The sequence below is a fragment of the Alcaligenes sp. EGD-AK7 genome (assembly GCF_000465875.3).
Taxonomy (GTDB): Bacteria; Pseudomonadota; Gammaproteobacteria; order Burkholderiales; family Burkholderiaceae_B; genus Alcaligenes; species Alcaligenes phenolicus.
The window spans coordinates 228,737-344,079 of record NZ_AVOG02000001.1; the positions used below are offsets into that span (position 1 = coordinate 228,737).

Genomic DNA, 115,343 nt, shown 5'->3' on the forward strand with positions numbered 1-115,343 from the left:
CGAGCCGAATCGGTGCTGTGGCGCGCGATGATTCTGGGTGTGCTGGTCGGTCGTTTGGGTTTTCTGATCCAGCAATGGCAGTTCTATCAAAGCGAACCCTTGAGCTGGCTGGATTTGCGCGACGGCGGTCTGATGATTCCGGCAGCCGTGACGGCAGGCTGGTTCTATGTGCTGTGGCGCGTGCTGCGTGACAAGGCCGTTTTGCCTGCTGTATCGGGAGGGTTGGCCGTTGGTGTTGCGGCATTTTCGCTAATCATGGTCGCGACAGGGCGAGGGGGAGTGGAAACCGCCATGCCATTGCCCGAGATAGACTTGATCCCTATGCAGCTTGATGTCAGTGCGCCGGAAAATCTGGATTTGTATAAAGGCAAGGTCACGGTCGTTAACTTGTGGGCCAGCTGGTGTCCTCCGTGCCGCCGCGAAATGCCTGCCTTCAAGCAAGTGCAATCCACCCGGTCCGACGTGAATATCGTGTTTGCGAACCAGGGCGAGGAACTGGCCGAGATCCAGAAGTACCTGATAGACGAGAATCTGGAGCTGGATAATATGTGGCGCGACCCGCAAATGCAGCTGGGCCAGGCCGTGCGCAGCCGTGGCTTGCCTACCACCTTGTTTTTGGACGAGCAGGGACGTTTGGTGGATGTCCGAGCCGGGGAGTTGTCTGCTGCAACCTTGAACGACAAGATCAATAAGCTGAAATAGAAATATTTTGCTGCTATTGATTCCGGTTTTTTCTTTTTATTTTTGACTGTTTTTTATTTTTTTGAATAAACAAGTTTTTATTCAAATAATATAAAGATGCTAATTAGGCTGTCGCCTTGTTTTCAATTAGTTAATTCAATCGATAATCAAGCTTGGTTTCAGGTTTTTAACAGAATTCGACTGCTACTATAGGCCCTTGTTTTTTATCTGTTTACAAGGGTTTAGCCATGAATTTGACAGAGAAAGGAACGAAGACGGCGAAGCTTTCAGCGTCCGATAGAATTATCTATGCAGATAATCACCTGATCCATGGGCCAGATGATATTACGGCTTATATGAAAGGGGTGTGTTATGACGCCGCTGCTTATATGCGTTATTTATATAATGCGAAAATCAGTTTTGATCAGCTGACTTCCATTTCGGCGCAGAACTGGCTGCCGGTATTCAAGTTTGCTGAAGGCAGAATGTGGGATGGTCGGAATTCCTTGCCTGGCGGCAAGGCCATTGGCTTTTGTCGAGTCAAGGGCATGGAGTTCTTCCATGCTGCCGTCGCGGTTGGAGGGACCGAAATTCGGGCGATCAATGGCGGTTTGCTGGGAGCAGGTTGGCTACATCCGGTCGATTTGCGCAAGGTGCTCACTCAAAAAAATCCCGATGGCTCGTTCAAGTACGACGGCACCGATATCTTTGTCTACATCTCGAATCTATGAATAAAGAAACCGGCATCAAGCCGGTTTCTTTTTGTGCCGCTGTCTCCAAAGCAAGCCCCACGTGTCGGGGGCTGCTGACGATGGAGTGCTATCAGGCCTTTTGCAAGCTGATCGCTTCCTCAGGAGTCTCAGGCCGTTGCGCATACTTATTCGCAATGAATGCACAAGCCATCAACTGGATCTGGTGGAAGATCATGATGGGCAGCAGGGCTGGGCCAATGGCGGCGCCAGTAAACAGCACTTGGGCCATAGGTACGCCAGTGGCCAGACTTTTCTTGGAGCCACCGAAGACAATCGTGATTTCGTCTTCTTTATTGAAGCCCAGCTTGCGGGCCAGCCAGGTGGTCAGGAACAGGATGATGGCCAGCAAGACCAGGCAGACTACGGCCAGGATAGCCAGGGACTTGGGCGGTACGGTTTGCCACAGGCCACCAATCACCGAGGCGCTGAAAGCGGTGTAGACCACCAGCAAGATGGAGGACTGGTCCACGCTGCGCAGCCATTTACGGTTGCGATCCATCCATTTGCCAATCAGGGGGCGCATCAAGTGGCCGACCACAAAAGGCAACAACAATTGCAGGCTGATCTTCTTGATGGCGTCCAGGGTCGAAGTGGCCGAACCACCGTCTGCATCAAGCAGCAGTTTCAACAAGACGGGGGTGAGCACAATACCGATCAGGCTGGAGGCCGAGGCGCTGCAAATCGCGGCAGGCACGTTACCGCGAGCAATCGAGGTAAAGGCAATGGCCGATTGCACGGTGCCGGGCAGGGCGCACATGTACAGAATGCCCACAAATAAGGGCATGCCCAGCAATGGCAGCAAGATGGGCTTGGACAGCAGGCCCAGCAGGGGGAACATGACAAAGGTGCAGCCAAAGACCAGCAGGTGCAAACGCCAGTGGGTGGCCCCAGCAATGATGGCTTCGCGGGATAGCTTGGCCCCGTGCATGAAAAACAGCAGGGCAATCGCCAGGCCAGTGATCACGTCAAAGAACACCGCACCTTGGCCGTAGGCGGGAAAGAAACTTGCCAGTGCCACTACGCCGATCAGGATCAGGGTGAAGTTGTCAAAAAGCAGTCGCAGTTGAGAGAACATGGGTTTGTTAGAGGCTTGAAAGGCTTGCGTTATGAAAGGCCTCACTTTACCGTAGACCTTTTTGGGGGTTTATCGCTAAACGGATATGGATTATCGACAAACGGACATTCTGATGCCTGCGGAGCGAATTCCGGAGAGTTTGCAGCAGTTGCGCTATCTACCCAGGCCTTTATATGGTCAGGAGCGTACCTTGCCCAATCAGGCCATTGCCCGCCCACACCGGCATCCCTGGGTGCAGTTTTCCTATGCGCTGACGGGGGTGATCGAAGTGCGTACTGCCAGCGGGCATTTCATGGCGCCGCCTCAGCAGGCGGTGTGGGTGCCTGCGGGTGTGGAACATGGGGTGCGTAGCTCGCCTGATGCGCAGATTCGTAGTCTTTATATTGATGTCAGCGCCTTGCCAGAGGCCCCTACGGTGTGTCGAGTGGTTGTGGTAGACCGCTTGCTGCGTGAACTGATACGCGAGTTCAGCCTTTTGCCTGTGCTGTACGAGCGTGAGGGGGCGCAGGGGCGTCTGGTGCAGGTCCTGCTGGATCGTTTGCTGGCGGCGCCTGAAAGTGGCCTGATTCTGCCTTGGCCTTCGGACCCGCGTCTTTTGCAGGTCTGCGAACAATTGCAGGCCCAGCCTTCGGGCGATTGGAGTTTGCAGGATTTGGCAGAGCAACAGGGTTTGTCAGAAAAAACCCTGAGCCGTCTGTTTCGTCAGCAGACCGGGCTGACGTTCCGGGTCTGGCGTCAGCGACTGCGCGTCATGAGTGCCTTGCCTTTGCTGGAGCGGCAAGAGCGTGTCACTGATGTTGCGTTAGCTTGTGGCTATGAAAGCATGTCGGCCTTTGTGGCGGCTTTTCGGGATTTGATGGGTCAAACGCCCGGCGAGTTTTTCCGTCGGCCATTAGGGCCGCTGGACGAGTAAGCCTGTACAAAATTGCACAGCAGACGATGGGCGTCGGGCGTGTCCTGAATAGGGTCTGCCAGTGTTTGGGGATCTATGCCTTGGGCTCGCCAGGATTCGGCCTTGCGTAGCACGCAGTAACGTAGCAGGCCGGCAAAAAATTCAGGGTGAAACTGAATCGACCACTGCGCGGGGCCATAACGCAATATTTGATGCGGATCATGCGCAGAGCTGCCCAGTATTTCCACATGCTCGGGCAAGCTCAATACGCTTTGTTGGTGCGTCAGCAGGGCAGGAAATTGCATGGGCAGATTGGCAAGCAGTTCATGCTCGTGGGCCTGCTCGGACAAGTGAATGGGCAGGTAGCCGACCTCGGCCCCCTTGGGGTGGTAATCCACGCGCCCGCCCAAGGCGTGGGCCATTAACTGATGGCCGTAGCAAATACCCAGCAAAGGCATTTGTGTCTGATAGCGTTCCCGAATCCAGGCGGCCAGGTTTTCACTCCAGTCCAGTTTGTCGGTGACCATGTTCCAGGAACCACTGATTACCACCGGGTCGGGGCAGTCCGGCGCTGGCAGGGCATCATCCTGATGGACTCGCCAGGTGTGGACATTGACATCCAGGGGCTGCAAAGCGCGTTTGAACCAGGCATTCTGGTTGCCAAAACGCTGCTCGACATCAGGAGGAGGGGAGCCGGCCTGAAGAAAATGGACGTCTATCATGCTTGCCCCCGAAACAGGCTCCACGTGGCCATGCCCAGACCCAGCATGAGCAGGGAACCGGCAACGTGGATGGCAATGCCGCCCATGGCCCACAGATAACGCTGCTGCATCATCAAGGTCATGATCTCGGCGGAAAAGGTGGAAAAAGTGGTCAGGCCACCCAGAAAGCCCGTCATGACGAACATGCGCCAGCCTTCGTGACCCAGGCCCAAGCCGCTGAAATAGGCCATTGCGATACCCATTAAATAGCCGCCAATCAAGTTAGCCAGCAAAGTACCGGGGGGCAGGGTGGGGAACAGGGCATTCAAAGCCTGACTCAGGAACCAACGCGCCAATGCGCCCAGGGCACCACCGGCGGCAATATACAGCATGGCTACGGGCATGAAGAGCCTTCAGGTAGGGGGCAAACTGTCAGCGAGCAGTCAGCCGGTCGCGATATATACCTAGGATAGCGTGTCATTATGCGCCTCTATAGCTAAAAAGGCGATCTTGCCCAAAGGCGCGTAGCCAGCTAATGTAAGAGCGCAATTATCAGACGGACCGCCGTGAATTTCGGTTAGCCCGCCCTTTTTTGGAGACTTTGTGGTGAGTATTTACGATCAGGATTTGCCCCAGACAGACGCCAATTATCGTGTTTTGTCGCCGCTGGATTTCATCGAGCGCAGTGCTTTTGTCTACCCTGACTACCCGGCTCTGGTTTACGGGCCCGCCCAAAACGGCATCAAGATGAGCTGGTCGCAGCTGTATGCCCGTACTCGTCAGCTGGGCAGTGCGCTGTCCAAGGCTGGGGTTGGCAAAGGCGATACCGTGGCCGTGATGTTGCCCAATACTCCGCCCATGGTTCAGGCACACTTTGGTGTGCCCATGTGCGGTGCCGTACTGAATACCTTGAATACCCGTCTGGATGCCAGCACCATCGCTTATATGCTGGATCACGGCGAAGCGCGTGCGGTGCTGGTGGACAGCGAATTTGCCGCCGTCATGAAAGAAGCCTTGAGCCTGCGCGAAAGCAAAGAGCCCATTCTGGTCATCGACGTCGTGGACAATTATTTTGACACCGGCGCAGAACGTATCGGCTCGCAAACCTACGAAGAGTTCGTGGACGGTGGTGACCCGGATTACGACTGGCAATTGCCCGCCAACGAGTGGGATGCGATTGCCCTGAACTACACCAGCGGTACCACCGGCAAGCCCAAAGGCGTGGTCTACCACCACCGTGGCGCGTATCTGGGGGCCTTGTCCAATGTCTTGGAATGGGACATGCCCAAGCACGCGGTCTATCTGTGGACCCTGCCCATGTTTCATTGCAATGGTTGGACTTTCCCCTGGGTGATTGCGGCCCGTGCTGGTGTGAACGTCTGTTTGCGCAAGGTGGAAGCCCAGGCCATGGTCGACAATATGGTCGATTACGGCGTCACCCACTATTGTGGTGCGCCGATTGTGCACTCTCTGCTGGTCAACTCCGACGAAGCGCTGAAGTCCCGCCTGCCCAAGGGCGTGTCGGCCATGGTGGCAGGCGCTGCACCTCCGGCCACCATGATTGAAGGGATGGAGCGCATGGGCTTTGCGCTGACCCACGTTTACGGCCTGACCGAAACTTATGGCCCCGCCTCGGTCTGTGCGCAGCATGCACCCTGGAGTGAACTGGATATCCAGGAACGTGCGCAGCGCAATGCCCGTCAAGGTGTGCGTTATCACCTGCAAGGGGGCGTACAGGTTTTGAATCCGCAAACCATGGAGCCCGTTCCTGCCGATGGCGAGACTATGGGCGAGATCATGTTCCGCGGCAATATCACCATGAAGGGGTATTTGAAGAACGCGCAGGCCACCCAGGAATCCCTGGGCGGTGGCTGGTTCCATACCGGCGACCTGGCCGTGTGCGAGCCGGACGGCTACGTACGCATCAAGGACCGCAGCAAGGACATCATCATTTCCGGGGGCGAGAATATTTCTTCCATCGAGATTGAAGACGTCATGTATCGCCATCCAGCCGTGCAGGCGGCGGCCGTTGTAGCCCAGCCGGACGAGCGTTGGGGTGAAGCGCCTCACGTTTATGTGGAGCTGCGCCCCGGTGCGGAAGTGACGGTGGAAGAACTGCGCGCGCATTGCCGTCAGTACTTGGCTGGCTTTAAAATACCGCGACATTTCAGTTTTATGGAGTTGCCCAAAACGGCAACAGGTAAAATACAGAAATTCGCGCTGCGTCAGCAGGCCAAGCAAGCCGCTTCGGACTAAGAGCAGCGTTTTCTAAAAAGCACACAGGTCGCTTCATGCGGCCTGTCTGCACTTAAGGAACAGGACGGTTAGGAATGCCATCTTTTGACGTTGTATCCGAGGTCAACACCCACGAACTGCGTAATGCAGTGGAACAAGCCAGCCGCGAACTGGCTACCCGTTTTGACTTCAAAGGTACGGATGCCAAATTTGAACTCGAAGACGAGAACACCATTTTGCAATCGGCTCCCAGCGTGTTTCAGCTCGAGCAAATGATGCAGATTCTGCGTGGCCGTATTGCTGCCCGCGGTATTGATGTGCGCTGCCTGGAGACCGAGAAGGTTCTGGAAAACGTGGCCGGCGCGCGGCAGAAAGTGAAAGTGCGTCAAGGTCTGGACCAACCTACGTCCAAGAAACTGATCGCCGCCATCAAGAACGCCAAGCTGAAAGTGGAGACGCAGATTCAAGGTGAAAAACTGCGTGTAACCGGCAAGAAACGGGACGACTTGCAGGCTGCCATCGCTTTGTTGAAACAGACCGATGTGGAATTGCCTTTGCAGTACGATAACTTCCGCGACTAAACCGAGTGAAACGGCACGGTGGCGACGTGACGCCGCCGTGTATCAGCTATGAATGTACGAATTGAATTAATGCGTGTGCACGATCTGGGTCAGGTGCTGGAAGTCCAGGCGGATGTGTACGACGCGGATATTCTGGAAGACCGCAGCTTCTATCAGAACCGTCTGGATCTGGCTCCGGATAGCTGCTGGGTGGCACGTGATACTGACAATCAACTGCAGGGTTATTTGGTGTCCTACCCTTGGGCGGGCCTTTTGCCGCCGTCCCTGGGCGATGCGTTGAGTAGCCTGCCTTCGCCCGCAGACCAATGGTTTATTCACGACTGCGCCGTGATGCGTCGCGCGCAAGGCCGTGGGGTGGCCGGAGCTTTGTTGCAAGCCGGTCGCCGCTATGCCTGGCAGCGTGGCTTGCGTCGTTGCAGTCTGGTGTCTTTGGGACCGGCCGTGGGCTATTGGCAGCGTCTGGGCTACAAGCCGATTGAAGGGGTGCCTGCACCCGTGCTGGAAGCAAAGCTGCGTCAGTATGGAGAGCAAGCCAGTTTTATGGATTGCGCTGTGCATCCCGATTGAACTGTTCTGAGGAGACGTTCAGTATCTAGCGGCTGCGTGTCCTGTTCGAGTTCTCAAAAAAAGGCCGGGAAATATTCCCGGCCTTTTTTATTTACGGGCGCAATCGATAGCCCGTTTTGAAAATCCAGCCCGCCACGGCAAGAAACACACTTAAAAACAGCAGTGTCATGCCCAGGCTCAGCCACACATTCACATCGGCCAGATCAAAGAAACTCCAGCGAAAGCCGCTGATCAGGTACAGCACCGGGTTCAGCAAGGTCAGTTTTTGCCAGAACTCGGGCAGCATGTCGATGGAATAGAAGGTGCCGCCCAAAAAGGTCAGTGGCGTCAGAATCAGCATGGGCACGAATTGCAGCTTTTCAAAGTTGTCGGCCCAGATACCGATAATGAAACCCAATAGACTGAAGGTCAGGGCGGTTAAGGCCAGAAAGCACAGCATCCAGATAGGGTGGGCAATTTCGTAAGGCACAAATAGCCGCGCCGTGATCAGGATGATAGCCGCCAGAAACAGTGACTTGGTGGCTGCTGCGCCCACAAAGGCCAAGGTCACCTCGAAGTGTGAAATGGGCGCAGACAGAATCTCGTAGATATTGCGCGTAAAGCGCGGAAAGTAAATTCCGAAGGCGGCGTTGGAGACGCTATGGGTCAACACCGACAACATGGTCAGCCCAGGCACGATAAACGCGCCATAGGGCACGCCGCCGATTTCATTGATGCGATGGCCAATGGCAGCGCCAAACACCACAAAATACAAGGCGGTGGAAATCACGGGGGCTACGATGCTTTGCAGCAGGGTGCGTCGGGTGCGTGACATTTCGTAGCGATAAATGGCCAGGATGGCGTACCAGTTCATGACTGTGCCCCTACAAACTCAACGTAAATATCTTCCAGACTGCGCTCGCGGGTATGGATGTCGGTAATGGTCAGCCCCGCTTGCCCAACTGCCGCCAGCAAATTGCTCAAGTCATGACCTTGTTCGCGGTTGGTCAAGGGGTAGAGCAGGCTCATGCCGTCGGCAGTGCTTTGCAGTCCCAGCGTTTCCAGCGCAGCGGGCAGGGCGCTGATCGGCTCGGCCAGATTCAGGCTCAGGGTTTTACCGCCCAGGCGGCGCATCAGATTGTCTTTGGTTTCCACCAGCTGCAGTGAACCTTTATTGATGAAGCCGATGCGGTCGGCCATCTCCTGGGCTTCTTCGATGTAGTGGGTGGTCAGAATAATGGTGACCCCCTGGCTGCGCAGCCGTTTCACCAAGGCCCACATACCTTGGCGCAAGGCCACGTCCACACCGGCGGTAGGTTCATCCAGAAACAGGATTTCCGGTTCATGGGAAAGCGCCTTGGCGATCAGGACGCGGCGTTTCATGCCGCCCGAGAGCGTAATCAAGGGGCTGTCTTTCTTGTCCCATAGCGACAAGTCCTTCAGAATCTGTTCGATCAGGGCCGGATTGGGGGCTTTGCCAAACAGGCCACGGCTGAAGCTGACGGTATTCCAGACTGTCTCGAAGGAATCGGCGCTTAGCTCTTGCGGCACCAGGCCAATTTTCTGGCGGGCGCGCTTGTAGTCGGCGACATTGTCTGCGCCATCTACCAGAACGGTGCCGCTGCTGCGATTGACCAGCCCGCAGATAATACTGATCAAGGTGGTTTTGCCTGCGCCGTTGGAGCCGAGCAGGGCAAAAATCTCGCCCCGCCAAATATCCAGGTCCAAAGCGTGCAGGGCTTGATGCCCGTTTGCGTATTGTTTGCTCAGGCCTCGAACACGCAAAATAGCGTGAGAATCAGGAGTGTTCTGCATAGACAGTAAAATGACCCTTTTGCTGTGCCGACAGGGTTTGAATAACGCAATGGATTTGACGATGCCAACTAGCTTACCACCGCCAACAGAGAGTGACGTTTTGAGTGATGCTCAGGCTATGGCTTTAGCCTTGGAGCAGGCTCAACTGGCGGCCAGCATCGGCGAGGTGCCCGTAGGTGCCGTACTATTGGATGCGGACGGCAGGCTGCTGTCTGTGGGCTCCAATCGCACGGTTTGTGATCACGATCCCACCCAGCATGCCGAGATCGTGGCCTTGCGCGCCGCGACGCGTAAAGTTGGCAATTACCGTTTGCCCGGAGCCAGTCTGTTTGTGACTCTTGAGCCTTGCATGATGTGCTTGGGGGCCTTGTTGCATGCGCGTCTGTCGCGGGTGGTGTGGGCCGCAGCCGATCCGAAGACCGGAGTGTGTGGCAGTGTGGAGTCCTTGCATTTGCATCCCACTCTGAATCACCACACCCGTGTCTCGGGTGGTTTGATGTCCGAAGAGGCGGCCCAGGCCTTGCGGGATTTTTTCCGCGAACGACGCGAACAGAAGAAGTTGCAAAAGCAGGCTCAAACAGTCCAATCGCCGCTGGATGGCGCCCAGTAGTCTCGCTAAAATGTCAGCACTTTATTTTCAAGGTTAATCATGAGCAGCCCCGAGCACGACCATCATCACCATCACCACGAACATGGCCAGTGCCATTGTGGGCAGCAGGACAGTTCGGGCATTTACCTGTTTTCGCCCTCTGGCCAGATCCTTGAACCCAAGCGCCTGGAGCTGGCAAGCCAGCGCCTGAACCAACTGGGCTTTGCCGTGGACATAGACCCGGACGCCCTGGCGGTGGATGAACGCTTTGCCGGTACGGACGCTCAGCGTCTGGCCGCGGTACAGCGTTCCTTGCAACAGCCTCAGCCCATTGTGATGGCGACACGCGGTGGCTACGGTTTAAGCCGCATTCTGGGCCAGATCGACTGGCGCGCGGTAGCCGACAGTGGCAAGCGTTTTGTCGGCATGTCGGATTTCACGGCCTTCAATCTGGCCTTGCTGGCGCAAACTGGTGCCATCAGCTACACCGGCCCCACCGCCATTGCGGACTTTGGTGGCGATGAAACCGATGAATTGACGACCGAACTGTTTGGCGAATTGATGCGTGGCGAGCTGGAGCTGTTCAGCTTTGAGTCCGAGGGTTCGGATGCCGTCGATGGTCACGGTGTTCTGTGGGGCGGCAATCTGGCCCTGGTTTGCTCCTTGCTGGGCACGCCGTACTTCCCCAATATCAACGGCGGCATCCTGTTCCTGGAAGACGTGGGTGAAGCACCGTACCGAGTCGAGCGCATGTTGACGCAGCTCTGGCATGCCGGCGTGCTCAATCGTCAGATGGCGGTGGTATTGGGCCGTTTTACGGCTTACAAGACAGGCGCTTCGGATAATGGCTTTGATATGGATTCGGTGGTGCGCTGGTTGCGTGAAACCGTCAAAGTCCCGGTCGTAACGGGCCTGCCTTATGGACATGTGGACGTCAAGGTCAGCCTGCCTATTGGCAAGGAAGTGGGCCTGGCTACCGAGGACGGCATGGCTTATCTGGTTCTGGATGAGCACGAACACTAACGGATTTCGCGCCTGCTTGATACACTACTGGGTTGAACTCAACCTTTTTCAAAGTACGTTTACGTGATCTCCACCGCTAATTTAACGATCCAGTTTGGTGCCAAGCCTTTATTTGAAAACGTCAGTGTCAAACTGGGCGGAGGCAACCGCTATGGCCTGATTGGTGCCAACGGGTCGGGCAAGTCTACCTTCATGAAAATCATTGGCGGCGACCTGGAGCCAAGCGGGGGTAATGTATCGCTGGATCCGGGCGTGCGCCTGGGCAAGCTGCGTCAGGACCAGTTTGCCTACGAAGACAAACGTGTGCTGGACGTGGTGCTGATGGGCCACACAGAAATGTGGAACACCATGCAAGAGCGTGATGCCATCTACGACAATCCAGAGGCCACCGAAGAAGACTATATGAAGGCCGCCGAACTGGAGGCCCGTTTTGCCGAGTACGACGGTTATACCGCCGAGAGCCGTGCCGGTGAATTGCTGATGGGTCTGGAAATTCCGGTCGAACAGCATCAGTTGCCCATGAGCGAAGTGGCTCCGGGCTGGAAACTGCGTGTGCTGCTGGCACAGGCCCTGTTCTCCAACCCGGATGTCCTGCTGCTGGACGAGCCGACCAACAACCTGGATATCAACACCATCCGTTGGCTGGAAGATGTGCTCAACAGCTACCAGAGCACCATGATCATCATCAGTCACGATCGTCACTTCCTGAATCAGGTCTGCACTCACATGGCTGACCTGGATTACGGCGAGCTGCGTGTCTACCCCGGCAACTACGACGATTACATGCTGGCGTCGGTGCAGTCGCGCGAACGTGTGCTGGCGGCCAACTCCAAGGCCAAAGAGCGTATTGGCGAGCTGCAGGACTTTGTGCGCCGTTTTGCCGCCAACAAGTCCAAGTCCCGCCAGGCTACCTCGCGACTGAAACAGATTGGTCGCTTGAAGGCAGAGACCATCGAAGTGAAGCCTTCTTCGCGTCAGAACCCGTTTATTCGTTTTGAACAGAAAAAAGTTCTGCACCGCCTGGCCGTGACGGTCGAGGGCTTGAGCAAGTCCTACGATCATCCCATCATCAAGAACTTCTCGGCCATGATTGAAGCGGGCGAGAAAATCGCGATTGTGGGTGCGAACGGTGTGGGTAAGACGACTTTGCTGCGTTTGCTGGCCGGTGATCTGACTCCTGACAGCGGCTCGGTGGTCTGGTCCGAGAACGCTGATATCGGCTATATGGCTCAGGACGTCTCGGACGAGTTCGATACCGAAGACAATGTGTTTGACTGGATCAGCCAGTTCCGTCAGGCCGGCGACGACGATCAGTCTTTGCGCTCGGTGCTGGGCCGCATGTTGTTCTCGGCCGATGACATCATCAAGCCCGTGAAAGTGCTGTCGGGTGGCGAGAAAAACCGCATGACTTTCTCGCGTCTGATGCTGGGTCGTCACAACGTCATGCTCCTGGACGAACCGACCAACCACCTGGATATGGAATCGATCGAGTCCTTGCAGATGGCCATGGAAAAGTTTGAAGGCACTCTGATCTTCGTGTCCCATGACCGCGAGTTCGTCTCCGGCGTGGCAACCCGCATTATCGAAGTGATGCCAGAAGGCCGTCTGGTGGATTACCGCGGTGGCTACGAAGACTATCTGGCCAGCCGCGAGCAGGACTGAGGCTAGGGGTGGCCGTCTTTACCCTGCGTGAGCCCACCAGCTTCGAGCAGGACATCAAAAAAAGCCGCTTTCTGGCACTGGCTGCGCCTGTAGACAGTGCCAGCCAGGCTTTGGCTTTTTTCCAGGCCAAGGGTGTGCCCGATGCCACGCATAATTGCTGGGCCTACAAGATCGGGTCGGAATACCGCTTTAACGATGATGGCGAACCCGGCGGCACGGCCGGGCGTCCCATTTTGCAAGCCATAGAAGGCCAGGATTGCGACCGTGTTGCGGTACTGGTGATACGTTGGTTTGGGGGCGTCAAGCTGGGTACGGGTGGCCTGGTGCGCGCCTATGGCGGCGTGGCCGCTCAATGTTTGCGTCTTGCTGACAAGCAGGAGCTGATTCCCATGGCAGCTTTGCGCTGCCGTTGCTCCTTTGCCGATCTGGCTTTGGTTCAATCCCGTTTCGACAGCTTTGGCGTTCAGGTTCAGGACGAGCAATTCGATGCTGAAGGTGTGCAGTGGCTGTTGAATCTGCCGCTCGAGCATAAAGCTGATTTTCAACAGTCCTTTATCAATATGACGCGTGGCCAGGGGGAATGTGAACCCCTGGACCAAGCCTAAGTCACCCTCGGTTCTGCCCAAGGTCTGCAATGGACCTCTGGTCGCCATCTTCCTTGATGGAGTTTTCTGGACGAAAAGGTATCTTTTCCAGACGATTATCCCTCTGCACCGTCCAGGCAGTGGCCATACTAAATACCTCTGATTCCTTCTAAGTCTGTATCCAGCCTGCGGGTATGATCGGGTTTAGTCAGCATTGTGAGTGTAAGCCATGTCCTACGAGATCCATGCCAGCCAGTGGCTCAATACGACCGCTCCATTAAGCTTGGCGTCCTTGCGTGGCCGCGTGGTGGTGGTCACGGCCTTTCAGATGCTTTGCCCTGGTTGTGTCATCAACAGCCTGCCGCAAGCCAAGAAACTGGATACGCTGTTCTCGCGCGATGATCTGCGCATCATAGGCCTGCATAGCGTGTTCGAGCATCACGACGTGATGGGCCCTGCAGCTTTGCAGGCGTTTGCCCATGAGTACCGCTTGAATTTCCCCATCGCCATTGATCAGCCTTCAGACAGCGGCCCCTTGCCGCGCACCATGAAGGAGTGGGGCCTGGGCGGGACACCATCTACCATTATTTTTGACCGTGATGGCAATCTGGCTCTGAAGGAATTGGGCCATCTGGACGATCTGCGTCTGGGTGCGTTTGTCGGCCAGCTGATTGCTCGCCGCCCGGCGCAAGCAGACAAGAAAGAGGGGGTGGCGGACAAGCAGGATTCTTCCTCTTGCGGGCCGACCTGTACCTACTAGGTTTTTTGCTGAAAAGGGTTTGTCATGAAGATTGCGGTGTTTGATACCTACGTTGTGCGTCCTGACGGGCGTCGTATGCACTTTGATATCTTGGTCAGCGACGATGCCAAGGATATGGACAAGGTCTTGAGTTATGGTCAGCGCTATCTGGCGGCCAAAGGGGTGAATGTGGAAAACTTCACCTCGCGCGAGTGCCGCTTCTGCCATACGGAAATGGCTTCTGCGCCGGTCGAAAATGAAATCAAACGCAGTGGCTTCGCGATTATCGAGTTGGAAAACTGCGACTAAATCGCATTCATGCAAAAAAAACGCCAGACAAATCGTCTGGCGTTTTTTCTGGGGCCGGGCAAATCAGGCCTGGTCAGGCTGCTGGTTTTGCTGGGCAGCAATTTCAGCATGGACTTTTTCCATGTCCACAGCCTGGACCTGTTCGATCAGATCGTCCAGCTGGGCAGCGGAAAGGGCACCGGCTTGCGAGAACAGCAAGACGTTTTCACGGAAAACCATCAGGGTAGGGATGGAGCGAATACGCAGGCCAGCGGCCAGTTCCTGCTCTTCTTCCGTGTTCACCTTGCCAAACGTCACGCCGGGGTGCTTGGCCGCTGCTGCGTCAAAGACAGGGGCGAATTGGCGACATGGACCGCACCAAGGAGCCCAGAAGTCGATGATCAGGGGTTTGCCGTCTTCTACTGCTGCCTGGAATGTTTCTTCGTTCAGTTCGACGATGCTCATGGGGGAGCCTCCGCAATAAAAAAGCGGCTGATGGTGTTCAGCCGCTTCGTTAAACATGCAATCAGTGTACTCGTTTTCCAGGCAGCCCTAAAGCGCCAAACGAGTTTGCTAAAGGGTTTTTCATTCCGTAGCGATTGCGTACTTGATCACAAACAAGATGGCGACAATCAGTGTGGCCAGGTGGATACTGCGCCAGCGGCCGGTTGTCAGCTTCAGGATCACGTAGCTGATAAAACCAAAGGCCAGACCGTTGGCAATCGAGTAGGTGAAGGGCATGGTGAAGGCAGCCAGGGCAGCAGGCACGGCCTCGGTCATGTCGTCCCATTTCACTTCAGTGATCTCGCGCATCATCAAGCACGCCACATACAGCAAGGCGGGGGCGGTGGCGTAACCGGGAACGGTCGCGGCCAGTGGCGAGAAAAACAGGGCCAGCAGGAACAGGACACCAATGGTCAGCGCTGTCAGACCGGTACGGCCACCTGCTTGCACACCCGAGGCGCTTTCCACATAGGCAGTGGTGCTGCTGGTACCCAGCATGGAACCGGCCACAATGGCGGTACTGTCAGCCAGAAGGGCGCGGCCCAGGCGATTGGGCTTGCCTTCTTCAATCAGGCGAGCGCGCTTGGCAACCCCGATCATGGTGCCCGTGGCGTCAAACACCTCAACCAGAACCAGAACCAGAATCACGTGCACAAAGCCGGTGTGCAGGGCACCCATGATGTCCAGCTGCATGAAGGTGGGCATCAGCGAGGGTGGAGTGGAGACGACACCACCAAATTCGCTGTGACCGGTCAGCATGGACAGAATGGTCACGGCCAGAATGCCGATCAGGATTGCACCGCGCACCTTCAGCGCGTCCAGGGCGGCAATAATAAAGAAACCCAGAATTGCGTACAGGGCTGCGGGCTGGGTCAGGTCACCCAGACCAATCTTGGTGGCAGGGTGGGCCACCACAATACCCGAGTTCATCAGGGCGATCAGGCCCAGGAACATGCCGATACCGGCGGCAATGGCGCTTTGCAGGGATTTGGGAATGCCCCGAATCAGCCAGGACCGGATGCCAGTCACCGTCAGAATCAGGAAGATGACGCCGGAAATAAAGACCGCGCCCAGTGCCTGTTGCCAAGTATAGCCCAGGGTGGCGACCACGGTGAAGGCAAAAAAGGCGTTCAGGCCCATGCCCGGTGCCATGCCGATAGGCCAGTTGGCCACAAAGGCCATGATGAACGTGCCCAGAGCAGCAGCCAGGCAGGTGGCTACAAAAATGGCATTGCGATCCATCCCTGTGGACGACAGGATGTCTGGATTCACAAAAATAATGTAGGACATGGTCAGGAAGGTAGTGATACCTGCCAGGACCTCGGTACGGACGTTGGTGCCATGCTCAGTGAGTTTGAAGAGACGTTCAAACATGGGCAGCCTCCTTGTGATTATTAGGCGATTGGAGCGTGAAATTATCGATGCGGGATTTTAACCACGAGTGTGCCACTGCGTCGCCCCCCTTTGTCGCGATGTATCGGCACAACCCAGACACTATCCGCTGATTGTCTTGAGGGGATAAATTCCTATTTTCCCCAATACAGCAGGCTAAAATAGGCGCCATGAATATTCTTGGATTTGAAAGTTCCTGCGATGAAACTGGCGTGGCGCTGGTCAGCACGGAACAGGGCCTGCTGGCCCATGCCTTGCACAGCCAGATCGCCATGCACCGTGAATATGGTGGGGTGGTGCCTGAACTGGCCTCTCGCGATCATATCCGTCGCGTCCTGCCTTTGACACGGCAGGTGTTGGCTTCTTGCCATATGCAGCTCGATCAGGTCGATGCCATTGCCTATACCGCCGGCCCCGGTCTGGCCGGTGCCTTGCTGGTGGGAGCTAGTGTGGCGCAGTCGATTGCCTGGTCGCTGAAAAAACCGACGATTGCTATCCATCACCTGGAAGGTCATTTGCTCTCGCCCTTATTGGCCGAGCCGCGTCCCGACTTTCCCTTTGTGGCCTTGCTGGTCTCGGGTGGCCACACTCAGCTGATGCGTGTAGATGGTGTGGGTCAGTATGAATTGCTGGGTGAAACGCTGGACGATGCAGCAGGCGAAGCCTTTGATAAAAGCGCCAAGCTGATGGGCCTGGGTTATCCCGGCGGCCCGGCCTTGTCGCGTCTGGCTGAACAGGGTGACCCCAGCGTCTACGAGCTGCCGCGTCCCATGATGCACAGCAAGGATCTGGATTTCAGCTTTAGTGGTTTGAAAACTGCCGTGCTGACGCGCTTGCGCAAGCTGGAAGCGGAAGAGGGCGGGATTACTGAACAGCAACGCGCTGATCTGGCTGCTGCGACCGAGGCCGCCATTGTGGACGTGCTGGCCGCCAAGGCGATCAAGGCCTTGAAGCAAACGGGCTTGAAACGTCTGGTGGTTGCCGGTGGTGTGGGCGCCAACCGCCACTTGCGGGCTTATTTACAGAAAGCCGTGGCGCGTTTAAAGGGCGAGGTGTTCTTTCCACCGCTGGAATTCTGTACCGATAACGGTGCCATGATTGCTTTTGCGGCGGCCATGCGTGTCAAGCACGGTTTGGTTACTTTGGATGATAGCCAGCATGGCTTTGCCATCCGGCCTCGCTGGGATCTGGCTTGTGTGAACCAGCCTGTCTCCCAGCAAGAGCGTTAGTGCTTATTTTTTCTTGGAACCGATCTTGCTTTCTTTGCCCGTCATCAGACGACGAATGTTTTCCTGGTGACGCCAGAGCAAGAAGGCACTGATCAGGGCCAGGGCCGTGGCAATAGAGGCATTCATGGGCCAGACCACCTTGGCACCGAGCAGGTAAAACAAGGGGGCAAACACGGCACTGATGATGGCTGCCAGCGACGAGTAACGGCTGACATAAGCGATAATCAGCCAGGTGGCCGCGGTAGCCAGAGCCAGCCAGGGCAGCAGGGCCAGGATGACACCCAGCGCGGTTGCCACGCCTTTACCGCCTTTAAAGCCCAGAAAGACCGGGTACAAGTGACCCAAAAAGGCAAAAAAGGCGCTGACACCCAGTAAAGTCGGTGCCCAGCCCCAGTTGCTGATGGCCTGTTGGGTCAGAAAGACAGCCAGCCAGCCTTTGAAGGCATCACCCAACAAGGTCAGGACAGCTGCTTTTTTATTGCCGCTACGTAGTACATTAGTGGCTCCCGGATTTTTCGAACCAAAGGTGCGAGGGTCTTGCAAGCCCATGATCTTGCTGACGATTACGGCAAACGGCAAGGATCCCAGCAAATAGGACAAGAGGGCGACAAGCGGGGCGGCCACAGCAAAAGAAACGGCGTTCATGAGGATTGAGCTCCACAATTATTGTTGCGCGGATTCTACCGGCCTTGCAGCAAAATACCAAAGGCAGCGGGTACAATTTGCTGCCCCTGTTAGATTTTTAACGGAAAAGTAAAGCATGCGTATTCTGGTCTCCAACGATGATGGCTATACAGCAGCCGGTATCGAGGCTTTGTATGAAGCCTTGCAAGGACTGGGTGAGCTGACTGTCATTGCACCCGAGACCAATTGCAGCGGTGCCAGCAATTCCCTGACCTTGAATCGTCCCCTGTCGCTGCGCCAGGCCAGCAATGGTTTTTATTTTGTTAATGGTACACCGTCCGATTGTGTGCACGTGGCCCTGACAGGCCTGCTGGATTTTCGTCCCGATCTGATTGTGTCCGGTATTAATAATGGCGCCAATATGGGCGACGACACTTTGTATTCGGGCACGGTAGCGGCCGCGATGGAAGGCCATTTGTTTGGTATTCCCGCGATTGCGTTGTCCCTGATCGAACGCGGCTGGAAGAACCTGGACAGCGCAGCGCGCGTGGCACGGGATCTGGTACAGCGCTGTCAGAAGAAGCCGTTGGCGGCCAATACCTTGCTGAACGTGAATATTCCGTGTTTGCCCTACGAAGCCTTGAAGGGCACGCAAGTCACCCGCCTGGGCAAGCGTCATCCTTCGGAGCCGGTCGTAAAAAGCCAGACGCCTTATGGCGAACCCGTGTACTGGATTGGCCGTGTCGGTGGTGTGTCCGATAGCGAGCAGGGCACAGATTTCGGTGCCGTCGAACAAGGTGCAGTATCCATTACGCCCTTGCGCGCGGACCTGACTCACCACGAGCAACTGGCCGGATTGCGGGACTGGATGCAATGACAAGTAAACCAGGCAAGCGCTATCCTTTTGCAGACGGCACTCGGAACCGGTTCGGCAAGTCCAGCCTGGGCAGTGGCCTGTCTGCCAGCAATAGCAATACCCGTATTGTGCAACGGGGCCAGTTACAACCGACACCCTCGGCCATTTTGTCACCGCAAGTGTCAACAAGTGTCAACCTGGGTTTGAACTCGGAACGCTCGCGTGGCATGATGATCGAGCGCTTGCGCCGTCAAGGAATTACCGACGAACGAGTGCTGGCGGCCATGCAGGCAGTACCGCGCCATCAGTTTGTTGATCAGGGTTTGGCCAGTCGGGCCTATGAAGATGATGCCTTGCCTATCGGCTTTGCGCAGACCATCTCCCAGCCTTGGGTTGTAGCCCATATGATCAGCTTGGTGTGTGACCAGAAAATACCGACCAAGGTGCTGGAAGTGGGAGCCGGATGTGGTTATCAGGCTGCTGTTTTGGCACAATTGGTCAAAGAAGTGTATGCGGTAGAACGTATCAAAGGCTTGTGCGATATGGCTCGCGATCACATGCGCCAATTAGGGCTGTCGCAACGGGCTCGAATAATGTTTGGTGACGGAATGCAAGGTTACCCTGCCGCGGCACCATATGATGCTATTGTTGTGGCGGCAGCCGGTCCGGTCATTCCCAGAACCTTATTGGAACAATTAACATTGGGGGGGAGACTGATCGCCCCTGAAGGTACGACACAACAGCGCCTGGTTTTGGTGGAACGCACCGGACAGGCTACTTGGCGTCGTGAAGAACTTGATGCGGTTCGCTTCGTGCCGATGCGAGCCGGAACCCAGATTTAGTCAGATATTCTCAGGAGATTTATATGCAGCATGCAGTCAGGTTACCGTTAACCGCTGCTTCCACCGGTACACAGTGGTTCTTGACGCCCCGTCAGTGCCTGGTGGCGGCTGTGGTCACCAGTACCCTGCTGGCTGGTTGTGCAAGCCGTAATGAGCGTGCCCCAGTCACTGACCTGAGTTCCTCTTCGGCGGCAGGCAGCGTCAGCAGTGCCTCGGGTACCTATGTGGTACGCCCTGGTGATACGCTCTACAAGATTGCACAAGCGCACGGCATGGACGTGAACTCGCTGATCCAGTTGAACCAGATTACGGATCCTTCCATGTTGCGCGTGGGTCAAACCTTGCGTCTGGATGGCAATACCTCGATGGCGGCGGTGACGACTCGCCCAGCCGGTAGCGGTAGCACACAGACCTCGCCCGTCAGCCCGGCCACGCCGGTCAAGACTGAAACGCCCGTGTCTGCGCCTCGCGCCAGCGACGCGGCCCTGATCGCCTGGGGCTGGCCTGCCAGTGGCAAGATCATCCAGGGTTTTAATGCCTCGACCAAAGGTATTGATATCGAAGGCAAGGTGGGCGACCCCGTGGTTGCCGCTGCGGATGGCAAGATCATGTACGCCGGTAACGGTGTGCGCGGTTTAGGCTCCATGGTTCTGGTCGGTCATAGCAATGGCTTTATCACTGCCTACGCCCATAACAGTGTCTTGCACGTTAAAACGGGTCAGCAGGTGAAGAAGGGGCAGCGTATTGCCGATCTGGGTCAGTCTGACACCACCTCGCCACGACTGCACTTCGAGATTCGTCGCTCCGGTACGCCGGTCAACCCGATCTCGTACCTGCCTACGCGATAAGCTCGGTATCTGGACTGAAAAAAGCGGCTTCTGGCCGCTTTTTTTGTGCCTTGTCGTTGGCCGCTCGGGGAGGAATGACTCGTTTAATGAAAATCCACCTCCATGCTTGAAGGCCATGCCTCTTGTTCAGCCCGGGTACAACAGATTTCATCGTGTCGCCGAGCCGCTATGGCCGCGTTCTGCTTGTTTTTACCCGTTGTGCCGAATGCTCATTGTAAAATCAGCGATTCGCCATCGTTTGCAGCAATGCAACTGCGCCATTCTGCTTGGCAGGACGCTTATTTAGGTTTTTATCGAATGTCTGACGTATTGTTAATTGAATCGCTGGATCTGGAAGGACGCGGCGTCGCCCACAAAGAGGGCAAAGTGGTGTTTGTGGAAGGTGCCTTGCCCGGCGAGGCAGTACTGGCCGAGACGGTGCGCTCCAAGGACTCTTACGATAAAGCCCGCATGACGGCCTTGTTGAAAGCCTCGTCGCAGCGTGCTGAACCTCCCTGTCCCAACTTTGGTGTTTGTGGTGGCTGTGCCATGCAGCATCTGGAGCCCTCGGCCCAGGTTGCGGTCAAGCAGCGCGTGTTGGAAGATTCCCTGGGTCATATTGGTAAGGTAAAGCCAGGTCGCGTGCTGGCACCCTTGCACGGTCCTTACTGGGGTTACCGTTATCGCGCCCGTTTCTCCATGCGCTACGTGCCTAAAAAGGGTGGGGTGCTGGTCGGTTTCCGTGAAAAGAATGGCCGCTATGTGGTGGACATGACGGAATGTCGGGTACTGCCTGCCAAGGTTTCTGCCTTGCTGGAACCCTTGCGTTCCTGTCTGGCTGGCTTGTCCCGCCCCGATCGCCTGCCGCAGATCGAACTAGCTATGGGCGACAAGATCACAACCTTGACCTTGCGTCATATGGAGCCGCTGACCAGCGAGGATATCCAGCGTTTGCAGGATTTCGGGCAGGAGCACGACATCAGCTGGTGGTTGCAGCCCAAGGGCCCGGAAACGGCGCACCCCTTGCTGCGCGAAGATGCGGACAAGCTGGCCTACGCACTGCCAGAGTTTGATTTGCGCATGCCGTATCGTCCTACCGACTTTACGCAGGTGAACCATGACATTAACCGAAGCCTGATCTCGCGTGCCTTGACCTTGCTGGACGTCAAACCCGAGCATCGGGTGGCGGACTTGTTCTGTGGTTTGGGTAACTTCAGCCTGCCGCTGGCACGCCGCTCCGCCGAAGTGGTCGGGATTGAAGGCAGCAGCACCTTGACTGAACGTGCCGGTGAAGCGGCCTTGGCCCACAACCTGCAGGACAAGGCGAAATTTACTACCCTGAACCTGTTTGAAGTGGACGTGCAATGGCTGCGTGACCTGGGGCATTTCGACCGCATGCTGATTGACCCGCCACGCGATGGTGCCTTCGCTGTGGCCACCGCTTTGGCGCAGCTGGAAAAGCACGAGCGCCCCGAGCGTCTGGTTTATGTGTCCTGTAGCCCAGGTACTCTGGCTCGGGACGCCGGTGTATTGGTTCACCAGGGTGGTTATACGCTGGAATCGGCCGGTGTGGTGAATATGTTCCCGCATACGGCACACGTGGAATCAATTGCCGTCTTTACACGCTAAGTACACCTAAGCAGGCTTCAACTAAAACGCCCTGCAAATTGGACAGAGTTCCAGTTTGCGGGGCATTTTGTTTTTTCTTGGGGGCTTTGTCAGCTCGTTCGCCCAAGGTGCTGTTGCCTTCAATCTCGACCAGTTGGGTGGTATCGCGTTTTGAAGGCTGGCGGAAAGATCAGTCGCGTTCAGGTGCGTTTCTCGAGATGTGGGCATGAGCCAGCCTGTGTCCTTGCCAAGGTGGCCGGCAGCTATATGCTTTTTATCACCACGTTTGAAGGCTAGGCTGGCTGATCGGTTTTGTGTGTTTGATTCGGTCCGTTGCTGGTTTTACTGCTTGGTGGCAGGTGTCGCCGCTTTACCAGCATGGGCAATCAAGCCATCGTGTATCAGCTCCATCATCATCTTGAATACCTGCTCGGATTGCAGATGCACAAAGCGCGGCAGAATCTGGCGCAGCATAGGCACATCCTCGGCGGGCCATTGTTCCAGTTCGTTTAGCTCTTCTTCAGTCACCGGGCGGATAAGCCCACCCAACTCGCCCTGAATCAATCCATATAAAGCGGCATACCAGCCCACACAGGCGGCGGGGATTTCGGCATCGCTCAAACCGCCATCACGCAAGGCCCTGTATACCTGCTCAAGAACCAGATAGTCGGCCTTGCCGGTATTCAGAAAACGCTGCATTTGCTGAAAAGTCTGTGGGTGGCCCAAGGCCAGCTCACGATACTGTCGGGCCAATTCATACAAACGCTCTGTCCACGACAGACCCGTATCCACAGCTTGAATGCGGCCTGTCAAATAATCTGCCATCGCACGCAGCAAGCCGTCCTTGGACTTGAAGTGATAGAGCACGGCCATTGGATCGCAACCGACTCGTTCCCCCAGTTTGCGTAAAGAAAAGCCGCTGTCGCCGACTTCCTCCATCAAGGTGACGGCGGCGATGACCAGCTCGTCCTTATTCAGTTTGCGTGTGCGCGTGGCGGGTGCTTGGGCCAATAGAGTTCCTTTGATAGGGAAAGGGCAGATTTGCCAAGTTTAACTCTACAGAGTAGAATAAATTAATTCTACAGCGTAGAAGAAGATCGTTCCACCCCGTTTTTACAACGGGGTGTTGATAACGAGACAGAACGGAACGCCGCGTTGACGGGGCGTCACCGGAGCATTCCGCTCTGTGATCCAGGCGGCCAAAAGGCCGTAACAGACACAGGACATTTATGCTTATTTCTAAACCGACTCTTTTAAATGATGTTTCCAATGCAGAGAGCCTGCTGGTCAGTAATCCCCGATTGTGGAACTGGCGACAAGGCCATCTGAACGAAGCTGTCGCGCCCGCGACGTATTACGAAGCATCACTTGCCCCCTGGAACCGCTTTGAGCCTCTGCAAGCCGACACGCAATGTGATGTGCTGGTAGTGGGTGGTGGCTTGCTGGGTGCCTCTACCGCCTTGCACTTGGCCCGCTCTGGCCTGGACGTGGTGCTGGTAGAAAAAGACAGTATTGGCTCTGCCGCTTCAGGCCGAAACGGTGGTCAGTTGACTCCCGGCCTGGCCCGTTGGGAAGCCGCAGACATGATTGCGCATCTGCCTTTGGATGAAGCTCGCCGCTTATGGCGCTTCGCGTCCCATGAGGCTATGGATCTGCTCGATCAGATTGCTCAGGATTACGAGCTGGATTTTGATCGTCGTCGTGGTCATTTAACGGCTGCCATTCACGCAGGCCATATGGGCGCATTGGTAGAGGGGGCGGATGCCCGACGCTATCTGGGCGATACCAGCGTGGAAGTTGTGGGTAGCTACGAGCTGGAGCAGGAAATCCGCTCGCCCTTGTATCATGGTGCTGTGGTGGATACTCTGGGTGGTCAGTTGCATCCCCTGGCGCTACTGCGCGGACTGGTTTACGGCCTGGTTCAGCACGGCGGTCGAGTTTACGAAGGCAGCCCGGTCGAGGAAATCGAGCAGACGGAAAAGGGCGCTTTGGCTATCACCCCCGGTGGCACGATTCTGGCCCGTCAGGCCTTGGTGCTGGCCGTGCATGATACGACTTCGCAGTTCTTGCCGACGCAATCCAATACCACTGTCCCGTTCTATACCTATGTGGGTGTGACTGAACCTTTGGAGTGTCCAGTCAGCGAGTTGCTGCCAACAGACCGTGCGGTGTATGACACGCAATTCCAGATCGACTATTACCGCGCCGTGCGTCAAAACCGCCTGTTGTTTGGCGGGCAGGGTACAGGCACCAGTTGGTCCCCCGAACGTATCAATGACTACCTGCTGGATCGTATTCAGACCGTTTTCCCGCAGCTGGAACAGGTACAGCTGGACTTTTCCTGGAGCGGGATCAGTGACTTTACTCTGAACGGGGCAACTGACTCGCGTAAAACCGAGGATGCGGTACCCGTGTACATGGTGCATGGCTGGAGTGGTCACGGCGTAGCGCAAACCGTGCGTATTGGTAAAGCCATTAGTGACGACGTCATGGGTCGCAACGAGGACTTTGCCATGCTGACGGATATTACCCATCGCAGCATTCCTCTGGGCCATCAGTTGTCCGGCCTGGCGATCCCTGTGGTCAAGGCAGCCATTGGCATGATGAGTGCGGTGAATCCCGGTCGTCTGGTGTCTTTCTAAATACGTTTTCAAGCCTTTGCTTAGCAGCGCTGACTAGGGCAAGCCCTTACTTGTTTTCGATCCTGATTGTTTTACATTGTGATTTCCTATTCGTATTGGCTTCAATATTTTAGGTTCATAATAATTTTCAGTATCATAAAAACAAGGGACAGATATGCAGAAAGGGCTTGTTCGTACAGGGGTTACGGCCGCTGGTTTGATCTTGGGTTTGGCGGGGGCACCGGCCCACGCGCAGGTGCAGTCGGTAGAGGTGATGCGTGACAGCTATGGTGTGCCGCACGTCTTTGCCGACAGCCACTATGGCTTGTATTACGGCTATGGTTATGCGGTCGCCCAAGACCGTTTGTTCCAGATGGATATGGCGCGCCGCTCCTTTGTAGGCACAACAGCCGCTGTTCTGGGTCCTGGCGAGCAGGATGTCTACGTCAAGTACGACATGCAGGTGCGCCAGAACTTCACCCCGGCTTCCATTCAGCGGCAGATAGCAGCCTTGTCCAAGGATGAGCGCGATATTTTCCGTGGCTATGCCGATGGCTATAACGCTTATCTGGCGCAGGTGCGCCGTCGTCCAGAACTGCTGCCTAAAGAATACATAGACTTTGATTTCCAGCCCGAGCCGCTGACCGACTTTGATGTGGTCATGATCTGGGTGGGCTCCATGGCCAACCGCTTCTCCGACACGAATCTCGAAGTCACCGCGCTGGCCATGCGTCAGTCTCTGGAAAAACAGCACGGCCCGGAACGTGGCCGTGCCTTGTTTGATGAGCTGCTGTGGATCAATGACACAACAGCCCCCACCACCGTTCCGGCCCCCGCCGCCCAGCGCAAGCCGCAGGCGCAAGCAGGGTCACAGAATTTGACCCATGTTTCTTCACAAGTTCTGGCTGCCGAGCTGGCGCGTCAGGACAAGCATTGGGGTGGCCGTGGCCCGGACTTTGCACCCAAGGCCAGTAATCTGTGGAGCACCCGCCCCGAGCGTGTTCAGGATGGGTCTACCGTCCTGATCAACGGCCCGCAGTTTGGCTGGTACAACCCGGCCTACACCTACGGTATCGGACTGCACGGCGCGGGCTTTGATGTGGTGGGCAATACGCCTTTTGCTTATCCGATTGTTCTGTTCGGTACCAATAGCGAGATTGCCTGGGGGGCGACTGCTGGTCCTCAGGACGTGGTGGATATGTACCAGGAGAAACTGAACCCGGCGCGCGCCGATCAGTACTGGTTCAAGAATGCCTGGCGCACGATGGAGCAGCGCAAGGAGCGTATCCAGGTACGCGGTCAGGCTGATCGTGAAATGACGATATGGCGCACCGTACACGGCCCCGTGATGCAGTTTGATTACGAACAGGGCACGGCTTACAGCAAGAAGCGCAGCTGGGATGGTTATGAGGTGCAGTCCTTGCTGGCTTGGCTGAATGTAGCCAAGGCGCGCAACTGGACGGAGTTTCTGGATCAGGCCAGCAAGATGGCGATTTCCATTAACTGGTACTACGCCGACAAGCACGGCAATATCGGCTATGTCTCGCCGGCCTTCCTGCCCCAGCGTCCTGCCGATCAGGACATCCGCGTGCCAGCCAAAGGGGACGGCAGCATGGAGTGGGAGGGCATCAAGAGTTTTGACGCGATTCCTAAAGCCTACAATCCGCCGCAAGGCTATCTGGTCAACTGGAATAACAAGCCCGCGCCGGATAAAACTAATACGGATACTTACTACTGGACCTATGGCGACCGCATGAACGAGTTGACCAGCCAGTATCAGGACAAGGACGTCTATAGCGTGCAGGAGATCTGGGAGTTCAATAAAAAAGCGTCCTATAGCGATGTGAACTGGCGCTATTTCCGTCCGCATCTGGAAAAGCTGGCGCAAAGTCTGCCTGCCAATGACGCTGGTCAGGCGGCGTTGAAGACCTTGCTGGCCTGGGATGGCGTGGAACACGATCAAGCTGGGCAAAATGCCGGACCGGCACGGGTGCTGTTCAAAACCTGGCTGGAAGAAATGTACAAGCAGGTCCTGATGCCGGTGGTGCCTGAATCGCATCGTGCCATGTATAGCCAGACAGGGTTTGCAACGCAGCAAGGCCCCAATCCAGGTTCGACCAACTTGAGCATGGGCACCAAGGTCCTGCTGCGTGCGCTGGCACTGGAAGCCAATCCTGATCCCAAGCGTGTGAATGTCTTTGGTGAGCGCTTTTCTCAAGAAATCATGCACACGGCTTTGCAAAATGCGCAGACCCGCTTGAGCCAGGAGCAGAGCACTCAGATGGAGCGCTGGACCATGCCGACCTCGGTGCACCGCTTCAGTGACAAGAACTTCACGGGAACTCCGCAAACGATATCGGGCAATACCTTTGCATTCGCGGGCTATCAGAATCGTGGAACGGAAAATAATCGTGTGGTGTTCAATGCTCAAGGTGTGGAGTTTTGTGATGCCATGCCACCCGGTCAGAGCGGATTCACGGATCGCAATGGCGTGCGCAGCCCGCATTACGAGGATCAGCTCAAGCTGTATGAGAACTTTGAGTGCAAGACCATGGATGTGACGCATACGGACATTCGTCGCAATGCGCAAAGCAGCACGATGCTGCTGATTCAGCCTTAGTCATAAAGTTGAGTGTGGCACCCGCACTTTGAGGCGGTGCCGCTTCTTTGATCGTTGCTGGAGGGTCTATCAGGCTAGGAGATGTCGTTAGTAAAGGTAGCTTGCCAGTATTAGCAGCTAAGCTGAGTACGAAGTCTAAGCTGCAAATCCGGGCAGGCAGAAGTGGAAGTAGGTCGAAGCGGTAAATGTATTGACTTAGGTTGATCTGACAGACGCTAGCAGATCTATCGGACAGAAAACGATCCAGAGTGGTTATCTAAATTACCAACGTCCAAGGTACGCGGCGTTGAAGCTTGACTGGGTGGAGGGTATCAATTCTGACGATGAGGGTGGCGAAGCCATGGCCTGCGTTAGCGTCAGCCTTACCTCCCAGTTAGGCCATGGTTTTGTTCTTTGCGTTGTACTTGATGTGCCACTTGGGGCCTAAATCCTGTTGGGAGAATATTTGAATTGGGTGCCTGGGCGGATAGTGGCGATTTTTATAATAATCTTTTCGATGGAGGCCAAATCAAAGCCTTCTGCTATGCGACCAATATGACGTGCATTTGATTTAGTTAGGAAATTGAAGGATTTTTCGGCTTCTTTGGATAGCATCGTTATGTGAAATTTTCCATTGAACTGCTGAATAGTTCTCTTGCAAGATATGGCCATCATGCAGGATTCAATTGTTCGGTTGTTATGTATAACTGCTATGTCTATATCAGAAAATTTGTTACTGTCGTTAAAGTAGGAGCCAAACCCATAAATATCTATGTAATTAGGCGTCATTGGGTGTGATTCATCTTCTCTCGTTCATATTGGGTCATATATTCCCAGTAATTAGGTTTGTTGATTGCAGCCATAAATCCTCGTATGTCGAAGATGCCCACCTCCTCCCTCATTCTTTCAAGCTTAGTTTCAAAGCTGTAGCTACACCAATTTGAACTAATCACTACAGCATCCACTTTTCCATAATTAGCTATTAGTTCGTAATAAGCGGCATCGTCAAATGCGTAACATTCGCAAATGAACACCTTGAGAACGCTGTTGCTTGTAAGTGTTATTTCATAAAGCCCGGTGCTGATGAGCTTAAATCCTGACACTTTGCTGTGCTCTCTCATTCGTTGTTCAAAGAAATTGTAGTGTTTGTAGTAGCTGAGCCACGGAAATTCGCTATTGTGCGCAGGCATTTTTATCCCAATATTAGATTGTCAAAATCATTTGGAAAGCGCTCGACTGCTTGGTAGGGGAGCTCATCATTTATCCAGTGTTCATAGCTGGCCGCATGTGAAATAAATCTACTTACAATTGGCTGTTGTTGTGCTGGGAAAAGAAATCGGTGGGTTGTAAGTAACTTTGCAATTGCTCTGTTGTTTGGCGCTATGGTCGTTAGTCGTTCTTGCGTCCATAGCGCATACAGCTTGTCACTGTTTGGGTTTTGCATGGCAAGGAGAGATTTTGGGCCATACTTTTGCCAAGCTTGGTGATTGTCAGTCAAGAGCGCCGCTATCGCACCTTTCAGTTGATCGATACTCTCAATTTTTTCTCCGTCGAGCGACGTGATAATCCATTGCTCGTGAGCTTTTTTCGCCTCTAAAAGCCACCCGGTTGGAAATCTGATTTCGTTTTCTGGTTTATCAATTTCTGTGTGATGGTTCGGGCAGAGGAGGATTAGGTTCTGGTACGAATCGCGCTCATCGTTAGTTTGATTGGCATCGTATCTATTTGACCCTCGATTTTTTCCTTTTATGTGGGCCATCTCGCCAAGAGTATGCGGTGCGATATCTGAGGCCTGCTCTACGGAAAGGCGCTTGTCGCAACCGGGGAATGAACATCGGCCGGCTGCATTTGACCAAAGTAGTTTTATTGATTTCTCGGTAATAGACATATTTTTGCGGGCGGATACTACTTTGTAGACCTAACGAGATTTAGAAGGTACGCAATAAGTATGCCTATTTCTTCTAATAATGTATATGCTCGCAGCTCTGCAAGTAAGTTAGCTGTTGTCGGGTTTAGATAAACCTAAAAATCTTGAGCTCAACCTTTGGTGGATACGGAAGGTTAATGTTAGAATGGCCGTTTCTGGCCGAAAATAGCAGTTCCAGTCCTGACCCTAACGCAACTGACAAAACACGTCAGATCAAATCTGAGTCAACACCTATAAAAAAAGCCACTCCTGGAACAGGAGCGGCTTTTTCTGCTTTCAGCAGTCGCTGCTTATCAGCCAGGAATACGATCCAGAATGCGCTGTGCTTCAATACGCACCCGCTCAGGTGCGGTGCCACCGATGTGTTTGCGTGAAGCCACCGAGCCTTCCAGAGTCAGCACGCCAAAAATATCCGACTCGATACGGCTGTCGAACTTCTGCAGCTGTTCCAGCTTCAGATCGGCCAGATCGCAACCCAGTTGCTCGCACTCACGCACGGCCAAGGCCACGGTTTCGTGGGCATCACGGAAAGGCAGGCCTTTCTTGACCAGGTAGTCGGCCAGATCAGTAGCAGTCGCAAAACCTTGCAGCGCAGCAGCGCGCATGGCTTCTGGCTTGACCTTGATGCCCGAGATCAGGTCTACAAAAATGGTCAGGGTGTCGCGAATGGTATCAGCCGAATCGAACAGACCTTCCTTGTCTTCCTGGTTGTCCTTGTTGTAGGCCAGCGGTTGGCCTTTCATCAAAGTCAGCAGGGCAATCAGGTGACCATTGACGCGACCGGTCTTGCCACGGGCCAGTTCGGGAACGTCAGGGTTTTTCTTTTGCGGCATGATGGAGCTGCCGGTGCAAAAGCGGTCAGCCAGATCAATAAATCCCACGCGTGGGCTCATCCACAGCACCAGCTCCTCGGAGAAGCGGGAGATGTGCGTCATGATCAGGGCCGCAGCGGCGCAGAATTCGATGGCGAAATCGCGGTCCGACACGGCGTCCAGCGAGTTGCGGCACACATCGTCAAAGTTCAGCAGCTTGGCAACCATTTCACGGTCGATCGGGTAGCTGGTGCCGGCCAGTGCGGCCGCGCCCAATGGCAGGCGGTTCACGCGTTTGCGGCAGTCTTGCAGACGCTCGGCATCGCGCTGGAACATTTCGGCGTAGGCCAGCAAATGGTGGCCAAAAGTAACGGGCTGTGCCACTTGCAGGTGGGTGAAACCGGGCAAAATAGTGTCTGCCTGAGCCAGTGCCAACTCAGCCAGCTTGCGCTGCATCTGGGCCAGCAGGTCCAGGGCAATGTCGATTTCGTTGCGCAGCCACAGGCGGATATCGGTGGCGACCTGGTCATTGCGCGAACGGCCGGTGTGCAGGCGCTTGCCCGCATCGCCAATCAGCTCGACCAGACGTTTTTCAATGTTCAGGTGCACGTCTTCCAGATCCAGCAACCACTGGAACTGGCCTTGGGCGATTTCGTCCAGAATCTGGCTCATGCCGCGTTCAATGTCGGCCTTGTCCTGCTCGGTGATCACACCGACGGCGGCCAGCATGCTGGCGTGGGCCAGGGAACCCTGAATATCAAAGCGGGCCATGCGCTTGTCAAAGTCCACCGACGCTGTGTAGCGTTTGACGAGGTCAGAGACGGGCTCGGAAAAGCGAGCCGACCAGGCCATGGCCTTATTGGCGAACTGGTCTTGGGAAGAGGAGGGGATGTTTGATGACATAGAGGGCAATTATAGTGGATCGGACGGGCTGACGCAGGTCATCCAGTCCCGCAGGAAACAGACGCTGTGCAGTATATTAGATAGTTTTCAGACTCTAGGAAACCATGCGGGCCCTTTTTGGGGTTGGCTGGACAAGGAAGAATACATGGAGCAAGAACGCACCTTTGCCGATTTGTTGGGATGGCAATGGATCGAAGCGTATTTACCGCAGGATCGCTGGGTACAGATTTTGGCCGGTTTGGCCATGCTGACGGTGCTGGTCTGGATTGTCAGCTGGTTGACCAGTTCCGTACTCTCACGCCTGGTGCGGCGCTTGCTGAAAGTGGCGGGCAAGGACGATTGGGCGCGTGCCCTGGTCAAAAAGCGCTTTGTGCGCAATGTGGGCTATGCCGTGCCCTTGCTGGTGGTCAGCTCCAATCTGACCTTGCTGCCCCTGGCCAAGACCTTGCTGGAAATCATAGAGCGGGTGGCCTTGCTGGGCTTTCTGGTCTTTCTCATCATGGCGATTGTCAGCCTCCTGGGGGCCTGGCAAGAGGTCTACGCCAATTCCAGCAAGGGGCGCACCAAGTCCATCAAGGGCTATGTGGAAGTGGCCAAGATAGCGGTGTGGGCGATTGGCATTATTGTCATGATCTCCATCATTCTGGATCAATCGCCCGTTCTGTTGCTCTCCGGTCTGGGTGCTTTGTCAGCGGTGCTCTTGCTGGTTTTTAAAGACACCTTGCTGTCGCTGGTGGCCAGCACGCAGATGAGCACCAATGACATGTTGCGCATCGGCGACTGGATCGAGATGAAGCAGGCCGGGGCGGATGGTTTTGTTATTGATATGGCGCTGCACACGGTCAAGGTCCAGAACTGGGACAAGACCGTCACCACCATTCCCACTTACAAGCTGTTCTCCGAGAGCTATCGCAACTGGCGTCAGATGTTTGAATCGGGCGGCCGTCGTATCAAGCGCACCCTGAGCATCGATGCCTCCAGCGTTCGTTTTTTGACTCCAACTGAAGTCGATAGCCTGTCACGCTTTGCCTTGCTGCGCGATTACCTGAACGAGAAAAAAGAAGATCTGGAGCGCTCCAATCAGGAGCTGAGCCGTGCGGGTCTGGATGCGGTCAATTACCGTCGCCTGACCAACCTGGGCACCTTCCGTGCCTACTGCATGGCTTATATCAAGCGTCACCCTGAAATTCATCAGGACATGATTCAGATGGTGCGCATGATGGAGCCCACGGCAGATGGTATCCCTATCGAGGTGTATTGCTTTACCAATAAAACCGCCTGGGTGGACCACGAGCGCATCCAGGGCGATATTTTTGACCACATTCTGGCGGTGCTGCCTGAGCTGGGCTTGCGTCTGTTCCAGTCGCCTACCGGTCGCGACTTGAGCCTGGGCTTGAGTCTGGCAGCAGAAAGTCATCGCCCGTCCTTGCCGGGCGCTGCCAAAGATCCTCTTTAAATTTGACGTGCGAGTAACCATGAAACAAATTACGGCCATCATCAAACCCTTCAAGCTGGATGAAGTTCGCGAAGCCCTGGCAGAGCTGGATGTTAACGGCTTGACCGTGACTGAAGTGAAAGGCTTTGGTCGTCAAAAGGGCCACACCGAGCTGTATCGCGGTGCCGAATATGTGGTGGATTTTCTGCCCAAGATTCGTGTGGACATCGTGGTGGCGGCCGATCGCTGTGATGCAATCATCGAAGCCATTATCAAAGCCGCCCATACGGGCAAGATTGGCGACGGCAAGATTTTTGTGACGCCGGTCGAGCAGGCTATCCGTATCCGTACTTCGGAGAGCGGTCGCGACGCCTTGTAAGGGGGTCGCAGTTGGGCTGGTTTGGACAGTAGTTATGGAAGGACAAGCTGATGCGATATGAAAAACTAGGGTCGGCACCACGTGTTTCGCGTGTAGGCCAAGGCAGTTGGTATGTGGAGCAGGCCGATTGGGCGCAGAGCGTGGCCGCGTTTCAGGCCGGGCTGGACGCGGGCATGAACCATATCGACACCGCCGAGATGTATGGCGATGGTCAGGCAGAAACCTTGATCGGTCAGGCCCTGCAAGGTCGTCGGCACGAGGCGTTTCTGGTGTCCAAGGTCTTGCCCTTCAATGCCAGCCGTCAGGGTGTAATCCGCGCTTGCGAGGCCAGCCTGAAGCGCCTGGGCACGGACTATCTGGATCTGTACTTATTGCATTGGCCCGGCCAGATTCCTTTGGAAGAAACCTGCGCAGCCTTTGACCAGCTGGTTCAGCAAGGCAAGATCAAGCAATGGGGCGTCAGCAATTTTGATTTGCCGGATCTGGAAGAGCTGTATGACATCGTTGGGCCGGGTGAAATTGCCTGCAATCAGGTCTTGTATCACCTGAACGAGCGTGCCATTGAACACGCAGTCATCCCCTGGTGTCAGCAGCATCAAGTCAGCGTGGTGGCTTACAGTCCTTTCGGTCACGATGATTTTCCCGAGCCGGACTCTCAAGGCGGGGCCTTGCTGGCCGAGATTGCCAGCCATTATCAGGCTACTGCGCGGCAAGTGGCTTTGGCTTTTTTGCTGCGTGACCCCAATGTGTTTGTGATTCCCAAGGCCTCGCGCGCGGTTCATGCCCAGCAAAATGCCGCTGCCGGGGATCTGGTGCTGCAGCCCGAGCATATTCAGGCATTGGACGCTCAGTTTCCTCGCGGCCCCAAGCCTGCTTATTTACCGATGATTTGAACGCAAGAGGAACGGCCCCCAAGCCTGGATGAAATCCAAGGCTTGGGGGCCGTTTTTCATGAGCCGTTGCTTTGCGGCTGTCGCTTTGCTTAACTGGCGAAGTAGGGCTGACGCTTATTCTTGAAGTACAACCAGGCCAAAGTCAGCATGACTACGGCCGAGATCGGCAGCGTCCAGGTATTGACCCCATACCAGCCATACACGGCCAGCACGCGGCCCGAGGTGAAGGAAGACAAGGCCACACAGGTAAAGATGATGAAGTCATTCAAAGCCTGCACACGGCCCCGCTCTTCCGGGCGGTAGCAGTCCACCACCATATTGGTGGCACCGATGAAACCGAAGTTCCAGCCCAGACCCAGCAAAATCAGGCTCACCCAGAAATGCGGCACCGTCATGCCCAGCAGCGCCACAATGCTGGCCAGTCCCAGCAAGAGCACGCCCGCAAAGGTGACGGGGATCTTGCCAAAGCGCTTGATCAGATTGCCGGTAAAGAAGCTGGGGCCGAACATGGCCAGAATATGCCACTGAATCCCCAAGGTGGACTCTTTCAGGCTATGGCCGTGCATCACCATGGCCAAGGGCGAAGCCGTCATCAAAAAGTTCATCAGCACATAGGAAGCGACTCCGGCCAGGAGCGCAATGATGAAGTAGCTATTGGAGGCAATCTCGCGTAAGGGGCGTCCGGTGTAGGGGATTTTCTCTTGCTGATTCCGTGTGCCCGGTGCCAGGCGCAGGCCAAAGGCGAAGGGCAGGACCAGGGCTGCCAAGACTGCTTGTGCCAGGAAGGCGGCGGCAAAAGGGTGCTCCGGCCAAATGTCCTGGGTATGGATAATGGTCTGGGTGGCGATAATCGCGCCCAGCAGCCCCCCGGCCATGACCCAGGAAATGGCCTTGGGGCGGAAGGCATCACTGGCGTCATCGGCCGCGGCAAAACGATAGCTTTGTACGTAAGAGGCATACAGCCCGGCCAGCAGAGTGCCTACACAGAACATGACAAAGGACAGGCTGTAGATCCCGGCGGCGGCCAGCAGGCCCGCCCCTATACCCAGCAAGGCACCGATGATATAGCCACCCTGGCGCCCCAAGCGGCGCATCAGGTAGGCCGCTGGCAAAATGCCCACAGCCAGACCCAGGTTGAAAATACCTACCGGCAAGGTCGCCAGGTCCGGGCTGCTGGCCATTTTTTGGCCCACCAGACTGCTGAGTGCGACCACCAAGGCCGGGTTTGCCCCGCCTAATGCTTGCATCCCGGAAAGAATAAAGGCGTTGCGTCGGCTTGGATCGGCTTGCGTGGACATGGTCTGGTTCTGTATATAACTTTGTTTTATTAGCTAATGCTGAATTTGAGCTAAACCAGTGTAGCACCGCGTGCCCAGAAGGCTGGCATAAAGGATTCGGCCACCAGGAGGGGTTGACCGTGCCGCCAGAAGACGGAGCAGCGCGACAGAATCTGCTGAGCCTGCGGAACCGGCTCGCCACTGGGATTCAGGGCGCGCTCAATCGTGCGAAAAAAGCTCATGCCGCGATTCAAACGGCAGCTTAAAAAGGCGGAACGTTGTATCTGGGCATCGTTATAAAGCATGTCGGCCAGCGGACGGCTACGCAGCCGCCGTATGCCTTGCCAGACGCTGTGTGAGGCGGGCAGGGGAGTGAAACTGCGGGCAATCACGCAGCGGATTCCGTCCACCGCCATGGACACCTCGCGTATCCAGGCCAGCGTGCCTGGCGGCTTTTGAATCAAAGCGGCTTCTTGCGGGTTCAAGCGGCAAGCGTATTCGCTGACCACTTCCAGATCGACCTTGCCCAAGCGGCGCAGACCGCCAGTCAGGGCGCCGGGACGGTGTAGCCAGTACTTTTGAGCGGGGGTAGCAGAGGGGTGAACGTGCTCATACCAGGGTTTTTTTGTGCTGGAGGGAAATTTCATGTCCTGTATTATCGCCAAAGCCATAAAATAGCGCTCATGGAAAAAGAACGTATCTCAAAATTAATGGCCCAGCGCGGCATGTGTTCACGCCGTGAGGCGGATGCTTTCATCGAGCGCGGCTGGGTTCGTGTGGACGGTCAAATCGTCTCTGAACTGGGGAGCAAAGCCTACCCCAATCAGAAAATCACACTGGAAAAACAAGCGCGTCAGCGTCAGACCCAACGTGCCACTATCTTGCTGCACAAGCCCGTGGGCTATGTGTCGGGGCAAGCCGAAGCCGGTTATCGCAATGCGGTTTCCCTTATCGGCGCTTCCACGCAGTACAAGGGTGGTCGCGGCAGTCAACGCTTTGATCCGGCGCATTTGCGCGGTCTGGCGCCGGCTGGTCGTCTGGATATCGACTCCACCGGGTTGCTGATTCTGACTCAGGATGGTCGTATTGCGCGGCAGATTATTGGCGAAGACTCGGTCATCGACAAGGAATATCTGGTGCGTGTAACCGGCAAGTTGAGCGAGCGTGGTCTGGAACTGCTGAACTTTGGTTTGAGCCTGGACGGCAAGCCCTTGCTGCCGGCTCAAGTGTCCTGGCAGAACGATGACCAGCTGCGTTTCATCTTGCGCGAAGGCAAGAAACGCCAGATTCGCCGCATGTGTGAACTGGTCGGCTTGAAAGTGGTGGGTCTGAAGCGCGTGCGTATTGGCGATCTGGTGCTGGGCGACCTGCCTATGGGCCAGTGGCGCTACATGAAAGAATCCGAGAGCCTGGCCTAAAGGCAAAGGGGCGGCTTACAGCCCCGAGTGACGAAGTTGAAAGCTGGCCTTGTCATCCTGGGCCAGCGTTTTTGTTAACCACGGCATGCTTTGTTCCAGAGCTTTGAGCAGCGTCCAGGGAGGATTGCTGATGAACAGGCCACTGCCATGCAAACCCAAACCATTTTTGGCCGGAGCACGAACCGACAGGCTGACATGCAGCCAGGGCGTATCCAGTTGCTCCAGCTTGCGTTGCAAGGCCTGTACTTCGGGCCGCTGCACAATGGGATACCACACGACAATACAGGCTTGAGCAAAACGCTTGAGCGCGTTTTTGACACTGTTCAAGACCTGCTGGTAGTCGGATTTGGCCTCGTACGAGGGGTCCATTACCACGATGGCACGTCGCGAGGGCGGCGGTAGCAGGCGTCCCAACTGTTCAAACCCATTTTCCGGATACAGGCGCACCCGACGGTTTCCCTGGGGGAATAGTTGCGCCACGTTGTCGCTCAAGACTTCGAATTCAGATGGGTGCAGTTCAAAGCCGTGAAAGCTGTCCTGCGTGCGCAAGCGCTCCAGCGCCAGCCAGGGCGAACCGGGATAGTAGCGCGCGGTACCGTCCGGGTTCAGGTCGGCAATGGCATCAATATAGTGTTCCACCAGCTCCGGGTAGTCGTCCTGCTGCAAGACCCGGTCCAGGCCGTCGTAGAACTCGCCCTTGGTTTGCGCCCAGTCGTGCTCCAGATCATAGATACCGGCACCACAGTGGGTATCGATGATGCTAAAGGCGCTGTCTTTTTGAGCGTAGTAATTAAAGATATGCAGCAAGGTGGCGTGCTTGAGCACGTCTGCATGATTGCCAGCATGAAAGGCGTGACGGTAACTGAACAAGAGAAATCCTGGTGTTGCGGTTTAATTAAAGAGTGTCGGGGCGAATGGTGGTGACTTTATCAGTGAAAATGCCATTGCACCCCCAATCGAGCAGTTCGCGCACCCGCTCGGCATCGTTCACGGTCCAGACAGCCACGGTGTAGCCTTTTTGTCGAATTGCCTGAACCAAAGCCTGAGTGACAAAGCGGTCATTCAGATTCAGACCCATGCAGCCCAGACGCTCCAGACGTTCGGGCCAGTCGGCCGGAACATCTTCTTCAATCAGCAGGGCACGGGGCAGGGTGGGGGCGGCTTGTTGGGCTGCTTCCAGAGCCTCTTCAGAAAAGGACGACAGCAGCGGCGGCAAGCTGGCCTGCGCCCACAAGGCTTGGGCGGCCAGGGCGACCAGTCGGCCCGTTTCGGCTTCGTCCCCGGTAGTCGGCTTGATTTCGATATTGCTGTGAACCTGATTGGCCAGGGTGAAGGCGGCTATCGAACTTAATGTGGGCATGGGCTCCCCGGCGTAGGCCGAGGAATGCCAGGCACCGAAGTCCAGGGCGGACAGCTCGGCCAAGGTTAGCCTGGAGGCAATACCCTGACCATTGGAAGTACGGTCCAGCTCGTCATCGTGCAGCAGCACGGGAACCGCATCACGGCTCAGTTTGACGTCGTACTCCATCATGCGAAAACCGTTCTGGGCACCGACCCGAATGGCGGCCAGGGTGTTCTCCGGGGCAATCTTGCCGGCGCCACGGTGGGCGATCAAAGCAGGGTAGGGCCAGTGATGATTCATTGAAGACATGGCGGACTCGCAAGAGGCGTGATAAAAAGCCAATGTACTATTTTAACCGGGGCTGTACACTGTACGGTTTTCATATACGGTATATTTTCAGGCCGCGCCGGCTCACCGGCCTGATGCGCCACCCGCAGCGCCCTGCTGCAAGCGAAAGTAGGTGATGATTAATGTTCGAGATTATCCGTAAGAACCAACGCGTCATGCAGCTGGTCCTGTTAGTGCTGATTCTGCCGTCTTTTGTACTGATCGGCGTCAGCGGCTACTCCAGCTACGTTTCGGGCGATAGCGATATTGTCAAAGTTGGCGATAGCGCCATTACGTCCCAGGAATTTGATCGTGCGCGCCGCATGCAGCTGGACGATATGCAGCGCAACAATCCTTCCGGTTTTGATCTGGCCCAGGCTGACAGCCTGGAAAGCCGTCGTGCATTGCTGGAATCCTTGATTGATCAGCGTGTACAAATTGAAGTGGCTACTGCCGCTCGCTTTAACGTCTCCGACATTGCGCTGCGCGACTACATCGCCACTATGCCGGAATTTCAGGAAAACGGTTCTTTCTCGCCCGCCCTTTACAGCCAGGTTCTGGCTTCGGCAGGCATCAATACCCGTGATTTCGAGCAAAGCCAGCGCGGCCAGATGGCCCTGCAACGCGTGCTCGGTCCCGTGGCTGCCAGCTCTTCCATGCTGCCCAGCGTGATGAACAAGCTGGAAATCGCCCTGACCGAAGAGCGTGGTGTACGCACACGCAGCTTCCTGACTCGTGATTTCGAATCCAAGGTTCAGATCAGCGATGCCGATCTGCAAGCCTGGTATGACGCCAACAAGCAATCGCTGGAACTGCCCCAGCAAGTCAAAGTGGAATATTTGCTGCTGAATGAAGCGGCAGCCTCCAAGGATCTGGCGACGCCTACCGACGATCAGCTCAAGCAATACTACGAGCAAAACAAGGCTCGTTACGTGCAAGCTGGCCGTGTGAACATCAGTCACATTCTGGTGACATTGCCTGCCGGTGCCTCCGATACCGAACGTGAAGCGGCCCAGACCAAGGCTCGCGAACTGGCTGAAAAAGCCCAGGCCAATAAAGAAGGCTTTGCCGACCTGGCCCGTGCCAACTCCCAGGACGAGGGTAGCGCCCGTGAAGGTGGCGAATTGGGCTGGATCAGCAAAGGCTCCTGGCCGTCCGTGCTGGAAAGCGCTGTATTTGCCTTGAAAAAAGGTGATGTGTCGGGCGTGATTGAAGGCCCCAACGGTTTCCACATTTTCAAGAGTAACGAAGTTCAGCCCGAACAAGGCGAGTCCTTCGAGCAAGCTCGCAGCAAGGTGCAGGACGAAGTGCGCAAGCAGCTGGCTTCCGAGCGCTTTGCCGATATGGCCAGCAAGCTGACCAATCTGGTTTACGACAACGAGGACAATCTGGAAGCCGCCGCCAATGCCCTGGGCCTGACTCTGAAGCAGGCTGAAGGCATCAGCCGCCAAGGTTTGATTCCTGCTTCGCAAGTTGAAGGTGAGCTGGCTGCCGCCAAGAGCCCTGATGCAGCCGTGCTGGATGACAGCCGTGTTCGCCAAGCCTTGTTCAATGCCGAAACTCTGGCTTCGCGCAAGAATGCAGGCGTTGTAGAAGTATCGCCTGACACCTTGATTGCCCTGCGCGTCACCGACGTCACCGAGGCTCATGTGCCTGCACTGGATAAAGTACGCACTATTGCTGAGGAAAACCTGCGCCGTGAAAAAGCGGCTGCCTTGGCGGTTCAGGCCGGTGAGGACTACCTGAAGCAGCTGCAAGCGGGTGCCGAACCTGAGAACTTCTCGGCCCAGTTTGCCGTGAGCCGTGCGGAATTCCCCGAGATGGACGAAGCCTTGCTGAACAAGGTTCTGGCCAACCCCGTGGACAAGCTGCCTGCCTATGTGGGTGATCGCCAACCCCAGGGCTACACCGTGGTGCAGATTCTGAGCCATGAGCCCGGCAAGTCCGGCAACCCTGGGCTGGACATGCTGACAGCACAGTTGACCCAAGCCATGGCCCGCACGGAGACTCAAGCCGTTCTGCAAGCCATGCGTGTGGAAGAGAAGGTTCAGATTCTGCCAGAAGCAGAAAAAGAGTTGACCTCCACAGGTGAAAATGAATAAAGCGGCTTGAATCAGAGCCTGTAACCCTGGAGCCAGCAGGCTCCAGGGGTGTTTTTCAAAGAGCATTCTGATGAATCACACTGATATTTCCCTGGTACGGCGGCGCCTTTTAGGCGCCGCAACTGTTTGGGGCCTGACGGCACCGTACTTGGCCTATGCTGCGCCTGGGCAGGGCACCTTTATCGAGCGCACCTTGCATCGCCCTGTGCCAGGCGGGGTGGCAGTGCTGGACCTGGGAGCGGGTGGCTCAGCGCCGGTGGTGCACTTCAATGGCAACCGTGTGCTGGTGATTCAGGATGCTGATCAGCGTTGGAAAGCGATTGTCGGACTGGACTTGAAAACCCAAGCAGGCCAGCACAGCATATCCGTGCAAGGACAGTCGGGCGTGGCGTTTCAGGTTGGCAGCAAGCGTTACCGCGAGCAGCGCATCACCCTGAAAAACAAGTCGCATGTGAATCCGGACCCGCAGCAGCAAGCCCGTTTTGAGCGTGAATACGAGGAGCAGATGCAGGCATATGCCAGCTTCCGCACAGAAGGCCCCAGCAATGTGGTCTTTGAAAAGCCGGTACCGGGTCGCCTGACCAGTCCTTTTGGTTTGCGCCGTTTCTTCAATGGTGAAGAGCGTAATCCACATTCGGGCCTGGACTTTGCCGCGCCTACCGGCACGGCAGTAAAAGTGCCCGCTGACGGGATCGTCACCATTGTGGCGGATTACTTCTTTAACGGTAAAACCGTATTTGTGGATCATGGTCAGGGCCTGATCACCATGTTTTGTCACTTGTCGGCTTTTGATGTGCGCGTAGGTGATCGTGTCAGCAGGGGCGATGTGGTGGCGCGTTCCGGCGCAACGGGCCGTGCGACTGGCCCTCATTTGCACTGGAATGTCAGTCTGAATAACGCACGGGTGGACCCCGCCATCTTTATTGGTGCATTCCAGGCCTAGGCAGGCCCTGCAAGGTTTTTCATGATTATCGGTTCGGCATATCGACGGGGCTTGCGAGACAGCGCCTCTATCGCCCTGGGCTATGTCCCCGTCGCGATTTCCTTTGGTTTGACCGCTGTGCACGCGGGCTTGTCACCCTGGCTGGCAGTGATGGTGTCCCTGATCGTGTACGCGGGGGCCAGTCAGTTCATTTTGATCAGTCTGCTGGTGGCAGGCGCCGCCTATCCCAGCATTTTGGGTATTGTGCTGCTCATGAACCTGCGCCATGTGTTCTATGGCCCAACCTTGATGGGCTTTTTTACCGGCCCAAGAACTGTCTCCAGTCTGTTCATGGCTCCTGGCCTGACCGATGAGGTCTTTGCCGCTTCTGCAGCCGGAGTAGCCCGCCAACCGGCCCAGGAGCAGGAGTCCTGGTACTGCGGCTTGCAACTGGGCTCTTACCTGTCCTGGGTGCTGGGCACCGCCGTGGGGGCCTTCTTCGCCAGCGATTTGCTGGGTCAATCTCCCGTGCTGGAAAAGACGCTGGGTTTTGTCTTGCCCGCCTTGTTCTTTGCCCTGTTGCTGGAAATCCGCCGATCTGCACCTTTGCCGGTGTTGGTGGCTGCCGCTGTAGGGGCTGTTCTGGCCATGGCTTTCTTGCCATCATATCTGGCGATTATTGTCGGCATGCTGGCCGGTGGTTTGATGGCCCTGCGCCGCGCTTAAGGAGTGGAGATGGATTGGAGTTTTCTGCTCATGATTGTGCTGGCGGGTCTGGGCACATTTTTGATTCGTTACTTGCCCTTGCGTCTGGGTGGACGACAAGGCAAGGTGGACCCCAGCCGCGTTTCGATCTGGCCACGCCTGTTTGGGGCCATTGGCCCGGCAGGTGTGGTGTCCTTGCTGGTTGTGTCCCTGATCTCTTTGCTGCGCCCTGAACATATGTCCCTGGACTTGCCGCCTTTGCTGGCAGGTCTGGCAGGGGTGCTGCTGGGCCGTCGCTGGCCAGGTGGCATTGCGGGTTCAACACTGACTGGCGTGCTGGCCTATGGCCTGTGCGTGGCTTACGTGGGTGTGTAAGTCGCTTGTCTCCCTGTTTCTGCCTTTGTGATATCTGGTGTCATGAGCCGGATGGGAGTTATTTGTGTGCTATTACAGCTTGTATGTGAGGCCCTGACATAGGGCACAGTGAGCACGGTAATGAGATCTGAAAAAAACGCCTGCTATTGAGCAGGCGTTTTTTGTACGGCTGAAAGCTGATTTGCAAGCGGGTTTAGCCCTTCACACGCACAATCTTCTGAACTTGCGGTACGTGACGGATGGCGCGAATCACGCGTGCCAGGTGGGTACGGCTATCAACCTGAACGGTCAGGTGTAGCACGGAGGTGGCAGCCGATTCGTCCGGCATGGAAATATGCAGGATGTTGGAGTCGGCATCGGTAATTTCAGCAGCCAGACGGCCAAGAACACCACGCTCGTTGATTGCAGTGACATCCAGACGGGTGGACAGGTGGCGGGCGGTATTGCTGTCCCACATGACAGGCACCCAACGTTCGGGCTCTTTGGCCTGGGCGCGTTGTGCCACTGCACACTCAGCCATATGAACAACCAAACCGTGACCCAGACGGATGCCGCCAATAATGGCGTCACCGGGCAGGGGGCCACAGCACGGTGCCAGCTGTACAGCCTGACCTTCGTTACCGTGAATCAGAATCGGTGCAGAAGTGTTGGCGTTAATTTCGTCAAACTCGGCCGCAGTGGTTTCCAGCAAGGGGTTTTCTGGAGCAAAGCGGCGCGCCACGACGGCGGCCAAACGTTTGCCCAAGCCAATATCGGCCAGAATTTCTTCACGGGATGCGGCGCCCGAACCCTTGGCCAGTTTGTCCCAGTTGGGATCGTCGTCGGTGGCATGTGGCAGGCTTAGCTGGTCAAAGGCTTGATCCAGCAGACGGCGGCCAAAAGCCACGGATTCTTCGTATTTAACCGTGCGCAGGTAATGGCGGATTTCCGAACGGGCGCGGCCCGAACGGACGTAGTTCAGCCACTGAGCGCTTGGGCGAGCGGCGGGAGAGGTAATGATCTCTACCGAGTCACCGCTTTTCAGCTCGGTGCGCAGCGGGGCAAACTCGCCATTGATTTTGGAAGCAACAGCGTGATTGCCGATATCGGTGTGAATGCTGTAGGCAAAGTCCACCGGAGTCGCACCACGAGGCAGGGAAATAATCTTGCCTTTGGGCGTATGGACGTAAACGGCATCGGGGAACAGGTCAACTTTGACGTGTTCCAGGAATTCTGTGGAGTCGCCTGTCTGGCTTTGGATATCCAGCAAGGATTGCAGCCAGCGGTGTGTGCGCTTTTGCAGATCGTTCAGGGTGACGTCGTCTTCTTTGTACAGCCAATGAGAGGCCACGCCTTCTTCTGCCACGTGGTCCATTTCGCGGGTGCGGAACTGGAACTCGACAGGGGTGCCGTAGGGGCCAATCAAGGTAGTGTGCAGGGACTGGTAGCCATTCACTTTGGGGATGGCAATGTAGTCCTTGAATTTGCCCGGTACGGGGCGATACAGCTGGTGCAGCGTACCCAAGGACAAATAGCACTCGGGCAGGGTATGCACAATGACGCGAAAGCCATAAATATCCAGCACGTCCGAAAAGGACTTCTTCTGCTCGACCATCTTGCAGAAAATACTGTAGAGCGACTTCTCACGGCCGGAAATTTCGGCATCAATTCCGGCAGCAGGCAGGGCGATCTTGACGGCTTCGGTGATCTTGCCCAGCACTTCACGGCGATTGCCACGCGCTGCCAGCAAGGCCTTGTGCAGCACCTTGTAGCGATTGGGGTAGATCGCCTTGAAGCAGCGATCCTGCAGCTCGCGGAACAGGGCGTTCAGGCCCAGGCGATGCGCGATCGGAGCGTAAATATCCAGCGTTTCCTGGGCGACGCGGCGGCGTTTTTCCGGCTTGACCGCATCCAGGGTGCGCATATTGTGTAAACGGTCTGCCAGCTTGATCAGAATCACGCGCACGTCGCGTGACATGGCCAGCAGCATCTTGCGGAAGCTGTCGGCCTGTTGCTGTGTCTTGGTAGCAAACTCCAGGCGTTCCAGCTTGGACAGGCCGTCCACAATCTCGGCCACATCGGTCCCGAACTTCTCAGCCAGTTCCTGCTTGGTGACGTCCTGATCTTCGATCACGTCATGCAGCAGGGCCGACATCAAGGCATCGGTATCCAGCTTCCAGCCGGCACAGATTTCCGTGACGGCAATGGGGTGCGAGATATAGGGTTCGCCACTGGCGCGAAACTGCCCCAGATGGGCCTGATCGGAGAAACGATAGGCCTCCCGTACCCGTTCTACATCTTTCGGGTCCAGGTACTGCGAGATGATCTTGTGTAGCGGAGCCAGTGAGGCAATAGGAGGACTGGCACTTTCCTGGGCAGCTTGTGCCAGTGCCGGGGTGTTCTTGTCTTTAGGCTTGCGACGACCTAGCCGTGAACCTTTTTTAAGGACGGCCAACAGCCCAGACGATGCGCCCCGTAAACCAGAAAATGCCATACCGTGCTCCGCCTGTGCCTATCAGGTAGGAACTTTGCGCAGCATTTCCAGACCGGTCGCGCCGGAGGCGATTTCTCGCAGGGCGGTAACCGTAGGCTTGTTCTTGCTTTCCAGGCGTGGTTCGTGGCCTTGAGCCAGTTCGCGCGCACGGTAGGCGGCTGCCAAGGTGAGCTTAAAGCGATTGGGGACTTGCTCCAGGCAGTCCTCGATAGTGATGCGAGCCATAGTAGACCTGTTATCAAAAAGTAATAAGAAGGAGATCAGCCCTGATTCAGCAGGGCATCTGCGCCTAATTGTTGAAAGAGTTGGCGATGCCGTACTGACTGAGTGGCAGTGCGCAAACGACTGGCCTGCACAATACTCAATAGCTGCTGTAATGCCGTATCAAAATCCTCATTGATAATAGCATATTGACAGTCATGAACATGGGCGATTTCGTGCTCGGCAGCCTCGAGGCGGCGGGCGATGATCTCTTCGCTATCTTGTCCACGTTTGCGCAAACGGGCCTGCAAGGTGGGCAAGGAGGGCGGCAGAATGAAAATGCCGACGGCTTCGGGGAAATGTTCACGCGCCAGGCGGGCGCCTTGCCAGTCAATTTCCAGCAACACATCGCGGCCTGCATTCAGGGCTTTCTGAATGGGTTCGCGGGGCGTGCCGTAGTAGTTGTCATGCACCTTGGCCCATTCCAGCATGGCGTTTTCTGCGACCATGTTTTCAAAACGCGCTTTGTCCACAAAGAAGTAGTGCTGGCCGTCGCTCTCGCCGGGACGGGGGGCACGTGTGGTGGCCGAGATGGACAGCATGATGTTGGAATCGTTGGCCAGAAGGGCGTTGACCAGACTGGATTTACCCGCCCCGCTGGGGGCGACAACCATAAAGACGGTGCCAGGATAGCTCGTGGACATGGAGAGCAGACTCTAGAAGTAGATTTTTATAAAAGAATTAATTGCTGCTTGGGTCGGTTTGCCCAAACTCATTCAAAACGGCCAGGATGCTGGCTTGGTCCGCGCACAGAAAGACCACCGTGTCATTGGGGTTCATGGAGAACAAAACGTCTTCCACTTCCTGCGGGGCATCTTCGGGCTGGGCAATGGCCATCACGTGCACATCACCACCGGCTTCGAATTGCTCGGGCGGGACAATATGGGCGACCGCATCCAGATCAGGCTCGCTGATGGCCAGATAGGCCCAGACCTTGTGCTCCTCTTCCAAGGTGATCTCAAGCACATAGGCCGAGTCAGTCTGCTCGATGATTTGGCTTTGAATTTGCATAATGAAAAGAGTGTGTCAGCTAAAAGACAAGGTAGCGGTAACGGGAGCGTGATCCGAGGGCTGCTCATTGGCGCGCGGCTCGCGGTCAATATCGCAGGCCGTGCAACGGGACTTGAGCTCATCAGACAACAAGGCGTGATCAATACGCAGCCCCGCATCGCGACGGAATGCAAAACGACGATAGTCCCACCAGGTAAAGGGGCTGCCGCTTTGCTCAAACAGACGGTAGGCATCGTGCAGGCCCAGTGCCAGCAAACGCTCGAACGCAGCGCGCTCGGGCGGGGATACCAGAACATCGACTCCCCATTTGACCGGGTCGTAAACGTCCTGGTCGGCTGGGGCAATATTATAGTCGCCCAGAATGGCTAGACGGGGATACTGCTGCAATTCTTTTTCCAGCCAGTCGTGCAAGGCGGCAAACCATTCCAGCTTGTAGGTGTACTTTTCGCTTTCCAGCGATTGCCCGTTGGGGCAGTAGGCACAGATCACACGCACCGGGCCGTCAGGCGAGGGGTACGTGGCGGCCAGCAAACGCTGTTGTGGGTCTTCGTAGTTGGGTAGATTGCGTTGCACATCCGCGCCAGGCTCACGCGAAATCAGGGCCACGCCGTTATAGGTTTTCTGACCCGCCCAGTGAGCGTGATAACCCATTTCCTGAAAAGCCTCCAAGGGAAAACGCTCGTCGGGCAGTTTGAGCTCTTGCAGACACAGCACGTCTACGGGGTTGGCCTTGAGCCAGTCCAGAACTTGGGGAAGACGGACGTTCAGGGAGTTCACGTTCCAGGTGGTGAGTTTCATGGTGTCAGACAATCTCGGTAAATCAGAGAAAGCCGCTTGTACAGGGCTTTGTCGATAAAGGTAGTGCAGAGGCGGCCATCAGCGTGTTGGAAACGGGCAGGATGGCGCTTAGCGTGCGCGAATGCCGCCATCATATCAGCGCTAGCCAGGGACTGGTTTTAAAGCCAGCGCCACCGACAGGATGGAAATGGCCGATGAGCCTGGGCTTTGTTCTAGGTCGTAGTGAAAAACAGACATTTTCAGACAATAAATTTGTCCTCAAACTATCTGCATGTAACAGCCATGAAGTCAGGCGGCAAGACCCAAAGCGCGCTTGGGGCAGATTGATGTTTTTAGGGCACGAAAAAGAGGGTTTTTTGCGCAGATCACGCGCCTGCTTGTGTTAAATTGCAGGCCAAGTTGGAACGGTGGGCCAAAACCGATGGAAGGGCTTGGCCGCAGCGCGTAGTACAAGGATTTGATATGCAGGAAAAGGGAATAAAAAAATCGCCATAATGGCGACTTTTTCTGTGTGATCAAAACCGGAAAGAAGGCCAGTTTTGTCTGTCTTGAATGCAAGCAAGATGGAGGCGTGTGCTGGAATCGAACCAACCTGAACGGATTTGCAGTCCGTCACATAGCCAATCTGTCACCACGCCTTTTGTTTTGTCCTGGGACATGTAGAATTATGCCCAAGGACGTAGGGAAAAGCAAGTGTCACATGACGGGACGTGAAACACGGTACGATCTGCTGCGCAAAAGCGACTGACGTCCCTCCCTTTTTTTGCCGCCCCTGCGGCACTCCCTTGTATTAAGGACATGGCATGCAATATCAATTCCCCATTGTGATCATCGATGAGGATTTTCGTTCTGAAAATGCGTCTGGTCTGAGCATTCGTGTATTAGCAGATGCGATCGAGGCCGAAGGCTTCGAGGTGTTGGGAACCACCAGTTATGGCGATCTGAGTCAATTTGCCCAGCAGCAAAGTCGTGCCAGCGCGTTTATTTTGTCCATCGATGATGAGGAGTTCACGCAAGATGGAGACAGCGCCCCGGCGCTGGTCAATCTACGTGCCTTTATTCGGGCTGTGCGTCGTCGCAATACCGATGTACCTATCTATGTGTATGGCGAGACCAAAACGGCTCGTCATATGCCAAACGATATCTTGCGCGAGCTGCAAGGCGTCATTCACATGTTCGAGGACACGCCCGAGTTCGTGGCGCGCCACATCGTGCGTGAAGCGCGCAGTTATGTGGAAGGCGTCAAGCCTCCATTTCTGAAAGCCTTGCTCGATTACGCCGAGGATGGCTCGTATTCATGGCATTGCCCCGGTCATTCCGGCGGCGTAGCCTTTCTGAAAAGCCCGGTCGGGCAGATTTTCCACCAGTTCTTTGGTGAAAACATGCTGCGTGCCGACGTCTGCAATGCCGTTGAAGAACTGGGCCAACTGCTGGATCACAACGGGGCCATTGGCGCCAGCGAACGCAATGCCGCGCGTATTTTCAATGCTGACCACTGCTTTTTCGTGACCAACGGCACCAGCACCAGCAACAAGATTGTCTGGCACCATGCCGTGGCTCCGGGCGATGTGGTGGTCGTGGACCGTAACTGCCACAAATCCATCCTGCACAGCATTGTGATGACGGGGGCTATCCCCGTGTTTCTGCGTCCTACGCGCAACCACTTCGGGATTATTGGCCCGATTGCGCGCAGCGAATTTGATATCGAGACCATTCGTGAGAAGATCCGCAAGCACCCCTTGCTCTCGCATCTGGATGCCGATACGGTCAAACCCCGTGTGCTGACGCTGACCCAGTCCACCTACGACGGCATTATTTACGACACCCAGGTGATCAAGAATGCCGTGGATGGTTACGTGGAAGTGCTGCATTTTGACGAAGCCTGGATTCCGCACGCGGCTTTCCATCCTTTCTATGGTCAGTTCCATGCCATGGGCAAGAACCGTCCGCGCCCGCAGGAAACCATGGTGTTCTCCACCCAGTCCACGCACAAGCTGCTGGCCGGCTTGAGCCAGGCCAGCCACGTGCTGGCACAGGACTCGGTCACCCGTAGCCTGGATCGTCATTTGTTCAATGAAGCCTATCTGATGCACACCAGCACCAGCCCGCAGTACGCGATTATTGCGTCTTGCGACGTGGCCGCTGCCATGATGGAGCCACCCGGTGGTCGTGTGCTGGTTGAGGAAAGCATTATTGAAGCGCTGGATTTCCGCCGCGCCATGCGCAAGGTCGAATCGCAGTTTGATGAAGACGATTGGTGGTTCAAGGTCTGGGGCCCACCAACACTGGCAGAAGACGGTGTGGGCAAACCTGAGGACTGGATCATTACGGACGATGCGGAGCATAGCGAGTGGCATGGTTTCGGCCCGCTGGCTGATGGCTTCAATATGCTGGATCCGATCAAGGCCACGATTGTTACCCCCGGCCTGGATCTGACAGGCACATTTGGTGAAACCGGCATTCCGGCTTCTATCGTGACCAAGTTTCTGGCGCAACGTGGCGTGATTGTGGAGAAGATTGGCCTGTACAGCTTCTTCATCATGTTCACCATCGGCATTACCAAAGGCCGCTGGAACTCTCTGGTCACAGCGCTACAGCAGTTCAAGGACGATTACGACCGCAACTTGCCTGTCTGGCGTGTTCTGCCGCAGTTTGCGCGCCAGTATCCTTGTTACGAGGAAATGGGCTTGCGCGATTTGTGCCAGCATGTGCACCAGTTGTACGCCAAGCATGACATTGCCCGTTTGATGACCGATATGTACCTGTCGGATGTAGTGCCTGTCATGCGTCCGGCTGATGCTTTTGCCTGCATTGCGCAGCGTCGCACGGAACGGGTCGAGATTGATCAGCTGGAAGGTCGGGTGACCACCAACTTGATCACACCTTATCCACCTGGTATCCCGCTGCTGATTCCTGGCGAAGCCTTTAACAAGACGATTGTGGATTTCCTGAAGTTCTCGCGTGAACTGCATCGCCAGTGTCCAGGCTTTGGTACGGATATCCACGGTTTTGTGGAAGAGGTGGATGCCTCCGGTCAGAAGCGGTACTACGTGGACTGCGTGGCACAGTAAGGCAGTTTGCTATCCAGGGCCGGGGCAGGGCATCGGCCTTTGGGTAGAGCAGTGAAGCAAGCGGGCCTGATGAGGGATGTTCAGGGTTCTGAAAGACTTCCAGACTTGAAGTGTCTGTCATCAGGCCCGTTTTTTATGGGCTGTCTATCTGCCACGAATCTTTGTGACAGGTTCGTGTTGCAGAGGCTTGTTACAGACTTTGTGCTGTGCGCAAGGCACATTCCAGCAGCCGTGAAGTCAGTGCTTGGGGATCACGGTCTGCCCGCAAGATCGCCACAACCCGGCGTTGCAGGGCAGGTTGCTCAATCGGGTATTTATGCAGATTGTGCTCGTTCAGCAGGTTGTCGGGAATGCGGCTCGGCAAGATACAGTCCCCCAATCCTGAAGCGACCAGTCGCAACATGGCATCTATGGTTTCGACCTCCGCCACAAATTCGGGGTGCAGGCCGCTGCTGTGAATCATGCGGCGCAGGGCGTAATGGGGCGGAAAACCGATCAGGCGCAAGGCCTGGTGGCTTAAATCTGCACTGGGAAAAGGCTCCTGCTTGGCGGAGATGCGGCACATTTGGTCGTCAAACAAGGTGTGCGAGATCAAGCCGCCACAGTCCACCGCCGAGTCGTACACAAACCCCACATCGGCTTTACCACTTTCCACTAAAGCCACTACTTCGGGCGAACTGCGTCCCAATAAGGACAAATTCACGCCGGGATGCGAACTCATGAAAGTGGCAGCGACATCGGACATGAAGTAGTAGCTCAGGGTATGGACGGTGGCTAGCCTCACGGTGCCTGAATTGACGCCGTGCTCCTGGCGCACGGCGTGGATAGCGCTATCAATACGGCTATAGGCCGGTTCGATTGCTTGGCGCAGCAGCTCGCCCGCATCATTCAGGCTGACTCCGCGCCCGGTACGGTTAAACAGGGTTTGGCCCAGGCTTTGTTCCAGCGAGCTTAATTGTTTGCTCAGGCTGGATTGGCTTTGTCCCAAATCATCAGCTGCTTTGCTGACCGAGCCTAATTGTGCAATGCGTAAAAAACAGCGCAAGGAGCGATCCAGATGATCGGTGGGGCGGGATTCGTGCATGCCATTGTCTCTTTATTGTTGTACTCAAATGGGTGAAAAATGAGTTTTCAAGGGTGCCTGGGGGGCTATGTGAGCAGTCGCGTATTCAGGGCAGTTATTTTGGCTTGAATTGTCTATGAAAAAGCCTTGTTTTGAATTGCCTTTATTTTGTTCTAACGTCGCCTAATTTGCATTCATAATGTACTCTTATCATAATCAAAATTGATTTGTGGTCTAATCATTGATATAATAAAGAAATCGGGGCGCTAAGGGCAGCGCCCCCTGTCGATATTGAGCAGGAGTTATTCGTGAGCAAATCGAAACCAGTACGTCGTAAACAGGCCTTTGAGGTTGAGCCCCTGAATTGGGTGGCTCCCAAGAAAGCAGTCGTAGAAACCGATCAGGAAGCCAAAGTGGACGCGTCCAGCGACCAGGCTCAGGACAGCTAAGTTCTGACTGAAGGGTTAAAAAGCGCAAGCCTTGCAGCTTGCGCTTTTTTTATGCCTGCCTGTCTTGTATCAGGACCAGCGGCGATGGGCTTTGGTGGCCGGCAGATGCCCTTGCTCCAGCAGTTGCAGGCTGGCCTCTTCAAAGCGGTTCCAGGTGGCCAGAGCCAGTTGTGACCCTGTGCTGACACGGCGTACACCGATGGTGGCCAAATCGGGCACGTTCAGCCCCGGATGAATCAGCAGCACATTGACGGGCGTAGGTGCCAGTGCCTGGACCACTTGGGCAATATCGTCCAGATCGCGTAATCCGGGGGCGTAGACCACATCGGCGCCTGCCTGGGCAAAGGCTTTTAGCCGGGTTATGGTTTGTCCCAGATCCAGCGCGTCAATCAGCAGGCCTTCGCTGCGTCCTATTAACAGAACGTCCTCGCCACTGTCGATAATTGCTTGCTTGGCAGCCTGTATGCGGGCCACAGCCAACTCAAGTTCATACAGTTCGTCGCCATGGCGATCTTCAATGGATAAGCCTGCAATGCCGGTTTCAATGGCCAGGCGGACGTTTTCGGCGACCTGTTCGGGCTCATCGGCAAAGCCATTTTCAAAGTCGGCGTTCAGTGGCAGATTCGTGCTGGCCGCCAGCTCTCGCAAATGCGCCAGCAGGGCATCCCGGCCCACCTCAAAGTCTTCCAATCCCTTTGACCAGGCAAACGCAGCGCTGCTGCTGGCAATTGCCTGTGCACCCAGTCGTTCCAGACGCTTGGCTCCACCTATGTCCCAGGGGTTGGGCAAAATCAGTAAGCCACTTTCATGCAAGGCTCGAAAACGGCGTCGTTTTTCCTGTGTGCTGACGTTCATGCGGGACTCCTGAGAATAAAAAACGCAAACCGGAGTTTGCGTTTTGATGCCTGGCCGCGTTTTATTTTTTCTTGGCTTTCTTGCGGATCACCAGAACGGGGATTTCCGAGTAGGTCAGAACGTGCTGGGTTTCGCTGCCCAAGAGCAGGCGCTTGTAGCCCTTGCGGCCATGCGAGGACATGACGATCAGGTCAGCTTTCTGTTTTTCAGCGGTAGAAATAATGGCATCGGCCACCAGTTCGGACTTCACCACCAGGCCCTTGACCGAGACACCAATGTCTTTACCGGCTTGCTTGACGGCGGCCAGCTCGGATTGGGCGTGCTCTACCCAGGAGGCTTCGATACGGCTATCGAGCTTCTGGTCGATAATGGGGCCGCCCTCCAGGTAGCTTTGGCGATAGCGCGGGATGACGCGCAGGGCCAGCAATTTGGCGCCGCTGGTCTTTGCCAGATTCAGGGCATGGGTGACAGCGTGGGCGGACAGTTCTGAGCCGTCGGTACATACCAGGATACGCTCGTACATGAGGGGGAATCCTATAAAAAGGGTTATCAAGAACGTGTCTTGTGGGTAAGGTATCAAACCATACTGCGAATTACGGTCTTTGTGTCTGCTTTATGGTTTTCCATGGCAGCCGTGTATATTCGAGTGGACGTTTTTGTCAGCTTGGCTTTTTTATGCTGGTCATCATATCCCACCGGGATTGAGGGAGATTCATATGAAAGAAGTGGTTGTAGTCCAGGCATGCCGTACCGCGATTGGCGACTTTGGTGGTGCTTTGAAGAACGTGTCGCCTATCGAGATGGGCGCGACGGTATTGCGCGCAGTACTGGATCGCAGTGGCGTGTCGGCGGCAGACGTTCAGCATGTAGTGATGGGGCAGGTTATTCAGACCGAACCACGTGATATGTACTTGTCGCGTGTGGCGTCGGTGCAGGCGGGCGTGGGACACGGAACACCGGCCATGAACGTCAACCGTTTGTGCGGTTCTGGTCTGCAAGCCATTGTGTCGGCCGCGCAGGGTATTCTGGTCGGTGATGCCAAGGTGGCTTTGGCAGGCGGAGCAGAAAGCATGAGCCGTGCGCCTTATATGTCCAGTGCTCATCGCTGGGGCGCTCGCATGGGGGACTCGGTCATGATGGACATGATGACTGGCGCACTGACAGATCCTTTTGATCGCGTTCATATGGGCATTACGGCCGAAAATGTGGCCCGCCAATACGGCGTGACCCGAGCCGATCAGGACGAGCTGGCATTGGAATCGCACCAGCGTGCCCGTCGCGCGATCGAGCAAGGTTATTTTAAAGAGCAGATCGTGCCCATTATCCAGAAAAGTCGTAAGGGCGAGATCGTGTTTGATCAGGACGAGCACGTACGTCTGGACGCTACGATGGAAAACTTTACCGGCCTGAAACCTGTGTTCATGCCTGACGGCGGCAGTGTTACGGCAGGTAATGCCTCGGGCCTGAATGACGGTGCAGCCGCTGTCTTGCTGATGTGCGCGGAAGAAGCTCGCCAGCGTGGGCTGAAGCCTTTGGCCAAGCTGGTGTCCTGGGGGCATGCCGGGGTGGATCCCAGCATTATGGGTATTGGGCCAGTGCCAGCTAGCCGTCTGGCACTGGAGCGCGCCGGTTTGAGCGTGTCGGATCTGGATGTGATCGAGTCCAACGAAGCTTTTGCCGCCCAAGCGTGCGCAGTTGTGCGTGAACTGGGTCTGGATCCGGCACGTGTGAATCCCAATGGTAGTGGTATCAGCCTGGGCCACCCTATTGGCGCGACCGGCGCCGCTATTACAGTCAAGGCCTTGCATGAACTGCAGCGTGTCCAAGGTCGTTACGCGCTGGTCACCATGTGTATTGGTGGTGGGCAGGGGATTGCGGCGATTTTCGAGCGCCCTTGAACCTTGCTGATTATTTCTCTTTAGGCTTCGTTTAAAGAGCAGGAAAGCCGGAAGTGCTACGAGTCACTTTCCGGCTTTTTTTTCGGCATATACAAGTAAATCTTATAAAAACGCCGACTTGATTGTTTGTTTTTGTAATGGGCCCTAAGTATCCAGCCAATTGCATTGAATTGTTTTAAAAGTAACGCGTGGCTTGTGTGGCTGAGCATGAAGCCCTTGTTTTTTCTCATCGGAATAAAACGGAATAAAAGGAGATTCATATGCAAGAAGTCGTCCTGGTTCAAGCTTGTCGAACTGCTTTTGGTAACTTTGGTGGCTCGTTACGGAATGTGCCTCCCATTGAGATGGGGGCGGCAGTCATGCAGGAGGCGCTGGGCAGGAGTGGAGTAGCTGCCTCGGAGGTGGACCAGGTGGTGATGGGGCAGGTGGTGCTGACTGAGCCCCAGGATATCTATATGGCGCGGGCAGCCTCCATGAAAGCGGGAGTGGCTCATGAGGCTGTCGCGATGAGCGTAAACCGTTTATGTGCATCCGGTTTGCAGGCCATTATTTCGGCAGCGCAAGCGATTGTATTGGGTGAGGCTAGGGTGGCCTTGGCCGGCGGTGTTGAAAGTACCAGTCGAATGCCCTATCTGGCGCCAAGCCAGCGCTGGGGGAGTCGCATGGGCAGTGTGGCCTTGGTAGATGTCTTGTCGGAGATTTTCATCAGTCCTCTGACTCGGGAGCATGTGGGGGTGACGGGGGAGAATGTCGCCAGAAAATACGGTGTGTCCCGCTGTGAGCAAGATCAGTTGGCCCTGGAGTCGCACCGTAGAGCGGCTCGTGCCATTGAAAATGGGTACTTCAAGGAGCAGATCGTCCCGCTGGCGGCCCACGATGGGAGCATCTTCGAGCAGGATGAGCATGTTCGGCATGATGGCAGTCTGGAGCAGCTTGCCGCCTTGAAGCCTATTTTCCAGAGCGACGGGGGGACGGTGACGGCCGGTAATATCTTGGGTCTGGCGGATGCGGCGGCGGTGGTGCTGATGATGGAAGAGGGGCAGGCACGCCGTCAAGGCTTGAAGCCTTTGGGCAAGCTGCGCTCATGGGCGCATGCGGGCGTGGATCCTCAATTTGCGGGAATGGGGCCGGTGCCATCGACTCGCTTGGCGCTCAAGCGGGCGGGACTGACGGTAGCCGATATTGATGTGATCGAGTCCAATGAGGCGTTTGCAGCACAGGTGTGCGCCGTTGCCAAAGAATTGGATTTTGATCCGGAGCGAGTCAATCCAAATGGCGGCAGCATTAGCATGGGGCATCCTTTGGGGGCGACAGGAGCGGCACTGGTAGTCAAGGCCTTGCATGAGTTGCAGCGCATCCAGGGGCGGTATGCTCTGGTCACCATGTGTCATGGCGGTAGCGAGGGAGTAGCCATGATTATCGAACGTCAGTGAGCCGTTCCCCATCAAGTGATCGCTGTTATGATGGCGCCTTGCTAAAAAACGCCGGAAGTGGCGCAATGCCGCCTTCCGGCGCTGTTTTCTCTGTCGTCAGGCCATATCCAGGTTCAGGATTATGTGGGGTGCCACGTTGCTCCCGTGTGAGCTGGGCCGCCTGACTGCTTTGCAAGGAAGAGTTTCATGGCTGGTGAGCAGGGGGACGATAGTCCTACGTTGTCGGAAAGCGAAGGGATCCGTTATCTGCACTTTGGAACGGAGTGGATTCAAGGTGCAATGCGTATTCGCAAGCCCGCTGAATTGGTCTTGGCCTACACACAACAAATGATGGCCTGGCTGCTATTTATGGAAGACCCCAAACCCGAGCACAAGCTGGCTATTCTGGGGCTGGGGGCGGGTTCCCTGCTGCGTTTCTGCCTGAAGCAGACCAGCAGTCAGGTACAGACGGTGGAGTGGAATCCGTCGGTGATTGGTATGTGCAATGCTTTCTTCCGGCTGCCGCGCAGTCCACGGTCTCTGATTGATCAGGCTGACGCCGGTGTCTGGGTACAGGATAGCGATCAGCACAGTCAGTATCGCGCCTTGATGGTGGACTTGTACGACGCGCATGCCGAAGGTCCGGTACGTGACAGTCTGGAGTTCTATCAGGATTGCCGCGCGGTTCTGGATGATGAAGGCATCATGACGGTTAATCTTTTTGGTGCCCATCCCAGCTTCAAACATAATATTGACAACATTCGTGAAGCCTTTAGTGGCAAAGTATTGCTCTTGCCTGAAATGGACGAGGGCAATCAGGTGGTTTTGGCCTTCAAAGGCAGCACGCTGGAGATGACGGCCGGAGAGCTGCTGAGTCGGGCCGAGCAAGTGCAGGCCGATTATGGTTTGCCGGCTACACGTTGGGCCAGGGAACTGCTCTCGTTCCGTCGCCAGATGCAGGACCAGTAGGGGAGCGGGGCAGGGATTACCTGAAGGGTCAAAGTCCTGTCGTTCGCGTTAGACTAAACACCTAAAATTTTCGTTTTTTTGCATCTAAGGAGTATTGGATGAAACTGATCAGATCGGTGCATCAGGTGGCGGCCGCTTTGGCTTGTGTAGGATTGATGTCGGGCGCTGCAGTTCATGCGCAATCTGTATCGGTATCGTCGATTGTGGAACATCCGGCTCTGGACGCCATTAAGGATGGAGTACACAAAGCGCTGACCGATGCTGGTTATAACGAAGCCTCCGGCTTCAAATGGCAGTTTCAGACCGCCCAGGGCAATCCGGCGATTGCCGCTCAGATCGCTCGTAAATTCGTCGGTGACAAGGCTGACGTGATTGTGGCCATTTCCACTCCTTCGGCGCAGGCCGTGGTGTCGGCAACCAAGACTATCCCTGTGGTGTATTCGGCCGTGACCGATCCTGTGGTGGCACACCTGGTGCCCAGCATGGCACCGTCGGGCACCAACGTGACAGGCGTGTCCGATGCGCTGGCACTGGAAGCCCAGGTTGATCTGATCAAGAAAGTCGTGCCTGATGCCAAGCGCGTGGGTATGGTTTACAACCCTGGCGAAGCCAACTCCGCCGTGGTCGTTAAAGAAATGAAAGAATTGCTGCCCAAGCACGGCATGACGCTGGTGGAAGCCACCGCGCCTCGTACCGTGGACGTGGGGGCGGCTGCTCGTAGCCTGGTGGGCAAGGTCGATGTGATCTACACCAATACCGACAATAACGTGGTGTCGGCCTACGAGTCCCTGGTAAAAGTAGGCGTGGACGCCAAAGTGCCTTTGATCGCTTCGGACACCGACAGTGTGGCCCGTGGTGCTATCGCAGCTCTGGGCGTGAACTACTACAACCTGGGTCTGCAGACCGGTCAACAGGTCATCCGTATTCTGAAGGGTGAAAAACCCGGTGATATGGCTTCTGAAACCAGCAGCAATCTGGAACTGTATGTCAATCCGGGCGCTGCCAAGCGCCAAGGCGTTTCGCTTAACGAGGACTTCGTGAAGTCCGCAACAAAAATCGTCGAATAAGCCTGATTTGACTGCTTCTTGCAGGTGGGTTGCCACAAGCTGCCCGCCTGTTTCTTTTGTATCCTAGACGTCCAACAATATGTCTATTTATTCAATGTGGGGGGCCCTGGAGATTGGTCTGATTTTCGGACTGGTTGCTCTGGGTGTTCTGATTTCTTTTCGCATCCTGCGATTTCCTGACCTGACGGTCGATGGTAGTTTTCCTTTGGGTGGGGCGGTTGCCGCCATCCTGATCAGTCAGGGCAATGATCCTTTCCTGGCGACTGTAGTGGCCACTTTTGCTGGTGCCATTGCCGGCACGATTACTGGCTGGTTGAACGTACGCCTGAAAATCATGGATCTGCTGGCCAGTATCCTGATGATGATCGCCTTGTATTCCATCAACCTGCGCATCATGGGCCGTCCCAATGTGCCCCTGATCATGGAGCCGACGGTCTTCACGATTCTGCAGCCCGAGTCCATCGCTGACTATATTGCTCGTCCCTTGATGCTGATTGGTTTGGTAATCATTGCCAAACTGGCGCTGGATTGGTTCTTCGGTACGCAAACTGGCCTGGCCATGCGCGCTACCGGCGCCAATGCGCGTATGGCCCGTGCTCAAGGTGTGGCAACTGGCAATATGCTTTTGCTGGGCATGGCTATTTCCAATGCCCTGGTCGCCCTGGCCGGTGCCTTGTTTGCACAATCGCAGGGTGGGGCGGATATCTCCATGGGTATCGGGACCATCGTGATTGGTCTGGCTGCCGTGATTGTGGGTGAAAGCATCTTGCCCGCACGCAAACTGTTCTACGCCACCTTGGCCGTGGTGCTGGGCGCGATTCTGTACCGTTTCTTTATTGCTTTGGCTCTGAATGCCGATGTGATCGGCCTGAAAGCGCAGGACTTGAACCTGGTCACCGCTTTGCTGGTTACCGTGGCGCTGGTGATTCCATTGCTCAAGAAAAAGCGTGCTCGTAAACAGAAGGGGGCCCAGTAATGTTAGAAGCAAAAGATCTGTCCCTGACATTTAATCCAGGTACGCCCATTGAAACCCGTGCCTTGCGCGGTTTGTCCCTGACCATTCCGGAAGGGCAGTTCGTGACCGTGATCGGTTCCAACGGTGCGGGCAAGTCTACTTTTCTGAATGCGATCTCGGGCGACCAGTCTGTTGATGATGGCCAAATCATGATCGACAAGGTAGACGTGACTCGCCGCCCGGTCTGGGAGCGAGCCAATTGGGTAGCACGTGTGTTTCAGGATCCAATGGCCGGTACCTGTGAAGATCTGACCATTGAAGAAAATATGGCGCTGGCCACCTGCCGTGGCAGCCGCCGTGGTCTGAGCCGTGCCGTGCGTCACTCCATGCGCGCTGAATTTGCAGAGCGTCTGGAAACCTTGGGTCTGGGTCTGGAAAACCGTCTGACAGACCGCATCGGATTGTTGTCCGGTGGCCAGCGTCAGGCCGTCAGCCTGTTGATGGCGGCCTTGCGTCCTTCCAAGATCTTGCTGCTGGACGAACATACGGCGGCACTGGACCCGCGTACGGCTGACTTTGTTTTGCAACTGACCAATCGGATTGTGCGTGAAGGTGGCCTGACCACCATGATGGTCACGCACAGTATGCGTCAGGCTCTGGATGTGGGTGATCGCACGGTCATGTTGCACCAGGGCAAGGTGGTTCTGGATGTCAGTGGTGAACAGCGTCAAGGCCTGGATGTGCGAGATTTGCTGGAGATGTTCGAGCGGGTTCGGGGCGAGACTTTAGCCGACGATAGTTTATTGCTAGGTTAGGAAGCACTATCCCGGATTTGGAAAACCGCGTGAACTCTGAGGGTTAAACGCGGTTTTTTTATATTCAAGAAACCGTAGGTATATGATAATACGTGTTCTTTTGGCATAGGCAGACAGCGGAGCGGGTGCAAGGGGGTAGCTGGCTAATCGTAGTCGCCAGATAATGGCAAGATCGAAATGAGTCTCATCGCAAATTTTCCTGTTTGATTTGCGCTTTTTCGACATATACTTGCTGCTTGTCCAAACCATACAATCCAGTCAGTTTAAGCGTTAAACTCCCATGCAACGCTTAGCTCAGGAGTTCTTCATGTCATTTCAAAGCTTGTTGGGTCGGCAGACTTTTCGTATTGCTGCCTTCTCTTCCTTGGTTCTGCTCGCCGCTTGCGGCAACAAAGAGCCTCAAGCTCCGGCCGGCGGGATGAAGGTCCCAGTCAGTGTGATTACCGTCCAACCGACCTCTACCGAGTTGTTCTCCGAGCTGCCTGGACGAGTCGAAGCAATTAAAGATGCACAAATCCGCGCCCGTGTTTCCGGGATTGTGGAAGAGATCAACTTTGAGCAGGGCGCTGATGTCAAACAAGACCAGCTCTTGTTTACCATTGACCCGGCTCCGTACCGTGCAGTTCGTAACCAGGCTGCAGCTCAGCTGAAAAACGCCCAGGCTGACGCACAAAGTGCCAAGCAGTTGGCCCAGCGTTACGAGCGTCTGATCAAGGAAAATGCAGTTTCCCGCCAGGATTACGACAACGCCAAGGCCCGCGCCATGCAGGCCGATGCCGCCATTGCCGCTGCACAGGCGACCCTGGACAGCGCCAATATTGATCTGGGCTACACCAAGATTGTGTCGCCCGTGTCGGGCCGTATCGGCAAGTCCCTGGTTACCGAAGGTGCTCTGGTTTCCGCCGCCAACGCCACCCATATGGCCACCGTGCAGCAACTGGACCGTGTCTATATTGACGTGACGCGTTCCACTGCTGAACTGACGCAGCTGCGTCGCGCCATGGCCGATGGCACCTTGAAGTCGGCTGGTGAAGGCCAGGCCAAGGCCAAGGCCGTTCTGGAAGATGGCTCCCTGTACGATCAGGATGGCGCTTTGCTGTTTAGCGGTGTCAGCGTGGATCCATCCACCTCGCAAGTAACCTTGCGTGCCGTGTTCCCTAATCCTGACGAAATCCTCTTGCCCGGCATGTACGTACGCGTACGTCTGGAACAAGGCGTTATTCCGGATGCCTTGCTGGTGCCCGCCCAAGCTGTTCAGTACACCTCGGATGGTGCTTCCAACATTTATGTAGTTCGTGAAGAAAAAGCCCAGTCCGTACCTGTCGTGTTGGGACCTGAGAGCGATGGTCAGTATGTGGTCAACAAAGGCCTGCAAGCTGGCGACCAGATCATTGTCGAAGGCTTCCAGAAGATTCGTCCCGGTGCCCCTGTCCAGACGATGCCTTGGAAGGGCAACAAGTCAGCCGCTGCACCTGCTCCTGATGCGGCTCCCGCACAGGAACCGGCCGCCGCTGCTGAGCCAAACGAAGCCAAGTCTAGCGAGTAAGCGACATGCCTCAGTTTTTTATTGAAAGGCCCATTTTTGCATGGGTCGTTGCCTTGGCGATCACGCTATTTGGCTTATTGGCTTTGCCCAATATGCCTGTAGCGCAGTATCCCGATGTGGCACCACCTTCGGTCACCATCCGGGCGACCTACCCAGGTGCAACCGCGGAAGACGTTGCCAGTACGGTAGCCAGTGTGATCGAAGATCAGCTGAACGGTGCCAAAGGCCTGCTGTACTACGAGTCCGTCAGTGACTCCTACGGCTCGACCGAAATCACCGCCACGTTCCGTCCTGGTACCAATCCTGACATGGCTCAGGTGGACGTCCAGAACCGTGTCAGCAACATTACTGCGTCCTTGCCGACAGCGGTGATGGAGCAGGGCCTGCACGTGGAGCAGTCCAGTACCGGCTTTCTGCAAGTGGTGACCTTGTCCTCCACGGATGGCAGTCTGGATCAGACAGCTCTGGCTGACTACATCGAACGCAATATCAAGAACACGATTTCTCGTGTTCCTGGTGTGGCTCGCTTCCAGCTGTTTGCATCCGGTCGCGCCATGCGTGTGTGGCTGGACCCTGCCAAGCTGGTCGGTTACCAGATGAGCCCAGCGGACGTGACCAACGCGATTCGTCAGCAAAACATGCTGGTGTCTGCCGGTATTCTGGGTGGCCCACCCAATCAGGACAGTCAGCGTGTGGCCGCACCCATTACGGTGAACGGTCAGTTGGCAACCGTGGAAGAGTTTGAAAACATCATTCTGCGCTCGCAGCCTGATGGCTCGACCGTACGTATTAAAGACGTCGCTCGTGTGGAAGTGGGGGCGGACAACTACCAGTTTGGTGCCCGTCTGAACAGCAAGCCAACAGCGGCTTTTGCTATCTCCCTGTTGCCTGAAGCGAACGCGCTGGATACTGCCGCGGCAATCAAAGTCGAAATGGAGAAGTTGGCCGAGTTCTTCCCGGAAAACATCCGCTACGACATTCCTTACGACACCTCGCCCTACGTGGACAAGTCCATCACCCAGGTGGTTTACACCTTGCTGGAAGCCATGGTGCTGGTGTTCATCGTGATGTACGTGTTCCTGCAAAACGTGCGCTACACCCTGATCCCTGCACTGGTGGTGCCGGTGGCTATCTTGGGGGCGTTCGCGGTGATGCAGGTGCTGGGCATGTCCGTGAACGTGCTGACCATGTTCGCGATGGTGCTGGCCATTGGTATTTTGGTGGACGACGCGATCGTGGTGGTGGAGAACGTCGAACGTATCATGGTGGAAGACGGGCTCTCGCCTAAGGAAGCGACCAAGAAAGCCATGCCGCAAATTAGTGGCGCTATTGTGGGTATTACGCTGGTGCTGTCGGCCGTGTTCTTGCCCCTGGCATTCATGGCCGGTTCGGTGGGGGTGATTTACCGTCAGTTCTCGGTGGCCATGGCCGTGTCGATTGCCTTCTCCGGCTTTTTGGCACTGACCTTTACACCTGCCTTGTGCGCGACTTTGTTGAAACCTATCCCCAAGGGTCATCACGAAACCAAGCGTGGCTTCTTTGGTTGGTTCAACCGTGTCTTTACGCGTACCACCAATGGTTACGAAAGCTTTATTGGCAAGACCTTGCGTCGTGGCGGTCGGATGATGTTCATCTACCTGATCATGGTGCTGGTGCTGGGCTTCCTGTACATGCGTATGCCAACCGCGTTCTTGCCCGAGGAAGATCAGGGCTACGTGATTGCCAACATCGAACTGCCTGCCGGTTCGACGGCCAACCGTACGATTGAAACCATCTCCAAGGTAGAGGACTACTTCAAGGAGCAGCCTCAGGTTGAAAACATCATTGCCGTGCAAGGCTTCAGCTTTAACGGTAGTGGTTTGAACTCGGCGATTGCCTTTGTGCCCTTGAAAGATTTCAACGAACGTAAAGGCAAGGAAAACTCGGCTCAAGCCATTTCCGGCAAGGCCATGGGCCAATTGCTGTTCGGTTTGCCCGACTCCATGGTGATCGCGATTGTGCCACCCGCTATTTCTGCTCTGGGTAACTCCTCGGGTATTGATATGCGTCTGGAAGACCGCGGCGGCATGGGTCACGATGCCCTGATGGCAGCCGCGGATCAGTTGCTGGCCCTGGCCAAGGCAAGCCCTGTGTTCGATCCACAGAGTGTGCGTATCACGGGCTTGGGACCTGGCAAACAGATTCGTCTGGAAATTGACCGAGACAAGGCGGCTGCCCTGGGTGTGAACTTCAGCGAAGCTTCTGCCTTGATCAGTGGCGCCCTGGGCTCGTCTTTTGTGGGTAAATTCACCAACCAGGGACGTGTGCAAAGTGTCTGGGTACAAGCTGATGCGCCATATCGCATGACCATCGACGATGTGCTCAAGCTCAACGCTCGCAACAGCGAAGGCAAGATGGTTCCGCTGTCGGCTTTTGTCAGCCAGACGACCGAACAAGGTCCGGTACAGATCGTGCGCTACAACAGCTACGAGTCTGTCCGTATCGGTGGTGGCCCCGCTCCAGGCTATACCTCGGGTGAAGCCATGATCGAGATGGAAAACCTGATGAAGCAGTTGCCTAGCGGCTTTGGTGTGGACTGGACAGGTCTGTCTTATCAAGAGCGTCAGGCCGCAGGCCAGTCCGCTATCTTGATGGGCTTGGCGGTTCTGGTAGTGTTCATGCTGCTGGCTGCCTTGTACGAAAGCTGGGCGATTCCGCTGTCCGTGATGCTGGCCGTACCGTTGGGTATGCTGGGTTCGGTCTTGCTGGTCTCCGGTCTGGGTATGCCTAACGACGTGTACTTCCAGGTGGGTATCGTGACGGTGATCGGTCTGTCAGCGAAGAACGCGATTCTGATTGTGGAGTTTGCCAAGGATGCCTACGCACGTGGTGCTACCTTGATCGACGCCACTCTGGAAGCCGCTCGCTTGCGTTTCCGTCCTATCTTGATGACCTCTTTCGCCTTTGTGCTGGGTGTGGTGCCTCTGGCTACCTCGACTGGTGCGGGTGCTGCCAGCCAGAACGCCGTGGGTCTGGGTGTGCTGGGTGGTATGTTGGCCGCAACGCCCTTGGCTGTCTTGATGGTGCCGACCTTCTTTGTCGTGATCCTCAAGCTCTTTAAAACTAAACCCCGTCTGTTTGGCGAAGCCGCTAAATTGCACGAGGAAGAACAGGCCAAACAAGCTGCACAGCCGGCCGGTTCGCAAGGAGGACAGCACTGATGTCTAGCATGTTTTTACGTAGCCCCTTGGTGCTGGCCGTGGCGTTTGCCTTGTCGGCTTGCTCCTTGGCACCGAAGTACGAGCGTCCTGATTCTCCCGTGCCCGCACAATTCCCTCTGGCCCAGCAGGGCCAGGCGGATGCGGCACAGGCTGCTGATCTGGGCTGGCGTGAATTCTTTACGGATCCGCGTCTGCATGCCCTGATCGAGCAGGCTCTGGAGAATAACCGCGATCTGCGTATTGCCACCCAGCGCATCGAGGAAGCTCGCGCGCAATACGGCGTGGCACGCAGTGACCAGTTGCCCAGCATTGGTGTGCAGGCGGCTGAGCAGGCCACCCACACACCGGCTGAGCTGCGTCCTGGTGGCCCAAATTCGGCCCCCGTAACCCGTACGTTCCAGGCCGGTGTCGGTATCACTGCTTTCGAGCTGGACTTCTTTGGTCGAGTGCGTGATCTGGCTCGTGCTGCTCAAGAACAGTACTTTGCCACCGAGCAGGCTCAACGTACCGCCCATATCGCCCTGGTGGCGGGCACCGCCGAAGCCTACTTCAAGGTGCGTACGGCCGAAGAACTGCATGCTTTGATGAGCAATACCTTGCGCAGCCGTCAAGAGACATTGCGCCTGGTGCAGTCTTCTTACGATGCCGGTACGGTGTCGGCGCTGGACCTGAACCAGGCCAAGGTGCAATACAACACCGTGCGTTCCGATATGCAGGCTGTCGAGCGTGATCGTCAGCGTGCACTCAATGCCTTGCAGGTCTTGTTGGGCGGTGAAATACCGGCTGACTTGCCAGCAGGCTTGCCCTTTACCCGTGCTCAGCTGATGCCTAGCTTGCCTGTAGGGTTGTCGGCAGAATTGCTGGAGCGTCGTCCTGACATTCTGGCCGCCGAGCACGTCTTGCGTGGTTCCAACTACAGCATCGGGGCAGCACGCGCTGCTTTCTTCCCGCGTCTGAGCCTGACCGGTCTGCTGGGCTTCATGAGCCCCGAGCTGGGTGGTCTGTTCAGTTCGGGTAACCGTTACTGGCAATTCCAGCCGCAAATTACCATGCCGCTGCTCTCGGGCAGTACCTGGGCCAATCTGGATCTGGCCGAGGCTCGTCGTGACATTGCGATCAGCCAGTATGAAAAAACCATTCAGGAAGCCTTCCGCGAAGTGGCTGATGCTCTGGCGGGCGAAGCCACCTACGGTCAGCAGATCGACGCCTTGCAAGAGGTTGATCAGGCTGCCAGCGAAAGCTTGCGTCTGGCCAAGCTGCGTTACGAAGTGGGTATAGACAGCTTCCTGCAGGTGCAAACGGCGGAAGTCAGCCTGTACGGTACGCGTCAAGCCTATATTCAGACTGGCCTGGCATCCCTGATGAATCGGGTCGAGTTGTACAAGGCTTTGGGTGGCGGCTGGACAGCTGAAACCGTCAAGCCTGAAACAAAGACCCAGGCCACTGGGACAGTACCGGAGTAAACAGGCGATAATACGTCTGGTCATTCATCCCTGAAACTACGGAGGTCCTTGGGGAATGTTAGAACTGGGCGTCAATATCGATCATGTGGCGACGCTGCGCCAGCAGCGTCTGACCACATACCCTGATCCAATTCAGGCCGCTTTGCGAGCAGAAGAAGCCGGAGCGGACCTGATCACCTTACATCTGCGTGAAGACCGGCGTCATATTCAGGATGCCGACGTCGAGGCCCTGCGCCCCGTACTGCGTACCCGGATGAATCTGGAATGCGCCATCACCACCGAAATGCTGGACATTGCCTGCCGTATCAAACCGGACGATGTCTGCCTGGTTCCCGAACACCGTGCTGAACTGACGACCGAAGGTGGTCTGGATGTGGTCGGTCATCTGGACCAGGTCAAGGCGGCTGTGCAGCAATTGCAGGCTGCCGGTATTCGCGTCTCGCTGTTCATTGATGCCGACCCGGCGCAAATCCGAGCCGCCAGCGACGTGGGTGCCACCGTGATCGAACTGCACACCGGCACCTATGCGGATGCTCAAACGCCCGAGCAGGCCGCCAGCGAACTGGAGCGTATCCGTGCCGGTATTGCTCAAGGTGTGTCGCAAGGTCTGCGTGTGAATGCGGGTCATGGCCTGCACTACGGCAACGTACAAGCGATTGCCGCCTTGCCGGGGCTGACGGAGCTTAATATTGGTCACGCCATTGTTGCCCAGGCTGTCTTTGACGGTTGGGAAAAAGCCGTGCGCGACATGAAAGCCCTGCTGGTGCAAGCGGGCGCTCCTGCTCAAGCCTGACTGAGCCCTGCCATCTGGGCAGGGCACTCTTAACTGATTCTGGAAGCACTATGAATACCATTGATTCCCTATTGTCCCGCCGCTCCATCAAGCTGGTGCAAGGCCCCGGCCCGAACGAGCAGGAGCTGGACCTGATTTTGCGCGCTGCCATGGTCGCTCCTGACCATGGCCGTTTACAGCCTTGGCGCTTTTGCCTGATCCGCGGTGAAAACGTGCAGGCTCTGGGCGAACTGGCCATTGCCGCCAATGAGCGCGCCGGTAATCCCTTGACCGAGCAGAAAGCTGCCAGCGTCCGCGCCTGGCTGGCCAAAGTGCCCATGCTGATTGCTGTAGCCAGCCACATCGATCATGGTGAAGAAAAAATTCCTGAACTGGAGCGTGTTCTGGCAACGGGCGCAGCCGTCAGCAATATGCTGCATGCTGCTCACCAGTTGGGCTTTGGCGCTTTCTGGAGCACTGGCCTGGGCACCTATGGTGAAGAAGTCCCGGAAGCCCTGGGCTTCGATTCCCTGGATTACCAGTTCCTGGGCTTTGTGTCGGTAGGTACGCCTATTCACAATCTGGGTCCTGCCCAGCGTCCCGAGCCACAAAAGTTCGTGACGGAGTGGCAGCCTGCTTAAATTTGCGGGGTAGCCTGCGCGAGCCAAGTTCGCGATTGTGAAGAAAAAGCCTGAGTTCGTCATTGAACTCAGGCTTTTTTGTCTTCTCTTGCTCAGTAAGTGATGCAAGCTGGAGGAGCAGTGGGAGGCGTTGGCTTCCTGTCCTGTTTCCCACTCTTTGTTTTGGTTCCTGCCTGTCTAAACCCGCTCTTAGGCACTAAAGCTTGGCTGTATTGCTTTTCTGATGGGCAGGTTTATGCGACTGAGCCTTGGTCGAGGCATCTGTATGACAGCATGCCCCCTCCAAACCATCCAGAATCGGACAATCCGGATGTTGGTCCCCCTGGCATTGTTCAGCCAGCACACGCAGCTTGGCGGCCATGTCCAGCAGCAGGGCCGCGCGGCTTTCCAGATTCTTGATATGAGCCTGGGCCAGTTGCTTGACCTCGCTGCTGGGGCGTTGCTGATCGCGCCACAGGCTGGTCAGTTGCTGAATGTCCGCCAGATTGAAACCCAGGTCCTTGGCACGAACAATAAAGTGCAAGGTATCCAGGTCCTGATCCTGGTAGACGCGGTAGCCATTGGGGGCACGGTCACTATTCAAGAGTCCCAGATCTTCATAGTGCCGGATCATTTTGGGTGTCAGGCCGGTTACGCGGGCCGCTTCACTAATCAGCATGGGCTTTCCTCGGGCAGTGCAAGGGGACTGCGTTATGATTGAAAGAGTCAATTCTGCACATTGTAGAACGGGTGGTCGGGCAGGTCATCAGGCCCCTGATAGCCTTAGTATGGACTCAAGGAGCGGTTATGAAAGAAATTCAGTGTGATGTTGCCGTGATTGGAGCGGGGACAGCAGGCATGACAGCGTATCGTACGGCCAAACGTGCCGGTAAACGAACGCTGATGATTGAATCAGGCCCCTATGGCACCATGTGCGCACGTGTTGGCTGCATGCCATCCAAGTTGCTGATCGCAGCAGCGGACGCTGCCCATCATGCCCGCCATACCGCTCCTTTCGGTGTTCACGTAGACGGCGATATCCGCATTGAAGGCAAAGAGGTCATGGATCGCGTGCGTCGCGAGCGGGATCGCTTTGTGCAATTTGTGGTGGACGATGTGGAAGGCTTTGATGCCGAAGACAAAGTGCGTGGTCATGCCCGCTTTGTGTCCGAGCATGTGCTGGAAGTGGATGACCATACCCGTATCACCGCAGGGCACGTGATTATCGCCACTGGCTCCACGCCCGTGCGCCCCAAGGAGCTGGAGCCGCTGGGGGCTTTGCTGATCAATAACGAGGATGTTTTTGACTGGACGGATTTGCCGGAAAGCGTGCTGGTCGTAGGTACGGGTGTAATCGGTCTGGAGTTGGGGCAGGCGCTGGCGCGCTTGGGCGTGAAGGTGTCCATCATCAACCGCAGCCAGAGTCTGGCGGGTCTTTCCGATCCTGAGGTACGTGAAGCCGGACGGGCGATTTTCAGCCAGGAACTGAATATTCGTGCCGACGTAGCTGTATTAGGTAGTGAAGTCGTCAATGGCAAGGCGCGCGTGCGCTTGCAGGTGAATGGCAAGGAGTTGGTCGAGGACTACGACTATGTACTGGGGGCGGCAGGCCGCAAACCGCAGTTGGATAATCTGGGGCTGGAAAACACGCCTGCGCAATGGGATAGCAAAGGGCGGGTGGTCTTTGACCTGGACAGCTTGCAACTGAAAGGCACCTCTATCTATCTGGCAGGCGATGTGAACCAACGTGCACCCATCTTGCACGAGGCAGCAGATGATGGTCGTCTGGCTGCCTTGCAAGCCGTCAGCAATGGCCAGGATGAGCCTATGGCGCGTCGTGCACGCATGGCTGTGGTGTTTAGTGATCCGCAGGTGGCTGTGGTTGGTACGCCCTTTAAATCCTTGCCAGAGGGTGCGGTGACAGGCAGCGTGAACTTCGGCAATCAGGGCCGTGCTCGCGTGATGCTGGTCAACCGTGGCTTGTTGCACGTTTATGCGGACAAGGCGGGCAAGTTTCTGGGGGCCGAGATGGTGGGGCCTCAAGCAGAACATATTGCTCACTTGCTGGCCTGGTCTTTGCAGATGGGACTGACGCTGGATCAGATGCTGGCCATGCCGTTCTACCATCCCGTATTGGAAGAGGGCTTGCGTACGGCCTTGCGCGGTGCGCAATCTGCTTTGCGAGGCAAATAAGTCAGCCTGAACGGGTTTGATCCCGTTTTCGGGCTCTGGCCCCGAGAGTCCTGATCCTGTATGTGAACTGCTCGCCAAAAGTTGGACATTGATCCGACCTTTGGCGGGCAGTTTGATTTTCAGGGTGCTTTTATTATTTGGCGGCGTTTTGCAGATGCTGCGCGGTGGTCGCCTCGGTTACCGGGTCATTTTCCAATGCGCCCAGCAAGGAGTGCAGCAGACCGGGAAAGCGCTCCTCCAGATCGTCCTTACGCAGCGATAGCAGGTTTTCTCGTCCAGAAGGCCGTTGCCAGATCACGCCGCTATCGCGCAAGACACGCCAGTGATGCGTCATGGTGGATTTGGTTTGGCCTTGCAGTAGCGAGCCACAGGCGCGTTCGCCTTCGGAGGCTAAAGCACGCACAACGGCCAGACGCAAGGGATTGCCCAGGGCAGTCAGTACATTTTCCAAGCGAATCTGTGCGCGCTCGGGATGATTGGGAAGCATGTAGAGTCCTGTCATTATTCGTCGCGGTGATTGTACCTGTGTCCACGTACCGTTTTGGCGCTGTGGTGTGGATGCACGGCGCGTGGAAAAAATCTTGTTAATAGTACGATTGTAGGCGTACTATCTGATTGTTATCAACCACTGAAACAACAGGAGCCCAGGTGCCTTGCACTGCAAGGCAGGACGACTCCAGGGACAATCATCATGGCTCGCCATACACCCATCACTCGCTATCGGAACATTGGTATTTCGGCGCATATTGACGCTGGCAAAACCACCACGACCGAGCGCATTCTTTTCTACACCGGCGTCAGTCACAAGCTGGGGGAAGTGCATGACGGGGCGGCCACTATGGACTGGATGAGCCAGGAGCAGGAGCGTGGCATCACCATTACCTCGGCGGCCACCACCTGCTTTTGGCGAGGCATGGATGGCTCGCTGCCCGAGCACCGCATCAATATCATCGACACCCCCGGCCACGTGGATTTCACCATCGAGGTTGAACGCTCCATGCGCGTGCTGGACGGCGCGGTCATGGTGTATGACGCTGTCGGCGGAGTACAGCCACAATCTGAAACGGTTTGGCGTCAGGCCAACAAGTACAAGGTTCCGCGCCTGGCTTTCGTCAACAAGATGGACCGCGTCGGGGCGGATTTCTTTCGTGTACGTCAGATGATGGTGGACCGCCTCAAGGCCAATCCTGTGCCTGTGGTGATTCCTATGGGGGCTGAAGATGGCTTCAAGGGCGTGATCGACCTGCGTTTGATGAAAGCGATCGTGTGGGACGAGGCTACTCAGGGCATGAAGTTCAGTTTTGAGGACATCCCTGCGGATTTGCTCGCTATGGCCAGGCAATGGCGCGAGAGCATGCTGGAAGCGGCGGCCGAAGCCAATGAAGAGCTGATGAATCAGTACCTGGAAACGGGTGAGCTGAGCGTGGCCCAGATTACGTTGGGCCTGCGCTTGCGCACCATTGCCGGAGAGATTCAGCCCATGCTGTGTGGCTCGGCCTTCAAGAACAAGGGTGTGCAACGCATGCTGGATGCGGTGGTGGAGCTGCTGCCTTCTCCCGTGGATGTACCTGCAGTGCAAGGCGTGGACGAGGCTGGCGAAATCGTCACTCGCCAATCTGACGACAATGAGAAGTTCTCGGCATTGGCCTTCAAGCTGATGACGGACCCTTATGTCGGCCAGTTAACCTTTGTGCGAGTGTATTCCGGTGTGCTGGCCAAGGGCGATAGCGTCTATATTCCCGGCCGTGGCAAGAAAGAGCGTATTGGCCGGATTGTGCAGATGCATGCCAATGACAGGCATGAAGTTGATGAACTGCATGCGGGTGATATTGCGGCCTGTGTTGGCCTGAAAGAGGTCAGCACAGGGGAAACCTTGTGTGATCCTTCGGCCATCATCACGCTGGAGCGCATGGAGTTTCCCGAGCCGGTAATTCGTCAGGCTGTGGAGCCCAAGACCAAGTCTGATCAGGAAAAGATGGGGATTGCGCTCTCGCGTCTGGCTTCTGAAGATCCGTCCTTCCGTGTCAGCACGGACGAGGAGTCGGGCCAGACGATTATTGGCGGTATGGGCGAGCTGCATCTGGAGATCATTGTGGATCGCATGAAGCGCGAGTTCGGCGTGGAAGCGAATGTGGGCAAACCGCAAGTGGCCTATCGCGAAACCATCAGCAAGACCGTGCGTGATATTGAAGGCAAGTTTGTTCGTCAGTCTGGCGGTAAAGGACAGTACGGCCATGTGGTCTTCACCCTGGAGCCGCAAGAGGCGGGCAAGGGCTTTGAGTTTGTCGATGCCATCAAGGGCGGGGTGGTTCCGCGTGAGTACATTCCGGCAGTGGAAAAAGGTGTGCTGGAGGCCCTGAACAGCGGTGTGTTGGCGGGCTATCCCGTGGTGGATGTGAAAGTGACACTGACCTTCGGTTCTTACCACGACGTGGACTCGTCCGAGCAAGCCTTCAAGATGGCGGCGATCTTTGGTTTCAAGGAAGCGGCCAAACAGGCATCACCCGTGATCCTGGAGCCCATGATGGCGGTGGAAGTGGAAACGCCTGAAGATTATGCCGGTAATGTGATGGGGGACCTGTCCAGCCGTCGTGGCATGGTGCAGGGTATGGATGACATGGTGGGGGCGGGCAAGCTGATCAAGGCGGAAGTGCCTTTGTCCGAGATGTTTGGCTATGCCACTACGCTGCGTTCCATGTCCCAGGGCCGTGCAACATACAGCATGGAGTTCAAACGCTACGCGGAAGTGCCCAAGTCCATGGTGCAGGATCTGGTGGCTGAACGTCAGAGCACACGACACGCAGGCTGATACTAAAGGGGGCGGGTGTTCCTGTGTCTAACCAGGCACGGGAACATCCGCCCCGATGCTTTGCCTGTTGTTGTTGTTGTTGTTGTTGTTGTTGTTGTTGTTGTTGTTGTTGTTGGCCAGTCTGATCTGAGGTTTGATTCAGGCCCAAGCCCGCTTAGTTCAGCAGACTGCGTACCCCATCCGCCAGAACCTGCACCGACTCGGTATCCGGTGCTAGATATCGCGCTCGGCCTTGCTGATCGAAGATATATACGCCACGGCTGTGCGAGACCTCGTAGTTTTCGGGTGCTTTGGGATCGGGTTTTTCAATCTGGAAGGCCACTCGGTAACGACGGGCCAGATTCGCGATCTGTTTTTCAGAGCCTGTCAGGCCGGTGGTGTGCTTGCCATCAAAGGCGGCCACATAACGGGCCAGGGAGTCGGGCGTATCGCGGTGGGGGTCCACACTGACAAAGATGATGCGCACCTGCTCGGCATCGTTCCCCAGTTCTTCCATGACCAGGCCCAACTGAGCCAAGGTGGTAGGGCAAATATCCGGGCAACTGGCATAGCCAAAAAACATCATGACGACGTTATCCTTGAAGTCATCCTGGGTGACGGTTTTGGGGCCAGCGGCTTGAAGGGAAAAGCGCAGATCGGGCAGGAAGCCACGTACGGGATGCAGATTGGCAGCGGTAGCGCTGCCTAGCAGGAACAAGCCCAGCGCCAGTGTCAGGCCAAACTGTTTAAACAAGACAAGAATGGACTTTACTGGGCTGGGTGTCATGGACGTCCTCTGGGTTTAAGCAGGCTCTGGAGTGAGCCCGCTGTGACGGAGCAGGGCGGTAATGGAAGGATCGCGGCCACGGAAAGCACGGAAGGAGTCGGCAGCCGGGCGTTCGCCCCCTACGGACAGAATCTCGCGCCAGAAGCGATGGCCCGTATTGCTGTCGAGGGTATCACGTGCTCCATCCGAGTGGGTATAGGCTTTTTCCTCAAAGGCCGAGTAGGCGTCGGCGGACAGGACTTCAGCCCATTTGTAGCTGTAGTAACCCGCGCCGTAGCCACCCGCAAACAAGTGTGAGAACTGATGCGGGAAACGGTGCCACTCAGGCGGAAACAGCACGGCGACTTCCTGGCGAACCTGATCCAGAATCTCCATGACGGCTTCAATGCTCAGACCGCTGTCACGCGAGTGGATCAGCATGTCAAACAGGGAGAACTCCAGCTGGCGCACCATTTGCATGCCGCTTTGGAAGTTGCGGGCCAGATTGAGCTTGTTGTAGAGCGCACGGGGCAGATGCTCACCGGTTTCCACATGGGCCGTCAACATTTGCACCACAGGCCATTCCCAGCAGAAATTTTCCATGAACTGCGAAGGCAATTCGATGGCGTCCCATTCCACGGCGGAGAAGGCCGAGGCGGCTGGATCATCCACACGCGAGAGCAGAGTGTGCAGGGCGTGGCCGGACTCGTGGAACAGGGTGATCACATCGTCATGCGTGAGCAGGGCGGGGCGACCGGGCTGGGGTTCGGCAAAATTGCATACCAGGTAGGCAATAGGCAGGCACAGCTGTTCACCCAGGCGGCGACGGCTGCGTTCGCTATCGACCCAGGCACCGCCTTGCTTGCCTTGGCGGGCGTGCAGGTCCATGTACAGATAACCCAGAACTTTGCCGTCGGAAGCCATGACTTCAAAGGGGCGTACGGCAGGATGCCAGGCAGGCACGTCGGCGGCGCGCAGTGTCACGTCAAACAAGCGCTGAATGACTTTGAACAGGCCGTTCAGAACGGCGGGTTCCGTGAAGTACTGTTTGACCTCGTCTTCCGAGTAGGCGTAGCGCTGTTCACGCAGGCGTTCAGCGCTGAACGGCACATCCCAGGCTTGCAGGGTGTCCAGGCCCAGCTCCTTTTTGGCGAAGGCTTGCAGCTCGTCCAGGTCCTGGCGGGCGTAAGGGCGAGCCTTGGCAGCCAGATCGCGCAAGAAGCTCATCACCTGTTCCGGGGTGTCGGCCATGCGGGTTTCCAGACGCATATGGGCGTAGCTGGCAAAACCGAGCAGGCTGGCTTCCTGGGCACGCAGATCCAGCAGCGTTTCAATCGCCTGGGAATTATCAAACTGGGCATCGCCCTGATCGGAGGCAATGGTGGTGTAGGCTCGGTACATCAACTCACGCAAGGTCTGGTTGCGTGCGTATTGCATGACAGGCAGGTAGCAAGGCATTTTCAATGTCAGACGCCAGCCTTGCTGATCGTTTTCCTGAGCAGCGCGTTGGGCGGCGGCCAGCACGTCGTCCGGGATGCCGTCCAGTTCGGCCTGGTCGGTGACCAGGTAATACCACTGATCAATCGCATCCAGTACATGCTCGGAGAACTGCTGCGAGGTTTGCGCCAACTCTTCGGAAATACGGGCGTAGTCTTCACGCGCCTGACCTTCCAGTTGCACGCCGCTCAAGCGGAAATCGCGCAGGGCCAGGGTAATGATGCGTTGGCGCTGGGGCGTCAGGGTGGCAAAGGCCGGGCTGTCGGCCAGCGCCTGATAACGCAGGAACAAAGGACGGTTCAAGCCCACCCAGGTCGAGAACTCGCTCATGCGCGGCAGGCACTGGTTGTACACCGTGCGCAGTTCGGGCGTATTGATGACCGAGTTCAGGTGACCGGCCACCGACCAGGCGCGATACAAGGTTTCGGTGGCGTCGGTGATGGGCTCGACGATGTTGTCCCAACTGGGTTCGCTATCGTCGTTGGAGACTGTGTCTACGGCTTGGCGGGCCAAGGCCAGCAGTTGGTCCACCGCCTGCTCGATGTGCTCGGGCTGGATGGCGGGATAGTCAATAAGGCTGTCGATAGGAACCAGTAAGGGATTTGTCGTCATAAACCGTTGATTAAATTAAAGACTGATGTTGGCCGAACGTTCGGCTGCTTCCAAGGTGTTGACCAGCAGCATGGCAATGGTCATCGGGCCGACGCCGCCGGGTACGGGCGTAATGGCCGAGGCCACTTCGCTGGCACTGGTAAAGTCCACGTCGCCGCACAGTTTGCCGTCTGCACCGCGGTTGATACCCACGTCGATCACGACGGCACCGGGTTTGACCATATCGCCGGTAATGATGCCTGGGCGGCCTACGGCAGCGACCAGCACATCGGCACGGCGTGTCTGGGCGGCCAGATCGCGCGTTTTGGAGTTACAGAGGGTGACGGTAGCGCCCGCAGCCAGCAAGAGCATGGCCATGGGTTTGCCCACGATATTGCTGGCGCCCACGACTACGGCTTCTGCACCGCGCAGTGCCACGTTTTCGGATTCCAGCATTTTCATGACACCGTAGGGCGTGCAAGGTGCAAATAGCGGCTTGCCCGTCATGAGCATGCCAGCATTGCTGACGTGAAAACCGTCAACGTCCTTGTGCGGTGCAATGGTTTCAATCACCTTGTGCTCGTCCAGATGGGCGGGCAGGGGCAACTGAACCAGAATGCCGTGCACCGAGCTGTCCTGATTCAAACGAGTGATCAGGGCAAGCAGCTTGGTTTCGGTGGTGTCGGCAGGCAGACGGATGATTTCGGATTTCAGGCCAGCGGCTTCGCATGCCAGGCCCTTGTTGCGTACATAGACCTGGGAGGCCGGATCTTCACCGACCAGCACCACGGTCAAACCGGCTTGAATGCCGTGGGTTTGTTTCAGCTTGGCAACGCGTTCTGCAACGTCCGCCTTGATGGCGGTGGACAGCTTTTTTCCATCAATAATGCGAGCACTCATTTACGCATCCTCGGACTTGGTGAGGGCGATTTTCATGAGGTCGGCAACCGTAGTGACTTCCAGTTTTTCCATGATATTGGCGCGATGCGCTTCGACAGTTTTAATGCTGATGTTCAAGTCCCCGGCAATCTGCTTGTTCAGGCGACCGGCAACAATGCGTTCCAGCACTTGCTGCTCGCGCGCTGTCAGGCGGCCCAGGACTTCTTGTTGATCTTTCTGTGCCTGCGCTTGGGAGGCACGAGCTGTAGCCTGTTCGATCATGCGGCTGACGATGGTGCGCAGATCGGCTTCGTTAAAGGGTTTTTCCAGAAAGTCGATAGCGCCTTTCTTCATGGTGCTCACGGCCATGGGTACGTCACCGTGGCCGGTAATGAACACAATCGGGATAGTCGATTTGCGAGCGATCAGGGCTTCCTGCAGCTCCAGGCCGCTCATGCCGGGCATGCGCACGTCCACAATCAGGACAGCCACCTGGGCCGGGTCGTAGGCGCCCAGAAACTCTTCGCCCGATGCAAAGCAGCGGACCCGATAGCCGTTGGCTTCCAGGAGCCAGCGCAAGGAGTCCCGTACGGCTTCGTCGTCATCGACTACGTAAATGGTGCATGGCATTTGCGGGCTGGTCATTCGGGTATCTCCAGTTTGTTATCAAGGGTGTCCGTTACATCCGGTGCCGCACAAGGTAGACTGAAACGGAAAATCGTTCCACCCTCTGGATTGCCGACAGCCCACAGGCGGCCGTGATGCGATTCAATAATTGTGCGACAGATATTCAGGCCCATCCCAAGGCCTTCGGACTTGGTACTGTAAAACGGTTCAAAGAGGCGCTCGGGGTCTTTCAAGCCATGACCGCGATCGATGACGGCCATCTCCAAAAGCGATTCTTGTTGGGTAATCACCAATTGAAGCACATGATGCTCGCTGTGTTCCATGGCTTCGATCCCATTTTTGAGCAGATTCAATAATACCTGTTCTATGAGAATGGGGTCGGCAATGACGTCAGGAACCGGATCAGGAATGCTCAATTCAATTTCAATTTGGCGCTTGCGGGCGTCGATTTCGGCAAAGCCGACGGCATTTTCCACAATACGCATGACCTTGACCCGGACGCGACGCGGTTCGCTACGTTTCACGAATTCACGAATACGGCTGATGATCTTGCCCGCGCGCTCGGCTTGCTGGGCCGCTTTTTCCAGTGCGGCCAGCAAGGTTTCAGGCTGGTAGCGACCGGATTTCAGCATGGCGACTGCGCCCATGCTGTAGTTATTGATGGCCGTCAGCGGCTGGTTTAATTCGTGCGCCAGCGAGGAGGCCATTTCGCCCATGGTGGTCAGGCGGCTGGTCAGCTGCACCTTTTCCTGCTGAATGCGCGAGGCTTCTTCGTGCTTGCGGCGGTCGGTAATATCGCGCGCCACTTGCAGACGGACACGGCGGCCGTCTGTCCAGGCCAGCATACGGTGATGAACTTCGAACCAGCGAGCCGCCGATTCGGAGTAGATCTCTACGGTTTCATCCGTAAAACGACCCAGGCGGCCACCCAGCAATTCAGCGTGGCCATTGGATTGGGCGCCAAAGAAACGACGATAGGTACGGTTGGCAAACAGCAGTTCCAGACCTTCCGATGTATCGGCCACTACGGAAATGGCATCATCCAGACCTTCCAGCACCGTCATGAAGCGTTCATGCGCGGCGGTCAGGGCTTCGCGAATACGCTTGGGTTCGGTAATGTCCGTCATGGAAGTCATCCAGCCGATCTGCTCTCCATTAGGGGCACGCAAGGGCGAGACATACATACGGGCCGTAAAGCGCGAGCCATCACGGCGCTGAGCCTCCACTTCCAGACCACTGCTGGGCGTGCGGCCGGACAGCAAAAGGTCCAGGGTTTCCTGGTGTTGTTGGTGACGACCGGGTAGCCAGTAAGGGAAGGGGGCGGTGCGACCGACCAGATCGGCCTCGTTCCAGCCGATCATTCTGCAAAAAGCCGGGTTCACATAAGCAATGCGGCCCTGCATGTCAAAAACGCGCATCCCCGTGGACATGGAGTTTTCCATGGCACGCCGGAAACCCGTCTCGGCGGTTTGTGCTGCCTCGGCGTGGGTACGGAAGCGGGTATAGCGCCACAGGGCCAGCAAGCTGACCACAATCACCAGGGACAGGGCCAGAATCACCATCATCAGGCGTTGCTGGCGCGTTTCCTGATCGATGGTCACAAACATGACGCTATCGTTCTGCAAACGCTGCAGCCACAGGAATACCCCCATGACACAGAGGTAGAGAAACAGCACGACAACCGGTGTCAGCCAATAGAATCCACGCCGATTCTGCTTGGCCTGATCATAGAAGGTTGAAGGGATCAGAGACTTTTTCGGATGAGTAGCCATAAAAGCAAGAAAAGAAGTATGGCTGGATTGTAATGTAGGGCTATTTTTTTTAGTGATATTTCGTATTATGAAAACACATACCATAAAATGAAATTTTGCTTGAGCGTTTCTGTGTTCTTTCCTAGAATGGTTTGGTGCAGGCGTACCCCGCCTTGAACGCTCACAGTCCGCAAAACCCGCTTCGGTCAGGATCGCTTTACTTCTTATTAGATGGGCGGCTCAGCGTCGAGCAAGACCGGACTACTACCACATATATGGAGACACTATATGTCCTCAACCCAAGACAATAGTTCGGCTCAGGTCAGTCAAGACCAAGCCCTAGAAACAAAAGAGTGGCTTGACGCCCTGGAAGCGGTGGTGGACCGTGAAGGCCCGGCCCGTGCTCATGATCTGATCGAAAAGCTGATCGATCTGGCCCGTCGCTCCGGTGCTCACATCCCGTTCTCGCCCAACACGGCTTACGAGAACACGATTCCTCCCGGTCTGGAACCTGCCCACCCTGGCAATCTGATGCTCGAAGAGCGTATCCGTTCCTACATTCGCTGGAACGCCATGGCCATGGTGGTGCGCGCCAACCGCGAAACCCCTCCTGATGGCGGTGGTCTGGGCGGTCACATTGCCTCCTTTGCTTCGCTGGCCACCATGATTGGCTGCGGTCAGAACCACTTCTGGCACGCTGAAACCGAAGATCACGGCGGCGACATGGTGTTCTTCCAGGGCCATTCCTCGCCCGGTATTTACGCCCGCGCCTTCATGGAAGGCCGTATCTCCGAAGATCAACTGAATAACTTCCGTCAGGAAGTTGATGGCAAAGGCCTGCCATCCTACCCGCATCCCAAGTTGATGCCCGAATTCTGGCAGTTCCCCACCGTATCCATGGGTCTGGGCCCATTGATGGCGATCTACCAGGCTCGTTTCCTGAAGTACCTGCATGCCCGTGGCATCGCTGATACCAGCGGCCGTAAAGTCTGGGTGTTCCTGGGCGACGGCGAGATGGACGAACCCGAATCCCTGGGCGCCATCGGTCTGGCAGCACGTGAAAAACTGGACAACCTGATTTTCATCGTGAACTGTAACTTGCAGCGTCTGGACGGTCCTGTACGCGGTAACGGCAAGATCATCCAGGAGCTGGAAGGTACCTTCCGTGGTGCTGGCTGGAACGTGCTGAAACTGATCTGGGGCGGTTACTGGGATCCATTGCTGGCCCGTGACAAGGAAGGCATCCTGCGCAAGGTCATGGAAGAAACCGTGGACGGCGAATACCAGGCCTACAAGGCCAACGACGGTGCCTATGTTCGCGAGCACTTCTTTGGCAAGCACCCCAAGCTGCTGGAAATGGTCAGCCGCATGAGCGACGAGGACATCTGGCGTCTGAACCGTGGCGGTCACGATCCTCACAAGGTGTACGCTGCGTTTGACGCTGCCACCAAGCACGAAGGTCAGCCTACCGTTATTCTGGCCAAGACCATCAAGGGCTACGGCATGGGCCACGTGGGCCAGGCCAAGAACCCATCGCACCAACAAAAGAGCCTGGATCTGGACGCCGTGCGCGAATTCCGCGACCGTTTCAACATCCCGGTTCCTGATGACAAACTGGAAGAGCTGCCTTACTTCAAGCCCGCTGATGACTCTCCAGAAATGCAGTACCTGCACGCCCGCCGTCAGGCATTGGGCGGCTACTTGCCCAAGCGTCGCACCAAGGCCGATGAACAGCTGACCGTGCCGACCCTGGACGCATTCAAGCCCATGCTGGAAGCCACTGCCGAAGGCCGTGAGATTTCCACGACGCAAGCGTTTGTGCGCTTTTTCAACACCTTGCTGCGCGACAAGCAAGTGGGTCCTCGTGCCGTACCTATCCTGGCAGACGAATCCCGTACCTTTGGTATGGAAGGTCTGTTCCGTCAGATCGGTATTTACGCACCGGAAGGCCAGAAGTACACCCCGGTCGATAAAGACCAGGTCATGTACTACCGCGAAACGGCCAATGGTCAGTTGTTGCAGGAAGGTATTAACGAACAGGGTGCTTTCAGCTCCTGGATTGCGGCGGCCACGTCGTACTCCAACAGCAACCGCATCATGATTCCGTTCTTCATTTACTACTCCATGTTCGGCTTCCAGCGCTTTGGCGATCTGGCCTGGGCAGCGGGTGACATGAAGGCACGCGGTTTCGTGCTGGGCGGCACTGCCGGTCGCACCACCTTGAACGGTGAAGGTTTGCAGCACGAAGATGGCCATAGCCATATTCAGTCCTCGCTGATTCCTAACTGCGTATCCTACGACCCCACCTTCGCTCACGAAGTGGCTGTCATCATGCAGCATGGTTTGAAGCGCATGGTTCAGGACCAGGAAGACGTGTACTACTACGTCACCCTGATGAACGAGAACTACGCTCAGCCCGGTCTGGTCGAAGGCGACGAAGACGGCATCCTGCGCGGTATGTACAAGTTCAAGTCCGTGGCCAAGGACAGCAAGCTGCGCGTTCAGCTGATGGGTTCGGGCACGATTTTGCGCGAAGTGATCGCAGCACAGGAACTGCTGGAAAAAGACTGGGGCATTGGCTCCGACGTTTGGAGCGTGACCAGCTTTACCGAACTGCGTCGTGATGGTCTGGATTGCGAACGTGCAGCGCTGTTGAATCCTGAAGGCAAGGATCTGCCCGTGCCTTACGTGACGACTCAACTGGCTAAAACGGACGGTCCTATCGTGGTCTCCACCGACTACGTCAAGGCCTTTGGCGACCAGATTCGTCCGTTCGTGCCTAAGGATCGCACCTTCAAAGTGTTGGGCACCGATGGTTTTGGCCGCTCCGACTACCGCTTCAAGCTGCGCGAGCACTTTGAGGTTGATCGTCACTTTGTGGTGCTGGCTGCTCTGCGCGCGCTGGCTGAAGACGGCAAGCTTCCGTTCAGCAAAGCGTCCGAGGCGATTGCCAAATACGGCATCAATCCTTCCAAGGCCAACCCGCAGCACGCATAAGGGACTGAACCATGAGCAATATCATTCAAGTCAAAATCCCGGATATCGGTGCTGACGACGCTGTCGAAGTGATCGAAATCCTGGTCAAGGAAGGCGAGACCATTGAGGTCGAGCAAAGTCTGATTACCGTGGAGTCCGACAAGGCCTCCATGGAAATCCCCTCGTCCGATGCTGGCGTGGTCAAGTCGATCAAGGTCAAGCTGGGCGACAAGGTTAAGGAAGGCAGTCTGGTTCTGGAACTTGAAGCCGCCGAAGGCGCGCAGGCCGCGCCTGCCGCTGAGCCTGCCAAGGCCGAAGCTGCTCCCGCTCCTGAAGCTGAAGCTGCGCCCGCAGCGGCTCCTGCCGCTGCCGCGGCAGCCCCGGCCGGTGGTGAACAGCAAGTTACCGTTCAAGTGCCTGACATTGGCGACGCCCGCGATGTGGACGTTATCGAAATCATGGTGCAAGTGGGTGACACCATTGAAGTGGATCAAAGCCTGATCACCGTGGAGTCGGACAAGGCTTCCATGGAAGTGCCGTCCTCCCACGCAGGTGTGGTGACGGCCATCAAAGTGAAACTGGGTGACAAGGTCAGCCAGGGTAGCGACATTCTGGAACTGACAGTGCAAGGAGCTGCTGCAGCCCCGGCACCAGCCAAGGCCGAGGCTGCTCCCGCCCCTAAAGCCGAACCTGCTCCTGCAGCAGCGGCCGCTCCTGCTGCCAGCTCCTCGGTGGTGGTCGGTGCTGGTGCGCCGGCTCCAGAGCGTGTTTCGCCCACTGCCGCTTTTGCGGAAACCGAAGGCTCCTTGCGCAATCTGCCGCATGCCTCGCCTAGCGTACGCAAGTTCGCTCGCGAGCTGGGTGTGGATCTGACCAAGGTTCATGGCTCGGGCGATAAAGGCCGTATTACGGCTGACGACGTGCGTGGCTTTGTGAAGCAGGTCATGGCGGGCGGCGCTGCTCCGGTTATTGCTGCCGGTACCGCTGCTCAAGTGGGCGGTCTGGATGTGCTGGCCTGGCCCAAGGTCGATTTTGCCAAGTTTGGCCCAGTCGAAACGCAGGCCCTCTCGCGCATCAAGAAGATTTCGGGCGCCAACCTGCATCGCAACTGGGTCATGATTCCTCATGTCACCAATAACGATGTGGCTGACATCACCTCTTTGGAAGCCCTGCGTAAAGAGCTGAACGAGGAATACAAGAAGTCCGGCGCTCGCGTCACCATGCTGGCTTTCGTCATCAAGGCTGCCGTAGCTGCCCTGAAGAAATTCCCCGAGTTCAACGCTTCGCTGGACGGCGACAATCTGGTGCTCAAGCAGTACTACCATATTGGTTTTGCAGCTGACACGCCTAACGGTCTGGTTGTGCCGGTTATCCGTGATGCCGACAAGAAAGGCATTCTGGACATCGCTCGCGAAACGGGCGAACTGGCTGCCGCTGCCCGTGATGGCAAGCTGAGCGCAGCCCAGATGCAAGGCGGTTGCTTCACCATTTCCTCGCTGGGCGGTATTGGCGGTACGGACTTCACACCCATTATCAATGCGCCGGAAGTGGCCATTCTGGGTCTGTCGCGTTCCTCCATGCAGCCAGTCTGGAATGGCAAGGAATTCGAGCCACGCCTGATGCTGCCTCTGTCCCTGTCCTACGACCACCGCGTTATCGATGGTGCCGCTGCCGCCCGTTTCAATGCCTTCCTGGCAACGATGCTGGCCGACTTCCGTCGCATCGCACTGTAAGGAGTTGTCATGAGTCTGATTGATCTGACGGTCCCGGATATCGGCGACTCCGGTGAGGTAGATGTCATCGAAGTGCTGGTGCAAGTCGGCGATACGGTCGAGGTCGAGCAAAGCCTGATCACCGTGGAGTCCGACAAGGCCTCCATGGAAATTCCTGCCGCTCAGGCAGGGGTGATCAAGGAGTTGCTGGTCAAAGTGGGTGACAAAGTCTCCCAGGGTTCGGCCATTGCCAAGATTGAAGCGTCCGAGAGCCAAGCCGCTCCCGCTGCAGCACCCGCTAAACAAGAAGAAGCGCCTAAAGCAGCGGCGGCTCCGGCCGCTGCCGCTCCGGCTGCGGCACCTGCTCCGCAGGCGGCCAGCCATCAGGGCGGCGCGGATGATTCCGTGGATGTGGTCGTTCTGGGCGCGGGCCCAGGCGGTTACAACGCGGCCTTCCGAGCGGCTGACCTGGGCCTGAAAGTGGCTCTGGTCGAGCGCTACAGCACCTTGGGTGGCGTGTGTTTGAATGTGGGTTGTATTCCTTCCAAGGCCTTGCTGCACACCGTAGCGGTCTACGAGGAAGCCAAGTCCCTGGCAACACACGGTATCAAGTTCGGTGAAGCGCAAATCGATATCGACGCGCTGCGCGATTACAAGAACAAGGTGATCGGCAAGCTGACCGGTGGCCTGGCTGGTATGGCCAAGGGCCGCAAGGTACAGGTTGTGGTCGGTAACGGCCAATTCCTGGACCCCAACCACATCGAAGTGACCGCCAACGACGGCACCAAGAAAGTGATCAAGTTCGGCTCGGCCATTATTGCGGCCGGTAGCCAGTCGGTAAAACTGCCATTCCTGCCTGACGATCCACGCGTGGTGGACTCCACCGGCGCGCTGGAACTGAAGTCTGTGCCCAAGCGCATGCTGATCGTGGGTGGTGGCATCATCGGTCTGGAAATGGGTACGGTGTACTCGGCTCTGGGTGCACGCCTGGACGTGGTGGAAATGCAAACTGGCTTGATGCCAGGAGCAGACCGCGACGTGGTCAAGGTGTGGGAGAAGATGAACAAGCACCGCTTTGATCACATGATGCTGGAAACCAGCACCGTGGCCGCCGAAGCGCGCGAAGATGGTATTTGGGTGACCTTCGAGGGCAAGAATGCTCCGGCCGAGCCGCAGCGTTACGACCTGGTTCTGCAAGCCGTGGGCCGTTCGCCCAATGGCAAGAAGATCGGTGCCGAGAAGGCCGGTGTGCAGGTGACAGATCGTGGCTTCATCCCGGTTGACAAGCAACAGCGCACCAACGTGCCGCACATCTATGCGATTGGCGACATTGTGGGTCAGCCCATGCTGGCACATAAGGCCGAGCACGAAGCGCACGTGGCTGCTGAAGTCATCGCCGGTGAAAAATCCTTCTTTGATGCCCGCGTGATTCCTTCGGTGGCTTACACCGATCCGGAAATCGCCTGGGTGGGTCTGACAGAAGATCAGGCCAAGAAAGACGGCATCAAGGTCGAGAAGGGCGTGTTCCCATGGGCTGCCTCGGGTCGTGCCATCGCCAACAACCGCGACGAAGGCTTTACCAAGGTTCTGTTCGATGCTGAAACCCACCGTATCGTGGGTGGCGGTATCGTCGGTACCAATGCGGGCGAGCTGATTGGCGAGCTGGTTCTGGCTATCGAAATGGGTGTGGACCCGGTCGATCTGGCCAAATCCATCCACCCGCACCCCACCTTGTGCGAGTCGGTCAGCAAGGCTGCTGCCGTCGCAGAAGGGACGTGCACGGACTTGCCACCCACACGTCGCAAGTAATACCAGTATTCGCCTGATAGTTAAGGCGTATTGGATCACGGCAGGTGCTATCATCAGCGCCTGCCGTTTTTATTTTGTAATTGGTGTTGTCCATGACTCATCCTGTTCTGAAAGCCGACTCCTCGCTGAGTGACTGGCTGTCCTATCTGGAAACTTTGCATCCCTCGGCCATTGATCTGGGCCTGGGCCGGATTCGCGAGGTTGCTCAACGTCTGAACATCAAACTGGATTCTGTCGTCATTACGGTGGGGGGCACCAACGGCAAAGGTTCGACCTGCGCCATGCTGGAAGCGATTTTGCTGGCCGCCGCGTACAAGGTAGGCGTGTACGCCTCTCCGCATCTGGTGCGCTATAACGAACGCATTCGCTTGAATGGCGAGATGGCCGAAGATGCGCAGATCACGGCGCAATTTGCCCGTATCAACGAAGCTCGTGGCGATCTGACCCTGACTTATTTTGAATTTTCCACGCTGGCTGCCTTGTTGCTGTTCCAGGAGCAGCGTGTTGATGTCGCGGTGCTGGAAGTGGGCCTGGGTGGTCGCCTCGATGCCGTCAACATCATTGATGCGGACTGTTCCATCATTACCAGCATTGATATCGACCATGCTGAGTACCTGGGCAATACCCGTGAACAGGTGGCCTGGGAGAAAGCCCATATTTTCCGTGCCGATCGTCCTGCGATTTGTGCCGACCCCGTGCCACCACAGACCATGCTGGATTACGCCAAGGAAATTGGTGCCCAATTGTGGCTGTTTGGCAAAGATTTCAACTATTCCGGCGACCGTCAGCAATGGGCTTACGGTGGCCGCAATCAGCGCCGCGCTGCCCTGGCTTACCCGGCCTTGCGTGGAGCGAATCAGCTGCTGAATGCTTCTGCGGCATTAGCTGCGCTGGAGTCGCTGCACCCACGTTTGGCTGTGCCTGCGCAAGCTGTACGTGCCGGCTTGCTGCGTGCTCACATGCCTGGCCGCTTCCAGATTCAACCTGGCCAGCCTTGTGTGATTTTTGACGTGGCCCACAATCCCCATGCGGCGGCTGCCTTGGCGCAGAACCTGGACAATATGCCGCCTTACCCCAAGACGATTGCCGTCGTGGGTATGTACAAGGACAAGGATGTGGACGGCGTGATCGCCCGCATGGCTACCCGTATCGACCACTGGATGTGTGCCAGTCTGGAAGGCCCACGCAGCATGTCGGGTGAAGAATTGGCCAATCATGTACGCGCTGTTCTGGCCAGTGGTCAGACGCCTGATGATGTGTTGGCACCCGAGGCCGAATCCGGCTCGCATCGCCCAGGTGTTCGGCCGGTTGCCCGCGCTTCGGTCAGTAAAGAGTCAGCGGTCGTATCCAGTTACAACAGTCCTCAGCTCGCTTACGAGGCGGCGTTAAAAGAGGCCAGTGACAATGATAGAATTGTCGTGTTTGGCTCGTTTGCGACAGTAGGACCAATACTTGAAGCCGCAAACGACCGTTCATCTTCCTGAATATCAGTAAGACTGCTTATTTCATAGGTCTAGGGCTCATGGGTTTATTTTCACGTAACGATACTTCCTCATCGTCGGGTCGCCGCGGCAGTGCTTCCAGCGATTCACAATTATCGGAACTGCGTGGACGGGCTCGCCGCCGTCTGATCGGTGCGCTGGCTCTGGTTCTGGCCGTCGTCGTGCTGGTGCCCATGCTGACCGCCGACAAGACCCCACCTGAGCCCGAGCAGTCTTTGGCCTTGGGTCCCATCGGTCAGACAACGGGGCAGGGCACGGTGCAGACTCGTCCTGGCGAGCTGGTGGTGCAAGAAGGCACGCCTGCTCCTGTTATCGAACAACCTGACGAGCCGCTGGTCACTGATCCTTCCACCAGTACCGACGGTGGTCTGGCCGTGGTCAATCCCGGTCTGGAAACCGATCCTGCTCCTGTCACGACACCTAGCACTCCCGCTGCGCCGCCGCCTGTGACCACACGTCCAGAGACGCCCAAGCCGGTTGAGAAGCCCAAGCCTGTCGAAAAACCCAAGCCAAGCCCAGCGCCTGCACAAAATGGCCGTACCGATGACGGCTCCTACGCGCTGGCCCTGCTGGAAGGCCGTGTACCGAGTAAACCAGCCCCTGCTGCTGCTAAACCTGCTACGCAACAAGGCAACTTCATTTTGCAGATTGTCGCCTATTCCAACCAGAACGATGCCCAGTCGCGTCGTGATCAGCTGGTATCGGCCGGTGTGACCAATGCCTATGTAGAGACGGCACAAAGTGGTGGCAAGCCAACCTATCGTTTGCGTGTGGGGCCATTCCCCACCCGTGAAGCGGCTCAGGCAGCCCAGGCCCGCTTGCGCTCGCTCGGTTACGAGAACAGTTTTATCTCGGCTAAGTGAGCAGCTTCGACTATATCGTCCTTGGAATTGTGGGTGTATCAGGCCTTCTGGGCCTGATACGCGGATTGATCAAGGAAGTTCTTTCGCTCAGCGCCTATTTGCTGGCCTTCATGGCCGCAATCTGGTGGGGGCCACGCACATCAGGCTGGATACAAGTCTGGGTAGAAAACGGCTTATTACGTACGGCTTTGGCCTACGGAGCCGTTTTTTTTATGGTCTTGCTGCTGGTGGGCCTGTTGAACATGCTGTTGGCCAGCTTGATCGAGCAAACGGGTTTGACGCCCGCCGATCATGGCTTGGGCGGCCTGTTCGGACTGGCTCGCGGGGTGCTGCTGGTGCTGATTCTGGTCATCCTGGCCGGGCATACCGATTTACCTAAGGAACCGTGGTGGGAGCAGGCCAAGCTGGCCGAGCCTGCGATCCGCGCGGTGCAGTCGATTAAGGCCATGCTGCCGCCGTCTCTGGCAGAATGGCTGCCTTATTGAGAACACACTAACGGGAACCAATCATGTGTGGAGTTGTAGGGGTTGTTGCGCGCAGCCCTGTAAATCAGTTGATCTATGACAGTTTGCTCTTGCTGCAGCACCGCGGGCAGGATGCAGCGGGGCTGGCGACCTGGCACGACCAGTTCTTCAGCATGCACAAGGCATTTGGCCTGGTGCGGGACGTATTCCGTACCCGCAACATGCGCTCCTTGCCGGGCAATAGCGGTATTGGCCATGTGCGTTACCCCACGGCAGGCTCCAGCCAGAGCGTGGAGGAGGCGCAGCCGTTTTACGTCAACGCCCCATTTGGTCTGAGCTTTGTGCACAACGGCAATCTGACCAATTGGCGTGAGCTGCGTGAAGAACTGTTCACCATTGATCGTCGCCACATCAATACCAACTCGGATTCCGAGGTTCTGTTGAATGTGTATGCCCACGAGCTGCAACGCGCTGCCACGGGTCCTGAGCTGACTCAGGACGAAGTGTTTGAAGCCGTCGCTGCTGTGCACCGCCGTGCGCGTGGGGCTTATGCGGTAGTCTCGCAAATCGCCAATTTCGGTCTGGTGGCTTTCCGTGATCCGAACGGGATTCGTCCTTTGTGCCTGGGTCGTAATGTGACGCCCAAGGGTGAAGAATGGATGATTGCTTCCGAGTCCGTTGCCTTGACCGGTTGCGGCTTCGAGCTGGTCCGCGACGTTGAGCCCGGCGAGGCCATCATTGTGGATCTGGACGGTAATCTCAGCAGCCGCCAGTGCGCCGAGAACCCGCGCCTGAATCCCTGTGTCTTTGAGTATGTGTACTTCGCCCGCCCCGATTCCACCGTTGATGGTGTGTCGGTTTACGACGCCCGTTTGCTAATGGGGGAGTACTTGGCCGAGAACGTCGCCAAGAACCTGCGTCTGGCCGATATCGATGTGGTCATGCCTATCCCTGACTCGGCGCGTCCTTCGGCCATGCAGTTGGCAGCACATTTGAACCTGAACTACCGCGAAGGCTTCATCAAGAACCGCTACGTGGGCCGCACCTTTATCATGCCCGGTCAGGAAGTGCGCAAGAAGTCGGTGCGTCAGAAACTGAGTGCTATTCCCATGGAATTCCGCGGCAAGAACGTGCTGCTGGTGGATGACTCCATCGTGCGTGGCACAACGAGCCGCCAGATTGTGGATATGGCCCGTGCCGCGGGTGCGAACAAGGTGTTCTTTGCTTCGGCAGCGCCACCGGTCCGCTTTCCGAACGTGTACGGCATCGACATGCCTACGGTTTCCGAGCTGATCGCCACAGGTCGTGATGTGGATCAGGTTGCCAAGGAAATTGGTGTGGATGGCCTGGTTTATCAGGACCTGCACGATCTGGAGCAATCCTTGCGTGACTTGAACCCACGCTTTGCCGGCTTTGAGTCCTCCTGCTTTAGCGGCGAGTACGTTACGGGGGATGTGGACGAGGCGTATCTGAATCTGTTGGCAGAAGGCCGCAAAAATGGTCGTGAAGTGCCTGATGTAACGGACTGATAGCTTGATCTTGTGCCTGATTGGAAAAACCCGCTTTTATGGCGGGTTTTTTTGAATTTATGATTGCGGGGTGGTTTTGGATATTTTATTTTCAGGCTTTAATTATCAGCCTCTTATATAAATTAAACCTATTATTTTTTATTTTTGATGATTTTATAATCTACGAATTAATTTCATATCATTTAATAATCGGCTTATATTTTCTTTGCTTCTTTCGATAAATCATGCGCCTTGGTGCGCATTCTATCTGGAATCAAAGATGAAAAATCCAAGTAAAGATAGCGAGTCTGATCAGGCATTAACAGATCCTGATCCCACTGAGCAGATTCCAGTCAGTATTCAATCTGGTATCGAATTTCCTGCCTTGCATCATTTGCTGGAGCAGGCCCTGGAGCAAAACCGGGTGATGGGTGCCGTGGTGCTGGTGGCTTACCAAGGTGAACTGATATTTCGTTTTAGTGGTGGTTGGGCGAATAAGGAGCTGGCCCAAGCCATGCATGAAGATACGGTCTTCAGTTTGGGGTCCTTGAGCAAGACAATCAGTTCCTGGCTGGCCTTGCGTTTGATTGAGCGGGGACTGCTTTCTTTGAAAGATAGGATCACGCGCTATCTTCCCCATTTCGGCCCCAGTTTCAATTCTATTTGCCCATCTATTTCCATTCATCAATTGCTGACTCACACATCGGGGCTTAGTTATCGTTTTATTGATGGTGAGCAGAGTGCCTACGCTCACGCCCAGGTAAGTGATGGGCTGGATGATCCAGAGCTGAGCTGGCAAGAGAATTTTCGACGTATTTGCTCCGTACCACTACGTTTTGCACCGGGTACGGGCTGGCGTTACTCCTTGGGAGTGGATGTGGTGGGGCAGGCTTTGCAAATTGCTTCGGGACGGGGCTTGTCGGAGTTACTGGAGGACAGCATTAGTCGTCCCTTGGGCTTGAGACATTGTTCCTTTTACAAGCACGATGATTTTCAGATGGCCATGTCGTATCAAAATCATGAGACTTGCTTGACGCGGGTGGATGGTGCGTTGGATCTGGGTATCGGCGTGCTGCGGTTTGATGAGCAGAGCCTGTCACAGCGCTCCAGGCCGATCTATGCGGGGGCATCCATGCTTGGGTCCGGGGCAGATTTGATGCGCATACTTCTGGCTTTGCGAAATGGGAGTTTGCTTTCCAAACCGTATTGCGAAGCGCTGTTTACCGATCATGTGCCATATTCTGCCAAATGCATGTGGCCAAATTGGGGCTATACCTACGGGGCCGCCATTTCACGACAGCCGCCTGAGCGGACCATGCCGATGTCTGCTGGAAGCTTGCAGTGGGTCGGTGCATTCGGGCAGAAGTGGATGTTTGATCGACAGCAGGATCTCATCATTGTCAGCATGACCAATACCGCTCCAGAGGGCCTGTTTGGTGCATTTCCGGATCAGGTTCGTGATGCTGTTTATACCGATTTGGGTTTGATGCCTGATTGAGCGGGATGGAACAAAAAAGCCCTGCTGGAAGGCAGGGCTTCACGGCTGTAGTGGCTGCCCAGGCGCTCAGGCCCCTCGTCGCTTGAACAGCGTCAGCAACAAACCCAGGCCCAGGATCACAAATAGCGCCAAGCTCCAGTAAGCGTATTCAATCCCCAGCAAAGGTTGGCGTGCATCCATGCAGGAGGCATAAATACCAAATAGCCAAGGCAAGCCGCTTTCCAGGCCGGACTGGGTGATGAAGCGATCGGCAAAGGTCTGGTCGCAGCTGAACAGGTGCTGCGCGACCGATACCTGGTACCAGGCAGCCAGAATGCCACCTACTGAGGTAGCCAGACCCAGCAAGCTGGCGACGGTAGAGCTGCGCTGATGCCCCAGTTGACGCAACACACCAGCAACCAGGCTGAATACGCCCAACACAATGAAAATCAGGCGTTGCAGGACGCACCAGGCGCAAGGTGGGATGCTGAATACATGCTGGGAAAGCAGTGCAATGCCTACGCCGGAAAAGGCGAGCAGGGCGATCAGGTAGTAGGGTGCAGCGGACTGGCGGGAGGATGCGGCCATGGTATCAAGAGGAACTTAAAGAATGAAAGGTAGATGCTTCGTGCAGCAAACCCAGGAAAAGTTCATGGAAACCGGCCCAGGTAATCTGCACGCCCAGGCATAAGAGAATAAAGGCGGACAGGCGCATCACGACAGCCGTGCCATTTTTACCCAGTTTGTACAGGAATTGCGATGCAAAACGTAAGGCCAGAAACACGATAAAACTGGCCGCAGCGATAGCTGGCAGCGCGCCAGCCAGCTTGCTCATGGTGCCGGTGACCGAGTTGTCATGCAAGGTCGCCCCTACCGTCAGTGCTGCAGACAAGGAGCCGGGGCCGCAGAGCATGGGGAAGGTCAGGGGGTAGAAGGCTTTGGAGCGAATCTGTTCCCAGGAGTAGGACTCGGCCATGTTCTGGGCGTGCGCCGCATCAAAGTCCGAGGCGTTGATCAATCGCCAGGCCGTGCCTATGACCAGCAAGCCCCCGCCAATACGAATGATGGGCAGGGAAATGCCAAAGAAATTCAGCACGATATTGCCCGCCACCATGGCAATGGCCAGCATGATGAAAATATTGATGGCGACTTTCTTGGCAAGGCGGGCACGGTCAGGCACGCTGGCGCCTTCGGTCAGGGTCAGAAAGATGGGGGCAGCCGCAGGCGGGTTCAGCATGGGCAATAGCGTCGCCAATGCAAACAGGAAGCTGCGGCTGACATCAGCAAATACGGAGGAGATTTCCATTAAGACGGGGTGGCTTGTTGAGAGAGGGCTAAACGTACATCGCGCTCCAGGCGCAATTGATTACGGTTTTGTTCCAGTGCGGCACCACTCAGGATAAAGACGTCTTCCACGCGGTCGCCCAAGGTCATGACTTTGGCGGAGCGTAGCTGCACGTCGTGGTGCTCGAATACTTGGGCGAGACTGTACAGCAAACCGCGCCGGTCTGTGGCACTTAGCGTCAAAATCCAGTCCTGACCCTGTTCATCCTGGCGCAGGTCCACGGTGGGTTGAATGGGGAAGACGCGGGCCCGGCGGGAGCGTATGTCGCGGTAGTGGTCGTGGGGGTGCTCGTTGGGGAGCCAATCCTGCTGAAGTGCCTGGCACAGCTCGGTTTCGATCAGCAAGGGATCGCGTCGCAGGGCGTGATCGTAGGTGGGCAGCATCACGACAAAGCTGTCCAGTGCCCAGCCGTGGCGAGTCGTGTAAATGCGTGCGTCCTGGATGCTGACGGCCTGGCTGTCAAAGTAGCGACAGATGCGCAAGAACAGGCGGCTGGCGTCCTTGGTGTAGACCAGCACTTGCAGCGCATCGGTTTGTCCGGCGGGACGTATGCGCACCACCGGTGTCGGGCTGTGAGACTGGTGGTAGAGCTGGATGGTATGCCAGGCGATTTCGCTGGCGTCGTGGCGCAGGAAATAGGGCTTGTCCAACCATTGCCAGAAGTCCTCGCGAGCTTCGTCCAGCAGACCGGCCAGGCGAATTTCGCCAGCGGCGTCACGCTTGCGTTGATCCAGTACGGACACGCCATCCTTGGCCTGCCGTCCCAAAGCTGCCAGTGACAGCTTGTACAGGTCTTCCAGCAGCTTGCCTTTCCAGGAGTTCCATACCGTTGGGCTGGTGGCCCGAATGTCGGCGACAGTCAGCAGGTACAGGGCAGTCAGGCGGCGTTCCGTACCTACGGTCTGCAGAAACTGGAAAATGACATTCGGGTCGCTCAAATCGCGTTTCTGAGCCACTTGCGACATGGTCAGGTGCTCGCGCACCAAAAACACCACCAGTTCTGCGTCTACCGGCATCAAGCCGTGATCCTGGCAAAATGCCAAGGCGTCCTGCGCACCCAGCTCGGAGTGGTTGCCGCCGCGTCCCTTGGCAATGTCGTGAAAGAGGGCGGCAATATACAGTAGCCAGTGGCGATCAAAACCGCTCATCAGCTGATTGGCCATGGATAGCTCTTCGCTGTGCTCGGCCATGGTGAAGCGGCGTAGATTGCGTATGACCTTTAGCGTGTGCTCGTCTACGGTGTAAGCGTGAAACAGGTCGTGCTGCATTTGTCCGACGACGCGTCGAAATACCGGCAAATAGCGTGGCAGCAGGTTCAGCAGATTCATCAGCCGCAAGGTATGCACGATGCCTTTGTTCTGCTGCAGGATTTCCAGAAACAGACGTCGATTCCGGGGCTCGGCCCGGAACTTGGCATCGATCAGGCGGCGGGCGTGCCAGAGGGCTCGCAAGGTGTCGGCTTTCAGGCCACGCAGATTGGGCTGTTGCTGCAAATGCAGCATGGCTACAAAAATCAAAGAGGGGTCTTGCTCGAAGCCATCAGGCTGACGCAGTTCCAGCTGTCCATGATGAATCTGGAAATGGCTGTCCAGAATCAGCGGTTCCTGATCGGTTTGCGGGAACAGGTGTTCCTCGATGCTGCGCATCAGGATCAGATTGAGCTGGCTGACAATCTTGGCGGCCCAGTAGTAACGCTGCATCAGCAGTTCGCTGGCGCGTCGGGTGGCCGTGGGTTGAAAACCGTAAATGTCAGCCAGACGTGGTTGCAGGTCAAACAGCAGTCTGTCTTCGGCGCGGCCAGTCAGTAGATGAAGCTCAATGCGCAGACGCTTGAAGGCTTCTTCCACGCGTTGCAGAGCTTTCAGCTCGGATTGCGTCAGTAGTTCGGATTGCGCGACATCCACCCAGCTGCGTCCCAAACCGGCTGCCCGTGCCATCCAGAGCAGCACCTGCAGGTCGCGCAAGGCGCCAGGAGACTCTTTGCAATTGGGTTCCAGGGAGTAGGGGGTGTCTTGCAGATGCGCATGACGCTGCTGCTGTTCGGCCTGTTTGGCCAGGAAGAAAGCCTGCGGGTCCAGCTGGCTTTGCAGTTGCTGTTGGGCATGGCGTAGCAGCAATCGGGAACCCGCCAGCCAACGGCTTTCCAGCAAGGCAGTTTCGGTGGTGATGTCCTGGCTGGCTTGTTCCAGGCATTGGGCGGGCGTGGCCACATTATGGCTGGGAGCCAGACCTATATCCCACAAGGCGGCGACCAGAGCCTGAATTCGGTCTATATCCTCTGCATTGGGCTCGCGCTGCAACAGGATCAGCAAGTCCACATCCGAATGCGGATACAGCTCCCCGCGACCATACCCCCCCAAGGCCGCCAGGCTGGCTTGGCGGGGCAGGGGGTAACGGACCAGAAGTTCACGCAGACCTTGGTCGCAAATCTGGCACAGGCTTTTGAGCAGGCGATCGCAATGCAGGTCTTGCCTGAAGCGCTCGTAGGCCCTGGCCCGGCGGCAAGCAATTCTGTCGCGAAGCTGGGCCAGGAAAGACATGGTTCAGGCCTTGTTGATGATGGCTGGAGGGGCAGGCATGCCGGGCGAGACGGTCAGCACTTCGTAGCCGGTATCGGTTACCAGCACCGCGTGCTCCCATTGGGCCGACAGGCTGTGGTCGCGTGTCACCACGGTCCATTGGTCAGCCAGCGTGCGCAGTTCGCGACGACCGGCGTTGATCATGGGCTCGATGGTGAAAATCATGCCGGGTTCCAGTTTTACGCCGGTGCCGGGTTTGCCGTAGTGCAGCACTTGCGGATCCTGGTGAAACTTCTGGCCCACACCATGGCCGCAGTATTCGCGCACAACGGAAAAACCTTGTTTTTCAGCGTGTTGCTGAATGGCGTGGCCGACATCACCCAGGGTGGCGCCGGGTTTGACTTGATCAATACCCAGCCACATGCATTCGTAGGTGGTTTCAGTCAGGCGGCGGGCCAGGATGCTGGGCTCGCCCACGTAGTACATACGGCTGGTGTCGCCAAACCAGCCGTCTTGAATAATGGTGACGTCCATATTCAGAATGTCGCCATTTTTCAACACTTTATCGCCGGGGATGCCGTGACAGATGACGTGGTTGACGGAGGTGCAAATAGAGCCTGGAAAGGGTGGGTAGCCAGGAGGCGCGTAGCCTACGGTGGCAGATTTGACCCCCAGTTCATTGATGCGCTCCATGCACAGGCGATCCAGTTCGCCGGTCGTGACACCTGCTTTGACAAAGGGAGTCAGGTAATCAAGGATGGATGCCGCGGTCTGGCAAGCAGCGCGCATTTTTTCGAGATCAGTGGGGTCTGTGACGAGAATACTCATAGCAACTTGAACAGGTCTATTGAAAAATAGTAGAATTATAGGCTTTTGTGAATTTTGCAGTTACGCTCCGTCCCGTTTGGGGGGATCATGTGTCGCGGAACACCGCGCCAAATCTGGGCTTTCCTGGTTTGACCAGTTTTTCTTGGGCCGCCTGAATTTTCAGGCTGGATGAGCCAAGCCAGGCATCAGGAAATCGTGCCCCAAGATTGGAAGAAGCCTCGGGCCATGGCCAGCCAGCAAAAACACGCAGAATTCACAACACATACAGGGTCAACACGATGACAAGCGTTGCGAAAGCAACAGGGCAGCAGCCCGGTTCTTGTTCAAGTGATGCTGACCAAGCAATCCTCTAGGATACACCTGCGAACAGTACCCTGTATGCAGGCGGTAGCCAGAAAAGTTTCAGGCTCGGGCCCGGATGGCAGATATCTTGTCTGCCTGCAGGCGTGAGTCCGTTGCAGTGCAGGCGTTCGCTCATGCTGGGCAACGTTTTTATGTTTTAAGTTGTAAATCGCGTGACTGTCCGTCTCGGGGTGTCTGGAATGCAGCACAGGCTGCGGCCCTTACCGGATACCGGGCAGTTACAAGACCAAACCCTTGGAGAACTTTATGTCTTTAATGCGTGAAATGCTGGAAGCTGGTGTGCACTTTGGCCACCAAACCCGTTACTGGAACCCCAAGATGGCTCCGTTCATCTTCGGCCAGCGTAACAACATCCACATCATCAACCTGGAAAAAACGGTTGTTCAGTACGAAGAAGCAACCAAATTCGTGCGTCAACTGGCTGCCCGTGGTGGCAACGTGCTGTTTGTAGGCACCAAGCGCGCTGCTCGCGAACTGGTGGCTGCTGAGGCTGAACGTTGCGGCATGCCTTACGTCGACAGCCGCTGGTTGGGTGGCATGATGACCAACTTCAAAACGGTCAAGACTTCCATCAAGCGTCTGAAAGAAATGGAAGCTCAGATGGCTGAAGGTCGTCTGGAAACCATGAGCAAGAAAGAAGCCTTGATGTTCGAACGCGAACTGGAAAAGCTGAACAAGGCCATCGGCGGTATCAAGGACATGAACAACCTGCCTGACGCCCTGTTCGTGATCGACGTTGGCTACCACAAGATTGCCGTGGCTGAAGCCCGCACTCTGGGTATCCCTGTGGTGGCCGTGGTTGACACCAACCACTCGCCAGAAGGTCTGGATTACGTGATCCCTGGTAACGATGACTCGGCCAAGGCTATCGCTCTGTACGCCCGTGGCATGGCTGACGCCGTGCTGGCTGGCCGCGAACAGAACCTGAACGGTCTGGTTGAAGAAATCGCCGCTGACGAAGAGTTCGTCGAAGTTCAGGCTGACACCCAGGAGTAACTGGCTCACCGCTGTCTGCCAGACACCATCAGTTGTCATGGCAGACAGCTACAGTGATCCTTCGTATCGCCCCGGCTTGCCGGGGCATGTTCTACAGAATTGGAGAAAACCGTGGCTCAAATCACCGCATCGATGGTTAAAGAATTGCGCGAGAAAACCGACGCGCCCATGATGGAATGCAAAAAAGCACTGACCGAAGCCGACGGCGATATGGCACGTGCTGAAGAAATCTTGCGCGTGAAGCTGGGCAGCAAGGCTAGCAAAGCAGCTACCCGCGTTACCGCTGAAGGCCTGGTTTCTGTTTACATCGCTGACGATGCCAAGACCGGCTCCGTAGTTGAAGTTAACTGCGAAACCGACTTTGTTGCCAAGAACGATGACTTCATCGGCTTTATCAACGACGTCGCCCAACTGGTCGCCAAGAACAACCCGGCAGATCTGGCCGCTTTGGCTGAACTGCCACTGGCCGACAGCAATGTCGAGACCGTGCGCGCTGCTCTGGTTGGCAAAATTGGTGAAAACATCTCTATCCGTCGCTTCCAGCGCTACGAAACAGCCGGCCAACTGGCCAGCTACGTTCACGGTGGCAAGATCGGCGTATTGGTTGATTTCGCCGGTGGTGACGAAGAAGTGGGTAAAGACCTGGCCATGCACATCGCCGCGACTCGTCCTAAAGCCATGGACGCTTCGGGTGTTGACGCTGCCGAGATCGAAGCCGAGCGCTCCGTGGCTGCTCAGAAAGCCGCTGAATCGGGCAAGCCTGCTGACATCGTCACCAAAATGGTTGACGGCGCTGTTGCCAAGTTCCTGAAAGAAGTGACTCTGCTGAGCCAGCCTTTCGTCAAGAACGACAAGCAAAGCGTGCAGCAAATGCTGGACGAGAAAAAAGCATCGATCGCTGGCTTTACCCTGTACGTTGTGGGTGAAGGCATTGAGAAGCGTGTTGAAGATTTCGCCGCTGAGGTAGCTGCCGCTGCCGGTCAAGCCTAATCTAGCTTGTTTTTGCAGGGCAGGCACCGTAGTGGCGGTGCCTGCCCTGCTGCTTTACACTCTCTTCTGTCTTCGTCACTTGGAATCCCACCCATGACTACCCCTCATTACAAACGTGTTCTGTTGAAGCTCTCCGGCGAAGCGCTGATGGGCGAGGACTCGTTCGGTATTAATCGCAGCACAATCATTCGCATGACGGAGGAGATCGCCCAGGTTGCCCAGTTGGGGGTACAGCTGGCTATCGTGATTGGCGGGGGCAATATCTTTCGCGGCATCGCTCCAGGTGCCCAGGGCATGGATCGTGCGACAGCCGACTACATGGGTATGATGGCTACCGTCATGAATGCGCTGGCCTTGCAAGATGCCTTGAAGCACCGTGGCCTGGATGCCCGTGTGCAATCTGCCCTGAATATTGAGCAGGTCGTAGAGCCTTACATTCGTCCCAAGGCACTGCGTTACCTGGAAGAAAACAAAGTTGTTATTTTTGCAGCCGGTACGGGCAACCCGTTCTTTACCACTGATACGGCAGCAGCCTTGCGCGGCGCCGAAGTGGGTGCGGAAATCGTACTGAAAGCGACCAAAGTCGACGGCATCTACAGTGCCGATCCCAATAAAGACCCAGGTGCGACGCGTTACTCGCGTATCAGCTTTGATGAGGCTATCGTACGCCGTCTGGAAGTGATGGACGCGACCGCCTTTGCCTTGTGTCGCGATCAGAAACTGCCGATCAAAGTGTTCTCCATCAACAAGCCCGGCGCCCTGACGCGCGCGGTCTCTGGTGAAGATGAAGGCACCCTGGTTCACGTTTAAAGTTATAGGAATTTAGTCCATGAGTCTTTCCGAGATTAAAGCATCGACCGACAGCCGGATGGGTAAGTCCCTCGAGTCTCTCAAGACAGGCCTGGCCAAAATTCGCACTGGCCGTGCTACTGCAGGCTTGCTCGATCACATTCAGGTTGAGTACTACGGCTCCATGGTGCCGGTCAGCCAGGTGGGCAACATCACGGTGGTGGATGCTCGCACGCTGAACGTGCAAGTGTGGGAAAAGCATATGGCTGGCCCGATTGAAAAAGCCATTCGTGACAACGAGCTGGGTCTGAACCCCATCTCGATGGGCGAGAGCATTCGTGTGCCCATGCCTGCGCTGACCGAAGAGCGCCGTCGCGATCTGGCCAAAGTGGTGCGTGGCGAAGGCGAAGATGCCAAGGTCGCCATTCGCAACCTGCGTCGTGACGCCAATGACACGCTCAAAAAGCAAGTCAAGGACAAGGAAATCTCCGAGGACGACGAGCGTCGCGCCCAGGACGAAATCCAGAAGCTGACCGACAAGTATGTGGCTGAAGTCGACAAGCTGATCGCCCAGAAAGAAGCCGAGATCATGACGGTCTAACGGCTTTTGCACAGGTGGCTAGGTGATTTCTTTCAGTTCTACCCAAACTATTCCGGAACACGGTCAGGTTCCTGGCCACCTGGCGATTGTCATGGACGGCAATGGACGATGGGCAACCCGTCGTCTTTTGCCACGCACGGCAGGGCACTTGCGTGGTGTGCAAACCGTCCGGCGTATTGTCGAGGCCTGTGGCGAGCTCGGCGTGCGTTATTTGACCCTGTTTGCTTTCAGCTCCGAGAACTGGCGACGCCCTCCTGAAGAGGTGTCTCTGTTGATGGGGCTGTTCGTCAAGATGCTGCAAAAAGAAGTGGCAACACTGAAAAAAAACGGCGTCCGACTTCATATTATTGGTGAGCTATCCGCATTTAGCGAAGAATTGCGCGGGCTGATTGCCGATGCAGAAGAACAAACGCGTGATAACGACACCTTGCATTTGACGATTGCCGCCAATTACGGTGGTCGTTGGGATATTTTGCAGGCGACCCGAAAGGCCTTGGCTGCCAATCCCCATTTGGTCGATCATCCTGAACAACTGGATGAGGCCATGTTCAGTCCCTATTTGGCGATGTCTTACGCCCCCGAACCGGATCTGTTCATCCGCACGGGCGGAGAGCGCCGCATTTCCAATTTTTTGATCTGGCAGATGGCCTATACCGAACTGTACTTTACAGACGCGTACTGGCCGGATTTTGACCGGGCGCAGCTGGAGCAAGCCTTCGAGTGGTATCGTGGGCGCGAGCGGCGCTTTGGGCGCACCAGTGCCCAGGTGCAGGGTAGCCCCGCGCCTTGACGGAGCCTTATCTATGTTGAAACAACGAGTCATCACCGCCCTGATCCTGCTGGTCATTCTGGGCGCGGCCATGCTTGCCCCCGTGCGCTGGCCATTGCTGGCTATTTTTGTCCTGATGAGTACGCTGGCTTGCTGGGAATGGGAGCGCCTGAGTTTGACCCAGGAGCAGCAGCGTTGGGCCTGGCCCCTGGCCATGCTCAACGGTGCCTTGATGCTGTGGCTAAGCGTGCACTGGTATCACACCGGCCCGCAAGGGCAGGCGGCCGATTTGGTCTACCGTGGTCTGGTGCCCCTGATGGCGGTCTTGTGGGTCGTCGGCGCTACCGGGCTGGTGCTGCAAGCTCAGGCCACACAGCGTGCGCAAGGGGTCTTGCTCAGCGTGATGGGTGTACTGGCTCCTTTGGTTGCCTGGGCCAGCCTGTATCTGTTCCTGCATACGCAGGGCATTGTCTATGTGCTCTCCTTGCTGGTCCTGATCTGGGTGGCAGACATCGCTGCTTATTTCGCTGGACGTGCCTTCGGTAAAGCCAAGCTGGCCCCGCGTGTCAGCCCTGGCAAGACCTGGGCTGGAGCGCTCGGTGGTATGGTTGCCGCTGCTGCATGGATGTTGATCAGCGCAAATTGGGCCGGCAGTTTCGGTGCCGATGTGCAGCAGCGCTGGGGCTGGGTCGCCACGGCTGCTTTGGGCCTTGCGCTGGCGGCTCTGTCTATCGTGGGTGACTTGTTCGAGTCCCTGCTCAAGCGTCGTGCCGCTGTTAAAGATTCCAGTCAATTATTGCCCGGTCATGGTGGGGTGTACGACCGTATCGACGCCTTGCTGCCGGTTGCTCCCGTGGCCTTGCTGCTAAGTGGGGCGTGGCTCTTTTAGTCCTGCGTGGATTCAAAGTGTTTGCGTCAAGGAAGAACTCATGAGTTTCCAGCATGTATGTGTGTTAGGGGCCACTGGCTCTATTGGTATCAGCACACTGGATGTGATTGCTCGTCATCCCGATCGGATGGCGGTTTATGCCGTGAGCGGCCACACTCGCATGGAGCTGTTGGCCGAGCAAGCTCGTAACAGCGCAGCCCGTGTTGTCCTCGTGCCGGATGAAGCTGCGCGTAGCCGCTTTCTGGCCGCGTGGCAGGGCGGTGCCTTGCCAGAGATTCGGGTAGGTGCTCAGGCGCTGGCCGACACGGCTGCCGATCCGCAAGTCACTACTGTCATGGCCGCGATTATCGGCGCCGCAGGTTTGCCCTCGGCCCTGGCCGCTGCACGTGCTGGCAAGCGTGTGCTGCTGGCTAATAAAGAGGCGCTGGTTGCCGCAGGTCGTATCTTCATGCAAGCCGTGCAAGAGGGTGGGGCGCAGTTGATGCCCATTGACTCTGAGCACAGCGCCATCTACCAATGCCTGGCGGGTGAGCCTCCGCCAGAACCCGGTCAGCCAGTTGCGGCTCTGCGCCGTCTTCTGGTAACCGCTTCCGGTGGACCTTTCCGCTCGCGCAATCTGTCCGAGCTGGAGGGAGTGACCCCCGAGCAGGCCTGCGCGCATCCTAACTGGAGCATGGGCCGCAAAATTTCGGTGGACTCGGCCACCATGCTGAATAAAGGTCTGGAAGTAATCGAGGCGCATTGGCTGTTTTCAGTGCCTGTTGACCAGATTGATGTGGTGGTGCATCCGCAAAGCGTGATTCACTCCATGGTCGAGTACATAGACGGTTCCGTCATGGCGCAATTGGGTCAGCCTGACATGCGTACGGCGATTGCCTACGGTCTGGGCTTTCCGGAGCGTTTGTATAGCGGCGTAGGCTTGCTGGATCTGGCCACAATGGGACGTCTGGATTTTGAGCAGCCCGATTTTCTGCGTTTCCCCTGTTTGCGACTGGCCTATGATGCCTTGCGCAGCAGTCAGGCCGCCTGCGTGACCTTGAACGCCGCCAATGAAATCGCCGTAGACCGCTTCCTGGAGCGGCAGATTGGCTATACTCAGATTCCGGCTGTGATCGAGCATTGTCTGGACAAGCTCAATGGCCGTGCCAGCCAGGCCTTGGATGCTCTGGACGGGGTCTTGGAGCTCGATAGCGAAACCCGTTCGCTGGCGCTGGATTACTGTCGAAGCTCTGCGCGTATTTAACAGGACTTAACATGCTCTTTACCGTGCTGGCTTTCTTGGTGGCGTTGGGCGTGCTGGTGACCTTTCACGAGCTGGGCCACTACTGGGTGGCCCGTCGTTGCGGGGTACGGGTAGAGCGGTTTTCGATTGGTTTTGGCAAGGTGTTGTACCGCCGTTCTGACAAGAATGGCACCGAATGGGCCGTCTCGGCCTTGCCCTTGGGCGGCTACGTCGCCATGCAAAATGATCCGCCTGCTCATGCCACGCAGGCGCAGATCGACGAATCTTTCAACCACAAACCCCTGCGACAACGTGCCGCGATTGTGCTGGCGGGCCCGATGGCCAACCTGATTCTGGCCGTGGTGATCTATGCCTTTGTGGGCTTGCTGGGTACTCAAGAGCCTATTGCGCAAATTGGCCCCGTTCCAGAAGGGACACCCGCCGCACAAGCTGGGTTCGAGGCTGGAGATCGCCTGGTCTCTGTCGATGGCAAGCCGGTGGACTCCTGGTTGCAGGCGCGTTGGGCCTTTATGGATGCCTTGTCCTCGGGTGGCGAGCTGGAAGTGGGCGTCAAGGACCCGCTTGGACAGGAAAAAAATCGTTACTTGAGATTACCGGCGGGCGAGATTTTGCCAGACGGGCAGGACTTGATGGCCCAGGCAGGATTGATGCTGCGTCCGGCGCGATCCATCGTCCAAGAGGTGTTTAAAGATACGGCAGCCGAACAGGCAGGCCTGCGGGAGGGTGACCTTATTATCCGGCTGGATGATTTGATCGAGCCCGGGATCACGGCTTTCGTTCAAAAGGTGCAACAATCCGCAGGCAAGACACTGGAGCTTGAAGTGCTGCGGGACGGCGAAATTCAACGCCTGCTCCTCGCTCCTGAAGGTGATGCCAATGCGCAGGGGCGTATCGGTGCAAAAGTGGCTATGGATATGCCCATGACACTGGTGCGTTATGGGCCGATCGAGAGCGTGGAACGCGGATTTACCCGTACCGGGCAGACCTTCTGGTTCTCTTTGAAGATGATCGGGCGCATGATTACGGGGGAAGTCTCTGTACGTAATGTCAGCGGGCCGGTTACTATTGCGGATTATGCGGGCCAGACAGCACGTATTGGCTTGATCGCCTACCTGAATTTCCTGGCCTTGATCAGTATTAGCATCGGTTTACTGAATTTGTTGCCCGTACCTATGTTGGACGGGGGACATCTACTGTACTATGCCATCGAAGCTGTGCGCGGCAAGCCCGCTTCGGAGCGTATGATGCTTGTCGGTCAGCGCCTGGGCCTGGCCTTGTTGGCCCTGCTGATGAGTATTGCTTTTTTTAATGACATCACCCGCCTTTTCAGTTGAGGGCGGGTGGCATACAATTTCCAACCATTTGACCGACCAAGGATTGTCCAGGATGTCGTTTAGCCGGAAACCTACTTTTGCGTTGCGTGTTCTGCCCGTATTGGTGGCAAGTCTGCTTGCTCCCGCCTTGGCGAATGCATTTGCACCGTTTGTCGTGCGCGATATTCAAGTCAACGGCATCCAGCGGGTCGACCCCGGCGCCGTGTTCTCGTCCTTGCCTGTCAAGGTCGGTGAGTCCTTCTCGGAAGAGCAGGCCGCAGACGCGATTCAGCGTTTGTACGCCACAGGCTTTTTCAGCGACGTGCAAATTGACACCAGCACCAATGTGCTGATCGTCAACGTCAAAGAGCGCCCAACCATCGCGTCGGTGTCCTTTAATGGCATGCGCGAGTTCGATGCGAAGAATATTACCAACTCCCTGGCTCAGGTAGGCTTTGGAGAAGGCCGGGTTTTTGACCGTTCCATGCTGGAACGTGCCGAATTCGAGCTGAAACAACAATACCTGTCCAAGGGCAAGTACGGTGTGGAAATCACACCCATCATCACGCCCTTGCCACGTAACCGCGTCGGTGTCAGCTTTGACATTTTTGAAGGCGGTCTGGCCAAGATCAAGGAAATCCGCATCGTCGGTACGGAAGCCGTCTCGCAAGGTGACTTGCTCGATCAGATGGAACTGACGACTTCGGGCATGATGACCTGGTACACCGGCACCGATAAGTACTCCCGCGAGAAGCTGGAAGGCGATATGGAGCGCATCCGCTCCTACTACCTGAACCGCGGCTTTCTGGAGTATTCCGCCGAGGCACCTCAGGTTTCGATTTCCCCGGATCGCAAAGATATTTTCATCACCTTGACCATCCACGAAGGCCAGCCCTACAAACTGAGCAGTGTCAAGCTGGCGGGTGATCTGCTGGGTCTGGAGGACAAGATCCAGCCTCTGGTGCAGCAGAAAGAAGGCGAGGTCTTCTCCTCGGACAAAACCAGCGCCACTGTGAAATCGATTACCGAATACCTGGGTGGCCTGGGTTATGCGTTTGCCAATGCCAACCCGAATCCGGTTCTGGATCGCGAAAATCACACGGCTGACTTGACCTTCTACGTCGATCCCGGTCGTCGCGTGTATGTACGTCGTATCGAGGTAGGCGGAAACGTCCGTACCCGTGATGAAGTGGTACGCCGTGAAATGCGTCAGCAAGAAGCGGCCTGGTATGACTCGGACGCCATCAAGTTCTCGCGTGACCGTATTGACCGTCTGGGCTACTTCAATGAAGTGGACGTGAACACCAAGCCTGTGCCCGGTTCGCCTGACCAGGTCGACGTAAACGTGGACGTGAAAGAAAAGCCTACTGGCTTGGTTAACCTGGGTATTGGTTACGGCTCCACTGACAAGTTGATGTTGTCGGCAGGTATCAGCCAGGACAACATCTTCGGTAGCGGTAATAGTCTGTCCTTGCAGGTCAATACCAGTAAGGTGAACCGTGCCGCGGTGATCAGCCACACCAATCCTTTCTGGACGGGTGACGGCATCAGCAAAACCACCTCGATTTACTACCGTCGTACTACGCCTTACCAGTCCAATGATGGTTGGGGTGATTACCAGAACACCGCAATTGGTGCGGGCTTGAACTTTGGCGTGCCTATTTCCGAGTACGACCGTATTTTCATGGGTGTGAACTTTGAGCAGAACAAGCTCTCACGCCTGAGCCCCCAGTACACACCACGTGCCTATCAGGATTATGTGAACGAGTACGGTGAGCGCACCAATACGTTTATTTTTAATCTGGGTTGGTCCAAAGATACCCGTGACAGCGCGATTGCTCCCAACAAGGGTAGCCTGACCAGCTTGTCGGCGGATATGGGTACCGTGGACCTGCGCTACTACATGCTGCGCGCCAGCCACCAGCACTACATTCCATTGGGTCGTGCGTATACATTGGCTCTGAATGGTGCCATTGACTATGGTCGCAGCATTGGTGGCAAGACCTTCCCGGTCATCAAGAACGTATACGCCGGTGGTATCGGTTCGGTACGTGGCTATGAAGGCGCATCCTTGGGTGGTCGAGACACCTTGACCGGTGACTACCTGGGTGGTTCGCGTCGCATGATCGCCAACGCCCAGCTGTACCTGCCTTTCCCGGGCGCGTCACGTGACCGCACGTTACGTTGGTTCGTCTTTGCCGATGCCGGTAAGGTCGACAACACTAGCGGTGGTTGTGCAATGGGTCGCCCTGATCGTTTGTCGGAAGACCCATGCGGTTGGAAGTACGCTGCAGGTCTGGGCTTGTCGTGGGAATCCCCGCTCGGTCCTTTGCAGCTGTCCTACGGTCGCGCCTTGCGCGCCAAGGAAGGTGACGACAAACAAGCCTTCCAGTTCCAGATTGGTACCGCTTTCTGATGTTCGTGTTTAGTGGCACAATTGCACTATTCTGCAGCCTAATTAGCAAGGTAGATTTTTCATGAAGTCAAACATCGCATTAAAACTTACAAACATCGCCCGCAGCTTGTCGCGTGGCAATAAAGCGCTCGTTCTGGCTGCCGCGCTGGGTGTCGGCGCCATGACCGCTGCACCTGTTGTTCAGGCACAGACCAAAATCGGTTTTGTCAGCACAGAGCGTATCTTGCGTGATTCCAAGCCCGCCAAAGCTGCCCAGACCAAAATCGAAGCAGAATTCAAGCGTCGCGACGAAGAACTGGAGCGCATGGCCAACAACCTGCGTTCGCAAGCTCAGAAGTTCGACAAGGACGCTCCTGTTCTGTCCGAGTCTGACCGTGTGAAGCGTCAGCGTCAGCTGGCTGATCTGGATTCCGATTTGCAGCGCAAGCGTCGCGAATTCCAGGAAGACTTCAACCGTCGCCGCAACGAAGAGTTCTCGGCCATTGTTGAGCAGGCTGATGCCGCCATCAAGCGTATTGCTGACTCCCAAGGCTACGACCTGATCATTCAGGACGCCGTTACGGTTAGCCCACGTGTGGACATCACCGAGGAAGTTCTGAAAGCACTGGGCGGTTGATGCACTATGCCGGTATTGCTGAACGTTGATCAGGCTGTACAGCTGTCTGAACTTATAGACGCCATCAACAAGACCGGACTGGATTGCAAGCTGCCAGAAGGCATTAAAGAGCCTATGCCCCGGATTCGGGGCCTAGGCTCTTTGCTTTCTGCGGGCCCGGAGGAAATCAGCTTTCTGTCCAATCCCAAGATGCAGGATCTGCTGGAGCAGACCTCTGCTGCGGTGGTGATTCTGACGCCACAAGTCTATGAAGGTCTGGGCTTTGCACCGTCCTTTATCCCGGTTTTGTGCTCGCAACCTTATCTGATGTACGCGCTGCTGGCGCAACGTTTTGATCAGGTACGCATGGCGGATTTGCCTCAGGGCATTCATCCCAGTGCGGTGATTGATCCCAGCGCTGACTTGGGCGAAGGCGTGTCGGTCGGGCCATTCTGTGTGATCGAGGCCGGTGTCAAGATCGGACGGGGCACCCGTTTGGGCGCGCATTGCGTAATTGGCGCAGGCTCCACCTTGGGTCAGGACTGCTTGCTGCACGCACGTGTCACTCTTTACCATCAGGTGCATATTGGCGCACGCGCCATTCTGCATTCGGGTGTGGTGCTGGGCGCGGACGGTTTTGGTTTCGCACCGGATCCCGTGAAAGGGAAGGGGGCGTGGGCCAAGATCGCGCAGATCGGTCATGTACGTATTGGTGACGATGTTGAAATCGGTGCCAATACCACGGTGGATCGCGGCGCACTGGACGACACGGTGCTGGCCAACGGCGTCAAGCTTGATAACCAGATCATGATCGGTCATAACGTGCAGGTCGGTGAGCATACCGCCATGGCGGCGTGTGTGGGGGTGGCCGGCTCTACCCAGATCGGGGCACGTTGTACGATTGCCGGGGCAGCGATGCTCTCGGGACACCTGGTTCTGGGGGATGACGTGCACGTCTCTGGTGGTACGGCTGTTACCTCCAACATCAGCCAGCCCGGACGTTATACCGGGGTTTATCCCTTTGCAGGACACCAGGACTGGCAGAAAAATGCTGCCGTATTGGGACAATTGAGCGGTTTGCGCCGTCGCCTGCGTTCTTTGGAACGTCAGCAGGCGGATGGGGCAAATGAATCATCTGAACATATCAATAAACAAAAATAAGCAGGACAGGACATGGAACTCGACATTCGACAAATTATGGATCGCCTCCCTCATCGTTACCCGATGCTGCTGGTCGATCGCGTCTTGGAACTGGTGCCCGGCAAGAGCATCGTCGCCATTAAAAACGTGTCGATGAATGAACCCTTTTTTACAGGTCACTTTCCGCATATGCCGGTGATGCCTGGGGTCTTGATCATTGAAGCCATGGCTCAGGCAGCCGCACTGTTCTCTTTTACCGATCCCGAGGATCCGTACGCCAAAGTGGACAACAAACTGGCCTATTACCTGGTCGGTGTGGATGGCGCGCGTTTCCGCAAGCCCGTGATGCCAGGCGATCAGTTGCGTCTGGAAGTGACGGCTGACCGCATCAGCCGCGCTTTGTGCAAGTACACAGGCCGCGCCCTGGTCGATGGCCAAGTGGTTGCCGAAGCCAAAATTATGTGTGCTATCCGTCAATTGGAAGAATAGTTTATGCGTATTCATGAAACGGCCATCATCGAAGCAGGCGCTCAGCTTGCAGATGATGTCGAGGTCGGGCCTTACAGCATTATCGGGCCCAATGTCACGATAGGGGCGGGCACCAAAGTGGGCCCTCACTGCGTGATAGATGGCGTGACCACGATTGGTCGCAACAACCATTTCTACCGTTTCTGCTCCATCGGGGGCATGCCGCAGGACAAGAAGTACGCTGGAGAACCGACTCGCCTGGAAATCGGCGATGGCAATATGGTTCGTGAATACGTCACCATCAATACCGGCACGGTGCAGGATGTAGGCGTGACCCGTGTTGGCAATGACAACTGGATCATGGCTTACACCCACATTGCTCACGATTGCCAGATTGGCAATCACACGATTATTGCCAATAGCGTCCAGCTGGGCGGCCACGTACATATTGGCGATTGGGCCATTCTGGGCGGTTTGACTGCCGTGCACCAGTTCGGTCGTATCGGTGCGCACAGCATGATTGGTGGTACCAGCTCGGTGCGTCAGGATATCCCTCCTTACGTCATCGGTGCAGGCGATCCTTTCCGTCCTGTCGGTGTCAACAGTGAAGGCTTGGGCCGTCGCAACTTTTCGGCTGAAGCGATTTCGGCGGTGAAGGAAAGCTACAAGCTGCTGTATCGTCGCAAGCTGACGGTGGAGCAGGCGGTAGAGCAAATGCAAGCCTTGCAGGAAACGCAGCCTGACTGCCGTGCCGCGGTTCAGGTCATGATCGACTTCTTGAATGACTCCAGCCGGGGTATTTGCCGACCATGAGCAGCGCCTCCAGCCTATTAGCGGCACGTTCAGACGGGTCGGGGCAAACAGGGGCCAAGCGGGATCTGCGTATAGGAATGGTGGCCGGGGAGCCGTCTGGCGACTTGCTGGCGGCTCGCATCATTCAAGGGCTGCGCCAAGGCAGTCCTGGCGTGCAGGTAGAAGGCATAGGCGGCCCCGAGATGGCCTCCCAGCAATTTCACCAATACTATCCTATGGACGCCTTGACGGTATTTGGTTACGTCGAGGCGCTCAAACGTATTCCGGGTCTGGTCTCCACCTATTTGGGCATGCGCAATCAATGGTTGCGGCAGCGTCCCGATGTGTTTGTGGGTATTGATGCCCCGGACTTCAATTTGCGCCTGGAGCATCGTTTGCGTCAGGCTGGTGTGCCTACGGTGCACTTTGTGGGGCCCTCGATCTGGGCCTGGCGCTACGAGCGTATCCACAAAATCCGCGAAGCGGTTTCCCATATGCTGGTGCTGTTTCCTTTCGAGACCGAGATCTACGAAAAGGAAGGCATTCCGGTGACCTATGTGGGCCATCCCTTGGCAGCGAATATCCCTTTGCAGCCGGACAAGGCCGACGCTCGTCGTCGCCTGGGTTTGCCCGAGACGGGTCGTATTCTGGGCGTGTTGCCTGGCAGCCGCTCCTCCGAGGTCAAGATGCTGTCGCCGCGCTTCTTGCAGGCCGTACAGATTTTGCAGGACCAGGACCCGGATCTGATGATTCTGGTGCCCATGGTCAATCCCAAGCGCCGTCAGGAATTTGAAGAGGCTCTGGTTCAGCATCCTATCCGTAACTTGCACATTATTGATGCCAACACAGCGGGTATTCGTCAGCCGGATTCGGAAGGAGTGGTCCGTCCACCCGCCTGGACGGTGATGGAGGCCAGTGACGCGGTGCTGGTGGCCAGCGGTACCGCCAGCCTGGAAACGGCCTTGTACAAGCGTCCTATGGTTATTTCGTATGTGCTCAGCCCCATGATGGAGCGCATCATACGTTGGAAGTCCGGCCAGGACAGACCGTATGTGCCTTGGGTGGGCTTGCCTAATGTGCTGGCTCGCGATTTTGTCGTGCCTGAACTACTGCAAGAAGATGCCGAACCCCAGAAGCTGGCGCAAGAGTGCTGGAAAGCCTTGAGCGATCAGGAGTATGTAGCTCATATCGAGCAGGTCTTTACCGAGATGCATTTGACCTTGCGTCGGGACACCCCCGCCTTGGCGGCTGAGGTCATTTTGAATATGGCGCGTGCATGAAGCAGCTGGATTTATTAGTCAGTGATGTCTCGGCAGGTTTGGTGGCGGGGCTGGATGAAGCAGGACGTGGTCCCTTGGCCGGTCCCGTTTTTGCCGCTGCCGTTATTCTGGACCCGAACAATCCCATTGAAGGCCTGAACGACTCCAAGAAGCTGACCGCCAAGCGACGTGAAGCCCTGGCTGTGTTGATCAAGGAAAGAGCCTTAGCCTGGGAAATTGCCAGTGCTACTGTGGCAGAAATTGATGACATCAATATCTTGCACGCCGCCATGCTGGCGATGCAGCGGGCCTGTAATGGCCTGAGCGTCAAACCGGAACAAGCCTTGGTGGATGGCAATCGCATTCCAGGCGGCCTTTGTTGTCCGGCAGAGGCCATCATTAAAGGCGACGCCAGCCATGCCGCCATTGCGGCCGCATCGATTTTGGCCAAAACAGCGCGGGATGCGGTCTGCCTGGAATTGCACCGAGACTATCCTGAATACGGTTTCGACCAGCATAAAGGCTACGGGACGGCCTTGCATTTGGATCGTTTGTCCCAGCACGGACCTTGTCCCGAGCATCGTCGAAGTTTCGCGCCGGTACGCGCATCTTTAGTTAGGTAAGTTGAAGACAATGAGGCTGATTGAATCCAAAGATAATGCGCTGTTCAAACGAGTACAGCGCTTGGCTCACGATAAACGCGAGCTGGACGGGGGGGATCAGCTGATTTGGTTGGAAGGCATTCATCTGTGCCAAATGTGGCTGGAACGCCGTGGTTTGCCGGAACTGGCTGTTTTCGAGATGGACCGTCACTCCGACGAGTTGCTGGAACTGGCGCGTTTCTTGCCAGGCCATAGCAGCGTGACGTTCAATGCCACGTTGATGAATGCGGTGTCCCAAGTAGGTCAGGGGCAGGGCATAGGCTTTATTGTCCGCGTGCCTCGTGGACAGACTTGGACGGCTCCCACGAAACGCGCCATCTTGCTGGATCAGGTGCAAGATCCGGGCAATGTAGGCACGGTACTGCGCACTGCCGTAGCGGTGGGCCTGGAAGCGGTGTATCTGACACCGGGCTGTGCTAGCGTCTGGTCGCAGAAAGTGCTGCGTAGTGCGCAGGGCGCTCATTTCTCCATTCAAATCCATGAGCAGGTCGATGGCGTAGCATTGCTTGAACAAGCGGCCTTGCCGGTGCTGGTGACTTCTCTGGGCCCGGATACCCAGGACCTGTACGAGTCCAGCCTGCCAGACCAAGGGATTTGGGTTTTTGGTAATGAGGGCCAAGGTGTCAGCCCGGCCTTGCTGGCTAAGGCAAATCAACGCCTGTTTATCCCCCAGGCGCCCGGTGTTGAGTCCTTGAACGTGGCCATTGCCACCGCACTGTGCCTGTACGAGCAACGTCGTCAGCACAGCCGCTAGTTCCAGCGGCTTTATTTCACAGCATCAAGCAGAGTTAGCCTGTAAGCGCTAATTCTGTCTTGATCTGGCACTTGTCTCCACTTGTAAAATCAAGTAAATCATCTAGTAAGGCGCCTGCTTATCGGTACGCTAGTACTGAGTGCCTGGCGCAGTAGACGCTTGTCTGCTAGCGGCTCGTGCAGAGCCGTCTTTCCCTCCCTTTATCGCTGCATCGTTGTATCCGGCTGGATTCCTAATCTTTTTCAGATGAGGTCAACAATGAAACTTAGCGAATACGCGACCTATGATGCCCTGGCTCTTGCTGAGCTGGTCGCCAAGAAACAAATCAGTGTTCAAGAATTAAGCCAAGTTGGCAAAAAAGCCGTCGACACCTTGAACAGTAAAATCAATGCGGTTGTAGAGAGCTGGGACGGGGAGATTGACCCTCATGCTGACCGGGACTCCGTACTCTACGGCGTCCCGTTTTTGATTAAAGATTTGGCGATCACCATGAAGGGCAAGCGCTACGAGCTGGGCAGCAAGCTGGCGCAAGATATGGTGATGGATGCAGACAGCACCTTGATGAGCCTCTACAAGGAGGCGGGACTGGTCACGCTGGGGCGCACGACCACCTCGGAGTTCGCCATCAGTACCACGACGGAAGCGCGCTGCGTAGGCCCTACGCTGAACCCTTGGAACCCGGCTTTTAATGCTGGCGGCTCTACAGGCGGTTCGGCCGCTGCAGTGGCGGCAGGGATGGTGCCAGTGGCGCATGCAACTGACGGCGGTGGCTCTATCCGTGTCCCTGCAGCAGTGAACGGCCTGTTTGGTTTGAAGCCCACTCGGGGGCGTGTCTCCAGCGGCCCTCAGCAAGATGAAGTGTGGAGTGGTCTGCTGGCCCATCTGGGTGTCAGCCGCAGTGTGCGAGACAGTGCGGCCTTGCTGGATGCGATTAGTCGTCCCGGTATCGGCGAGCCCTATTACACCGCAGCGCCCCCGCAGAGCTTTTTATCGGCCGTCAAGAAGAATCCGGGTTCCTTGCGTATCGGCTTGATGATGGACCCGCCCAGCGGCGATAAAACCCAATCTGCCATAGCGGCCAAGGCGATTGATATGGCCTCGGTGTTGGAGTCCTTGGGCCATCAGGTGGAGCCCCTGGTGTTTGACTCCGGCGTCAGTTGGGAGGCTTTTGTGCACGCCAATGCTCAGTTCTGGAACGTGAATACGGCTGCATGGATAGACAGCATTGCAGCGGCGACAGGACGCCCGGTGAACGAGGAGTATCTGGAACAGGCCACGCTGGCGGCCTACGCCTACGGCAAGAAGATTAGCGGGATTGATATTCTGGGGGCGATTGCCGTGCGTAATACAGTTTCACGGAATTTGGGGGCGTATTTCCAGAAGTACGATGTGCTGATGACACCCACCGTGCCTACGCTGCCCATGAAGGTGGGCGAGTACAACAAGGTACAGGATCAGGTGGATGGCCTGGGCTGGATTGCCCACGTCTTCCGGCAAGCGCCTTTTGCTGCTTTGGCCAACATCAGCGGTTCACCCTCCATGTCCGTGCCTGCTGGGCAGGATGTGGCCACCTCTTTACCCATAGGCATGATGTTTACAGCCGGCTATGGGCAGGAATGCCTTTTGTTCGGGCTGGCTGGCCAATTGGAGCAAGCCTTGCCTTGGGCCGATCAGCACCCGCAGGTTTGGGTGGGCAAGCTGGTCTAAGATGGGGCAACAATAGGGGATGCAAGCCGGTATAGGCAAACCGACACCCGTAGAGGCGCAAGTGGATGCGCAGCAGACCTGTTACCGTACCCGCAGCAAACAAAAAGGCCTGAGCCAGGTATCACACCGGGTTCAGGCCTTGATGTTGAGGCTGTCCGAATACGCCCGAAGGGGGGCGCTTGGACCAGGAGTTCAATCCTTAGTAGGAGCGGCGGTCCAAACCGACATCATCCAGAATCTTGGTGGAGATTTCCTCGATGGATTTGGTGGTGGTGGACAGCCAAGGGATACCTTCCATACGCATCAGGCGCTCGGCTTCGGCCACTTCCATGCGGCACTGTTCGATGGTGGCGTATTTGCTACCCGGACGGCGTTCATTACGCACTTCGGACAGGCGGTCTGGATGAATGGACAGGCCAAAAATCTTTTTCCGGTAAGGAGCCAGCGTCGCGGGCAGGGTACCGCGCTGGAAATCCTCGGGAATGATGGGGTAGTTGGCGGCCTTGACGGCATACTGCATTGCCAAGTACAAGCTGGTAGGCGTTTTTCCGCAGCGTGACACACCCACCAGAATCACGTCGGCTTGTTCCAGACCATTCACGTATTGACCATCGTCGTGCGCCAGGCTGAAGTTGATGGCCTCGATACGGTTGTTGTAGCGCTTGGACATGCCACCGGAGTGAGAACGGCCCACGGAACGGCTGGATTTCACCCCCAGGGCGCGTTCGATGTGTCGTACAAAGGCACCAAACAAGTCCAGGAAGGTGCAGTTGGCAGCGCCAATGATATGCGCCATCTTGGGGTCAACCAGGGTGCTGAAGACCAGAGGCTGCTGGCCCTGTTCCTGCGCGCATTGGTTGATGCGATCAGCAACAGACTGGGCTTTCTCGATGGTATCGATGAAGGGGATCCGGATGGCCTGAAATTCGAATTGAGCGAATTGCGACAGGACGGAGTTGCTGAAAGTTTCGGCGGTAATGCCCGTGCTGTCGGAAACGACAAAGACGGTACGCTCAATAGGAGAAGAAGACATGGAATAAGTCGTGCACAATGCTCGGGAAACGGTACAATTTGCAAGATTACCATTTACCGCTCGAATCGGGGGATGGAAAGGCAGGTTTGCTTAGGACAGATCACACAGACAGCGCTGCTGGGATCACTGCCTTAAGCAAACACGCTTTTTTTTCTATTCAAGGTGACTTATGTCTTACGTAATTGGTTTCGACAAGCTCCGCATGACGGACGTCGACACAGTGGGCGGTAAAAACGCTTCGCTGGGTGAAATGATCAGCCAGTTGGCTGATGCCGGTGTGCGCGTGCCAGGTGGTTTTGCCACAACAGCCGAAGCATTCCGCGTTTTCCTGAAAAACAAGGATCTGGACAAGCGCATTCAGCAGCGTCTGGACGCGCTGGACGCCGACGACGTGCGTGAACTGGCTGCTGCCGGTGCCGAAATCCGTCAGTGGATCATCGACACTCCGTTCCCAGCCGAGTTTGAACAAGCCGTACGTGACGCGTTTGCTGAGCTGGACGCCGATGGCAAAGGTTCCTTTGCCGTGCGTTCTTCCGCAACCGCCGAAGACTTGCCTGACGCTTCCTTTGCCGGTCAGCAAGAAACCTACCTGAACGTGGTGGGCATTGACGAGGTGCTGAGCAAGATTCACCACGTATTTGCTTCCCTGTACAACGACCGCGCTATTTCCTACCGCGTGCACAAGGGCTACGCCCACGCTGAAGTGGCTCTGTCCGCTGGTATCCAGCGTATGGTGCGCTCCGACAAGGGCAGCGCCGGCGTGATGTTCACCCTGGACACCGAATCGGGCTTCAAGGACGTGGTTTTCCTGACCTCCTCCTACGGCCTGGGCGAAACCGTGGTGCAAGGTTCGGTCAATCCGGACGAGTTCTACGTTTACAAGCCAACGCTGGCTTCCGGTCACTACCCCATCATCAGCCGCCGTATCGGCTCCAAGCTGATCAAGATGGAATTTGACGAAGGTCGTACCACCGATCACGCTGTACGTACCGTGGACGTGCCTGTGTCCGAGCGCAATCGTTACTCCCTGAGCGACGAAGAAGTGATCGAACTGGCTCGCTACGCCACCATTATTGAAAAACACTACCAGCGTCCCATGGACATTGAGTGGGGTCGTGATGGTATCGACGGCAAGATCTACATCCTGCAAGCCCGTCCTGAGACGGTTAAGTCCCAGCAAGGCAGCAACGATGTGCAAGAGCGTTACCGCCTGAAAGCCACCGGCGACGTGCTGGTCACAGGCCGTGCCATTGGCCAGAAGATCGGTTCGGGTAAAGTCCGTATTGTGGCGGATGCCTCCGAGATGGATCTGGTCAAGCCCGGCGACGTGCTGGTGACCGACATGACGGACCCTAACTGGGAACCCATCATGAAGCTGGCTTCGGCTATTGTCACCAACCGTGGCGGCCGTACCTGCCACGCGGCGATTATTGCTCGCGAACTGGGCATCCCTGCCGTGGTCGGTTGCAACAACGCCACAGACGTGCTGAAAGAAGGCCAGGAAGTGACGGTATCGTGTGCTGAAGGCGACGAAGGCCGTATTTACGACGGTTTGCTGGAAACCGAGATCGAAGAAGTCAGCTGGGGCCAAATGCCCGAGATCGGCCTGAAAGTTATGATGAACGTGGGTAACCCACAACTGGCTTTCGACTTCTCGCAAATCCCGAACGATGGTGTGGGTCTGGCCCG

The 115,343-nt window shown here is 56.3% G+C and carries 105 protein-coding genes and 1 tRNA gene (2 of these 106 running past the window's edge); 68 read left to right on the forward strand and 38 right to left on the reverse strand.

Annotation, left to right across the window (positions count from 1 at the left end):
- Positions 1–702: the 3' portion of a TlpA disulfide reductase family protein gene (locus tag N879_RS01035; RefSeq protein ID WP_009462137.1), read on the forward strand. Its footprint begins 114 nt before the window's first position; only the last 702 of its 816 coding nucleotides appear in the window; the start codon falls outside the window, past its left edge; the stop codon is at positions 700–702.
- 227 nt (positions 703–929) lie between these two features.
- A complete protein-coding gene (locus N879_RS01040) occupies positions 930–1,412 on the forward strand; it encodes a hypothetical protein (protein ID WP_022983149.1) in 483 nt (160 codons plus the stop codon).
- 91 nt (positions 1,413–1,503) lie between these two features.
- Here N879_RS01040 and N879_RS01045 read toward each other — a convergent pair whose 3' ends face one another.
- Complete coding sequence (locus N879_RS01045; RefSeq protein ID WP_009462133.1) at positions 1,504–2,508, reverse strand: bile acid:sodium symporter family protein; 1,005 nt, start codon at positions 2,506–2,508, stop codon at positions 1,504–1,506.
- Positions 2,509–2,593: 85 nt separating this feature from the next.
- On the opposite strand from N879_RS01045, the gene N879_RS01050 reads away from it, so the two are divergent.
- Entirely contained in the window at positions 2,594–3,421 is an 828-nt protein-coding gene (locus N879_RS01050) for an AraC family transcriptional regulator (RefSeq protein ID WP_009462131.1), read from the forward strand.
- Here N879_RS01050 and N879_RS01055 read toward each other — a convergent pair.
- Both N879_RS01055 and crcB read right to left on the reverse strand, forming a co-directional pair.
- Positions 3,370–4,122, reverse strand: coding sequence for a glutamine amidotransferase (locus N879_RS01055; protein ID WP_009462129.1), 753 nt, complete (start codon positions 4,120–4,122; stop codon positions 3,370–3,372). The two genes, N879_RS01050 and N879_RS01055, sit on opposite strands and share 52 nt — an antisense overlap.
- Entirely contained in the window at positions 4,119–4,505 is a 387-nt protein-coding gene (gene crcB / locus N879_RS01060) for a fluoride efflux transporter CrcB (protein WP_009462127.1), read from the reverse strand. The genes N879_RS01055 and crcB overlap by 4 nt, the downstream gene beginning before the upstream one ends.
- Positions 4,506–4,704: 199 nt before the next feature.
- Between crcB and N879_RS01065 the strand changes: the two genes are divergently transcribed.
- From N879_RS01065 to N879_RS01075, 3 genes are all read left to right on the forward strand, one after another.
- On the forward strand, positions 4,705–6,357 hold the full coding sequence (locus N879_RS01065; RefSeq protein WP_009462125.1) for an acyl-CoA synthetase: 1,653 nt from the start codon (positions 4,705–4,707) through the stop codon (positions 6,355–6,357).
- A 74-nt stretch (positions 6,358–6,431) separates the two neighbouring features.
- Positions 6,432–6,917, forward strand: coding sequence for a YajQ family cyclic di-GMP-binding protein (locus N879_RS01070; RefSeq protein WP_009462123.1), 486 nt, complete (start codon positions 6,432–6,434; stop codon positions 6,915–6,917).
- 48 nt (positions 6,918–6,965) lie between these two features.
- A complete protein-coding gene (locus N879_RS01075) occupies positions 6,966–7,484 on the forward strand; it encodes a GNAT family N-acetyltransferase (RefSeq protein ID WP_235484219.1) in 519 nt (172 codons plus the stop codon).
- A gap of 91 nt (positions 7,485–7,575) precedes the next feature.
- Here the strand turns inward: N879_RS01075 and N879_RS01080 are convergent, their stop codons facing one another.
- Positions 7,576–8,337, reverse strand: coding sequence for an ABC transporter permease (locus N879_RS01080; RefSeq protein ID WP_009462119.1), 762 nt, complete (start codon positions 8,335–8,337; stop codon positions 7,576–7,578).
- The gene (locus tag N879_RS01085) at positions 8,334–9,278 is read right to left on the reverse strand and encodes an ABC transporter ATP-binding protein (RefSeq protein ID WP_009462116.1); all 945 of its coding nucleotides are present in this window, start codon (positions 9,276–9,278) and stop codon (positions 8,334–8,336) included. Before N879_RS01085 ends, N879_RS01080 begins: the two co-directional genes overlap by 4 nt.
- A gap of 61 nt (positions 9,279–9,339) precedes the next feature.
- On the opposite strand from N879_RS01085, the gene tadA reads away from it, so the two are divergent.
- The 6 genes from tadA (at position 9,340) to N879_RS01115 (ending at position 14,184) form a co-directional block, all read left to right on the forward strand.
- Positions 9,340–9,888 (forward strand): tRNA adenosine(34) deaminase TadA, encoded by a 549-nt coding sequence (gene tadA / locus N879_RS01090; protein ID WP_051359103.1) that lies wholly within the window; start codon positions 9,340–9,342, stop codon positions 9,886–9,888.
- A 39-nt stretch (positions 9,889–9,927) separates the two neighbouring features.
- On the forward strand, positions 9,928–10,890 hold the full coding sequence (locus N879_RS01095; RefSeq protein ID WP_021446533.1) for an LD-carboxypeptidase: 963 nt from the start codon (positions 9,928–9,930) through the stop codon (positions 10,888–10,890).
- Between the two features lie 63 nt (positions 10,891–10,953).
- Positions 10,954–12,552 (forward strand): ABC-F family ATPase, encoded by a 1,599-nt coding sequence (locus tag N879_RS01100; RefSeq protein ID WP_009462110.1) that lies wholly within the window; start codon positions 10,954–10,956, stop codon positions 12,550–12,552.
- An 8-nt stretch (positions 12,553–12,560) separates the two neighbouring features.
- The gene (locus N879_RS01105; protein ID WP_009462108.1) at positions 12,561–13,157 is read left to right on the forward strand and encodes an IMPACT family protein; all 597 of its coding nucleotides are present in this window, start codon (positions 12,561–12,563) and stop codon (positions 13,155–13,157) included.
- A 208-nt stretch (positions 13,158–13,365) separates the two neighbouring features.
- Positions 13,366–13,896: a peroxiredoxin family protein gene (locus N879_RS01110; protein WP_009462106.1), complete on the forward strand. Its 531-nt coding sequence runs from the start codon at positions 13,366–13,368 to the stop codon at positions 13,894–13,896.
- Positions 13,897–13,920: 24 nt separating this feature from the next.
- On the forward strand, positions 13,921–14,184 hold the full coding sequence (locus N879_RS01115; RefSeq protein WP_009462104.1) for a DUF2024 family protein: 264 nt from the start codon (positions 13,921–13,923) through the stop codon (positions 14,182–14,184).
- 63 nt (positions 14,185–14,247) lie between these two features.
- Here N879_RS01115 and trxA read toward each other — a convergent pair whose 3' ends face one another.
- Both trxA and N879_RS01125 read right to left on the reverse strand, forming a co-directional pair.
- Positions 14,248–14,628, reverse strand: coding sequence for a thioredoxin (trxA, locus tag N879_RS01120; protein WP_009462103.1), 381 nt, complete (start codon positions 14,626–14,628; stop codon positions 14,248–14,250).
- 120 nt (positions 14,629–14,748) lie between these two features.
- Positions 14,749–16,041, reverse strand: coding sequence for an NCS2 family permease (locus N879_RS01125; RefSeq protein ID WP_021446536.1), 1,293 nt, complete (start codon positions 16,039–16,041; stop codon positions 14,749–14,751).
- Positions 16,042–16,229: 188 nt separating this feature from the next.
- On the opposite strand from N879_RS01125, the gene tsaD reads away from it, so the two are divergent.
- Positions 16,230–17,288: a tRNA (adenosine(37)-N6)-threonylcarbamoyltransferase complex transferase subunit TsaD gene (tsaD, locus tag N879_RS01130; RefSeq protein WP_009462097.1), complete on the forward strand. Its 1,059-nt coding sequence runs from the start codon at positions 16,230–16,232 to the stop codon at positions 17,286–17,288.
- A 3-nt stretch (positions 17,289–17,291) separates the two neighbouring features.
- Here the strand turns inward: tsaD and plsY are convergent, their stop codons facing one another.
- Positions 17,292–17,933, reverse strand: coding sequence for a glycerol-3-phosphate 1-O-acyltransferase PlsY (gene plsY, locus N879_RS01135; RefSeq protein ID WP_009462095.1), 642 nt, complete (start codon positions 17,931–17,933; stop codon positions 17,292–17,294).
- A gap of 115 nt (positions 17,934–18,048) precedes the next feature.
- Between plsY and surE the strand changes: the two genes are divergently transcribed.
- The 4 genes from surE (at position 18,049) to rlmD (ending at position 22,066) form a co-directional block, all read left to right on the forward strand.
- Entirely contained in the window at positions 18,049–18,789 is a 741-nt protein-coding gene (surE, locus tag N879_RS01140) for a 5'/3'-nucleotidase SurE (RefSeq protein ID WP_009462092.1), read from the forward strand.
- Complete coding sequence (locus N879_RS01145) at positions 18,786–19,610, forward strand: protein-L-isoaspartate(D-aspartate) O-methyltransferase (RefSeq protein WP_009462090.1); 825 nt, start codon at positions 18,786–18,788, stop codon at positions 19,608–19,610. Before surE ends, N879_RS01145 begins: the two co-directional genes overlap by 4 nt.
- 23 nt (positions 19,611–19,633) lie before the next feature.
- Positions 19,634–20,458: a peptidoglycan DD-metalloendopeptidase family protein gene (locus N879_RS01150; RefSeq protein ID WP_009462088.1), complete on the forward strand. Its 825-nt coding sequence runs from the start codon at positions 19,634–19,636 to the stop codon at positions 20,456–20,458.
- A gap of 297 nt (positions 20,459–20,755) precedes the next feature.
- Positions 20,756–22,066 carry a 23S rRNA (uracil(1939)-C(5))-methyltransferase RlmD gene (rlmD, locus tag N879_RS01155; protein ID WP_022983150.1) on the forward strand — a complete coding sequence of 437 codons (1,311 nt, stop codon included), beginning with the start codon at positions 20,756–20,758 and terminating at the stop codon, positions 22,064–22,066.
- 321 nt (positions 22,067–22,387) lie between these two features.
- On the opposite strand, the gene N879_RS01160 is transcribed toward rlmD, so the two are convergent.
- Positions 22,388–23,056, reverse strand: a complete 669-nt coding sequence (locus N879_RS01160; RefSeq protein ID WP_021446538.1) for a TetR/AcrR family transcriptional regulator — start codon at positions 23,054–23,056, stop codon at positions 22,388–22,390.
- 218 nt (positions 23,057–23,274) lie between these two features.
- Here N879_RS01160 and N879_RS01165 point away from each other — a divergent pair, with 218 nt between their 5' ends.
- Both N879_RS01165 and N879_RS01170 read left to right on the forward strand, forming a co-directional pair.
- Entirely contained in the window at positions 23,275–24,687 is a 1,413-nt protein-coding gene (locus N879_RS01165) for an NAD(P)/FAD-dependent oxidoreductase (protein ID WP_031232000.1), read from the forward strand.
- 154 nt (positions 24,688–24,841) lie between these two features.
- On the forward strand, positions 24,842–27,286 hold the full coding sequence (locus N879_RS01170) for a penicillin G acylase (protein ID WP_009462078.1): 2,445 nt from the start codon (positions 24,842–24,844) through the stop codon (positions 27,284–27,286).
- A 423-nt stretch (positions 27,287–27,709) separates the two neighbouring features.
- Here N879_RS01170 and N879_RS20930 read toward each other — a convergent pair whose 3' ends face one another.
- The 4 genes from N879_RS20930 to argH form a co-directional block, all read right to left on the reverse strand.
- A complete protein-coding gene (locus N879_RS20930) occupies positions 27,710–28,054 on the reverse strand; it encodes a nucleotidyltransferase domain-containing protein (RefSeq protein ID WP_009462076.1) in 345 nt (114 codons plus the stop codon).
- Entirely contained in the window at positions 28,051–28,455 is a 405-nt protein-coding gene (locus N879_RS01180) for a hypothetical protein (RefSeq protein WP_009462074.1), read from the reverse strand. The genes N879_RS20930 and N879_RS01180 overlap by 4 nt, the downstream gene beginning before the upstream one ends.
- A 2-nt stretch (positions 28,456–28,457) precedes the next feature.
- Positions 28,458–29,153, reverse strand: a complete 696-nt coding sequence (locus tag N879_RS01185; protein WP_031232004.1) for an HNH endonuclease — start codon at positions 29,151–29,153, stop codon at positions 28,458–28,460.
- Positions 29,154–29,485: 332 nt separating this feature from the next.
- A complete protein-coding gene (gene argH, locus N879_RS01190) occupies positions 29,486–30,907 on the reverse strand; it encodes an argininosuccinate lyase (protein WP_031232005.1) in 1,422 nt (473 codons plus the stop codon).
- A gap of 145 nt (positions 30,908–31,052) precedes the next feature.
- Between argH and N879_RS01195 the strand changes: the two genes are divergently transcribed.
- The 3 genes from N879_RS01195 to N879_RS01205 are packed head-to-tail and all read left to right on the forward strand — an operon-like array spanning position 31,053 to position 33,614.
- The gene (locus N879_RS01195; RefSeq protein ID WP_009462068.1) at positions 31,053–32,363 is read left to right on the forward strand and encodes a mechanosensitive ion channel family protein; all 1,311 of its coding nucleotides are present in this window, start codon (positions 31,053–31,055) and stop codon (positions 32,361–32,363) included.
- A gap of 19 nt (positions 32,364–32,382) precedes the next feature.
- On the forward strand, positions 32,383–32,721 hold the full coding sequence (locus N879_RS01200; protein WP_003799650.1) for a P-II family nitrogen regulator: 339 nt from the start codon (positions 32,383–32,385) through the stop codon (positions 32,719–32,721).
- 50 nt (positions 32,722–32,771) lie between these two features.
- Positions 32,772–33,614, forward strand: coding sequence for an aldo/keto reductase (locus N879_RS01205; RefSeq protein WP_009457124.1), 843 nt, complete (start codon positions 32,772–32,774; stop codon positions 33,612–33,614).
- An 89-nt stretch (positions 33,615–33,703) separates the two neighbouring features.
- Here N879_RS01205 and N879_RS01210 read toward each other — a convergent pair whose 3' ends face one another.
- Both N879_RS01210 and N879_RS01215 read right to left on the reverse strand, forming a co-directional pair.
- Positions 33,704–34,912: an MFS transporter gene (locus N879_RS01210; RefSeq protein WP_009457123.1), complete on the reverse strand. Its 1,209-nt coding sequence runs from the start codon at positions 34,910–34,912 to the stop codon at positions 33,704–33,706.
- A gap of 50 nt (positions 34,913–34,962) precedes the next feature.
- On the reverse strand, positions 34,963–35,538 hold the full coding sequence (locus N879_RS01215; protein WP_009457121.1) for a chorismate--pyruvate lyase family protein: 576 nt from the start codon (positions 35,536–35,538) through the stop codon (positions 34,963–34,965).
- 36 nt (positions 35,539–35,574) lie between these two features.
- Between N879_RS01215 and N879_RS01220 the strand changes: the two genes are divergently transcribed.
- On the forward strand, positions 35,575–36,309 hold the full coding sequence (locus N879_RS01220; RefSeq protein WP_009457119.1) for a pseudouridine synthase: 735 nt from the start codon (positions 35,575–35,577) through the stop codon (positions 36,307–36,309).
- A 15-nt stretch (positions 36,310–36,324) separates the two neighbouring features.
- On the opposite strand, the gene N879_RS01225 is transcribed toward N879_RS01220, so the two are convergent.
- Together N879_RS01225 and ugpQ are read right to left on the reverse strand one after the other, a co-directional pair.
- On the reverse strand, positions 36,325–37,179 hold the full coding sequence (locus tag N879_RS01225) for a 23S rRNA (adenine(2030)-N(6))-methyltransferase RlmJ (protein ID WP_009457117.1): 855 nt from the start codon (positions 37,177–37,179) through the stop codon (positions 36,325–36,327).
- A gap of 25 nt (positions 37,180–37,204) precedes the next feature.
- Entirely contained in the window at positions 37,205–37,951 is a 747-nt protein-coding gene (gene ugpQ, locus N879_RS01230) for a glycerophosphodiester phosphodiesterase (RefSeq protein WP_009457115.1), read from the reverse strand.
- Between the two features lie 170 nt (positions 37,952–38,121).
- Between ugpQ and N879_RS01235 the strand changes: the two genes are divergently transcribed.
- The 4 genes from N879_RS01235 (at position 38,122) to N879_RS01250 (ending at position 42,082) form a co-directional block, all read left to right on the forward strand.
- Positions 38,122–40,080 carry a SurA N-terminal domain-containing protein gene (locus tag N879_RS01235; protein WP_021446540.1) on the forward strand — a complete coding sequence of 653 codons (1,959 nt, stop codon included), beginning with the start codon at positions 38,122–38,124 and terminating at the stop codon, positions 40,078–40,080.
- A 70-nt stretch (positions 40,081–40,150) separates the two neighbouring features.
- Positions 40,151–41,023, forward strand: coding sequence for a M23 family metallopeptidase (locus N879_RS01240; protein WP_009457113.1), 873 nt, complete (start codon positions 40,151–40,153; stop codon positions 41,021–41,023).
- A 21-nt stretch (positions 41,024–41,044) separates the two neighbouring features.
- Complete coding sequence (locus N879_RS01245; protein WP_009457111.1) at positions 41,045–41,728, forward strand: AzlC family ABC transporter permease; 684 nt, start codon at positions 41,045–41,047, stop codon at positions 41,726–41,728.
- Positions 41,729–41,737: 9 nt separating this feature from the next.
- Positions 41,738–42,082, forward strand: coding sequence for an AzlD domain-containing protein (locus N879_RS01250; RefSeq protein ID WP_009457110.1), 345 nt, complete (start codon positions 41,738–41,740; stop codon positions 42,080–42,082).
- Positions 42,083–42,275: 193 nt separating this feature from the next.
- On the opposite strand, the gene N879_RS01255 is transcribed toward N879_RS01250, so the two are convergent.
- From N879_RS01255 to N879_RS01280, 6 genes are all read right to left on the reverse strand, one after another.
- A complete protein-coding gene (locus N879_RS01255) occupies positions 42,276–44,555 on the reverse strand; it encodes a RelA/SpoT family protein (RefSeq protein WP_009457108.1) in 2,280 nt (759 codons plus the stop codon).
- A gap of 21 nt (positions 44,556–44,576) precedes the next feature.
- Complete coding sequence (gene rpoZ, locus N879_RS01260) at positions 44,577–44,780, reverse strand: DNA-directed RNA polymerase subunit omega (protein ID WP_003799665.1); 204 nt, start codon at positions 44,778–44,780, stop codon at positions 44,577–44,579.
- 35 nt (positions 44,781–44,815) lie between these two features.
- On the reverse strand, positions 44,816–45,460 hold the full coding sequence (gene gmk / locus N879_RS01265; RefSeq protein WP_021446541.1) for a guanylate kinase: 645 nt from the start codon (positions 45,458–45,460) through the stop codon (positions 44,816–44,818).
- Positions 45,461–45,497: 37 nt separating this feature from the next.
- Positions 45,498–45,827: a hypothetical protein gene (locus tag N879_RS01270; protein ID WP_009457104.1), complete on the reverse strand. Its 330-nt coding sequence runs from the start codon at positions 45,825–45,827 to the stop codon at positions 45,498–45,500.
- A 15-nt stretch (positions 45,828–45,842) separates the two neighbouring features.
- Positions 45,843–46,625 (reverse strand): exodeoxyribonuclease III, encoded by a 783-nt coding sequence (xth, locus tag N879_RS01275; protein WP_009457100.1) that lies wholly within the window; start codon positions 46,623–46,625, stop codon positions 45,843–45,845.
- 564 nt (positions 46,626–47,189) lie between these two features.
- Positions 47,190–47,263, reverse strand: a tRNA-Cys gene (locus tag N879_RS01280).
- Between the two features lie 165 nt (positions 47,264–47,428).
- On the opposite strand from N879_RS01280, the gene N879_RS01285 reads away from it, so the two are divergent.
- The gene (locus N879_RS01285; protein ID WP_021446542.1) at positions 47,429–49,696 is read left to right on the forward strand and encodes an arginine/lysine/ornithine decarboxylase; all 2,268 of its coding nucleotides are present in this window, start codon (positions 47,429–47,431) and stop codon (positions 49,694–49,696) included.
- Positions 49,697–49,886: 190 nt separating this feature from the next.
- Here the strand turns inward: N879_RS01285 and N879_RS01290 are convergent, their stop codons facing one another.
- On the reverse strand, positions 49,887–50,780 hold the full coding sequence (locus N879_RS01290) for a LysR family transcriptional regulator (protein ID WP_009457094.1): 894 nt from the start codon (positions 50,778–50,780) through the stop codon (positions 49,887–49,889).
- Positions 50,781–51,067: 287 nt separating this feature from the next.
- Between N879_RS01290 and N879_RS20530 the strand changes: the two genes are divergently transcribed.
- Positions 51,068–51,208 carry a hypothetical protein gene (locus N879_RS20530; protein WP_021446543.1) on the forward strand — a complete coding sequence of 47 codons (141 nt, stop codon included), beginning with the start codon at positions 51,068–51,070 and terminating at the stop codon, positions 51,206–51,208.
- A 69-nt stretch (positions 51,209–51,277) separates the two neighbouring features.
- Here the strand turns inward: N879_RS20530 and N879_RS01295 are convergent, their stop codons facing one another.
- Positions 51,278–52,063, reverse strand: a complete 786-nt coding sequence (locus tag N879_RS01295) for an isocitrate lyase/PEP mutase family protein (RefSeq protein ID WP_009457092.1) — start codon at positions 52,061–52,063, stop codon at positions 51,278–51,280.
- 61 nt (positions 52,064–52,124) lie between these two features.
- A complete protein-coding gene (locus N879_RS01300; protein ID WP_009457090.1) occupies positions 52,125–52,586 on the reverse strand; it encodes a universal stress protein in 462 nt (153 codons plus the stop codon).
- 193 nt (positions 52,587–52,779) lie between these two features.
- Between N879_RS01300 and N879_RS01305 the strand changes: the two genes are divergently transcribed.
- From N879_RS01305 to N879_RS01360, 11 genes are all read left to right on the forward strand, one after another.
- Complete coding sequence (locus N879_RS01305) at positions 52,780–53,961, forward strand: acetyl-CoA C-acyltransferase family protein (protein WP_009457088.1); 1,182 nt, start codon at positions 52,780–52,782, stop codon at positions 53,959–53,961.
- Between the two features lie 260 nt (positions 53,962–54,221).
- On the forward strand, positions 54,222–55,394 hold the full coding sequence (bktB, locus tag N879_RS01315; RefSeq protein WP_009457084.1) for a beta-ketothiolase BktB: 1,173 nt from the start codon (positions 54,222–54,224) through the stop codon (positions 55,392–55,394).
- A 186-nt stretch (positions 55,395–55,580) separates the two neighbouring features.
- On the forward strand, positions 55,581–56,342 hold the full coding sequence (locus tag N879_RS01320) for a hypothetical protein (RefSeq protein ID WP_009457082.1): 762 nt from the start codon (positions 55,581–55,583) through the stop codon (positions 56,340–56,342).
- A gap of 98 nt (positions 56,343–56,440) precedes the next feature.
- Positions 56,441–57,409, forward strand: coding sequence for an ABC transporter substrate-binding protein (locus N879_RS01325; RefSeq protein ID WP_009457081.1), 969 nt, complete (start codon positions 56,441–56,443; stop codon positions 57,407–57,409).
- Between the two features lie 79 nt (positions 57,410–57,488).
- Positions 57,489–58,385: an ABC transporter permease gene (locus N879_RS01330; protein WP_009457079.1), complete on the forward strand. Its 897-nt coding sequence runs from the start codon at positions 57,489–57,491 to the stop codon at positions 58,383–58,385.
- The gene (locus N879_RS01335) at positions 58,385–59,179 is read left to right on the forward strand and encodes an ABC transporter ATP-binding protein (protein WP_009457077.1); all 795 of its coding nucleotides are present in this window, start codon (positions 58,385–58,387) and stop codon (positions 59,177–59,179) included. Before N879_RS01330 ends, N879_RS01335 begins: the two co-directional genes overlap by 1 nt.
- Before the next feature lie 307 nt (positions 59,180–59,486).
- Positions 59,487–60,725: an efflux RND transporter periplasmic adaptor subunit gene (locus N879_RS01340; protein WP_009457075.1), complete on the forward strand. Its 1,239-nt coding sequence runs from the start codon at positions 59,487–59,489 to the stop codon at positions 60,723–60,725.
- A gap of 5 nt (positions 60,726–60,730) precedes the next feature.
- The gene (locus N879_RS01345; RefSeq protein ID WP_021446545.1) at positions 60,731–63,925 is read left to right on the forward strand and encodes an efflux RND transporter permease subunit; all 3,195 of its coding nucleotides are present in this window, start codon (positions 60,731–60,733) and stop codon (positions 63,923–63,925) included.
- The gene (locus N879_RS01350) at positions 63,925–65,388 is read left to right on the forward strand and encodes an efflux transporter outer membrane subunit (RefSeq protein WP_009457074.1); all 1,464 of its coding nucleotides are present in this window, start codon (positions 63,925–63,927) and stop codon (positions 65,386–65,388) included. Before N879_RS01345 ends, N879_RS01350 begins: the two co-directional genes overlap by 1 nt.
- 55 nt (positions 65,389–65,443) lie before the next feature.
- The gene (gene pdxJ, locus N879_RS01355; protein WP_009457072.1) at positions 65,444–66,181 is read left to right on the forward strand and encodes a pyridoxine 5'-phosphate synthase; all 738 of its coding nucleotides are present in this window, start codon (positions 65,444–65,446) and stop codon (positions 66,179–66,181) included.
- Positions 66,182–66,231: 50 nt separating this feature from the next.
- Positions 66,232–66,801, forward strand: coding sequence for a nitroreductase family protein (locus N879_RS01360; protein WP_009457070.1), 570 nt, complete (start codon positions 66,232–66,234; stop codon positions 66,799–66,801).
- Between the two features lie 196 nt (positions 66,802–66,997).
- Here the strand turns inward: N879_RS01360 and N879_RS01365 are convergent, their stop codons facing one another.
- On the reverse strand, positions 66,998–67,459 hold the full coding sequence (locus tag N879_RS01365; RefSeq protein ID WP_009457067.1) for a MerR family transcriptional regulator: 462 nt from the start codon (positions 67,457–67,459) through the stop codon (positions 66,998–67,000).
- A gap of 128 nt (positions 67,460–67,587) precedes the next feature.
- Between N879_RS01365 and N879_RS01370 the strand changes: the two genes are divergently transcribed.
- Positions 67,588–68,973 carry a dihydrolipoyl dehydrogenase gene (locus tag N879_RS01370; RefSeq protein WP_009457065.1) on the forward strand — a complete coding sequence of 462 codons (1,386 nt, stop codon included), beginning with the start codon at positions 67,588–67,590 and terminating at the stop codon, positions 68,971–68,973.
- Between the two features lie 133 nt (positions 68,974–69,106).
- On the opposite strand, the gene N879_RS01375 is transcribed toward N879_RS01370, so the two are convergent.
- Positions 69,107–69,460 carry an ArsR/SmtB family transcription factor gene (locus N879_RS01375; RefSeq protein ID WP_009457063.1) on the reverse strand — a complete coding sequence of 118 codons (354 nt, stop codon included), beginning with the start codon at positions 69,458–69,460 and terminating at the stop codon, positions 69,107–69,109.
- A gap of 204 nt (positions 69,461–69,664) precedes the next feature.
- On the opposite strand from N879_RS01375, the gene fusA reads away from it, so the two are divergent.
- Positions 69,665–71,782, forward strand: coding sequence for an elongation factor G (fusA, locus tag N879_RS01380; protein WP_021446546.1), 2,118 nt, complete (start codon positions 69,665–69,667; stop codon positions 71,780–71,782).
- 154 nt (positions 71,783–71,936) lie between these two features.
- Here fusA and N879_RS01385 read toward each other — a convergent pair whose 3' ends face one another.
- From N879_RS01385 to N879_RS01405, 5 genes are read right to left on the reverse strand one after another with little or no spacing between them, the layout of a single operon-like run.
- Positions 71,937–72,548, reverse strand: a complete 612-nt coding sequence (locus N879_RS01385) for an SCO family protein (RefSeq protein ID WP_009457057.1) — start codon at positions 72,546–72,548, stop codon at positions 71,937–71,939.
- A gap of 15 nt (positions 72,549–72,563) precedes the next feature.
- Positions 72,564–74,636 carry a M3 family metallopeptidase gene (locus tag N879_RS01390; protein WP_009457055.1) on the reverse strand — a complete coding sequence of 691 codons (2,073 nt, stop codon included), beginning with the start codon at positions 74,634–74,636 and terminating at the stop codon, positions 72,564–72,566.
- A gap of 15 nt (positions 74,637–74,651) precedes the next feature.
- Positions 74,652–75,515: a bifunctional methylenetetrahydrofolate dehydrogenase/methenyltetrahydrofolate cyclohydrolase FolD gene (gene folD, locus N879_RS01395; protein ID WP_009457053.1), complete on the reverse strand. Its 864-nt coding sequence runs from the start codon at positions 75,513–75,515 to the stop codon at positions 74,652–74,654.
- Entirely contained in the window at positions 75,516–76,139 is a 624-nt protein-coding gene (locus N879_RS01400; RefSeq protein WP_009457051.1) for a response regulator transcription factor, read from the reverse strand.
- The gene (locus tag N879_RS01405; RefSeq protein ID WP_009457049.1) at positions 76,136–77,893 is read right to left on the reverse strand and encodes a PAS domain-containing sensor histidine kinase; all 1,758 of its coding nucleotides are present in this window, start codon (positions 77,891–77,893) and stop codon (positions 76,136–76,138) included. Before N879_RS01405 ends, N879_RS01400 begins: the two co-directional genes overlap by 4 nt.
- Positions 77,894–78,160: 267 nt before the next feature.
- On the opposite strand from N879_RS01405, the gene aceE reads away from it, so the two are divergent.
- The 8 genes from aceE to N879_RS01450 all read left to right on the forward strand — a co-directional run bounded on the left by aceE (position 78,161) and on the right by N879_RS01450 (position 90,204).
- Positions 78,161–80,869: a pyruvate dehydrogenase (acetyl-transferring), homodimeric type gene (gene aceE, locus N879_RS01410; RefSeq protein ID WP_021446547.1), complete on the forward strand. Its 2,709-nt coding sequence runs from the start codon at positions 78,161–78,163 to the stop codon at positions 80,867–80,869.
- An 11-nt stretch (positions 80,870–80,880) separates the two neighbouring features.
- Positions 80,881–82,581: a dihydrolipoyllysine-residue acetyltransferase gene (gene aceF, locus N879_RS01415; RefSeq protein ID WP_021446548.1), complete on the forward strand. Its 1,701-nt coding sequence runs from the start codon at positions 80,881–80,883 to the stop codon at positions 82,579–82,581.
- Positions 82,582–82,590: 9 nt separating this feature from the next.
- A complete protein-coding gene (gene lpdA, locus N879_RS01420; protein ID WP_009457034.1) occupies positions 82,591–84,369 on the forward strand; it encodes a dihydrolipoyl dehydrogenase in 1,779 nt (592 codons plus the stop codon).
- 92 nt (positions 84,370–84,461) lie between these two features.
- Positions 84,462–85,853 carry a bifunctional tetrahydrofolate synthase/dihydrofolate synthase gene (gene folC, locus N879_RS01425; protein WP_009457032.1) on the forward strand — a complete coding sequence of 464 codons (1,392 nt, stop codon included), beginning with the start codon at positions 84,462–84,464 and terminating at the stop codon, positions 85,851–85,853.
- 38 nt (positions 85,854–85,891) lie between these two features.
- Positions 85,892–86,734, forward strand: a complete 843-nt coding sequence (locus N879_RS01430; RefSeq protein ID WP_009457030.1) for an SPOR domain-containing protein — start codon at positions 85,892–85,894, stop codon at positions 86,732–86,734.
- Positions 86,731–87,219 carry a CvpA family protein gene (locus tag N879_RS01435; protein WP_009457028.1) on the forward strand — a complete coding sequence of 163 codons (489 nt, stop codon included), beginning with the start codon at positions 86,731–86,733 and terminating at the stop codon, positions 87,217–87,219. Before N879_RS01430 ends, N879_RS01435 begins: the two co-directional genes overlap by 4 nt.
- A gap of 23 nt (positions 87,220–87,242) precedes the next feature.
- Positions 87,243–88,727 (forward strand): amidophosphoribosyltransferase, encoded by a 1,485-nt coding sequence (gene purF, locus N879_RS01440; protein ID WP_009457026.1) that lies wholly within the window; start codon positions 87,243–87,245, stop codon positions 88,725–88,727.
- A gap of 259 nt (positions 88,728–88,986) precedes the next feature.
- Positions 88,987–90,204, forward strand: coding sequence for a serine hydrolase domain-containing protein (locus tag N879_RS01450; protein ID WP_021446549.1), 1,218 nt, complete (start codon positions 88,987–88,989; stop codon positions 90,202–90,204).
- A 66-nt stretch (positions 90,205–90,270) separates the two neighbouring features.
- On the opposite strand, the gene N879_RS01455 is transcribed toward N879_RS01450, so the two are convergent.
- Genes N879_RS01455 through map form a run of 4 tightly spaced genes read right to left on the reverse strand, consistent with a single transcriptional unit; the run spans position 90,271 to position 94,875 of the window.
- Positions 90,271–90,771 (reverse strand): disulfide bond formation protein B, encoded by a 501-nt coding sequence (locus tag N879_RS01455; protein WP_021446550.1) that lies wholly within the window; start codon positions 90,769–90,771, stop codon positions 90,271–90,273.
- A 4-nt stretch (positions 90,772–90,775) separates the two neighbouring features.
- Entirely contained in the window at positions 90,776–91,489 is a 714-nt protein-coding gene (locus N879_RS01460) for a MarC family protein (protein ID WP_009457020.1), read from the reverse strand.
- On the reverse strand, positions 91,489–94,068 hold the full coding sequence (locus N879_RS01465) for a [protein-PII] uridylyltransferase (protein WP_021446551.1): 2,580 nt from the start codon (positions 94,066–94,068) through the stop codon (positions 91,489–91,491). The genes N879_RS01460 and N879_RS01465 overlap by 1 nt, the downstream gene beginning before the upstream one ends.
- Positions 94,069–94,071: 3 nt before the next feature.
- Entirely contained in the window at positions 94,072–94,875 is an 804-nt protein-coding gene (map, locus tag N879_RS01470; protein ID WP_009457018.1) for a type I methionyl aminopeptidase, read from the reverse strand.
- 609 nt (positions 94,876–95,484) lie between these two features.
- Here map and rpsB point away from each other — a divergent pair.
- The 17 genes from rpsB (at position 95,485) to N879_RS01555 (ending at position 112,621) form a co-directional block, all read left to right on the forward strand.
- On the forward strand, positions 95,485–96,234 hold the full coding sequence (rpsB, locus tag N879_RS01475; protein WP_021446553.1) for a 30S ribosomal protein S2: 750 nt from the start codon (positions 95,485–95,487) through the stop codon (positions 96,232–96,234).
- Between the two features lie 111 nt (positions 96,235–96,345).
- Positions 96,346–97,224, forward strand: coding sequence for a translation elongation factor Ts (gene tsf, locus N879_RS01480; protein WP_009457016.1), 879 nt, complete (start codon positions 96,346–96,348; stop codon positions 97,222–97,224).
- Positions 97,225–97,317: 93 nt separating this feature from the next.
- On the forward strand, positions 97,318–98,034 hold the full coding sequence (gene pyrH / locus N879_RS01485; protein WP_003799741.1) for a UMP kinase: 717 nt from the start codon (positions 97,318–97,320) through the stop codon (positions 98,032–98,034).
- A gap of 19 nt (positions 98,035–98,053) precedes the next feature.
- The gene (gene frr / locus N879_RS01490) at positions 98,054–98,614 is read left to right on the forward strand and encodes a ribosome recycling factor (RefSeq protein WP_009457015.1); all 561 of its coding nucleotides are present in this window, start codon (positions 98,054–98,056) and stop codon (positions 98,612–98,614) included.
- Positions 98,615–98,639: 25 nt separating this feature from the next.
- Positions 98,640–99,404 carry a polyprenyl diphosphate synthase gene (gene uppS, locus N879_RS01495; protein WP_035271876.1) on the forward strand — a complete coding sequence of 255 codons (765 nt, stop codon included), beginning with the start codon at positions 98,640–98,642 and terminating at the stop codon, positions 99,402–99,404.
- A gap of 13 nt (positions 99,405–99,417) precedes the next feature.
- Entirely contained in the window at positions 99,418–100,272 is an 855-nt protein-coding gene (locus N879_RS01500; protein WP_009457013.1) for a phosphatidate cytidylyltransferase, read from the forward strand.
- 40 nt (positions 100,273–100,312) lie between these two features.
- On the forward strand, positions 100,313–101,515 hold the full coding sequence (locus tag N879_RS01505) for a 1-deoxy-D-xylulose-5-phosphate reductoisomerase (protein ID WP_009457012.1): 1,203 nt from the start codon (positions 100,313–100,315) through the stop codon (positions 101,513–101,515).
- An 11-nt stretch (positions 101,516–101,526) separates the two neighbouring features.
- Positions 101,527–102,849, forward strand: coding sequence for an RIP metalloprotease RseP (gene rseP / locus N879_RS01510; RefSeq protein WP_021446556.1), 1,323 nt, complete (start codon positions 101,527–101,529; stop codon positions 102,847–102,849).
- Positions 102,850–102,901: 52 nt separating this feature from the next.
- Positions 102,902–105,244: an outer membrane protein assembly factor BamA gene (gene bamA, locus N879_RS01515; protein WP_009457011.1), complete on the forward strand. Its 2,343-nt coding sequence runs from the start codon at positions 102,902–102,904 to the stop codon at positions 105,242–105,244.
- Between the two features lie 61 nt (positions 105,245–105,305).
- Positions 105,306–105,860, forward strand: a complete 555-nt coding sequence (locus tag N879_RS01520; RefSeq protein WP_003799754.1) for an OmpH family outer membrane protein — start codon at positions 105,306–105,308, stop codon at positions 105,858–105,860.
- Between the two features lie 6 nt (positions 105,861–105,866).
- Positions 105,867–107,000 (forward strand): UDP-3-O-(3-hydroxymyristoyl)glucosamine N-acyltransferase, encoded by a 1,134-nt coding sequence (lpxD, locus tag N879_RS01525; RefSeq protein WP_021446557.1) that lies wholly within the window; start codon positions 105,867–105,869, stop codon positions 106,998–107,000.
- 12 nt (positions 107,001–107,012) lie between these two features.
- The gene (fabZ, locus tag N879_RS01530) at positions 107,013–107,468 is read left to right on the forward strand and encodes a 3-hydroxyacyl-ACP dehydratase FabZ (protein ID WP_003799758.1); all 456 of its coding nucleotides are present in this window, start codon (positions 107,013–107,015) and stop codon (positions 107,466–107,468) included.
- Between the two features lie 3 nt (positions 107,469–107,471).
- The gene (gene lpxA / locus N879_RS01535; protein ID WP_021446558.1) at positions 107,472–108,260 is read left to right on the forward strand and encodes an acyl-ACP--UDP-N-acetylglucosamine O-acyltransferase; all 789 of its coding nucleotides are present in this window, start codon (positions 107,472–107,474) and stop codon (positions 108,258–108,260) included.
- A gap of 77 nt (positions 108,261–108,337) precedes the next feature.
- Positions 108,338–109,519 (forward strand): lipid-A-disaccharide synthase, encoded by a 1,182-nt coding sequence (gene lpxB, locus N879_RS01540; RefSeq protein WP_009454128.1) that lies wholly within the window; start codon positions 108,338–108,340, stop codon positions 109,517–109,519.
- Positions 109,516–110,121 (forward strand): ribonuclease HII, encoded by a 606-nt coding sequence (rnhB, locus tag N879_RS01545; protein WP_009454127.1) that lies wholly within the window; start codon positions 109,516–109,518, stop codon positions 110,119–110,121. The genes lpxB and rnhB overlap by 4 nt, the downstream gene beginning before the upstream one ends.
- Positions 110,122–110,131: 10 nt before the next feature.
- Positions 110,132–110,914: a TrmH family RNA methyltransferase gene (locus N879_RS01550; protein ID WP_009454126.1), complete on the forward strand. Its 783-nt coding sequence runs from the start codon at positions 110,132–110,134 to the stop codon at positions 110,912–110,914.
- Positions 110,915–111,172: 258 nt separating this feature from the next.
- Positions 111,173–112,621: an amidase gene (locus N879_RS01555; protein ID WP_021446559.1), complete on the forward strand. Its 1,449-nt coding sequence runs from the start codon at positions 111,173–111,175 to the stop codon at positions 112,619–112,621.
- Positions 112,622–112,820: 199 nt separating this feature from the next.
- Here N879_RS01555 and ppsR read toward each other — a convergent pair whose 3' ends face one another.
- Positions 112,821–113,654: a posphoenolpyruvate synthetase regulatory kinase/phosphorylase PpsR gene (gene ppsR / locus N879_RS01560; protein WP_009454124.1), complete on the reverse strand. Its 834-nt coding sequence runs from the start codon at positions 113,652–113,654 to the stop codon at positions 112,821–112,823.
- A 169-nt stretch (positions 113,655–113,823) separates the two neighbouring features.
- Here ppsR and ppsA point away from each other — a divergent pair, with 169 nt between their 5' ends.
- Positions 113,824–115,343, forward strand: partial view of a phosphoenolpyruvate synthase gene (gene ppsA, locus N879_RS01565; protein WP_021446560.1) — the 5' portion only. 847 nt of this gene lie beyond the right edge of the window; 1,520 of the gene's 2,367 nt are visible here — the first part of the coding sequence; its start codon is at positions 113,824–113,826; its stop codon lies off the right edge, out of view.

Bases quoted from the DNA above. Each gene is read 5' to 3' on its own strand.
- N879_RS01045 (WP_009462133.1), bottom strand. From the start codon at position 2,508: ATGTTCTCTCAACTGCGACTGCTTTTTGACAACTTCACCCTGATCCTG.
- N879_RS01150 (WP_009462088.1), top strand. From the start codon at position 19,634: ATGCAGCATGCAGTCAGGTTACCGTTAACCGCTGCTTCCACCGGTACA.
- rlmD (WP_022983150.1), top strand. From the start codon at position 20,756: ATGTCTGACGTATTGTTAATTGAATCGCTGGATCTGGAAGGACGCGGC.
- N879_RS01500 (WP_009457013.1), top strand. From the start codon at position 99,418: ATGTTGAAACAACGAGTCATCACCGCCCTGATCCTGCTGGTCATTCTG.
- N879_RS01465 (WP_021446551.1), bottom strand. From the start codon at position 94,068: ATGTCTTTCCTGGCCCAGCTTCGCGACAGAATTGCTTGCCGCCGGGCC.
- N879_RS01405 (WP_009457049.1), bottom strand. From the start codon at position 77,893: ATGGCTACTCATCCGAAAAAGTCTCTGATCCCTTCAACCTTCTATGAT.
- N879_RS01325 (WP_009457081.1), top strand. From the start codon at position 56,441: ATGAAACTGATCAGATCGGTGCATCAGGTGGCGGCCGCTTTGGCTTGT.
- N879_RS01170 (WP_009462078.1), top strand. From the start codon at position 24,842: ATGCAGAAAGGGCTTGTTCGTACAGGGGTTACGGCCGCTGGTTTGATC.
- N879_RS01145 (WP_009462090.1), top strand. From the start codon at position 18,786: ATGACAAGTAAACCAGGCAAGCGCTATCCTTTTGCAGACGGCACTCGG.
- fusA (WP_021446546.1), top strand. From the start codon at position 69,665: ATGGCTCGCCATACACCCATCACTCGCTATCGGAACATTGGTATTTCG.
- N879_RS01110 (WP_009462106.1), top strand. From the start codon at position 13,366: ATGTCCTACGAGATCCATGCCAGCCAGTGGCTCAATACGACCGCTCCA.
- N879_RS01085 (WP_009462116.1), bottom strand. From the start codon at position 9,278: ATGCAGAACACTCCTGATTCTCACGCTATTTTGCGTGTTCGAGGCCTG.
- N879_RS01390 (WP_009457055.1), bottom strand. From the start codon at position 74,636: ATGACGACAAATCCCTTACTGGTTCCTATCGACAGCCTTATTGACTAT.
- crcB (WP_009462127.1), bottom strand. From the start codon at position 4,505: ATGCCCGTAGCCATGCTGTATATTGCCGCCGGTGGTGCCCTGGGCGCA.
- N879_RS01220 (WP_009457119.1), top strand. From the start codon at position 35,575: ATGGAAAAAGAACGTATCTCAAAATTAATGGCCCAGCGCGGCATGTGT.
- bktB (WP_009457084.1), top strand. From the start codon at position 54,222: ATGCAAGAAGTCGTCCTGGTTCAAGCTTGTCGAACTGCTTTTGGTAAC.
- N879_RS01460 (WP_009457020.1), bottom strand. From the start codon at position 91,489: ATGGAAATCTCCTCCGTATTTGCTGATGTCAGCCGCAGCTTCCTGTTT.
- argH (WP_031232005.1), bottom strand. From the start codon at position 30,907: ATGTCATCAAACATCCCCTCCTCTTCCCAAGACCAGTTCGCCAATAAG.
- N879_RS01245 (WP_009457111.1), top strand. From the start codon at position 41,045: ATGATTATCGGTTCGGCATATCGACGGGGCTTGCGAGACAGCGCCTCT.
- N879_RS01125 (WP_021446536.1), bottom strand. From the start codon at position 16,041: ATGTTTGAACGTCTCTTCAAACTCACTGAGCATGGCACCAACGTCCGT.
- N879_RS01215 (WP_009457121.1), bottom strand. From the start codon at position 35,538: ATGAAATTTCCCTCCAGCACAAAAAAACCCTGGTATGAGCACGTTCAC.
- N879_RS01115 (WP_009462104.1), top strand. From the start codon at position 13,921: ATGAAGATTGCGGTGTTTGATACCTACGTTGTGCGTCCTGACGGGCGT.
- N879_RS01165 (WP_031232000.1), top strand. From the start codon at position 23,275: ATGCTTATTTCTAAACCGACTCTTTTAAATGATGTTTCCAATGCAGAG.
- N879_RS01295 (WP_009457092.1), bottom strand. From the start codon at position 52,063: ATGAACGTCAGCACACAGGAAAAACGACGCCGTTTTCGAGCCTTGCAT.
- N879_RS20930 (WP_009462076.1), bottom strand. From the start codon at position 28,054: ATGACGCCTAATTACATAGATATTTATGGGTTTGGCTCCTACTTTAAC.
- N879_RS01270 (WP_009457104.1), bottom strand. From the start codon at position 45,827: ATGCAAATTCAAAGCCAAATCATCGAGCAGACTGACTCGGCCTATGTG.
- N879_RS01095 (WP_021446533.1), top strand. From the start codon at position 9,928: ATGAGCAGCCCCGAGCACGACCATCATCACCATCACCACGAACATGGC.
- N879_RS01055 (WP_009462129.1), bottom strand. From the start codon at position 4,122: ATGATAGACGTCCATTTTCTTCAGGCCGGCTCCCCTCCTCCTGATGTC.
- N879_RS01075 (WP_235484219.1), top strand. From the start codon at position 6,966: ATGAATGTACGAATTGAATTAATGCGTGTGCACGATCTGGGTCAGGTG.
- rnhB (WP_009454127.1), top strand. From the start codon at position 109,516: ATGAAGCAGCTGGATTTATTAGTCAGTGATGTCTCGGCAGGTTTGGTG.
- N879_RS01250 (WP_009457110.1), top strand. From the start codon at position 41,738: ATGGATTGGAGTTTTCTGCTCATGATTGTGCTGGCGGGTCTGGGCACA.
- N879_RS01240 (WP_009457113.1), top strand. From the start codon at position 40,151: ATGAATCACACTGATATTTCCCTGGTACGGCGGCGCCTTTTAGGCGCC.
- pyrH (WP_003799741.1), top strand. From the start codon at position 97,318: ATGACTACCCCTCATTACAAACGTGTTCTGTTGAAGCTCTCCGGCGAA.
- N879_RS01290 (WP_009457094.1), bottom strand. From the start codon at position 50,780: ATGCACGAATCCCGCCCCACCGATCATCTGGATCGCTCCTTGCGCTGT.
- N879_RS01255 (WP_009457108.1), bottom strand. From the start codon at position 44,555: ATGGCATTTTCTGGTTTACGGGGCGCATCGTCTGGGCTGTTGGCCGTC.
- fabZ (WP_003799758.1), top strand. From the start codon at position 107,013: ATGGAACTCGACATTCGACAAATTATGGATCGCCTCCCTCATCGTTAC.
- plsY (WP_009462095.1), bottom strand. From the start codon at position 17,933: ATGAACGCCGTTTCTTTTGCTGTGGCCGCCCCGCTTGTCGCCCTCTTG.
- N879_RS01050 (WP_009462131.1), top strand. From the start codon at position 2,594: ATGGATTATCGACAAACGGACATTCTGATGCCTGCGGAGCGAATTCCG.
- purF (WP_009457026.1), top strand. From the start codon at position 87,243: ATGTGTGGAGTTGTAGGGGTTGTTGCGCGCAGCCCTGTAAATCAGTTG.
- N879_RS01450 (WP_021446549.1), top strand. From the start codon at position 88,987: ATGAAAAATCCAAGTAAAGATAGCGAGTCTGATCAGGCATTAACAGAT.
- folD (WP_009457053.1), bottom strand. From the start codon at position 75,515: ATGAGTGCTCGCATTATTGATGGAAAAAAGCTGTCCACCGCCATCAAG.
- N879_RS01375 (WP_009457063.1), bottom strand. From the start codon at position 69,460: ATGCTTCCCAATCATCCCGAGCGCGCACAGATTCGCTTGGAAAATGTA.
- N879_RS01345 (WP_021446545.1), top strand. From the start codon at position 60,731: ATGCCTCAGTTTTTTATTGAAAGGCCCATTTTTGCATGGGTCGTTGCC.
- surE (WP_009462092.1), top strand. From the start codon at position 18,049: ATGCGTATTCTGGTCTCCAACGATGATGGCTATACAGCAGCCGGTATC.
- N879_RS01205 (WP_009457124.1), top strand. From the start codon at position 32,772: ATGCGATATGAAAAACTAGGGTCGGCACCACGTGTTTCGCGTGTAGGC.
- lpxA (WP_021446558.1), top strand. From the start codon at position 107,472: ATGCGTATTCATGAAACGGCCATCATCGAAGCAGGCGCTCAGCTTGCA.
- ppsR (WP_009454124.1), bottom strand. From the start codon at position 113,654: ATGTCTTCTTCTCCTATTGAGCGTACCGTCTTTGTCGTTTCCGACAGC.
- N879_RS01365 (WP_009457067.1), bottom strand. From the start codon at position 67,459: ATGCTGATTAGTGAAGCGGCCCGCGTAACCGGCCTGACACCCAAAATG.
- N879_RS01550 (WP_009454126.1), top strand. From the start codon at position 110,132: ATGAGGCTGATTGAATCCAAAGATAATGCGCTGTTCAAACGAGTACAG.
- N879_RS01180 (WP_009462074.1), bottom strand. From the start codon at position 28,455: ATGCCTGCGCACAATAGCGAATTTCCGTGGCTCAGCTACTACAAACAC.
- N879_RS01040 (WP_022983149.1), top strand. From the start codon at position 930: ATGAATTTGACAGAGAAAGGAACGAAGACGGCGAAGCTTTCAGCGTCC.
- tadA (WP_051359103.1), top strand. From the start codon at position 9,340: ATGCCAACTAGCTTACCACCGCCAACAGAGAGTGACGTTTTGAGTGAT.
- N879_RS01210 (WP_009457123.1), bottom strand. From the start codon at position 34,912: ATGTCCACGCAAGCCGATCCAAGCCGACGCAACGCCTTTATTCTTTCC.
- xth (WP_009457100.1), bottom strand. From the start codon at position 46,625: ATGAAACTCACCACCTGGAACGTGAACTCCCTGAACGTCCGTCTTCCC.
- N879_RS01200 (WP_003799650.1), top strand. From the start codon at position 32,383: ATGAAACAAATTACGGCCATCATCAAACCCTTCAAGCTGGATGAAGTT.
- N879_RS01330 (WP_009457079.1), top strand. From the start codon at position 57,489: ATGTCTATTTATTCAATGTGGGGGGCCCTGGAGATTGGTCTGATTTTC.
- N879_RS01455 (WP_021446550.1), bottom strand. From the start codon at position 90,771: ATGGCCGCATCCTCCCGCCAGTCCGCTGCACCCTACTACCTGATCGCC.
- N879_RS01350 (WP_009457074.1), top strand. From the start codon at position 63,925: ATGTCTAGCATGTTTTTACGTAGCCCCTTGGTGCTGGCCGTGGCGTTT.
- trxA (WP_009462103.1), bottom strand. From the start codon at position 14,628: ATGAGCATCGTCGAACTGAACGAAGAAACATTCCAGGCAGCAGTAGAA.
- pdxJ (WP_009457072.1), top strand. From the start codon at position 65,444: ATGTTAGAACTGGGCGTCAATATCGATCATGTGGCGACGCTGCGCCAG.
- N879_RS01520 (WP_003799754.1), top strand. From the start codon at position 105,306: ATGAAGTCAAACATCGCATTAAAACTTACAAACATCGCCCGCAGCTTG.
- N879_RS01285 (WP_021446542.1), top strand. From the start codon at position 47,429: ATGCAATATCAATTCCCCATTGTGATCATCGATGAGGATTTTCGTTCT.
- aceE (WP_021446547.1), top strand. From the start codon at position 78,161: ATGTCCTCAACCCAAGACAATAGTTCGGCTCAGGTCAGTCAAGACCAA.
- N879_RS01430 (WP_009457030.1), top strand. From the start codon at position 85,892: ATGGGTTTATTTTCACGTAACGATACTTCCTCATCGTCGGGTCGCCGC.
- aceF (WP_021446548.1), top strand. From the start codon at position 80,881: ATGAGCAATATCATTCAAGTCAAAATCCCGGATATCGGTGCTGACGAC.
- map (WP_009457018.1), bottom strand. From the start codon at position 94,875: ATGAGTATTCTCGTCACAGACCCCACTGATCTCGAAAAAATGCGCGCT.
- lpxB (WP_009454128.1), top strand. From the start codon at position 108,338: ATGGTGGCCGGGGAGCCGTCTGGCGACTTGCTGGCGGCTCGCATCATT.
- N879_RS01555 (WP_021446559.1), top strand. From the start codon at position 111,173: ATGAAACTTAGCGAATACGCGACCTATGATGCCCTGGCTCTTGCTGAG.
- N879_RS01400 (WP_009457051.1), bottom strand. From the start codon at position 76,139: ATGACCAGCCCGCAAATGCCATGCACCATTTACGTAGTCGATGACGAC.
- lpxD (WP_021446557.1), top strand. From the start codon at position 105,867: ATGCCGGTATTGCTGAACGTTGATCAGGCTGTACAGCTGTCTGAACTT.
- N879_RS01335 (WP_009457077.1), top strand. From the start codon at position 58,385: ATGTTAGAAGCAAAAGATCTGTCCCTGACATTTAATCCAGGTACGCCC.
- frr (WP_009457015.1), top strand. From the start codon at position 98,054: ATGAGTCTTTCCGAGATTAAAGCATCGACCGACAGCCGGATGGGTAAG.
- bamA (WP_009457011.1), top strand. From the start codon at position 102,902: ATGTCGTTTAGCCGGAAACCTACTTTTGCGTTGCGTGTTCTGCCCGTA.
- lpdA (WP_009457034.1), top strand. From the start codon at position 82,591: ATGAGTCTGATTGATCTGACGGTCCCGGATATCGGCGACTCCGGTGAG.
- rpsB (WP_021446553.1), top strand. From the start codon at position 95,485: ATGTCTTTAATGCGTGAAATGCTGGAAGCTGGTGTGCACTTTGGCCAC.
- N879_RS01340 (WP_009457075.1), top strand. From the start codon at position 59,487: ATGTCATTTCAAAGCTTGTTGGGTCGGCAGACTTTTCGTATTGCTGCC.
- rseP (WP_021446556.1), top strand. From the start codon at position 101,527: ATGCTCTTTACCGTGCTGGCTTTCTTGGTGGCGTTGGGCGTGCTGGTG.
- rpoZ (WP_003799665.1), bottom strand. From the start codon at position 44,780: ATGGCTCGCATCACTATCGAGGACTGCCTGGAGCAAGTCCCCAATCGC.
- folC (WP_009457032.1), top strand. From the start codon at position 84,462: ATGACTCATCCTGTTCTGAAAGCCGACTCCTCGCTGAGTGACTGGCTG.
- N879_RS01370 (WP_009457065.1), top strand. From the start codon at position 67,588: ATGAAAGAAATTCAGTGTGATGTTGCCGTGATTGGAGCGGGGACAGCA.
- N879_RS01235 (WP_021446540.1), top strand. From the start codon at position 38,122: ATGTTCGAGATTATCCGTAAGAACCAACGCGTCATGCAGCTGGTCCTG.
- tsaD (WP_009462097.1), top strand. From the start codon at position 16,230: ATGAATATTCTTGGATTTGAAAGTTCCTGCGATGAAACTGGCGTGGCG.
- N879_RS01320 (WP_009457082.1), top strand. From the start codon at position 55,581: ATGGCTGGTGAGCAGGGGGACGATAGTCCTACGTTGTCGGAAAGCGAA.
- N879_RS01360 (WP_009457070.1), top strand. From the start codon at position 66,232: ATGAATACCATTGATTCCCTATTGTCCCGCCGCTCCATCAAGCTGGTG.
- N879_RS01305 (WP_009457088.1), top strand. From the start codon at position 52,780: ATGAAAGAAGTGGTTGTAGTCCAGGCATGCCGTACCGCGATTGGCGAC.
- ugpQ (WP_009457115.1), bottom strand. From the start codon at position 37,951: ATGAATCATCACTGGCCCTACCCTGCTTTGATCGCCCACCGTGGCGCC.
- N879_RS01195 (WP_009462068.1), top strand. From the start codon at position 31,053: ATGGAGCAAGAACGCACCTTTGCCGATTTGTTGGGATGGCAATGGATC.
- N879_RS01385 (WP_009457057.1), bottom strand. From the start codon at position 72,548: ATGACACCCAGCCCAGTAAAGTCCATTCTTGTCTTGTTTAAACAGTTT.
- N879_RS01185 (WP_031232004.1), bottom strand. From the start codon at position 29,153: ATGTCTATTACCGAGAAATCAATAAAACTACTTTGGTCAAATGCAGCC.
- N879_RS01505 (WP_009457012.1), top strand. From the start codon at position 100,313: ATGAGTTTCCAGCATGTATGTGTGTTAGGGGCCACTGGCTCTATTGGT.
- N879_RS01300 (WP_009457090.1), bottom strand. From the start codon at position 52,586: ATGTACGAGCGTATCCTGGTATGTACCGACGGCTCAGAACTGTCCGCC.
- N879_RS01070 (WP_009462123.1), top strand. From the start codon at position 6,432: ATGCCATCTTTTGACGTTGTATCCGAGGTCAACACCCACGAACTGCGT.
- gmk (WP_021446541.1), bottom strand. From the start codon at position 45,460: ATGTCCACGAGCTATCCTGGCACCGTCTTTATGGTTGTCGCCCCCAGC.
- N879_RS01080 (WP_009462119.1), bottom strand. From the start codon at position 8,337: ATGAACTGGTACGCCATCCTGGCCATTTATCGCTACGAAATGTCACGC.